The sequence below is a fragment of the Dyadobacter sp. BHUBP1 genome (assembly GCF_050587785.1).
GTDB lineage: Bacteria > Bacteroidota > Bacteroidia > Cytophagales > Spirosomataceae > Dyadobacter.
In genome coordinates, this window is record NZ_JBOBIH010000008.1 from 115,344 (window position 1) to 230,686 (window position 115,343).

102 protein-coding genes and 5 tRNA genes (2 of these 107 cut by a window edge) are annotated in these 115,343 nt (G+C 49.0%); 25 read left to right on the forward strand and 82 right to left on the reverse strand.

The window, feature by feature from the left end:
- Nucleotides 1-2,611 carry the 5' portion of a C25 family cysteine peptidase gene (locus ACQ4MZ_RS25640; protein ID WP_430849952.1) on the reverse strand. It extends 719 nt beyond the left edge of the window, so the window shows 2,611 of its 3,330 coding nt (coding positions 1-2,611); it begins with the start codon at nt 2,609-2,611; its stop codon lies off the left edge, out of view.
- Between the two features lie 248 nt (nt 2,612-2,859).
- Here ACQ4MZ_RS25640 and ACQ4MZ_RS25645 point away from each other — a divergent pair, with 248 nt between their 5' ends.
- Complete coding sequence (locus tag ACQ4MZ_RS25645; RefSeq protein WP_430849954.1) at nt 2,860-3,141, forward strand: hypothetical protein; 282 nt, start codon at nt 2,860-2,862, stop codon at nt 3,139-3,141.
- Between the two features lie 85 nt (nt 3,142-3,226).
- Here ACQ4MZ_RS25645 and ACQ4MZ_RS25650 read toward each other — a convergent pair whose 3' ends face one another.
- From ACQ4MZ_RS25650 to ACQ4MZ_RS25755, 22 genes are all read right to left on the reverse strand, one after another.
- The gene (locus tag ACQ4MZ_RS25650) at nt 3,227-3,592 is read right to left on the reverse strand and encodes a hypothetical protein (protein ID WP_430849956.1); all 366 of its coding nucleotides are present in this window, start codon (nt 3,590-3,592) and stop codon (nt 3,227-3,229) included.
- 233 nt (nt 3,593-3,825) lie between these two features.
- A complete protein-coding gene (locus ACQ4MZ_RS25655) occupies nt 3,826-5,766 on the reverse strand; it encodes a KUP/HAK/KT family potassium transporter (protein WP_430849958.1) in 1,941 nt (646 codons plus the stop codon).
- Nucleotides 5,767-5,819: 53 nt separating this feature from the next.
- On the reverse strand, nt 5,820-6,791 hold the full coding sequence (locus ACQ4MZ_RS25660; protein WP_430849960.1) for a hypothetical protein: 972 nt from the start codon (nt 6,789-6,791) through the stop codon (nt 5,820-5,822).
- A 124-nt stretch (nt 6,792-6,915) separates the two neighbouring features.
- Nucleotides 6,916-9,060 (reverse strand): molybdopterin cofactor-binding domain-containing protein, encoded by a 2,145-nt coding sequence (locus ACQ4MZ_RS25665; RefSeq protein ID WP_430849962.1) that lies wholly within the window; start codon nt 9,058-9,060, stop codon nt 6,916-6,918.
- A gap of 2 nt (nt 9,061-9,062) precedes the next feature.
- Nucleotides 9,063-9,524, reverse strand: coding sequence for a (2Fe-2S)-binding protein (locus ACQ4MZ_RS25670; RefSeq protein ID WP_430849964.1), 462 nt, complete (start codon nt 9,522-9,524; stop codon nt 9,063-9,065).
- Between the two features lie 94 nt (nt 9,525-9,618).
- Nucleotides 9,619-9,948, reverse strand: coding sequence for a DUF3467 domain-containing protein (locus tag ACQ4MZ_RS25675; RefSeq protein ID WP_041736494.1), 330 nt, complete (start codon nt 9,946-9,948; stop codon nt 9,619-9,621).
- A 132-nt stretch (nt 9,949-10,080) separates the two neighbouring features.
- The gene (gene rpoC / locus ACQ4MZ_RS25680; protein WP_430849967.1) at nt 10,081-14,403 is read right to left on the reverse strand and encodes a DNA-directed RNA polymerase subunit beta'; all 4,323 of its coding nucleotides are present in this window, start codon (nt 14,401-14,403) and stop codon (nt 10,081-10,083) included.
- Between the two features lie 81 nt (nt 14,404-14,484).
- A complete protein-coding gene (rpoB, locus tag ACQ4MZ_RS25685) occupies nt 14,485-18,351 on the reverse strand; it encodes a DNA-directed RNA polymerase subunit beta (RefSeq protein ID WP_430849969.1) in 3,867 nt (1,288 codons plus the stop codon).
- Nucleotides 18,352-18,630: 279 nt separating this feature from the next.
- Complete coding sequence (gene rplL / locus ACQ4MZ_RS25690; RefSeq protein ID WP_223400673.1) at nt 18,631-19,017, reverse strand: 50S ribosomal protein L7/L12; 387 nt, start codon at nt 19,015-19,017, stop codon at nt 18,631-18,633.
- A gap of 90 nt (nt 19,018-19,107) precedes the next feature.
- Nucleotides 19,108-19,638 (reverse strand): 50S ribosomal protein L10, encoded by a 531-nt coding sequence (gene rplJ / locus ACQ4MZ_RS25695; protein WP_430850251.1) that lies wholly within the window; start codon nt 19,636-19,638, stop codon nt 19,108-19,110.
- Nucleotide 19,639: 1 nt separating this feature from the next.
- Entirely contained in the window at nt 19,640-20,338 is a 699-nt protein-coding gene (gene rplA, locus ACQ4MZ_RS25700) for a 50S ribosomal protein L1 (RefSeq protein WP_430849972.1), read from the reverse strand.
- A 36-nt stretch (nt 20,339-20,374) separates the two neighbouring features.
- Entirely contained in the window at nt 20,375-20,824 is a 450-nt protein-coding gene (gene rplK / locus ACQ4MZ_RS25705; RefSeq protein ID WP_015812907.1) for a 50S ribosomal protein L11, read from the reverse strand.
- A gap of 75 nt (nt 20,825-20,899) precedes the next feature.
- Complete coding sequence (gene nusG / locus ACQ4MZ_RS25710; RefSeq protein WP_015812908.1) at nt 20,900-21,454, reverse strand: transcription termination/antitermination protein NusG; 555 nt, start codon at nt 21,452-21,454, stop codon at nt 20,900-20,902.
- A 33-nt stretch (nt 21,455-21,487) separates the two neighbouring features.
- On the reverse strand, nt 21,488-21,679 hold the full coding sequence (gene secE / locus ACQ4MZ_RS25715; protein ID WP_015812909.1) for a preprotein translocase subunit SecE: 192 nt from the start codon (nt 21,677-21,679) through the stop codon (nt 21,488-21,490).
- A gap of 19 nt (nt 21,680-21,698) precedes the next feature.
- Nucleotides 21,699-21,769: transfer RNA gene (locus tag ACQ4MZ_RS25720), tRNA-Trp, on the reverse strand.
- A gap of 102 nt (nt 21,770-21,871) precedes the next feature.
- Nucleotides 21,872-23,059: an elongation factor Tu gene (gene tuf, locus ACQ4MZ_RS25725; protein ID WP_291200727.1), complete on the reverse strand. Its 1,188-nt coding sequence runs from the start codon at nt 23,057-23,059 to the stop codon at nt 21,872-21,874.
- Between the two features lie 142 nt (nt 23,060-23,201).
- Nucleotides 23,202-23,273, reverse strand: a tRNA-Thr gene (locus ACQ4MZ_RS25730).
- A gap of 155 nt (nt 23,274-23,428) precedes the next feature.
- A tRNA-Gly gene (locus tag ACQ4MZ_RS25735) sits at nt 23,429-23,504 on the reverse strand.
- A gap of 63 nt (nt 23,505-23,567) precedes the next feature.
- Nucleotides 23,568-23,650, reverse strand: a tRNA-Tyr gene (locus ACQ4MZ_RS25740).
- A gap of 164 nt (nt 23,651-23,814) precedes the next feature.
- Nucleotides 23,815-24,921 (reverse strand): hypothetical protein, encoded by a 1,107-nt coding sequence (locus ACQ4MZ_RS25745; protein WP_430849976.1) that lies wholly within the window; start codon nt 24,919-24,921, stop codon nt 23,815-23,817.
- Nucleotides 24,922-24,932: 11 nt separating this feature from the next.
- Entirely contained in the window at nt 24,933-25,817 is an 885-nt protein-coding gene (locus tag ACQ4MZ_RS25750) for a hypothetical protein (protein ID WP_430849978.1), read from the reverse strand.
- Entirely contained in the window at nt 25,798-26,388 is a 591-nt protein-coding gene (locus ACQ4MZ_RS25755) for an RNA polymerase sigma factor (RefSeq protein ID WP_430849980.1), read from the reverse strand. The genes ACQ4MZ_RS25750 and ACQ4MZ_RS25755 overlap by 20 nt, the downstream gene beginning before the upstream one ends.
- A 132-nt stretch (nt 26,389-26,520) precedes the next feature.
- Here ACQ4MZ_RS25755 and murI point away from each other — a divergent pair, with 132 nt between their 5' ends.
- Nucleotides 26,521-27,330 carry a glutamate racemase gene (gene murI / locus ACQ4MZ_RS25760; protein ID WP_430849982.1) on the forward strand — a complete coding sequence of 270 codons (810 nt, stop codon included), beginning with the start codon at nt 26,521-26,523 and terminating at the stop codon, nt 27,328-27,330.
- Between the two features lie 4 nt (nt 27,331-27,334).
- Here the strand turns inward: murI and ACQ4MZ_RS25765 are convergent, their stop codons facing one another.
- From ACQ4MZ_RS25765 to smpB, 21 genes are all read right to left on the reverse strand, one after another.
- Entirely contained in the window at nt 27,335-29,857 is a 2,523-nt protein-coding gene (locus ACQ4MZ_RS25765) for a glycosyl hydrolase (RefSeq protein ID WP_430849984.1), read from the reverse strand.
- 132 nt (nt 29,858-29,989) lie between these two features.
- Nucleotides 29,990-30,271: a hypothetical protein gene (locus tag ACQ4MZ_RS25770; protein WP_430849986.1), complete on the reverse strand. Its 282-nt coding sequence runs from the start codon at nt 30,269-30,271 to the stop codon at nt 29,990-29,992.
- Nucleotides 30,268-30,807 (reverse strand): DUF420 domain-containing protein, encoded by a 540-nt coding sequence (locus tag ACQ4MZ_RS25775; protein ID WP_430849988.1) that lies wholly within the window; start codon nt 30,805-30,807, stop codon nt 30,268-30,270. The genes ACQ4MZ_RS25770 and ACQ4MZ_RS25775 overlap by 4 nt, the downstream gene beginning before the upstream one ends.
- A 6-nt stretch (nt 30,808-30,813) precedes the next feature.
- Nucleotides 30,814-31,410, reverse strand: a complete 597-nt coding sequence (locus ACQ4MZ_RS25780) for a hypothetical protein (protein ID WP_430849990.1) — start codon at nt 31,408-31,410, stop codon at nt 30,814-30,816.
- A gap of 9 nt (nt 31,411-31,419) precedes the next feature.
- Complete coding sequence (locus ACQ4MZ_RS25785; protein WP_430849992.1) at nt 31,420-31,755, reverse strand: cytochrome C oxidase subunit IV family protein; 336 nt, start codon at nt 31,753-31,755, stop codon at nt 31,420-31,422.
- A 31-nt stretch (nt 31,756-31,786) separates the two neighbouring features.
- Nucleotides 31,787-32,557 carry a cytochrome c oxidase subunit 3 gene (locus tag ACQ4MZ_RS25790; protein ID WP_430849994.1) on the reverse strand — a complete coding sequence of 257 codons (771 nt, stop codon included), beginning with the start codon at nt 32,555-32,557 and terminating at the stop codon, nt 31,787-31,789.
- A gap of 13 nt (nt 32,558-32,570) precedes the next feature.
- Nucleotides 32,571-33,158: a cytochrome c oxidase subunit 3 gene (locus ACQ4MZ_RS25795; RefSeq protein ID WP_430849996.1), complete on the reverse strand. Its 588-nt coding sequence runs from the start codon at nt 33,156-33,158 to the stop codon at nt 32,571-32,573.
- 17 nt (nt 33,159-33,175) lie between these two features.
- A complete protein-coding gene (gene cyoE, locus ACQ4MZ_RS25800) occupies nt 33,176-34,069 on the reverse strand; it encodes a heme o synthase (protein WP_430849998.1) in 894 nt (297 codons plus the stop codon).
- A 20-nt stretch (nt 34,070-34,089) separates the two neighbouring features.
- Nucleotides 34,090-35,118 (reverse strand): COX15/CtaA family protein, encoded by a 1,029-nt coding sequence (locus ACQ4MZ_RS25805; RefSeq protein ID WP_430850000.1) that lies wholly within the window; start codon nt 35,116-35,118, stop codon nt 34,090-34,092.
- Nucleotides 35,093-36,976, reverse strand: coding sequence for a cytochrome c oxidase subunit I (locus ACQ4MZ_RS25810; protein WP_430850002.1), 1,884 nt, complete (start codon nt 36,974-36,976; stop codon nt 35,093-35,095). The genes ACQ4MZ_RS25805 and ACQ4MZ_RS25810 overlap by 26 nt, the downstream gene beginning before the upstream one ends.
- 29 nt (nt 36,977-37,005) lie before the next feature.
- The gene (locus ACQ4MZ_RS25815) at nt 37,006-38,115 is read right to left on the reverse strand and encodes a cytochrome c oxidase subunit II (RefSeq protein ID WP_430850004.1); all 1,110 of its coding nucleotides are present in this window, start codon (nt 38,113-38,115) and stop codon (nt 37,006-37,008) included.
- Nucleotides 38,116-38,136: 21 nt separating this feature from the next.
- Nucleotides 38,137-39,513, reverse strand: coding sequence for a quinol:cytochrome C oxidoreductase (locus ACQ4MZ_RS25820; protein ID WP_430850006.1), 1,377 nt, complete (start codon nt 39,511-39,513; stop codon nt 38,137-38,139).
- A gap of 34 nt (nt 39,514-39,547) precedes the next feature.
- Nucleotides 39,548-40,171 (reverse strand): c-type cytochrome, encoded by a 624-nt coding sequence (locus tag ACQ4MZ_RS25825; protein ID WP_430850008.1) that lies wholly within the window; start codon nt 40,169-40,171, stop codon nt 39,548-39,550.
- Entirely contained in the window at nt 40,171-40,701 is a 531-nt protein-coding gene (locus ACQ4MZ_RS25830) for a DUF3341 domain-containing protein (protein WP_309988175.1), read from the reverse strand. Before ACQ4MZ_RS25830 ends, ACQ4MZ_RS25825 begins: the two co-directional genes overlap by 1 nt.
- Nucleotides 40,702-40,749: 48 nt before the next feature.
- Nucleotides 40,750-42,183 (reverse strand): NrfD/PsrC family molybdoenzyme membrane anchor subunit, encoded by a 1,434-nt coding sequence (nrfD, locus tag ACQ4MZ_RS25835; protein ID WP_430850011.1) that lies wholly within the window; start codon nt 42,181-42,183, stop codon nt 40,750-40,752.
- A gap of 51 nt (nt 42,184-42,234) precedes the next feature.
- Entirely contained in the window at nt 42,235-45,333 is a 3,099-nt protein-coding gene (locus tag ACQ4MZ_RS25840) for a TAT-variant-translocated molybdopterin oxidoreductase (protein ID WP_430850013.1), read from the reverse strand.
- A gap of 45 nt (nt 45,334-45,378) precedes the next feature.
- A complete protein-coding gene (locus ACQ4MZ_RS25845; protein ID WP_430850015.1) occupies nt 45,379-46,650 on the reverse strand; it encodes a c-type cytochrome in 1,272 nt (423 codons plus the stop codon).
- Nucleotides 46,651-46,944: 294 nt separating this feature from the next.
- A tRNA-Cys gene (locus tag ACQ4MZ_RS25850) sits at nt 46,945-47,015 on the reverse strand.
- A gap of 86 nt (nt 47,016-47,101) precedes the next feature.
- Complete coding sequence (gene rpsA, locus ACQ4MZ_RS25855; protein ID WP_430850017.1) at nt 47,102-48,898, reverse strand: 30S ribosomal protein S1; 1,797 nt, start codon at nt 48,896-48,898, stop codon at nt 47,102-47,104.
- Nucleotides 48,899-49,439: 541 nt separating this feature from the next.
- The gene (locus ACQ4MZ_RS25860; RefSeq protein WP_430850019.1) at nt 49,440-49,949 is read right to left on the reverse strand and encodes an HNH endonuclease; all 510 of its coding nucleotides are present in this window, start codon (nt 49,947-49,949) and stop codon (nt 49,440-49,442) included.
- A gap of 147 nt (nt 49,950-50,096) precedes the next feature.
- Nucleotides 50,097-50,555, reverse strand: coding sequence for an SsrA-binding protein SmpB (gene smpB / locus ACQ4MZ_RS25865; RefSeq protein ID WP_430850021.1), 459 nt, complete (start codon nt 50,553-50,555; stop codon nt 50,097-50,099).
- Nucleotides 50,556-50,616: 61 nt separating this feature from the next.
- Here smpB and ACQ4MZ_RS25870 point away from each other — a divergent pair, with 61 nt between their 5' ends.
- A complete protein-coding gene (locus ACQ4MZ_RS25870) occupies nt 50,617-51,090 on the forward strand; it encodes a nuclear transport factor 2 family protein (protein WP_430850023.1) in 474 nt (157 codons plus the stop codon).
- A 75-nt stretch (nt 51,091-51,165) separates the two neighbouring features.
- Here ACQ4MZ_RS25870 and accD read toward each other — a convergent pair whose 3' ends face one another.
- Entirely contained in the window at nt 51,166-52,008 is an 843-nt protein-coding gene (gene accD, locus ACQ4MZ_RS25875; protein ID WP_430850025.1) for an acetyl-CoA carboxylase, carboxyltransferase subunit beta, read from the reverse strand.
- A 219-nt stretch (nt 52,009-52,227) separates the two neighbouring features.
- Here accD and ACQ4MZ_RS25880 point away from each other — a divergent pair, with 219 nt between their 5' ends.
- A complete protein-coding gene (locus ACQ4MZ_RS25880; protein WP_430850027.1) occupies nt 52,228-52,770 on the forward strand; it encodes an NADPH-dependent FMN reductase in 543 nt (180 codons plus the stop codon).
- A gap of 47 nt (nt 52,771-52,817) precedes the next feature.
- Here ACQ4MZ_RS25880 and ftsZ read toward each other — a convergent pair whose 3' ends face one another.
- From ftsZ to ACQ4MZ_RS25955, 15 genes are all read right to left on the reverse strand, one after another.
- Entirely contained in the window at nt 52,818-54,254 is a 1,437-nt protein-coding gene (gene ftsZ / locus ACQ4MZ_RS25885) for a cell division protein FtsZ (protein WP_430850029.1), read from the reverse strand.
- A gap of 36 nt (nt 54,255-54,290) precedes the next feature.
- A complete protein-coding gene (gene ftsA / locus ACQ4MZ_RS25890; protein WP_430850031.1) occupies nt 54,291-55,637 on the reverse strand; it encodes a cell division protein FtsA in 1,347 nt (448 codons plus the stop codon).
- Between the two features lie 15 nt (nt 55,638-55,652).
- The gene (locus tag ACQ4MZ_RS25895; RefSeq protein WP_430850033.1) at nt 55,653-56,429 is read right to left on the reverse strand and encodes a cell division protein FtsQ/DivIB; all 777 of its coding nucleotides are present in this window, start codon (nt 56,427-56,429) and stop codon (nt 55,653-55,655) included.
- 25 nt (nt 56,430-56,454) lie between these two features.
- Entirely contained in the window at nt 56,455-57,858 is a 1,404-nt protein-coding gene (gene murC, locus ACQ4MZ_RS25900; RefSeq protein WP_430850253.1) for a UDP-N-acetylmuramate--L-alanine ligase, read from the reverse strand.
- A 17-nt stretch (nt 57,859-57,875) separates the two neighbouring features.
- Entirely contained in the window at nt 57,876-58,973 is a 1,098-nt protein-coding gene (gene murG / locus ACQ4MZ_RS25905; protein WP_430850035.1) for an undecaprenyldiphospho-muramoylpentapeptide beta-N-acetylglucosaminyltransferase, read from the reverse strand.
- A gap of 1 nt (nt 58,974) precedes the next feature.
- A complete protein-coding gene (locus ACQ4MZ_RS25910; RefSeq protein ID WP_430850037.1) occupies nt 58,975-60,129 on the reverse strand; it encodes an FtsW/RodA/SpoVE family cell cycle protein in 1,155 nt (384 codons plus the stop codon).
- Nucleotides 60,130-60,176: 47 nt separating this feature from the next.
- A complete protein-coding gene (murD, locus tag ACQ4MZ_RS25915) occupies nt 60,177-61,520 on the reverse strand; it encodes a UDP-N-acetylmuramoyl-L-alanine--D-glutamate ligase (RefSeq protein WP_430850039.1) in 1,344 nt (447 codons plus the stop codon).
- A gap of 153 nt (nt 61,521-61,673) precedes the next feature.
- Nucleotides 61,674-62,003: a large-conductance mechanosensitive channel protein MscL gene (gene mscL, locus ACQ4MZ_RS25920; RefSeq protein WP_223400702.1), complete on the reverse strand. Its 330-nt coding sequence runs from the start codon at nt 62,001-62,003 to the stop codon at nt 61,674-61,676.
- 24 nt (nt 62,004-62,027) lie between these two features.
- On the reverse strand, nt 62,028-62,960 hold the full coding sequence (locus tag ACQ4MZ_RS25925) for a DUF3078 domain-containing protein (protein ID WP_430850042.1): 933 nt from the start codon (nt 62,958-62,960) through the stop codon (nt 62,028-62,030).
- Nucleotides 62,961-63,026: 66 nt separating this feature from the next.
- Nucleotides 63,027-63,662 carry an RNA polymerase sigma factor gene (locus ACQ4MZ_RS25930; RefSeq protein ID WP_430850044.1) on the reverse strand — a complete coding sequence of 212 codons (636 nt, stop codon included), beginning with the start codon at nt 63,660-63,662 and terminating at the stop codon, nt 63,027-63,029.
- Between the two features lie 135 nt (nt 63,663-63,797).
- Nucleotides 63,798-64,634: a translation elongation factor Ts gene (gene tsf / locus ACQ4MZ_RS25935; protein WP_430850046.1), complete on the reverse strand. Its 837-nt coding sequence runs from the start codon at nt 64,632-64,634 to the stop codon at nt 63,798-63,800.
- A gap of 181 nt (nt 64,635-64,815) precedes the next feature.
- A complete protein-coding gene (gene rpsB, locus ACQ4MZ_RS25940; protein WP_090382083.1) occupies nt 64,816-65,634 on the reverse strand; it encodes a 30S ribosomal protein S2 in 819 nt (272 codons plus the stop codon).
- A 159-nt stretch (nt 65,635-65,793) separates the two neighbouring features.
- Nucleotides 65,794-66,180: a 30S ribosomal protein S9 gene (gene rpsI, locus ACQ4MZ_RS25945; protein ID WP_015812950.1), complete on the reverse strand. Its 387-nt coding sequence runs from the start codon at nt 66,178-66,180 to the stop codon at nt 65,794-65,796.
- Nucleotides 66,181-66,183: 3 nt separating this feature from the next.
- On the reverse strand, nt 66,184-66,627 hold the full coding sequence (gene rplM / locus ACQ4MZ_RS25950; RefSeq protein ID WP_026350982.1) for a 50S ribosomal protein L13: 444 nt from the start codon (nt 66,625-66,627) through the stop codon (nt 66,184-66,186).
- Between the two features lie 125 nt (nt 66,628-66,752).
- Entirely contained in the window at nt 66,753-67,454 is a 702-nt protein-coding gene (locus tag ACQ4MZ_RS25955) for a hypothetical protein (RefSeq protein WP_430850049.1), read from the reverse strand.
- Nucleotides 67,455-67,571: 117 nt separating this feature from the next.
- Here ACQ4MZ_RS25955 and ACQ4MZ_RS25960 point away from each other — a divergent pair, with 117 nt between their 5' ends.
- The 6 genes from ACQ4MZ_RS25960 (at nt 67,572) to ACQ4MZ_RS25985 (ending at nt 71,459) form a co-directional block, all read left to right on the forward strand.
- Nucleotides 67,572-68,225 carry a 3-keto-disaccharide hydrolase gene (locus tag ACQ4MZ_RS25960; protein WP_430850051.1) on the forward strand — a complete coding sequence of 218 codons (654 nt, stop codon included), beginning with the start codon at nt 67,572-67,574 and terminating at the stop codon, nt 68,223-68,225.
- A 65-nt stretch (nt 68,226-68,290) separates the two neighbouring features.
- Nucleotides 68,291-68,533 carry a hypothetical protein gene (locus tag ACQ4MZ_RS25965; RefSeq protein ID WP_430850053.1) on the forward strand — a complete coding sequence of 81 codons (243 nt, stop codon included), beginning with the start codon at nt 68,291-68,293 and terminating at the stop codon, nt 68,531-68,533.
- On the forward strand, nt 68,530-68,943 hold the full coding sequence (locus ACQ4MZ_RS25970) for a type II toxin-antitoxin system VapC family toxin (protein ID WP_430850055.1): 414 nt from the start codon (nt 68,530-68,532) through the stop codon (nt 68,941-68,943). Before ACQ4MZ_RS25965 ends, ACQ4MZ_RS25970 begins: the two co-directional genes overlap by 4 nt.
- Nucleotides 68,940-69,743: a Rossmann-like and DUF2520 domain-containing protein gene (locus ACQ4MZ_RS25975; protein WP_430850057.1), complete on the forward strand. Its 804-nt coding sequence runs from the start codon at nt 68,940-68,942 to the stop codon at nt 69,741-69,743. Before ACQ4MZ_RS25970 ends, ACQ4MZ_RS25975 begins: the two co-directional genes overlap by 4 nt.
- Nucleotides 69,744-69,807: 64 nt before the next feature.
- Nucleotides 69,808-70,329 carry a KdsC family phosphatase gene (locus ACQ4MZ_RS25980; RefSeq protein ID WP_430850059.1) on the forward strand — a complete coding sequence of 174 codons (522 nt, stop codon included), beginning with the start codon at nt 69,808-69,810 and terminating at the stop codon, nt 70,327-70,329.
- 11 nt (nt 70,330-70,340) lie between these two features.
- A complete protein-coding gene (locus tag ACQ4MZ_RS25985) occupies nt 70,341-71,459 on the forward strand; it encodes an acyltransferase family protein (protein ID WP_430850061.1) in 1,119 nt (372 codons plus the stop codon).
- On the opposite strand, the gene ACQ4MZ_RS25990 is transcribed toward ACQ4MZ_RS25985, so the two are convergent.
- The gene (locus ACQ4MZ_RS25990) at nt 71,460-72,287 is read right to left on the reverse strand and encodes a polysaccharide deacetylase family protein (protein WP_430850063.1); all 828 of its coding nucleotides are present in this window, start codon (nt 72,285-72,287) and stop codon (nt 71,460-71,462) included.
- Nucleotides 72,288-72,331: 44 nt separating this feature from the next.
- Here ACQ4MZ_RS25990 and ACQ4MZ_RS25995 point away from each other — a divergent pair, with 44 nt between their 5' ends.
- Entirely contained in the window at nt 72,332-73,552 is a 1,221-nt protein-coding gene (locus ACQ4MZ_RS25995) for a metallophosphoesterase family protein (protein WP_430850065.1), read from the forward strand.
- 109 nt (nt 73,553-73,661) lie between these two features.
- Here ACQ4MZ_RS25995 and ACQ4MZ_RS26000 read toward each other — a convergent pair whose 3' ends face one another.
- The 5 genes from ACQ4MZ_RS26000 to ACQ4MZ_RS26020 form a co-directional block, all read right to left on the reverse strand.
- Nucleotides 73,662-74,048, reverse strand: a complete 387-nt coding sequence (locus tag ACQ4MZ_RS26000; RefSeq protein WP_106595637.1) for a TraR/DksA family transcriptional regulator — start codon at nt 74,046-74,048, stop codon at nt 73,662-73,664.
- Nucleotides 74,049-74,238: 190 nt separating this feature from the next.
- Nucleotides 74,239-75,219 (reverse strand): pyruvate dehydrogenase complex E1 component subunit beta, encoded by a 981-nt coding sequence (locus tag ACQ4MZ_RS26005; RefSeq protein ID WP_430850067.1) that lies wholly within the window; start codon nt 75,217-75,219, stop codon nt 74,239-74,241.
- 208 nt (nt 75,220-75,427) lie between these two features.
- Nucleotides 75,428-76,303, reverse strand: a complete 876-nt coding sequence (locus ACQ4MZ_RS26010; protein WP_430850069.1) for a transglutaminase family protein — start codon at nt 76,301-76,303, stop codon at nt 75,428-75,430.
- Nucleotides 76,293-78,845, reverse strand: coding sequence for a circularly permuted type 2 ATP-grasp protein (locus ACQ4MZ_RS26015; RefSeq protein WP_430850071.1), 2,553 nt, complete (start codon nt 78,843-78,845; stop codon nt 76,293-76,295). Before ACQ4MZ_RS26015 ends, ACQ4MZ_RS26010 begins: the two co-directional genes overlap by 11 nt.
- Before the next feature lie 27 nt (nt 78,846-78,872).
- Nucleotides 78,873-82,295: a DUF2126 domain-containing protein gene (locus ACQ4MZ_RS26020; RefSeq protein ID WP_430850073.1), complete on the reverse strand. Its 3,423-nt coding sequence runs from the start codon at nt 82,293-82,295 to the stop codon at nt 78,873-78,875.
- A gap of 315 nt (nt 82,296-82,610) precedes the next feature.
- Here ACQ4MZ_RS26020 and proC point away from each other — a divergent pair, with 315 nt between their 5' ends.
- Together proC and ACQ4MZ_RS26030 are read left to right on the forward strand one after the other, a co-directional pair.
- Complete coding sequence (gene proC / locus ACQ4MZ_RS26025) at nt 82,611-83,414, forward strand: pyrroline-5-carboxylate reductase (protein WP_430850075.1); 804 nt, start codon at nt 82,611-82,613, stop codon at nt 83,412-83,414.
- An 86-nt stretch (nt 83,415-83,500) separates the two neighbouring features.
- Nucleotides 83,501-84,412 carry a DUF1338 domain-containing protein gene (locus ACQ4MZ_RS26030; RefSeq protein ID WP_430850077.1) on the forward strand — a complete coding sequence of 304 codons (912 nt, stop codon included), beginning with the start codon at nt 83,501-83,503 and terminating at the stop codon, nt 84,410-84,412.
- Here ACQ4MZ_RS26030 and ACQ4MZ_RS26035 read toward each other — a convergent pair.
- From ACQ4MZ_RS26035 to ACQ4MZ_RS26045, 3 genes are read right to left on the reverse strand one after another with little or no spacing between them, the layout of a single operon-like run.
- On the reverse strand, nt 84,409-84,705 hold the full coding sequence (locus tag ACQ4MZ_RS26035; protein WP_223400718.1) for a DUF2442 domain-containing protein: 297 nt from the start codon (nt 84,703-84,705) through the stop codon (nt 84,409-84,411). The two genes, ACQ4MZ_RS26030 and ACQ4MZ_RS26035, sit on opposite strands and share 4 nt — an antisense overlap.
- Nucleotides 84,705-84,968 carry a DUF4160 domain-containing protein gene (locus ACQ4MZ_RS26040; protein ID WP_291200876.1) on the reverse strand — a complete coding sequence of 88 codons (264 nt, stop codon included), beginning with the start codon at nt 84,966-84,968 and terminating at the stop codon, nt 84,705-84,707. Before ACQ4MZ_RS26040 ends, ACQ4MZ_RS26035 begins: the two co-directional genes overlap by 1 nt.
- Before the next feature lie 37 nt (nt 84,969-85,005).
- On the reverse strand, nt 85,006-86,943 hold the full coding sequence (locus tag ACQ4MZ_RS26045; RefSeq protein ID WP_430850080.1) for a GDSL-type esterase/lipase family protein: 1,938 nt from the start codon (nt 86,941-86,943) through the stop codon (nt 85,006-85,008).
- 101 nt (nt 86,944-87,044) lie between these two features.
- Between ACQ4MZ_RS26045 and ACQ4MZ_RS26050 the strand changes: the two genes are divergently transcribed.
- Nucleotides 87,045-87,329, forward strand: a complete 285-nt coding sequence (locus ACQ4MZ_RS26050) for a hypothetical protein (protein WP_291200882.1) — start codon at nt 87,045-87,047, stop codon at nt 87,327-87,329.
- A gap of 147 nt (nt 87,330-87,476) precedes the next feature.
- On the opposite strand, the gene mraY is transcribed toward ACQ4MZ_RS26050, so the two are convergent.
- From mraY to rsmH, 5 genes are all read right to left on the reverse strand, one after another.
- Nucleotides 87,477-88,691, reverse strand: coding sequence for a phospho-N-acetylmuramoyl-pentapeptide-transferase (gene mraY / locus ACQ4MZ_RS26055; RefSeq protein ID WP_223400721.1), 1,215 nt, complete (start codon nt 88,689-88,691; stop codon nt 87,477-87,479).
- Between the two features lie 71 nt (nt 88,692-88,762).
- Nucleotides 88,763-90,238, reverse strand: coding sequence for a UDP-N-acetylmuramoyl-L-alanyl-D-glutamate--2,6-diaminopimelate ligase (locus tag ACQ4MZ_RS26060; RefSeq protein ID WP_430850083.1), 1,476 nt, complete (start codon nt 90,236-90,238; stop codon nt 88,763-88,765).
- A 6-nt stretch (nt 90,239-90,244) separates the two neighbouring features.
- On the reverse strand, nt 90,245-92,389 hold the full coding sequence (locus ACQ4MZ_RS26065) for a penicillin-binding protein (RefSeq protein ID WP_430850085.1): 2,145 nt from the start codon (nt 92,387-92,389) through the stop codon (nt 90,245-90,247).
- 20 nt (nt 92,390-92,409) lie between these two features.
- The gene (locus ACQ4MZ_RS26070; RefSeq protein ID WP_106595648.1) at nt 92,410-92,823 is read right to left on the reverse strand and encodes an FtsL-like putative cell division protein; all 414 of its coding nucleotides are present in this window, start codon (nt 92,821-92,823) and stop codon (nt 92,410-92,412) included.
- 275 nt (nt 92,824-93,098) lie between these two features.
- Nucleotides 93,099-94,016, reverse strand: a complete 918-nt coding sequence (gene rsmH, locus ACQ4MZ_RS26075; protein ID WP_430850088.1) for a 16S rRNA (cytosine(1402)-N(4))-methyltransferase RsmH — start codon at nt 94,014-94,016, stop codon at nt 93,099-93,101.
- A gap of 140 nt (nt 94,017-94,156) precedes the next feature.
- Here rsmH and ACQ4MZ_RS26080 point away from each other — a divergent pair, with 140 nt between their 5' ends.
- From ACQ4MZ_RS26080 to ACQ4MZ_RS26095, 4 genes are all read left to right on the forward strand, one after another.
- Nucleotides 94,157-95,404, forward strand: coding sequence for a peroxiredoxin family protein (locus tag ACQ4MZ_RS26080; RefSeq protein ID WP_430850090.1), 1,248 nt, complete (start codon nt 94,157-94,159; stop codon nt 95,402-95,404).
- Nucleotides 95,405-95,548: 144 nt separating this feature from the next.
- A complete protein-coding gene (locus ACQ4MZ_RS26085) occupies nt 95,549-96,016 on the forward strand; it encodes a MarR family winged helix-turn-helix transcriptional regulator (RefSeq protein WP_430850092.1) in 468 nt (155 codons plus the stop codon).
- Nucleotides 96,017-96,052: 36 nt separating this feature from the next.
- Nucleotides 96,053-98,458 (forward strand): 3-hydroxyacyl-CoA dehydrogenase/enoyl-CoA hydratase family protein, encoded by a 2,406-nt coding sequence (locus ACQ4MZ_RS26090; protein WP_430850094.1) that lies wholly within the window; start codon nt 96,053-96,055, stop codon nt 98,456-98,458.
- A gap of 72 nt (nt 98,459-98,530) precedes the next feature.
- Nucleotides 98,531-98,974 (forward strand): RrF2 family transcriptional regulator, encoded by a 444-nt coding sequence (locus ACQ4MZ_RS26095; RefSeq protein ID WP_430850096.1) that lies wholly within the window; start codon nt 98,531-98,533, stop codon nt 98,972-98,974.
- On the opposite strand, the gene ACQ4MZ_RS26100 is transcribed toward ACQ4MZ_RS26095, so the two are convergent.
- The 7 genes from ACQ4MZ_RS26100 to dctA all read right to left on the reverse strand — a co-directional run bounded on the left by ACQ4MZ_RS26100 (nt 98,966) and on the right by dctA (nt 106,754).
- Nucleotides 98,966-100,615 carry a hypothetical protein gene (locus ACQ4MZ_RS26100; protein WP_430850098.1) on the reverse strand — a complete coding sequence of 550 codons (1,650 nt, stop codon included), beginning with the start codon at nt 100,613-100,615 and terminating at the stop codon, nt 98,966-98,968. The two genes, ACQ4MZ_RS26095 and ACQ4MZ_RS26100, sit on opposite strands and share 9 nt — an antisense overlap.
- A gap of 4 nt (nt 100,616-100,619) precedes the next feature.
- Nucleotides 100,620-101,567, reverse strand: a complete 948-nt coding sequence (locus ACQ4MZ_RS26105) for a glycosyltransferase (protein WP_430850100.1) — start codon at nt 101,565-101,567, stop codon at nt 100,620-100,622.
- A gap of 54 nt (nt 101,568-101,621) precedes the next feature.
- Nucleotides 101,622-102,698, reverse strand: a complete 1,077-nt coding sequence (locus ACQ4MZ_RS26110; RefSeq protein ID WP_430850102.1) for an NAD-dependent epimerase/dehydratase family protein — start codon at nt 102,696-102,698, stop codon at nt 101,622-101,624.
- A gap of 240 nt (nt 102,699-102,938) precedes the next feature.
- Nucleotides 102,939-103,193 carry a hypothetical protein gene (locus ACQ4MZ_RS26115; RefSeq protein WP_309988257.1) on the reverse strand — a complete coding sequence of 85 codons (255 nt, stop codon included), beginning with the start codon at nt 103,191-103,193 and terminating at the stop codon, nt 102,939-102,941.
- A 77-nt stretch (nt 103,194-103,270) separates the two neighbouring features.
- On the reverse strand, nt 103,271-105,004 hold the full coding sequence (locus ACQ4MZ_RS26120) for a M3 family oligoendopeptidase (protein ID WP_430850104.1): 1,734 nt from the start codon (nt 105,002-105,004) through the stop codon (nt 103,271-103,273).
- Nucleotides 105,005-105,205: 201 nt separating this feature from the next.
- Nucleotides 105,206-105,436: a DUF433 domain-containing protein gene (locus ACQ4MZ_RS26125; RefSeq protein WP_430850106.1), complete on the reverse strand. Its 231-nt coding sequence runs from the start codon at nt 105,434-105,436 to the stop codon at nt 105,206-105,208.
- Nucleotides 105,437-105,482: 46 nt separating this feature from the next.
- Nucleotides 105,483-106,754 (reverse strand): C4-dicarboxylate transporter DctA, encoded by a 1,272-nt coding sequence (dctA, locus tag ACQ4MZ_RS26130; protein ID WP_430850108.1) that lies wholly within the window; start codon nt 106,752-106,754, stop codon nt 105,483-105,485.
- A 214-nt stretch (nt 106,755-106,968) separates the two neighbouring features.
- Here dctA and ACQ4MZ_RS26135 point away from each other — a divergent pair, with 214 nt between their 5' ends.
- From ACQ4MZ_RS26135 to ACQ4MZ_RS26165, 7 genes are all read left to right on the forward strand, one after another.
- Nucleotides 106,969-107,316, forward strand: a complete 348-nt coding sequence (locus ACQ4MZ_RS26135) for a DUF6686 family protein (protein WP_430850110.1) — start codon at nt 106,969-106,971, stop codon at nt 107,314-107,316.
- Between the two features lie 42 nt (nt 107,317-107,358).
- Nucleotides 107,359-108,156, forward strand: a complete 798-nt coding sequence (locus ACQ4MZ_RS26140) for a heme/hemin ABC transporter substrate-binding protein (protein WP_430850112.1) — start codon at nt 107,359-107,361, stop codon at nt 108,154-108,156.
- Between the two features lie 6 nt (nt 108,157-108,162).
- A complete protein-coding gene (locus ACQ4MZ_RS26145) occupies nt 108,163-109,269 on the forward strand; it encodes a FecCD family ABC transporter permease (RefSeq protein WP_430850114.1) in 1,107 nt (368 codons plus the stop codon).
- The gene (locus tag ACQ4MZ_RS26150) at nt 109,266-110,063 is read left to right on the forward strand and encodes a heme ABC transporter ATP-binding protein (RefSeq protein ID WP_430850116.1); all 798 of its coding nucleotides are present in this window, start codon (nt 109,266-109,268) and stop codon (nt 110,061-110,063) included. The genes ACQ4MZ_RS26145 and ACQ4MZ_RS26150 overlap by 4 nt, the downstream gene beginning before the upstream one ends.
- Nucleotides 110,064-110,087: 24 nt before the next feature.
- Complete coding sequence (locus tag ACQ4MZ_RS26155; RefSeq protein WP_430850118.1) at nt 110,088-111,134, forward strand: hemin-degrading factor; 1,047 nt, start codon at nt 110,088-110,090, stop codon at nt 111,132-111,134.
- A gap of 289 nt (nt 111,135-111,423) precedes the next feature.
- On the forward strand, nt 111,424-113,976 hold the full coding sequence (locus ACQ4MZ_RS26160; protein ID WP_430850120.1) for an adenosylcobalamin-dependent ribonucleoside-diphosphate reductase: 2,553 nt from the start codon (nt 111,424-111,426) through the stop codon (nt 113,974-113,976).
- A gap of 146 nt (nt 113,977-114,122) precedes the next feature.
- Entirely contained in the window at nt 114,123-114,353 is a 231-nt protein-coding gene (locus ACQ4MZ_RS26165; RefSeq protein WP_430850122.1) for a helix-turn-helix domain-containing protein, read from the forward strand.
- A 5-nt stretch (nt 114,354-114,358) separates the two neighbouring features.
- Here ACQ4MZ_RS26165 and purB read toward each other — a convergent pair whose 3' ends face one another.
- Nucleotides 114,359-115,343, reverse strand: partial view of an adenylosuccinate lyase gene (purB, locus tag ACQ4MZ_RS26170; RefSeq protein WP_430850124.1) — the 3' portion only. The gene runs 371 nt beyond the window's last position; the window shows 985 of its 1,356 coding nt (coding positions 372-1,356); the start codon falls outside the window, past its right edge — the gene reads right to left on this strand; it ends in the stop codon at nt 114,359-114,361.

Genomic DNA, 115,343 nt, shown 5'->3' on the forward strand with positions numbered 1-115,343 from the left:
CATTATTATTCTCACGTGTAAGCTCATTTAAGATGTGTCCAGGATCGATCTGTACTTTTATGGAATTCAGGTCTTTTTCCCTGGGAAAGGATAACTTTAACAATTTCTTGTTGGGGAAAGATCTAATATTAAGCCTGGCCGAATGTGTCGCCTGCTTCCCTGACCAATTGATTTCCAACGGCACGGTTTGATCCTCCTTAAATCTGCCGAAATTCACTAAATCAATATGTACCCGCAGCGAATCCGACTCTCCAATAGTTTTGTCCGCCGAATCCGAAAGAAGTGTTATCCCGCCGTTGGTTTCAACCGCATAATCGGGCTTCTCTGCGGCAAGCAGACGTAAGGCTGGATCACCTTGCAGCAGCGACTGGTGCACGTAGGCAATGTTGTATTGGTCTTTATACTTGGATAAAATATCGTTAGCTACCGCCAGCTGTATATTGCCTATTGGCAAACTGACGGTCGCCGGGTTTTCGAACATGTGGTGATACAATGAGTTCAAATAGGTCATTCCCGGACTCACAAAACTTTCAAAAGAACTTGCAATGACGGCGATGGCTCCCCGGTGGGGCGCGACGAGCCAATCGAGTGAGAGCGTAATCCGGTCGGCGGCTTTGGGATTAGGCGGCGTGGGATTGAACCGGTTGCAAAACACATTACCCACTCCGCAGCCATTGAAATACAGTACAGGATATTTATTCAGATTATGGTAACCTCTCGCCTCATCTCTGACGTGACCGATGTCAGGATCAGTTGTGATAGTCGAACCATGCCCGAAAAATGTAATCATCCCTACCCCTTCATTAACATCTTTGCTGATATCTACGGATTCCACCTCTTGGGTAGGTTGCTGTTTTACATAGGACTTCACCGTTCCGCCGGCTATTCCTTGTTGTACCATCGGCTCCAATGCACGCAAATAATCCCGAAGCTGCACAATTTCACTCGTCGTTTTTCCTCCGCTCAGATGAAGTATCTTTTTTCGCCAGCCCGATTCTCCCGGTCCGCTTGACTCATACGCGATCACCTTTTGAAGATAGTCGGTAATATTCTGATTGGTCACTGCTGACAGTCTTCCGACCGGAATAACAGGCACATTAACGGCACCTCCTGCTATGCCTTCAACGAGTAATGCGTCCGACCCAGGAAAACCGATTGTGGGCACCTCGCCGGGAAGTTCCCGGATCATACGTTCGTTTTGCGTAATGGATTTGCCGATCAGGAACAGATATTTGTTCTCCGTCCCGTCGGAAAGCATGTAAGCCATGAATTTTTTGATCGCGACCGGGCTAGGTTCGCCATAGTTAAACTGATTATAAATGTCCTGAATTTCAAAAATGGCAGGTTTGAAATTACCTCCGGCCGGCGAAGCCCTGTACTTTGCGTAACTCGTTGCACCCTCCCGAAGGGCTTCCGTAGTAATGATGATATAATTGGTCGATTTAGGATCATGCGCCATTAACTGCACCCTGGCGATGTTCGATGAAGCCACTTCGAATATTTCAGATGTAGCCAGCAACACCTGCTTCTTACCCGGTTGGCGCGGAATCATCAGAGTTTCATCTCTTCTTGTGAGGACGACCGGATTTTCGACATCCGAAATATCAATAAATCTGAACTTGGACGGGACGCCCTTTACCAGTATTTTATTCCATTTATCCGCAACCGCATTTAAGCTAAATTCTTTAACCGGCACACTCCCGACTCGAAGGACTTGTGCAAATTCAATAGAATAGTAGGCGATTGAAAAACGCTCCAAAGGTTCATCGCTTACGGATCGGATCACCAGCACGCCGCCCTTCCCGGAGTCCGTGTCTTCGGGCCTGATATCAAATACACATTCCGTTGCAGCAAAGCCGAAATTGTCCGATACTTTAGCCAAACGTAAAGCATTCTTGCTTTTGCCTATGTAGCATTCCAATTTCCGGTCGTTCCTACTCCTGCCGTGCAATAGTAATTTGACCGTCGGATTATGGGTACTCTGAACAAAATCACTCAGCTTAAATTCAAATATCGCCTCCTCTTTGTTCTTATAAACTACGCTTGTCCTGCTTGCTCCCAACTCAAAATAGCTGTTGAAAAATCCCGGGTTAATCGAGGATTTGGTTCCCAGGGAATAATCTTGCTGAAAGATCTTTGTTAGCTGTTCATTGTGATCTTCAACAACCGGTACAGAGGGGTCATCTGGCTGATCTACCACGCCAGACCTCTTCCCCGGCTTATCTCCCACAGTCAGAAAATACGTCCCTTCATCCCCATACATACTGAAATACGGATTCACGCGCGAACTCATGGGCCGGTACAACAGCGAATCGCTTGCACCGTCGTTCGGAACAGCATAGAAGATGATTTCCTGATTTGCTGTACTGATGATGGATATCTCTTTACCCCGATGCCAAAGCTGCAATTTTTCGGGGGAGCCAACTGGAAAACCCTTCGGCAAGGAGGAGAATGCAACTTTGTGCAAGCCCTTTTTCAGGATTCCGATTTTCACGTAAGGTTTGTTGTAGTCGATCCAGCTGTTGGCGTAAGGTGCGCCCCATTGGGCTTGTAATTGATAACTGATCAGGAAAGCCACAATCAATAGCGCCTGCCTTGTGAAATACCACATATCTTCAAGAATGTCTGATGAATCCTCAATAAAACACTGCTTGACGATTCCATCCGCTTCCTTCCAGCGAGCGTGACATATGGGTTAGCAACTGGCTTTTGTAATCGCTGCACCGCTGTCGTTGTTCTGTTTAAATATTTCTACAAAATAATCTAGCAGAGATACTACAATGCAGGTCGCTCTCAAAAATGTATAATTCCTGGCATAGGATTTGACCTCTCGCTTTTGAATAAATCAACTCACGACCGATGGATACTTTTAAGTTTATGAAAGATGACTGGGTGAAGGAAAAAGGAGGCGACCAGCTCATGCAGGTCGACGAATACCAGATCGTCGAGATCGTGGCTAACCATCCTGGATCAGCCTCGCTTCCTGCCACCAGACGGGTATTCAGCGGGAAAGTTTGGTGTACCTGGGTCAACAAAAACAAAGCGGTAATCACACAGCCGTTCTGGGAAGATGACCTGGAACCTGCCACCGACCGGCAGAACGACCAGCACGCCTATCCGTCCCTTAACCACACACACTAATCCCCGAAAACCCACTCTCATCTCAAGACTAAACACCAAAGCCCGGAATCGCTCCCGGGCTTTTCAGTTTTCAATCTTTCTCGCATCAGGGCTTTCCTGCGGGATCAGTTTGCGGCTTCACCGACGTAGTATCATCCATTTCAGCAGTTCCCTTGCGGTTTTTCCGACGTTCCGAACGCTCTTTCCGCTTGTCATCAGTGGGCATCAGCGTATCGTGGATCACGGCTCCCGAGCTTTTTTGTCCTTTGATAAGCGTATCCTCAGACGGAATCTGAGCGGGTCGGGCAGGTGATTGCGGCGAATTGAATTCAGGCTTCGTTTCAGGCGCTGTTGTAGGAACAGGACTTTGCGGTACCGGTTGTGGCACAGACGGTTCCGGCGTCACAGGATTCTGTGCAAATGCTCCTGCGATCCCCAGGAGCATTGTAAGTACGCATGCAAGGTATTTCATGGTTCATGCTGGTTTAGTGAACAAAAATTACCTGTACTATGGCGGTTATTTGCACTAAAAGCATTCCAGAACCCTGCGTTACACCCGGGCCTCCAATGGCATCCTACATAGGAGGTTTCAGATGCACTGACCACAAAATGCGTAGCGATATACCCAAAATGTGCGGTGCTTCATTGGATAAATATGATTTTGAAAACCCTCTTTTCAACTCGAAATACTTCGCAACTGATTTATTAGCTATACACTCTCTTCATGCGGATTTTCTCACTCGGCGTTAATACCAACGGCACTTTTTCCACTTTCACCGAGCTGCTATCGAGGCCAAACCATTTATCTTCCGACGTAGTAATGCTTTTGATCGCGAAGTAGATCTTCATGATCAGTTCCTCCATAAACGGCAGATTGTTTTCAAGCGACAAATAACGTTCGAGGACAATGAAACGGAAGTCCCCTGTGATATTCTGCCGGCTCAGCGATTCGTAACGGCTGGTAATGTCCACCTCCTTATTAAGTACCATATCCTCTACCACCTTCCGGAAGAAAAGGTTAATGCGCTGCTCGATCCGGAAGCCAAGGCGGAACGTTACTTTAATTACATCGTCCTCCGCGAGGGTATTCACGTGATAATCCATAGTGTAGGGCTCATCGGTGGTTTCCACGTGCACAAACCAGTAGATATCGGCTCGCTTCGGCCGTTTGTAAAAGATCGAATAAATGATTTTGCTCTCGATTTCGTTTTCCCGCGGGGCATTCGACATGAATATCAAATGCGTCGAGTACTTGGGAATACTGATGTCGTTGCTCAGTTCCTTCAACGGACCAATGTACTTTTCCAGGCTTTCGAACTCCGTTAGTCGCATTTTGATGTAATATGCTTTCAACCAAACGGTAATCACCAGACCGATGACCGTAGCCAGTACCAGTGACACCCAACCGCCGTGGGTGAATTTCAACAGGTTCGCAGCCAGGAATGAGCCTTCAATAGCCAGATAAATGACCAGGAAAACGATCACAATCGATTTGCTTACCCGTTTTACATAGAGGTACACCGACATGAGAATGGTAGTCATGATCATCGTAAGGGTGATCGCGAGCCCGTACGCGGCCTCCATATGCGATGATTCTCTGAAATACAGCACAATACCAATACAACCCGCCCAAAGCAGCCAGTTCACGCTCGGTACATAAAGCTGCCCTTTCTGATCGCTCGGGTATACCAGCCGGACCTTCGGCCAGAAGTTAAGCCGAATTGCCTCCGAAATGAGGGTAAACGAGCCACTGATCAGCGCCTGGCTGGCAATAATGGCGGCAGTAGTAGCAATGCCAATTCCCGGCAGCAGCCACCAGTCTGGCATGATCTCGTAAAAAGGTTTGCGGCCATTCAGCAGATCGCCCGAATGCACTATCAGCCATGCGCCCTGGCCAAAATAGTTCAGAATGAGACAGGTCTTTACAAAAACCCAGCTGATACGGATATTTCCGCGCCCGCAATGCCCAAGATCGCTATACAATGCTTCTGCACCGGTAGTACACAGGAAAACAGCACCCAGCATCCAGAACCCGCCGTGATGGTTGGCCAGGAGCCGGTAGGCATAAACCGGGTTTAGCGATTTCATGATCTCGGGATGGTCGATCACCTGCGAAACGCCCAGCACAGCCAGCATCAGGAACCATATCATCATCACCGGACCAAATGCGCGACCGACGATCGTCGTTCCAAAGGCCTGAACAATGAATAGCAACGTGAGAATGCCGATCACAATTGGGATCGTCTGAATATCCGGATAAAGTATACGCAAACCTTCCACAGCGGACGACACCGAAATAGGTGGCGTAATGATCCCATCGGCTAACAGCGTACTCGCCCCGATAATGGCCGGGACCGTCAGCCAGGCCGCTCGCCTGCGCACGAGGGCAAACAGCGCGAGGATACCACCCTCGCCTTTGTTGTCGGCCCTGAGAATGAGGATCACATATTTAATGGTCGTTTGCAAGGTAAGCGTCCAGAAAATACAGGACACGGCTCCATAAACGACGTCATTCGTAATCTTGTTGGTACCGATCACCGCCTGCATTACGTAGAGCGGCGACGTTCCGATGTCTCCGTAAATAATCCCTAATGCTACCAGAAGTCCGGCGGCAGACGCTTTATCCAGGTGTTTATGCGAACCCATTCGTTAGTCTGTTGAAATGCAGTGCGAATTTAGAAAAATCCGGCTGCTCTTCGTTAAAAGGTATAAAACTCATAGGTTACCTTCCATTTAATCTCCTGACCCGGCTGAGCGGCGATCTTAATGTATGGTTCGGGGCAGGACGTGGTCGGACAAGCCCAGTAAACCAGCTTTTCCAACGGCTGATCACAGGTAATCCGCACGCCTGCCTTTGTTTTGGTATTTTCAATCTTGATATCATAATCCTTCGCGGTAGGTCCGAAGCCTTGTAAACCGGCGCTGAAAACCTGATCTCCTTTAACTACTTCCCGGGAATAGTTCAGCATTTTACCGTTTGCGTTGATAATACTCCCGAAACCTTTGCCTTCTCCCTTAACTTCAAAAGGGAACACAATCCGGATATTCTCATTCGACGGCTCATTGTCAATCATGAAGAAATTGTGGTTATAAGTGCTCGCCACGATCGGTTTCGAGCCGGTATTTTTCAATATGTGCTCCAATACAAGTTGCGGTTTGCCTTTTACCAGTTTCAATGTTTTATGGTAATTATAGCCATAGCCGGTTTCATCACTCAATTCATGAGTAAACACGACCTGATCTTTACCCTTCGCCACCGACCATTTACCCGGATTTTTGATTGCATAATTAGTTGCGAAAGAATACTTTTTATCGTCGGGTTTGGTCAAAACGCCTACACCGATCTTAACAAACTGCTCTCCGGGCTTTGCCTCGTCGAAATTCAACGGCGTGAATTCCTCTACGGGCCCCATAATCGCATCATGTAACTGGGGATCGTAAGGCGCCTGGTTCCAGGTTCCGAAATAAGTATGCCCTTTGTATTCCAGACTAGGTACCACACCCGCCCAGTCGAAGCGTACGCCCCGGTAATATCCTTCATTTGCATCAGGCAAATACAGTTTTGCTTTGATCATCCCGTTTGAAATGTCGGTTTGCGGAAACTCCGCGATGGTAAATGCAGTGATGGTAAGGCATATCAATGCGGAAAACAGGAATACGATCTTTTTCATTTGAATGGAATGGTTTAGGAAGAAAAGTCGGGTCGAATAAAACCTGCTATAAATAAAGGCAGTAAGATAAAAATGCGGTATCACATTTTCCCCTTACTGCCTTACAATTTGCACGATTTAATATCTACGAAATGCCTTTGAAAGCCTCCTCATTAATAAACGGCTGGTTCCTCAGACGCTGCTTGGTAGCTTTATAAAACGCATTGGCCACTGCTCCTCCCGCCGGCGGCAATGCAGGCTCACCCAGGCCGGTGGGAGAAATGCCATTGTCCACGAAATAGACATCTACCTCAGGAATCTCGTTCATACGAATCAAACGGAATCCATTGAAATTGCTCTGGTCCGGAGTACCTGCTTTGAAAGTCATATTCCCGAACATCGCATGGCCTACCCCGTCAACAACCCCGCCGCGTACCTGCTGTAACGAACCGCTTTTGTTGATCACAATACCGCAGTCGACAGCCGCAATAATGTTTTTCAACGCCGGCTTGCCTTTTTCAACAACCACTTCACCCACCTGCGCCACATATGACCGGTGTGAGAAGTAGACGCTGAAACCCTGGTACACGCCTTTTTTCTTACCCCAGTTGCTCTTTTCAGCCGCCAGTTTAATCACCGCGATCATCCGGTCAACATCATACTTTACTTCTCCAGCCGGTGATTTTTTTGCTTTTTCCAAAAGGGCGAGGCGGAACTGTACGGGATCCTTGCCTGCGGCCTCCGCCACTTCGTCGATGAACGACTGCTCGGCATAAGCGAGGAAATTGGTAATCGGCGCACGCCACGGGCCAGTGGTAATGGCCGATTTATGCTCCACCGAATCGATCAGCAGGTTATCCACTGAGCCGGAGGGGAAATTATCCTCGCGGGTAGGATTACCCGAGTTAATACCCACGCCGCGCAATTTATAGCCAATCATTTCTCCATTTTTATCGAGTGCGGCCTCGAACCGATAGCGCACCGCCGGGCGATAGGTACCACCGGTCATGTCGTCTTCGCGGGTCCATATTACCTTCACCGGCGCTTTCACCAGTTTGGAAACATGTACCGCTTCGATGGCAAAATCGGCCGAGAGCCTGCGCCCGAAACCACCTCCCTGCCGTGTGATTTCTACGGTGATTTTTTCAATCGGGAAGCCGGTAATTTTTGCCGCGGCCTCGCGTGCACGATCGGGTGTTTGCGTCGGGCCTACGAGTTCCACGCCATCCTCACGTACGTGCGCGAAAAAGTTCATGGGTTCCAACGGGCTGTGCGGCAGGAACGGGCATTGGTATTCGGCTTTAATCACTTTGGCTGCGCCCTTGAATGCAGCCTCGACGTCGCCATTCTTCCTGCGAACGGTGGCCTCGCCATTGTCCATTAGATTGGAGAAAATGCGGTTGTGGTCTTCCGAACTCTCGAGATCAGCTACTTTTTCGTATTCAATTTTGAGCGCTTCACGCGCCTTTTTGCATTGCCAGGTCGATTTACCAACTACGGCGACGCTGTTTTCGAAAGTAACTACGTCCACAATGCCAGGCATGGCTTTGGCGGCTGCGGAATCAACGGATTTCAGTTTAAAACCAAATGCCTTAGGACGTTGGATTATTGCGAAGAGCATTCCCTCGCGGTAGAAATCCAGCCCGAAAAGCGGTTTGCCTGTCGCGATATTCTTGTTATCGACATTTCTGACCGATTGACCAATCAGTTTGAACGACTTTTCATCTTTTAATTTAATGTCGGTCGGAGCCGTAAGCTTACCAGCCGCCTCTGCGAATTCTCCATAACTGCCCGATTTACCGGAAGCTTTATGGAACAATTTGCTATCCGCAGTGGTGATTTCGGAAGCAGGAACTCCCCATTTGGCCGCTGCCGCATGGACGAGCAAATGGCGGGCAGTAGCTCCGGCCTTGCGTAAGCGCTCCCATGAATGCGGAACGGCGCCGCTGCCGCCTGTTACCTGGCGTTCAAACGCAGCGTTATCCAGGCGCCCCTGCACTGTTTTAACCAATTTCCAATCGGCGTCCAGTTCTTCGGCGACCACCATTGGAAATGCGGTTTTAATGCCCTGCCCTATTTCGGGGTTAGGAGAAATGATGGTAACGGTGTTATCGGAACCAATGGACAAGTAACTATTGAACTTTACCGATCCGGCTGCGATTTGCCTGGCATCCACTACAACGGGTGCGGCGGTGGTGTCCGACCAGTTGAATCCCAGGAACAAGCCGCCACCGGCCGCTGCCGCGAGCTTCATGAAGTCGCGACGCGATGTCTGATTTAACGTGCTCATGGTTAGTTGGTTTTAGCAGCTGCAACTTTCACGGCCTCACGAATGCGGTGGTAGGTTCCGCAGCGGCAAAGATTGCCGCTCATCGCACCGACGATCTCCTCCTCAGTTGGTTTGGGTTTCTCTTTGAGGAATGCCGCGGCCGTCATGATCTGACCTGCCTGGCAGTATCCGCATTGCGCCACATCCACTTCGTCCCACGCTTTCTGAACCGGGTGATCTCCTTGTTCCGACAACCCTTCGATCGTGGTCACCTTTGCTTTGCCCACTGCCGACACCGGCAATACACAGGAGCGGACAGCTTTGCCATCCAGGTGAACGGTACAGGCGCCGCATTGCGCGATCCCACACCCGTACTTGGTGCCTACAAGGCCCAGATTATCGCGCAATACCCACAGCAGCGGGGTATCACCCTCCACGTCTGCGCTGTATGCACGGTTGTTGATTGAAAGTTTGAATAATGCCATGGTGATTAAGAGTTTGCCAAAAGTTACAAAAAATCACCAATGAAGCCAAACTCCTTATTCGCGAAGTAGCTGATTAATAGCGATATATCCGCACTTACGCTTCGCCACCCGGGCCACCGAAACTGATCGGGAAGTTGAATGTAGGCTCGCTATCCTGTGAATTCTGAATGGGGCCGTATTGGTCTTCGTACTTCTGAATATTGTCACGCAATGCGGCTACGAGGCGCTTTGCGTGTTCGGGCGTTACGATTATGCGGGCCTTTACCTTCGCGCGCGGGACGCCGGGCATAAGTCGGATGAAGTCAAGAATAAATTCGCTGTTGGAATGGGCGATCATCGCCAGGTTGGAATACACACCTTCGGCCATTTCCTCTGACAGCTCTACATTGATTTGTTGTTCGTTCTCCTTGTTTTCTTCTTTCATTGCTGGATTTAAATAGCTGTGCTATCGAATTTACTTTGGATGGGAAAATTACTAAAAATACCGAGCTTGGAAAAGTAAAGAGCCGGTCCTGCTAGTGCAGGCCGGCTCTTTGTTTACTCCTATTCAGTGGGATTACGCCAACTCTTTTTTCTTGCGTGATTGTCTCTCGCGAGAATCGGACAGCGCATCGAATTCTTCTTTCGATCCAACGATCAGGTTTTCGTACATACGCATACCTGTACCGGCCGGGATCAGGTGACCTACGATCACGTTCTCCTTCAAGCCTTTCAGTTCATCGCGTTTACCACGAACAGCCGCTTCGCTCAATACTTTGGTTGTTTCCTGGAATGAAGCCGCAGAAACAAAGCTTTCAGTACCCAAAGAAGCTTGGGTAATACCCATCAGCGTTGGTCTTGCGACCGCAGCCTGCGCATCACGAGCTGTAACCAGTTTCAGGTCACGACGTTTCAAGCTCGAATTTTCATCGCGCAAACGGCGTACTGAAATGATCATACCCGGTTTCAGTGTTTCGGAGCTACCGGCGTCTTCAACTACTTTCATATCCAGGATCTTGTCGTTTTCCTCGCGGAATACCACGCGGTCGACAGCCTGCATTTCGAGGAAGTTGGTGTCACCAGCGTCCAGGATATCCACTTTCTGCATCATCTGGCGTACGATACATTCGATGTGTTTATCGTTGATCTTCACACCTTGCAGACGGTATACCTCCTGAATCTCGTTCACGAGGTACTCTTGCACCGCGGTTGGTCCTTTGATAGAAAGGATATCCGCAGGGGTAATAGCACCATCAGAAAGCGGATCCCCGGCTCTTACGAAGTCACCATCCTGAACGAGGATGTGTTTCGAAAGAGGTACCATGTAACGGCGTTGCGTTCCGTCTTTCGATTCGATATGGATTTCACGGTTACCGCGTTTTACGCCGCCGTAAGATACCACACCGTCGATTTCGGATACCGTTGCAGGGTTGGACGGGTTACGTGCTTCGAACAATTCGGTCACACGTGGCAGACCTCCCGTGATATCGCGTGTTTTACCAACAACACGTGGGATTTTCGCCAGCGGCTGACCAGCCTTGATGCTCGCACCAGCTTTCACAACCAGACGCGCTCCAACAGGAAGGTTATAGCCTTTTTCAGTCTGATCTTTCAACAAGGTAGACTTACCTTTCACCACGATAGCCGGGTTTTTGGTTTTGTCACGCGTTTCAATGATCACCGACTCCTGGAAGCCTGTTTGTTCGTCAAATTCTTCACGGAATGTGATACCTTCTTCGATCGCGTCGAATGATACGGTTCCTGTGAATTCCGAAAGGATTACCGCGTGATAAGGGTCCCAGGTACAAAGTTCCTGTCCTTTGAATACGGTATCGCCTTCTTTTACTTGCAAATGCGCACCGTAAGGTACGTTGTTCGAGATCAGCAGTTGTTTCGTTTCAGGGTGAACGATTTTCACCTCACCTGAACGGCCCATTACTACCGTTACTTCGTCGCCTTCCGAGTTAACAGATTGTACCAAACGAAGGTCTTCGAACTGGATCAAACCATCGAATTTCGCTTTGATGTTGGCCTCAACAGAGATGTTGGAAGCCGTACCACCCACGTGGAATGTACGGAGTGTCAGCTGTGTACCCGGCTCACCGATTGACTGGGAAGCGATTACACCAACCGCCTCACCGATGTTTACCATCTGGGCAGACGCCAAGCTGCGTCCGTAGCACTTCGCACAAACGCCGTCACGGGTTTCGCAAGTCAGTACCGAACGGATTTCAATCGTTTCAATGCTGGTTTCGTCAATGTAAGCAGCAATTTCCTCGGTGATTTCCTGCCCTGATGTAAGGATCAATTCGTTGGTCAACGGATCGAACACATCGTGAACGCTCACACGGCCAAGAATACGTTCCGACAATGGCTCTACGATATCTTCATTGTCTTTCAATGCCGAGATTGCGATACCACGGAGCGAGCCGCAGTCTTCTTCTACTACCACCACGTCTTGTGCAACGTCGTGCAAACGACGGGTCAGGTAACCCGCATCCGCAGTTTTCAACGCTGTATCGGCAAGACCTTTACGCGCACCGTGGGTAGAGATAAAGTACTCCAAAACGTCGAGACCTTCTTTGAAGTTAGAAAGAATCGGGTTTTCGATGATTTCACCGGCACCACCAGCGATGTTTTTCTGAGGCTTGGCCATTAGACCCCTCATACCACCCAACTGACGGATCTGCTCGCGGGAACCGCGGGCTCCGGAGTGCATCATCATGTAGATAGAGTTGAATCCGCCTTTGTCTGTTTCCAGTTGCTTCATCAACGTCTCTGTAATGCGTGAGTTAACGCGCGTCCAGATATCGATCACCTGGTTGTAACGTTCGTTCTCCGTGATGAGACCCATCAGATAGTTGTTCCAGACGTTTTCAACATCGCCTTTCGCCTGCTCGATGAGTTTTTCTTTTTCACTTGGAACCATTACATCGTCCAATCCCATTGACAAACCACCTTTGAAGGCCATTTGGAAACCAAGTTCTTTGATTTCGTCAAGGAATTGAGCGGTACGGGCTACACCAGCCTGTTTGAATACCAAACCGATGATCTGTTGAAGCTTTTTCTTAGTCAACAACTCGTTGATATAGCCTACTTCCTCAGGAACTGCCTGGTTGAACAGGATACGACCTGCAACGGTGTCAATCAGTTTCACTTCAAATGAACCGTCCTCGTTACGAACGCGAACGCGGCATTTGATATTCGCATGTTTGGAAAGCTTGCCTTCGTTGATCGCGATGATAACCTCATCCGGACCGTAGAAGATTTTGCCTTCACCCTGGATAGGATACTGTTCGGTGCTTACGCGACCTTTTGTCACATAATACAGGCCCAAAACCATGTCCTGAGATGGTACCGTGATCGGCGCACCGTTGGCAGGGTTCAGGATGTTATGCGAAGAAAGCATCAGCATTGAAGCTTCCAATACGGCTTCCTGGCCCAGTGGTACGTGTACCGCCATCTGGTCACCGTCAAAGTCAGCGTTGAATGCCGTACACACCAATGGGTGAAGCTGGATCGCCTTACCTTCGATCAGTTTAGGCTGGAATGCCTGGATACCCAAACGGTGAAGTGTCGGAGCACGGTTAAGCAATACCGGGTGACCTTTCAGTACGTTTTCGAGAATATCCCAGATCACAGGATCCTTGCGGTCTACGATCTTCTTCGCTGATTTTACAGTTTTAACAATACCGCGCTCGATGAGCTTGCGGATAATGAACGGCTTGAAAAGCTCGGCAGCCATGTCTTTCGGCAGACCGCATTCGTGCAGTTTCAGTTCAGGACCTACCACGATAACCGAACGACCAGAGTAGTCGACACGTTTACCGAGCAAGTTCTGACGGAAGCGGCCTTGCTTACCTTTCAGCATGTCTGAAAGTGATTTCAAAGCACGGTTACCTTCCGAACGTACCGCGTTCACTTTACGGCTGTTGTCGAAAAGGGAGTCAACCGCTTCCTGCAACATACGCTTTTCGTTACGCAAGATCACCTCAGGTGCCTTGATCTCGATGAGGCGTTTCAGACGGTTGTTACGGATGATCACACGACGGTAAAGGTCGTTCAAATCCGAAGTCGCGAAACGGCCACCATCCAGAGGTACCAATGGGCGCAATTCTGGTGGAATAACCGGTACCATTTTGATCACCATCCATTCAGGGCGGTTTTCGATACGGGTATTCGCATCGCGGAATGCTTCTACCACTTTCAGACGTTTCAAAGCTTCCGCTTTACGTTGCTGAGAAGTATCGGTAGCTGCCTGGTGACGGAGCTCGTAAGAAAGTTCGTCGAGCTTAATGCGGCTCAACAGCATTTCCAACGCATCAGCACCCATTTTCGCGATGAATTTGTTGGGATCCGTGTCAGGAAGCAACTGGTTCTCGCGTGGGAGCTTGTCGATGATATCGAGGTATTCATCTTCGGTCAGGAAGTCGAGGTAGCCAACGCCGTCCTCTTCTTTGATACCTGGCTGAACAACCGCGTACCGTTCGTAGTAAATGATCTGGTCGAGTTTCTTGGTAGAAAGACCCAGCAGGTAACCGATTTTGTTCGGCAAGCTGCGGAAGTACCAGATATGTGCAACGGGAACCACCAATTCAATGTGACCCATGCGCTCGCGGCGAACCTTTTTCTCGGTTACCTCCACACCGCAACGGTCGCAGATGATTCCTTTATAGCGAATGCGCTTGTATTTCCCGCAGTGACATTCCCAGTCTTTTACAGGACCAAAAATGCGCTCGCAGAACAGACCGCCCATCTCCGGCTTGTAGGTCCGGTAGTTGATGGTTTCAGGCTGGGTTACTTCACCGAAGGAGCTTTCTAGGATAGACTCCGGTGACGCCAGACTGATCGTCATTCTGGAAAAGTCGCTGTTTAATTTTTTATTCTTTTTGAAAGACATAATAAAGAGTCGTTTGTCTGTTAGTCGAAACTAATTCAATTGCATTTCTATGGCGCGGTTGCCCGCGCCAACGACTAGAAATTAGTCCAGTGTAATCTCCAATGCTAGTCCACGAAGCTCGTGAACGAGTACGTTGAATGACTCTGGGATATTTGGTTTCGGAAGGTTTTCACCTTTCACGATCGCTTCGTACGCTTTGGCACGGCCCACCACATCATCGGATTTCACCGTAAGGATCTCCTGAAGAATGTGCGATGCACCGAACGCTTCAAGCGCCCACACTTCCATTTCACCGAAACGCTGTCCACCGAACTGCGCTTTACCACCCAATGGTTGCTGGGTAATGAGCGAGTATGGCCCGATAGAACGCGCGTGCATTTTATCGTCAACCAAGTGGCCCAGTTTCATCATGTACATCAGACCGACTGTTACCGGCTGGTCGAACTGCTCACCAGTGAGACCATTGTACAGGTAAGTACGTCCCCAAGCCGGCAGACCCGCCTCTTTCAATTCGGCAGCTACTTCCGCTTCTGTTGCACCGTCGAAGATCGGTGTCGCATAACGACGGCCGAGTTTCAGACCAGCCCATGCCAGAATCGTTTCATAGATCTGACCGATGTTCATACGTGAAGGTACCCCCAATGGGTTCAACACGATGTTTACCGGAGTTCCGTCTTCCAGGAATGGCATATCTTCGTCACGAACGATACGCGCCACAACCCCTTTGTTACCGTGGCGACCCGCCATTTTATCACCCACTTTCAGCTTGCGCTTTTTGGCGATGTAAACTTTCGCAAGCTTCACGATACCAGCAGGCAATTCATCACCCACTTCCAATGCGAAACGATCGCGTTTGAAGCGGCCCATTACTTCGCTGCGGGCATTGAGATAGTTTTTCAACACCAGAGAGATCTGACGGTTGGTATCAGCGTCTTCTGTCCACGAGTCGGTCAATACGTCTCCGATAAGGTTTACCTCCTCAGGAACTGCGTATTGGCTTTCGTCTCGGTACGGGTTGTTGGCAGGGAACAGGTTCTCCGAGATATTTCTCACGTTGAACTTCATTCCTTTGCTGATCAGCTCGTCGCCGAATTTATGTTTTACACCCGAGCTGGTTTTGCCGTCAGTCAGCGTCACCAGTTTGTCGATTACGCGTCCGCGCAATGCAGTCAGGTCGCGGCTGTATTTCTTCATCAACAGACGAAGCTCGTCTTTATGTTTTGCACGCTCTTCTTTGGTTGGGCGAGAGAAAAGTTTGGTATCGATTACCACACCTTTCATCGATGGTGGTGCCTTTTTAGAAGCATCCTTCACATCACCAGCTTTATCACCGAAGATCGCACGAAGAAGTTTTTCTTCAGGGGTAGGATCAGATTCTCCTTTTGGAGTGATCTTACCAATCAGGATATCACCTTCTTTTACTTCTGTACCTACTTGTACGATACCGTTTTCATCGAGGTTCTTCACTGTTTCCTCGCTTACGTTCGGAATCTCAGCGGTCAGCTCTTCTTCCCCGCGTTTGGTATCACGCACTTCGAGTTCGAATTCTTCGATGTGGATCGAAGTAAAGATATCGTCGCGTACTACTTTCTCGGAAATTACGATCGCATCCTCGAAGTTGTATCCCTGCCAAGGCATGAATGCAACCAGAAGGTTACGGCCCAATGCAAGTTCACCACCTTCGGTACCATAACCCTGGCAAAGCGGCTCGCCTTTTTTCACTTTCTGACCTTTCAACACCATTGGTTGGAGGTTCAAGCAAGTGTCCTGGTTGGTACGACGGAATTTAACTAGGTCGTAAGAAACGCTGTCGTCGATGAAGCTCACAAGGCGATCCTCGTCAGTACGGTCGTATTTCACGACGATCTTCTTCGCATCTACGAATTCAATCACACCGTCGCCTTCTGCTACTACCAATGCACGGGAGTCCATGGCCACGCGGCGCTCCAGACCTGTTCCTACAATAGGAGCCTGTGGACGCAACAGAGGCACACCCTGGCGCTGCATGTTAGATCCCATCAAAGCACGGTTCGCATCATCGTGTTCGAGGAACGGAATCAACGAAGCCGCTACTGATACGATCTGGTTCGCAGCAACGTCCATATAAGATGCCTGCGAAGGATCTACCATTGGGAAGTCGCCTTCGAAACGTGTTTTGATTTTATCAACGGTAAAGTTTCCTTCTGCATCCACAGAGGCATTAGCCTGTGCAATGTATTTGGAATCTTCTTCTTCCGCCGTCATATAGATCAGCTCGTTGGTCAGCTTACCTGTGCTATCGATCACCCGGTAAGGCGTTTCGATAAAGCCCATGCCATTCACTTTCGCGAATACGCAAAGTGAGGAAATCAGACCGATGTTCGGACCTTCCGGTGTTTCGATCGTACACAGACGCCCGTAGTGGGTGTAGTGAACGTCACGAACCTCGAAACCTGCTCTTTCACGGGAAAGACCACCTGGTCCGAGTGCCGACATACGACGTTTGTGCGTAATCTCAGCCAATGGATTGGTTTGGTCCATGAACTGAGACAGCTGGTTGGTACCGAAGAACGAGTTGATCACCGATGACAATGTTCTTGCATTGATCAAATCAACCGGTTTGAAATCCTCGTTGTCACGCACGTTCATACGTTCCTTGATGGTACGCGCCATACGTGCGAGACCTACGCCGAACTGTGCATACAGCTGTTCGCCCACGGTACGTACACGACGGTTTGACAAGTGGTCGATATCATCGACTACCGCTTTCGCATTGATCAGACCAATGAGGTATTTCACGATGGAAACGATATCCCCAGTCGTCAGTACGCGGACGTCAAGGCTTGTATCCGATCCCAATTTCTTGTTGATCCGGTAACGGCCCACATCACCCAGGTCGTAACGCTTATCCGAGAAGAACAAGCTCTGGATTACGTCACGTGCAGTTTGCTCATCGGGAGCTTCCGCATTACGCAGCTGACGGTAAATTTGCTCAACAGCCTCCTTGTCGGAGTTCGAGCTATCTTTTTGAAGCGTGTTATAAATGATGTTATAATCCGCTACGTTCATGTCCTCTTTGTGCATGATGATCGACTTCTGACCTGATTCCAGGATCACATCGATATCATCCGCAGAAATAGTAGAGTCACGTTCCAGCAACACTTCGTTACGCTGGATAGAAACTACCTCGCCGGTATCCTCATCCACAAAGTCCTCAGTCCACGTACGGAGAACCCTTGCCGCCAACCGGCGTCCTACTGCCTTTTTCAGGTTAGCAGGCGTTGCGCTGATTTCCTCCGAAAGGCCGAACAGGTCGAGGATATCTTTATCAGATCCAAAACCGATCGCTCTCAAAAGGGTTGTTACCGGGAATTTCTTCTTACGGTCGATGTACGCATACATCACGTTGTTCACGTCCGTAGAGAATTCGATCCAGGAACCTTTGAATGGAATAATCCGCGCAGAATATAGTTTGGAACCATTGGTGTGCTTGCTCATCGAGAAGAACACGCCTGGTGAACGGTGAAGCTGAGAAACGATGACGCGCTCAGCACCATTGATCACGAACGAACCGCGTTCGGTCATGTAAGGAATGTTTCCAAGGAAAACTTCCTGTTCAATGGTTTCAAATTCTTCATGATCGGCGTCGTTACAGATCAGACGCAGCTTCGCCTTTAAAGGCACTGCGTAAGTCAGACCGCGATCGATGGATTCGTCGACTGAATACTTCGGTGGCTCAAGGAGATAATCGATGAACTCGAGAACGAAGTTTTCGCGTGAGTCGGCGATGGGGAAGTTTTCAGCGAAAACTTTGTAAAGTCCTTCTCCGGAACGGTCTTCAACCGATGTATCCAGACTAAAGAAATCACGGAACGATTGTACCTGGATTCCCAAAAGATCGGGATAATCGATAATCTGATTAATCCGAGAGAAATTCTTTCTTGGTGTTTTTGGATTAATAGTAGCCAAGGCTATGTGTGATTTGGGTTAGCAGAAAAACTAATTAGTTTTAACCTAATCTATTGCCTCGTAGAGAAAGGTTAACCGTCCCTGTTCTTCCATTCTACGAGTAAGGAAGTGTTTCGGACAAAGTTAGCCGGAAGGAGATTTCGGCAGTAAACCCGTTACCGCCTCTAACCAGAACGCTAAAAAGAGCTTTTTCGTTTGGTTGGTATAGAAAACAGGAAAAGACCTGACGGTTGTCAGGCCTATTCCCTAAGAATTTATCTTCTAATGCTGTGGAGCAAATTACTTCACTTCAACTTCTGCACCAGCTTCTTCAAGTTGCTTTTTCAGAGCGTCAGCTTCGTCTTTAGCAACACCTTCTTTTACAGGTTTTGGAGCGCCGTCAACGAGTTCTTTCGCTTCTTTCAGGCCAAGACCAGTCAGGTCTTTAACCAATTTCACAACAGCAAGTTTACCAGCACCAGCCGATTTCAAGATTACATCGAAAGATGTTTTCTCTTCTACCGCAGGAGCATCAGCACCAGCGCCAGCGCCAGGGCCTGCTACCATTACTGCACCAGCAGCTGCTGGCTCAATACCGTACTCGTCTTTAAGAATTGCAGCCAATTCGTTCACTTCTTTAACCGTAAGGTTAACAAGCTGTTCTGCGAAAGCTTTCAAATCTGCCATTTTTATTTTGATTTTTTTGATTATACAATAAGATGATTTAAAAAAGGCTCCTTTAATTATAAACCCGGAGAGCTAAGCCTGGCTACTTAATTAGTCTTCTTTTTCAGATAAAGTTTTCAGAATACCAGCCAGGTTCTGTCCGCCGCTTGTAAGGGCGCCGATAACATTTTTGGCAGGTGATTGCAGCAATCCGATCACTTCGCCGATCAGTTCTTGTTTCGATTTCAGTGAAATCAGAACGTCCAGCTGGCTTTCTCCAACAAAAACAGATGAATCAACAGAAGCTCCTTTGAATTTAAGCTTGTCGCTACCTGATTTCTTTTTGAAATCCTTGATCAATTGCGCAGGTACTTTACCTGACTCCGGGTGAAACATTACTCCGGAAAATCCTTTCAACACTTCGTCGAAAGAAGAATAATCCGTATCTAGTGTTTCAAGCGCTTTTTTAATCAATGTATTCTTCACAACACGATATTCAACACCACGTTCGAAGCAAAGGCCTCTCAGGGTATTTACCTCGCTCACGGTCATGCCGCTTGCATTGGTAATGTAGAAGTATGGCGTGCTGGCGAATTTTTGACTTAACTCGTCAATAATTACTGCTTTTTCTTCCCGTGTCATATTACAATCCTGGAATCGTGTTTTTGTCAATAATAACACCCGGGCTCATCGTGCTTGACAAGTGAATGCTTTTTACGTAAGTTCCTTTGGCCGATGAAGGCTTAAGGCGAACCAAGGTATTGATAACTTCCGTTGCGTTTTGCGCAAGCTGGTCAGTTCCGAAAGAAACTTTACCAATGCTGGTGTGGATAATACCGGTCTTATCAACTTTGAAGTCGATTTTACCAGCTTTCACTTCCTTCACAGCTTTGCCTACTTCGGGAGTTACAGTTCCTGACTTAGGGTTTGGCATCAGACCGCGAGGACCCAATACTTTACCAAGTCTACCTACTTTTGCCATTACACTCGGCATTGTAATAATCACGTCGATGTCTGTCCAGCCTTGCTCGATTTTTGTAATGTATTCGTCAAGACCAACATAATCCGCTCCTGCCTCTTTCGCTTCTGCCTCCTTGTCGGGAGTACACAGCACCAATACGCGAACTTCTTTTCCGGTTCCGTGTGGCAATGTCACCACGCCACGCACCATTTGGTCAGCTTTACGAGGATCCACGCCCAAACGAACGTCGATATCTACGGAAGCATCAAATTTGGTATAGGAAATCGTTTTCAGAACATCCGCAGCTGCTTCCAGGGTATAAGCCTGGGTTGCGTCGTATTTTGAAAGAGCTTCTTTTTGCTTTTTGGTCAATTTTCCCATGTTCTTTGTTTCTTTGGCGTATCTATAAATCTACGCTCAGTTGTTTTCTTCCCATGGGGCCTTGCCAGCCACGGTGATACCCATACTACGAGCCGTTCCCGCGATCATTTTCATAGCAGACTCTACGGTGAAGCAGTTCAGGTCGGGCATTTTAGTTTCAGCGATCGTCTTAACTTGATCCCATGAAACTGATCCTACCTTTACACGGTTTGGCTGAGCCGAACCTGTCTTTACTTTTGAGGCTTCCAGAAGAAGAATAGCGGCCGGGGGGGTTTTGATGACGAAGTCGAAAGACTTGTCTTTGTAGTATGTAATAACTACCGGCAATACCACACCCATTTTATCCTGGGTACGGCCATTGAACTGCTTGCAAAACTCCATGATATTCAAACCCTTCGATCCTAGTGCAGGACCAATTGGAGGTGATGGGTTGGCTTGGCCACCTTTCACCTGCAGTTTGACGTATCCACCTATTTCTTTTGCCATTGTTTTGGAATTTGTCGGTTCATCGATTGATTAGCGGCTCACATGCAGTTGGAAGCCTACCTGCCCGCTATTCGCTCAACTATCCTTTTCTACTTGTGCGTAACTGAGTTCCACGGGTGTATTACGCCCGAATATTTTTACAACTACATTGAGTTTTTTCTTCTCATCGAATACTTCTTCCACCAGACCAATGAACCCGCTGAACGGACCATCTACGACTTTCACAGTCTCGCCTTTGATGAAAGACATGCTTGGCGCTTCTTCGTGCTGTTCTGCTTCGTCGACCTTACCGAGAATACGGTTAATTTCTGACTGACGCAGCGGAACGGGCACTTTGGAATTTCCTTCGGCATTGCCCAGGAAACCAATTACGCCGGGAATACTTGTAATAATGTGCAGAACCTCCCCTTTGGACAGATCGGCTGAAATGATAATATACCCGGGAAAGAAGTTCTTTTCCCGTACACGCTTTTTACCGTTACGCATTTCGTAAATCTTCTCCGAAGGGATCAGGATTTGCGGAACGAATTCATTCAGTTTCTGGCGTGTTATTTCATTTTCAATGTAGGACTTGATCTTTTTCTCTTGTCCCGACACTGCCCGCAATACAAACCAATTTAGACTACTCATACCTTTCAGGGGGTTATCTTTACTAAAATAGCCTTAGAAAGACTGGTAAAACAGTTTCAGTGCATTCTCGAATACGAGATCCATTACACCTACCACGAAGGCAAAAATGAGCGAACCTACAAGCACCAATGTGGTGTTGGCTTGCAGTTCGTTGAAAGGCGGCCACGTAACATGTTGGGTCATTTCTTCCCAGGACGCTTTCAAAAAAGAAGTAAATTTTTCCATTTCACCTTTTCGATTTATGCACGGGTGGAGAGATTCGAACTCCCATCAACGGTTTTGGAGACCGCTATTCTACCCTTGAACTACACCCGTTTATCGTGCAATTGCCCATTCGGGGCTGCAAAGATACGACTTTTTTATAAAAAACAAGTGCATTCCAAAAGAAATGCACTTGTTTTAATATTGCTATCTTGATTAGTCAAGAATTTCAGTTACCTGACCAGCACCTACGGTACGTCCACCTTCGCGGATCGCGAAACGAAGACCTTTTTCCATAGCGATTTTGTTGATCAGTTTCACTTCGATAGTGATGTTGTCACCTGGCATAACCATTTCAACACCAGCAGGAAGTGTAATTTCACCTGTCACGTCAGTGGTACGGAAGTAGAACTGAGGACGGTATTTGTTGAAGAATGGAGTGTGACGTCCACCTTCTTCTTTCGACAGTACGTAAACTTCACCTTTGAAGTGCTGGTGAGGCTTAACTGAACCTGGCTTACAGATTACCATACCGCGACGGATCTCTTCTTTGTCGATACCGCGAAGCAACAAACCTACGTTGTCACCAGCTTCACCGCGGTCAAGGATCTTACGGAACATCTCAACACCTGTTACAGTTGATTTGAGACCTTCTGCACCCATACCGAGGATATCAACAGGATCACCAGAGTTGATTACACCACGCTCGATACGACCAGTTGCAACAGTACCACGACCAGTGATCGAGAATACGTCTTCAACAGGCATCAAGAATGGAAGATCAGTCATACGTGGAGGAATTGGAATCCAGGTATCAACAGCCTCCATCAGATCTTCGATAGTTTTAACCCACTTAGGTTCGCCGTTAAGACCACCCAAAGCAGATCCCTGGATTACAGGAATGTTGTCGCCATCGAATTCGTAGAAGCTCAGAAGCTCGCGGATTTCCATCTCAACGAGTTCAAGAAGTTCCGGATCATCAACCATGTCCACTTTGTTCATGAACACAACTAGCTGAGGAACACCTACCTGACGAGCAAGAAGGATGTGCTCACGAGTTTGTGGCATTGGACCGTCAGTAGCAGCAACCACGATGATTGCGCCGTCCATCTGAGCAGCACCAGTTACCATGTTCTTCACGTAGTCAGCGTGACCTGGGCAGTCAACGTGCGCATAGTGACGGTTGGCTGTCTGGTATTCTACGTGAGAAGTGTTGATTGTGATACCGCGCTCTTTCTCTTCAGGAGCATTGTCGATTGATGAGAAGTCGCGTTTCTGTGCAAAACCTTTATCAGCCAACACAGTTGTAATCGCCGCTGTAAGGGTAGTTTTACCGTGGTCAACGTGCCCGATAGTACCAATATTTACGTGGGGTTTCGAGCGGTCAAACGTCTCTTTTGCCATGACTTAAGTACGCTTAAAATTAAAAGTTATTACGAATTTATTATACACTACTAATTGATCCTGCTGGCTTTACTGCAATCAAACACCGCAAACGTTACCAAACCAGGATCAAAACCAATGCAGGGACACTTCCTGCTTTCTGAGCTTTTGAGGGGATTTGAACCCCTGACCTCTTCCTTACCAAGGAAGTGCTCTACCCCTGAGCTACAAAAGCATTGTTACTTCTTTCTCTTTCATCTTCCCAAGGAAGTGCTCTACCGCATCGGCGGACCGCCCTGAGCTACAAAAGCATTGTTCTTAGAACCAAAAAGCGATTAGCGAAAGTTATCTATTGAATGTTTTCGCTAATCGCTTCGATGATGCTTCTAATGGAGCGGAAGACGAGGTTCGAACTCGCGACCTATAGCTTGGAAGGCTATCGCTCTACCAGCTGAGCTACTTCCGCATTTGTTTTCGTCTTTAACCTCAAAACTGGTATGATTTGAAGCACTTTCTCAGACTCAAACTGTGGGGGCGGATGGATTCGAACCACCGAAGACATAAGTCAGCAGATTTACAGTCTGCCCCATTTGGCCACTCTGGTACACCCCCAGACAACATTTCAACACAAGCGTGAAAACCGTTTGTTTCACAATTTGGAGTCGCAAAATTATACCCATTTTTTAGATTCTCAAATTCTTTTGAAAAAAAATTAAAAAAAAATACAGCCTGGGATCAAAAACGCAGATTCCAGGCCGTAGGGGCACTTTTACAACTTAGAACAATCTTACTCCGAAACTCAACATACGGACCGACGGCCCTCTGTTGGCCTGATACAGATTATTCAAATCATAGTTCACAAATAAGTCAGGAAAGTTACGGATACCGATTTCGGCGGCTAAGCCATAGCGCAAATCTTCGATGTAAAAATTACGTCTGTCGCGATCCACATCCTTCGATCCAACTTGCCGGACCTTGGTATAGCTGCCCAGGCGGTACCCGCCGTAGACACCCGCGCTGATGTAGGAAATGAACGACCTCGAAAAGCTCAATGTAGGCATAATCGACAGGTTCACATAGGGGACCACGAGTTTTGATTTTCCGAGATCCACCTCCTCGCCTGCGTCGTTCTTCACAAGCGGAAATTCAACACCGTCGTCCGTTTTGATGATCGTATTGTTGCCGTCGTACATCATGTTGTACCACGAAAAGTCGATCCCGAAATCCAGCGTTAACCCCGCATCCTTACCCCGGACCAGATTCGCACTTGCAACATATCCCAAGCTCACATAACGCGATCCGAACGGTTTCAGGTCATAATCGTCCTTGTTGAAACCGGGGGTCGTCTCATTCGTACCATAAGCATTGAGCCCCAGTGCAATATTAAAGCCCTTCCGTGGGCTCGATCCGCCCCACGAACTCCGGTGAAACCGCTTTCCGATGCGCCGGTAAGTAGAATCCGACCCGACTACCTCATCGCCGTCCTTCACATCCACTCCTGAGCCGTCGATAGAGACTTTCGTATCGCCGTCCCTGATATGAATGCCCCGGAGGCCAATCCTTACATAATCCTTGTCCGCCTCCTGCTCCGGGTTTTTCAAATACTTATTCCCGTTGAACTCCTCCCGCAAAAACGTCGTGTCGGCCTGCGTACTGTCCAACCTGACTTTGAGATCCTTCAAAAGCGCATTAAGGTCGTATTTCATAATCTTTTCTAGCTCCGTCCGGTTTTCGCCATAAATGATCAGCCGTGTTTTATCGCCAAATGTCACGATAATCGAATCCTTCTCGGAAAACTCATCATTAAATTTCAAAGAACCGGCGCGCGTGCCAATGGCTGCCAATACAAACAGCACCGCCATTGCATATATTTTACTTTTCATGGCACAATAGATTACAGTTTAGTCTTTTCTTTAGGGTGGTCTTTGTCTGAACTTTTGTCATCCTTGCCACGCAGGCGATCGTCCACGCGTGCTACAAGGCTTTTCGGATTAAAACCCACTTCCTCCCAGTCGACTTTCTCACCTGCCCTCGCATTTTTGAGCTGACGGAAAACCCTTGCAAACCGGGTATTACGTGGTTTCTCTTCCCCTTCATTAGTGCCGGTCTCCACCGCAACGACAATCGTTCTTGTCGGTTCGGGTTCCGGCTTGTTTACCCGGCTAACAGCTGGCTCATCGGGCAAAGTCTTTATATCCTGCGCAACAGGATTTTTTGTAGGTTCCGCTTGCATTGCATTCACCGGAACCGAAGGGTTTTCCGCAATAGCGACAACCGGTGCATTCTCAACAGGCTCGGGATGAGTATCGGAAGTTTGAATGCGCGGTACCTTCACATTTGGCATCTCATTGTCATGAGCTTTGACTACTTGCGCTATCTGTGTCTTTCCATTACCAGGTGCATTGTAAGCGGGTTTCAAAACCTTCCCGGTGTTATCCACTTCGGCATTAGTTTTTTTCTCCGCCCCAGTCAGTTGTTCAACCGGTACATTTAATTTTTCTACTGCGTAAATCGCTGAATCAACAGGCGCAGGCTTAGCCACTGCAACAGTCTGCTGCGGTTGAATGCCACCCGGGGAAACACCCTGCTGATTCTGCCAAACCAGGTATCCTCCCATCATTGCCGCCGCCACGCCGGCCGCAGCATACCAACCCCACACAACGGGACGGTTCTTCGCCGGCCGCGTTTCCTGAATTTTCAGCCACGCATTTTCCGAAGGTGTTTTTTCCAATCCTTCGAGTTTGCGTTTGAAAAGATCATCAACAGGATGCTTTTTCATAGTCTACTTTTTTTTTATAATCATTCTGCCATTCCGCCACCATCCTTTGCAACAAGCCCCGGGCGCGGTGCAACTGTGATTTCGATGTACTTTCGGTGATGCCCAGCATCTGGGCGATTTCAATGTGTGCGTAGCCTTCAATAGCGTACAGGTTAAAAACCGTCCGGTAACCTACCGGTAGTGCTTCGATCAACGCCATCAGCTCTTCGGTTTCCAGGTTCTGATCGGCGTGGATGTAATCGGGAATGTTATTGGCCTCATCCGACAGGTTATCTTCCAGTATCCGTTTTTGTTTCCGCAAATAACCCAGGGACTCGTTCACCATAATCCGTCTGATCCACCCTTCAAAACTCCCTTCGCTGTTAAACTGGTTTATTTTCTCAAAAACCCTTAAAAAACCCTCCACCATCACATCCTCGGCCGCCATTTCGTCGCATACATAGCGGAAGCACAAAGCCAGCATTCGATGGCTGTACTTGTCGTAAAGCTGTCGCTGGGCCTTCGGATCTTCCTTCCTGAGGGCTTTGACGAGCTGTGCTTCCTGGCTGAATAATGCTAAAATTCGACCCATTCTAATTGGTGGTTTCGACAGCAAGATGCGCATTCCTCCGCGTGAGGTTGCATGTGCCGGAAAAGTTTTTTGATATATTTTTTAGCTTTGATGTGAATATCACTCTTTGACCACCAAAAGGACTTTTCTCCAATGCTCGACTCCTCTGCGCCCATCGGAATTTTTGACAGTGGAATCGGCGGTATGACCGTCGCCAGTGCCGTAACCCGGTTGCTTCCCCAGGAAAACACCATCTATTTCGGCGATACGGCGCATTTGCCTTACGGCGATAAATCGACGGCTGCCATTCAGGCCTATTCGATCAAAATCTGCAATATGCTTTTACAGCAAAACTGCAAGCTGATTCTCATCGCCTGTAACTCCGCGTCCGCGGCCGCGTACGAGCTCGTGCGTGAGTACGTGGGAAGCAAAGCGAAGGTTTTGAATGTGATCGATCCGGTAGTGGACTATGTGAAGGAGCATTATGAAGGTAAAACCATCGGCCTGATCGGCACCAAGCAGACGGTTCTTTCCAATGTGTATAAAAAGAAAGTTGATGCGTTGGATCGCAACATCCACCTGAAATCCCTCGCTACGCCATTGCTCGCACCTATGATCGAGGAAGGTTTTTTCGACAACAATATCAGTGAAAGTGTCATTGCCAACTATCTCTCTGATCCGTCTCTGAGTGGCATTGAGGCGTTGATACTCGGTTGCACGCATTATCCGCTGATCAAAACGCAGATCCGCAAATTCTACGGCGATACGGTAGAGACGCTCGACACCTCGGAAATCGTCGCGCGATCGCTGAAAGCCTGGCTCGAACAGCACTATCTGATCAACGAGAAAGGCGAAGGCAAACGACAGTTCTATGTGTCGGATTACACACTGTCATTTGAGCAATCCACCAACATATTCTTTGGCCGGCAAATCCAGCTGGAACATTATCCGCTTTGGGAGTAATGCGTTAGTAAAGCAGCTTCACCGGCCCAAGCAAGCCAGAGGGCATCGGCTGCCATCGGGTAGCATCAAATTTTTTGTACGTGATATCGACTATATTAATATCATAGAATTTCTTCCAGTCGGGCTGCTGCTGGTCGCGGAGGCGCATGTAGTTGGCCGAAAGGTTGGTTACTTCAATTTCAAGGACGTTACCTTTCGACTTCAATGCATTTCCCACAGGGAGTATGAATGGTATGTGCCATGCGACGCCGAGATCCTTCCCGTTCAGCTTCACGCTTGCAACCTCGCGCACGTCTCCCAAATCCAGTGCCGCATTTGCATAAGTTGCCGCCGGGCCCGGCAAGTCGAAAGTAATGCGGTAGCGCGCTTTGCCTGAGAAGTAGGCCGCAGAATCCGGTAATGCCGTCCAGGAAGTCAGTTCTGTTAATTGCGCAGGAGCAGGCAACTTGGGTTTACCATTTAAAAAAGCGAGCTCCCATTCACCTTTAATGTCGAAATGCTTGCCTGAGCTGCTCACTACCGGCGCGTCGCGACCGTCTGCGGATGTCGTCAAAAAGCATGATTCTCCCGGCAAGAGGCGCAGGAAAATCTCCTCACTTCCTTTGGAGCCGCGCGTTTTAAACGTTGATACACCACTGAGCGGATCTGATTGGAAGAATTGTCCCCCTTTCCCGACCTTTACCCAGCCCTCGGAGAATGTATTGCCGAGGTTCGCCACGAAATAAAGTGGTATCCCTTCGCCTTGTTTCTTGCGGATAAAAGTCAGTCCCTTCCCGGCCAGCTGCTCCTGCACAACTCCATTCGCGGCAAGGTCCGCATGAAGGTCCATAGAAACTTTCACGTTTTTGAGTTTCGAAAGTCGTGTTAAAACCTCGCTAAATGCCTGTTGGCGCCCGCCATGGTTTGCATTACCCGTCACCGTAGCAGGCAACTTTTGATCAAAAACGATTTTAGCACCGGCACTAGCCAGGCGTTGCAACTCTTTCAAAGTCTCTTCGGGCAAATAGGTTGTCGACGGAATGAGCAAAGTCTTATAAGTCGCATTCCCCGAATTCAAAACACCGTTCGCCTCCACCGTAAATTTCTTCAATTGCAAGTCCGACACAAAATCGAATGCATAACCTTCCTTCCAAAGCCTTTCAGACAGCTTTCCAAAAGGCAGATCCAGCAACCAGCGATCTACGTGATGTACTTCGAGCAGATGCACGCCACCTCCCGATTTAGCCTTGGTAGCCCATAAATCGTGAATCGGAAAGTAGACCAGCACATCGTTATCCGGCTTACTGTTCTGCAAGAGACGTTGACATAGGTCTACATACCGGTTCAGCAGCGGGAGATGTTCGGCGAAATGGGATGTTTTGCCAAAATTGGTAGAGGCATAAAACAGCCAGCCGGGAAAGCCTTCTCTTTCTGGCGAATAGGTAGTGCCATGATAAAAAACGTGGTTAATACCCGCCGTAAAAAGCTCATCGATTTGCGGCTTGATTTGAGACAATGAAACCTTGAAGTGGTTCGCGAGCCAGGTACCGGTCTCAGAACTTACCAATTTCTTTCCAGACAAATTTGCGGCAGAAGAAGCGAATTTCATCGCCAGCGGATTCGGCGTTCCGAACTGATCAATCGAATAATCCGGATCCACGCGCAGGCCGGGAATATTAAAACGACTTGTGCCAAATGATTCCGTTTCCGGGATATCCGCAACCTCGTAAAGGTCAAGCAGGTTACCGGGCGATCCGTGCGCCTGGTAGCGCGTCACGAATCCGTGTGCGCGACTCCAGTCTGTCCAGGGCTTTGCATACCGTTCCAGCAGTAACTCGGCCAATGTCTGGTGATAATCTATTTTGACTAATGTAGCCTCTGCATTTCCGGTCGAGTCGTTCAATAATGGCAGCTTTCCTAGCAGGTCATATTTCCGGCGGGATTGAAATTCTTTTGCAAAATCCTTCGTCCAGTTGGCGCTATACGCTTCATAGGAGTCATTATACATAGCCCTTGGCTTCGCGGAAGCCTTACTGAATGCTGAATCAAACCGGGAGAGATATTGCGACATTCCATCGGCATTGAATGGATCCAAAACCAATCCTTCCCCACCGGGAGCAGCCCGCTTCACCTTCTGCCCTGTTGGTTTTACCACAGGTTTCCCATCCACGACAGTCATGTTTTGTGCAGCAGTTACGGCAGTCACATTCGGACCGCCAAACGGCCAGCCGGTACCTGTGGTCATGTCCACCCCTAATCCAAGGCGCTTGCCTTCGCTCACGGTATGCTGCATTACTTCCAGCCATTGATTTCCCAGAAATGGAAGTGCGGCTTTTTCATATCCCTTCACCCCATAAATCGGAATAATGTGCACGCCGCCAAGCCCCGATTTGCTGAAATATTCCAGCTGAGCCGTTATATCCGCCTTGGTAACTGCACTACCCATCCACCACCAGTACGTCCAGGGTTTGGAGGTCGACAATTTTTGGGCATTGCTCTGGGCAAACTGGGCGAATATCAGAAGGGCCGCGAGTAGAATCCGGAGCATAACAGGACGATGTTTTTCTTTAAAGACGCGCAATGCATTATCTACGCCACTACAAAGGAATATTTTGTAAAACACAACGCACAAAAAAAGGCAGAACCGCGCGGCCCTGCCTTTGAATATCTTCTTTGCAAATCAGTTCTCGTATGCAGAACGCACGCGTGCCGCTACGAACTGGCGCTCGGCTTGTGCCCGCTTGGAATTGCGGTACCAAAGGTAACCGATCACCGCGACGAGGATGTAGGGGATCACAAAGAGGAACATAATACCCGTGTTCAATCCGACACCTACATTGTTGCGCCCGTTACCCATCGAGCTTTCTACGGATCCGCGGCACATCGCGCATTGCGCAAAGGTGCCCGCGCTGTTCAGAACGAACATGATCACCAATCCGGATATTGCCAAAAACTTTTTCATACGTAATAAGGACTAATCATCAAGTAAACGATTACACCGGTAACACTCACATAAAGCCAGATCGGCATGGCCCATTTCACCGCCTTCCGGTGTTCGGCGATTTGATTGGTATATCCGAAATACACCGCTCGTAATACAAACCAAACGACTCCGATCGACAACACAATATGCGAGATCAGCAAAAAGTAATAAACAGGTCGGATAAATCCCGTCCCGCCGAACGGAGTCGCCTCATTGGAAATGTGATAAAGCACATAACATACCAGAAACACCGAACCAAGCGCGAATGCTGCCGTCATCGTCTGCCGGTGTGCCATTACATTCTTTTGCTTGATAAAGTAATAACCCATGATGAGCAACATAGCCGTCAGGGTGTTAATTACGCCAATCACGTGCGGGAGCACCTTCGTCCACGCGCCGAGGTCAATCTTCTGCCGGATTCCCAGCAGCAATGCAACCACCACCGGAATGACGACTGCCAGAATATTAATGATACGCTCGTACTTCGGTTTTCTTTCGATTGTTAATGTAGCCATACTCACTTATTTCTCATTCTTTTTTTCATAATCGAGGATCTTGATCTCGGCCATCAGCCGGTCGGTCTCCTCTCCATCTCCGGCTTTATAAAAGCCTCTCACCTGCCTGTTACGGTCAATCAGCACAAGCTGACCTGCCCGTCCATTCAGGGCGTCGCTTCCCTTGGCTGCATCTGTCAGTTCTTTTAAAAAACAGTTTGCAATCGTCACACTATCCGCCTTTACCGATTGCCACCCTCCGCGTCTCACAGTATCGGTCGCAATCACCAACACTTGCAATTCCGGGATCGCAGCTTTCAATGCGACAATGCGGGCTATTTCATCGACCGCCCTATCACAAGGCTCTCCGCATTCCGAGGGCATTCGGCTTACGATGGTCAATCTTCCGTCCAGGTTTACACCGCCGAACACACCGCAATCCGCCGAAACCTGATGAAACACCGTATCGCCATTTTGCACGACGATCGAGCCGCTACCATCCTTTTCCGCCACGAAGTATGGCAGGTCGTAATGGTTCGTCCCGAACAGTTTCAGTAAAGCAAAAATCAAAGCCGGTATTACTAACGTGACGATCAGTAATCCGGCTTTGGGGAATTTCTTCATTCTATTTTACTATCCAAAAATCGCTTCGAAAATCGCATTTCCTTCAAGCAGGAGTGCCAGGATCAACCAGGCGACGAATATAACCGGCACGAGTATCGACCAGATCAGCGTTTTTGTTTCATGTTTCAAGTGCATGAATTCCCCCACGATATAGAATGCTTTCACGATCGTCATGACGATAAAGATCGAAACTTTGAGCACGCCATGGGGAACTGTAAATGCGATCAAGAACTCGAGAGAGGTGATGATCAAGAGAATCCAAAACGTTTTCCAGATTGCTTTACGCTGCTCTGCTCCTGCTTCGGGATCCTGGTTATGTACGTGGTGATGATGTACTTCCGCCATTTTACTTCAATTTTAAATATTGTCCTATAAATTAAACCAGGTAGAAGAATGTAAATACAAACACCCAAACCAGATCCACAAAGTGCCAGTAAAGACCTACTTTCTCAACCATTTCGTAGCTACCTCTCTTATCGTAGAAACCTGTCGCGGCACGGAAGAAGATCAGGATATTCAGGATCACACCCGAGAATACGTGCGTTCCGTGGAAACCGGTGATGAAGAAGAAAAAGTCGGCAAATGCAGGAGGGCCGTATTGGTTCTCCGTCAGGTTAGCACCGAAAATGGTTTTCTCAACCCAGGTACCGTGTTCGATCACTTTCATTACGGTACCTGCATCGGTTCCGTGGATGAAGTGGCTCCATTCCCAAGCCTGGCAACCAAGGAAGGTAAAACCGCCGAGAATTGTCCAAAGCATATATTTCTCAACATTCGCACGGTCCATGCGGTGACCGGCCTCTACTGCAAGTACCATTGTAACGGAGCTCGCGATGAGGATGAATGTCATGATTCCAACGAATACCAGCGGCAGCGAAACACCGTGCAGGAATGGTACCGCTTCGTAAACCCTTTCAGGTACCGGCCAGTACATGTTGGAGAAGGTAAAATCTTCGTGTTTTCCGGTGAATGCAGGGAAACTAAACCGGGCTGTACCATATGCCACCAGCAAGGCAGAGAAAGTAAAGGTATCCGAGATGAGGAAGAACCACATCATCAGTTTACCGTAACTTGCTTTCATAGGCTCAATACCCCCCAACCACATTTTGGGTTCTACCGCGCCGGGTGTTGTTACATGTGCCGCCATTGATAAAAAATTATTAATTAAAGGTCAATAAAAAAACAAAAAGGTATAACCAGAGTATATCCAAAAAGTGCCAGTAAGTAGCACTGATCTGAATTCTTCTCAGATTTTTGGAATGCATGTTCAACTTAAATGCTGAAATCAATGCGAATACCAAAACAATCAAGCCGGTAATGATGTGGAAGCCGTGAAGCCCGGTGAACACGTAAAAGAACGAGCCGGACGGGTTTCCTACAAAATAGACATTCATCGCCACCAGCTCTTTCCAGCCCTGAAATTGCATATAAAGGAAGATCAGGCCGAGTACAAAAGTAATAGAAATTGCTATTTTCAATTGTTGGAACTGATCTTTTTTTGCCGAAAAATAGGCCCATTGCATCGCTACACTGCTCATTATGAGCACCACCGTGCTATACCAGAATATCTTCGGCATTTCAAATTCGAGCCAGTTACCTTCTGCGCGACGCACGAGGTAGGCGCTGCTCTGAGAGGCGAAAAGCATGATGATCGTTACGAGGAACAGCCATAGAATAAACTTCTTCGGGTCCATCGCCAACGTTTCCTGCGGCTCTCTTTCCAATTTATATTGCTGAACGTTTTCCATTTTCTCTCAATTCGATATCACAATTTATCCAACAAAAAAGCAATCTGTACGATAGGCAGGTAAATGAACGATCCGAACATCAGTTGCTTCGCCGTCTTGTCCGTACACGTGCGCATGAGGTGGAACGTCTGCGCGAGGAACAATACCCCGAAAACCGTCGCAATGAATGCGGAATTAATACCCGTCATTCCCAGTTCGTACGGTAACCAGCCGATAGGAAGCAGGAACAGAGTATAGATCATAATTTGCAAAGTCGTATCAGAGTCTTTCAAACCATTGGCGGGCAACAATTTGAAACCTGCTCTTTTGTAATCTTCGTCCAGCACCCATGCAATGGCCCAGAAATGCGGGAATTGCCAGAAGAACTGGATCGCAAACAGGATACCGGGTTCCAAACCAAAATGGTTGGTTGCCGCAACCCAACCGATCATCGGAGGAAATGCCCCCGGGAATGCCCCCACGAACACCGCAATCGGACCGACGCGCTTCAACGGCGTGTAAACGAAGCCGTAAAGCACCAGCGACAGCAGGGAAATAAGCCCCGTTGTCAGGTTAAATACCATCACAAATATCACCAGCGAAGCTACACCGAGGATCACCGCCCAGATAGCAGCTTGCTCCACGGTAATTCTTCCACTTGGCAACGGCCGTGAAGCCGTTCTTTTCATCATTTTATCCAGATCCTTTTCCAAAATCTGGTTGATAATATTCGCAGCACCGGTAATACCGATCGACGCTAACACAAAAAGTATGAGGTCACCGGTTTTAACATCCCGCGAACCCAGGCAATATCCCATAGCCCCGGAGAACGCAATCAACGACGCTAACCGGAATTTGAGTAATTCAAATAAAACCCCTAATCTCTCTCTGATCTTCCCAACCCCGCTTGCACTTTCCTCTACTGAAATCATTATTACAGAAATTGAAAATTCTAAAACTGGCTACCAGCCGTCGCGGCCACGCCTTCATATTTTAAATACTTCTTACCATTCACAACCAGCCATACGATAAACTGCAAGCCGATTAAAAGGATGGCGAACGTAAGGTGAACAGGCTGTGCAAATGCGGGAACCCCGAAATATGCCATGATTACACCCGTTGCGATCTCCGCTATCAATATCCAGAAGCAGGCTTTGGCGATTTTACCCGCTACCGTCCCCTGGTTTCCGGTTTTCAAAACTTTGTTGATCCAGATTGCATTCACAACAAAGACCAGGATTGAAAATGACCGGTGTATGTAAAAATTAGCGCCTAATTCATCGATCCATTGTGACCGGGCTCCGTAACCGAGTCGCATGATCACCACATCCATCGCTTCACGAACTTGCGTTCCGAGCAGAATCTGGAACAACGAAAGCGCCATTACTGCGATACCAATTCCGCTGAGCACTTTCTCGCTGCCTTCACGCAGCGTAAGCACCTTTTCGACATAGCCAGCCCACGTAAACACGTACAGCACGATGAAAATGATCACTATGGCAAGTAGCATGTGTACCGTGACGATCAGCGGGTGCAACTCGAAAGAAACTACTTTCGCACCGAGCCAGCCTTGAAAGCCCGTCAACAGGAAAGCTGCGAGGCTCCAAAAGAATATTTGCTTGTTTCCCGATTTAAGAAAAGGAATGGAGGCCAGCAGCATCAGAAAAATGATGACACCTGTGAGCGCTCCTACAAGCCTGTTTACGTACTCTGTCCAGGTTTTCGTCGCATTAAACTCGACTTCTCCTTTCAGCTTCGCACCGTAAATCTCCTTGTAATTGGGAGGAAGTTGTGATGCTTCGGTAGGAGGGACCCATCTGCCGAAGCATTTAGGCCAGTCGGGACAGCCCATTCCTGAGCCTGTGCTTCTCACGACGCCGCCTGCTATTACTACCAGATACAGCGAAATGAGTGTATTTAAAGCGAATCGCCGGAACCGGCGATTCGCTTTAAGATCAATGATGTGTTTTGAACTGGTCATTGAAGTTTTGTGACTCAATCACCTTTTCGGTCGCGATCAGCTCATTCTCATGAGGGAAGTTCGATTCAGGTGTTTGAGAATACGGGATGTTCTGAGGAATGAAGTCCTCTTTCGCACCCGGTTTGCTGTAATCATATGACCAACGATATACCGCAGGAATTTCGCCTTCCCAGTTTCCGTGACCCGGAATAATAGGAGCGGTCCATTCGAGCGTGTTTGAACGCCATGGGTTTTGTGGAGCTCTTCTTCCTTTGAAAATGCTGTAAAAAAAGTTCCAGAGGAATACAAACTGCGCAAGGAACGTGAATATCGCCGCAATAGAGATAAACATGTTCATATCCATGAACTTATGCGTAAAGTCGTAGCTGGTGAACTGGTAATAACGACGAGGGAAGCCCGCGATACCTACGTAGTGCATTGGAATAAACACCAGGTAAATTCCGATGAACGTCAACCAGAAGTGAACCTGGCCCAACGAGGTGTTCATCATACGGCCGAACATTTTAGGGAACCAGTGGTAAACCCCTGCGAAAAGACCGAATGCCGATGCAGCACCCATTACCAGGTGGAAGTGCGCTACTACGAAGTAAGTATCGTGCAACTGAATATCCAATGCACTGTTACCCAGAATGATACCAGTCAAACCACCTGATACGAACAAGGAAACCAGACCGATTGAGAACAACATACCCGGAGTAAAAACGATGTTACCTTTCCAGAGTGTTGTAATGTAGTTAAAACCTTTCACAGCAGAAGGTACCGCGATAATCAATGTCAGGAACATAAAGACCGATCCGAGGAATGGGTTCATACCTGTTACGAACATGTGGTGCGCCCATACGATAAATGCAAGGAATGCGATACCGAGCATGGATGCGATCATCGCACGGTAACCGAAGATCGGCTTGCGCGAGTTCGTCGCGATCACTTCGGATGTAATACCCAAAGCCGGAAGCAATACGATATATACTTCGGGGTGACCAAGGAACCAGAACAAGTGCTGGAACAAGATCGGGCTACCACCCACGTTTGGCAGCGCTTCACCATTGATGTAAATGTCGGAAAGATAGAAGCTGGTACCGAAATGACGGTCGAAGATCAGCAGCAATACGGATGAAAGCAATACAGGGAAGGAAATCAGACCCAGCACCGCAGTGATCAGGAATGACCAGATCGTCAGAGGCAGGCGATCGAAAGACATACCTCTTGTACGCAGGTTAATGACAGTAGTAATGTAGTTGATACCACCCAACAACTGGGAAACAATAAAGAGCGCCATACTAGCCAACCACAACGTCATACCCATGCCCGAGCCTGGGTGCGCCTGTGGCAATGCGCTCAATGGAGGGTAAATTACCCAGCCACCTGCCGCAGGTCCTTGTTGCAGGAACAACGAAGCGAACATGATAATGCTGGCCAGGAAGAAGAACCAGTAAGACAGCATGTTCATGAAACCCGACGCCATGTCACGCGCTCCGATTTGAAGCGGGATAAGGAAGTTACTGAAAGTACCGCTCAGACCGGCCGTCAATACAAAGAATACCATGATGGTACCGTGCATTGTAACCAAAGCCAGATAGAAGTTCGGATCCAGCTTACCTGCGTCGCTGATCCAGCCACCAAGGACAGGCTTCAACCATGACAGGTTAGAATCAGGTAAACCGAGCTGGATACGGAAGATCACCGACATGGTAATCCCGATAACAGCCCACAAAATACCCGTGATCAGATACTGTTTGGCAATTACCTTGTGATCTTCACAAAATATATATTTCTGCCAAAAGCTTTGTGCTTCGTGGTGGTGGTCATGCTCGTCTGCGTGGTGGTGAGCTGTTTCCAATCCTTCAATAGCTGACATATACTTTTATTGTATTTTAATTAATAGAATTATCGTAGACTAGTATTTGCTCCGGCACCGCCAGCTGATGTTGCTGAGCTGTCAGCAGCAGGAGCAGCTGCTTCGGCAGGCACATACTTCATCGCCTTTGCTTTCAGGTTCTCAGGAACTTTTGCAAGATACTCTGGGTAGGTCGACAGGAAAGTAGCCTGTTCTGAAACCCATTTTTTGTATGTAGCCTCGTCGTCTACGATCAATCTCATCTTCATTGAAAAGTGACCTTGTCCACATACCTCCGTACAAGCAATCTCGTAGTCAAATTTCGGGTTGCCGGTTTCAGCACGCATATCGGCTGTCGTTTTGTCCGGTACGAACCAGAATTTGGTCGGCATACCTGGAACCGCATCCATTTTCACTCGCATGTGAGGAATGAATACGCTGTGCAACACGTCACGAGCGCGGATTTTCAACAGTACCGGACGGCCTACGGGAATGTGCATTTCAGAAGGGTTCGTAAAGTCGTCGAAAGAGTTTTCGTCTGACAAGTCGATACCCACTTCGTTTTGTGCGTCAATCAGTTTGTAGTTATAATCACCGAGCTTGTTATTATCAACGCCGCCATAACGGGCAATCCAGTTAAACTGCTTGCCAGTAATCTCAATCACTTCTGCATCCCGTGGCGCTTCTGCAGTGATATCCGACCATGCTTTCCAGCCTGTGAATACCAGCAATGCCATCACAATAGCAGGGATGATAGTCCAGATCAATTCCAGCTTGTGGTTTTCGGGATAGAATGTAGCTCTGTGTCCCTTTTTATGCTGGTATTTCCAGGCAAAGAAGAATACAAGGAAGTTTACAATGATGAAAGGAATGGTAAGGATTCCCATCGAGAACCAGAACAGGTCGTCGGTTCTTCTTCCATGAATAGAAGACGCCTCAGGAAGGAAAAATTCACGTGCATGCAGGTATGACCATGTGATAGAAATAGCTCCACCAATCAGGATCACAATAAACATGGCACCATTGAATTTATTACCAGATGTTTCAACCTCTTCCGAATCGGTTTTGTTGATACTCTTCAGAACACCCTGCAGCCTGGATATTACAACCCCGGTGAGGACAATAAATACAAGAGCAACTAATGCGATAATAATATACATGATGATTTACTGGTTTTGCAATTAGGCGATATCGTGATGCAGAGACTCCTCCAACATCGGGTGATTTCTCGGGATCAGATTTGCCTTGGTCAACTGGTTTGCGATTGAATATGCAAAGGCACAAAGGAAGATCAGGAAAAAGCCCCACTCCAAAGGTCCAAGCGAAGCGCTAGCACCAACCGTTCCCGGCATAATGTTCGTGTAGAAATCGAACCAGTGTCCGACGATTACACTCCAGCAAGCCACTTTCAAAATCGAATGCGTACCCTTCGCGTCGCGGGTCATCAACACCAGGAACGGGAAGAAGAAGTTCATGAACAACGTGATGAAGAAAGGCGCCTTGAAGAATCCTCCGTGTCCGCGGAAACGCTCGATGAAATAGATCGTTTCTTCCGGAAGGTTAGCATAGTAGATCAAAAGGAATTGTGCGAACCACACATATGTCCAGAAAATACTGAACGCAAATACAAACTTGCCAAGATCGCGCAGGTGACTGGTGTTAACCGCTCTCAGATAACCTCTTTCGCGAAGCATTACGATTGTCAGGGTGATCACCGCCAGACCAGCTACGTGCCAGCTGGCCAAAGTATACCAACCGAACATGGTGCTGAACCAGTGTGTGTCGATCGACATCACAAAATCCCAGGCAGATGTAGAAGATGTAACACCGAACACCACGAGGAACGCAGTTCCGATACGGATTGATTTTTCGTAGAACTCAGTTCCGCCGATTTCGTCTTCCTGCAGTGATAGGCTGCGGATCTTGTTCCACAGTAAATACCAGATTGCAAAATAAGCAACGAGACGAATCAGGAAGAAAGGCGTATTCAGATAGCCACGCTTACCAGCGATTATTTTATCATATTCAGGACCGCCTACTTCATAAAGCCCCTCGTGCGTCCAGTGGAACAGGTCATGTCCGCCGAGAAGGAAAGTAGCGATCAACACTACACCTGTTACGGGAAGAAATGCAGGCAACGCCTCAGGTACTCTTTTGAATACCGCCGACCAGCCAGCTTGTGCCAGGTAGTTATATGAAAGGAAGAACATCCCGATCACGGACATTCCGGTAAAATATACACCATTTACCCAAAGGTTAGCCCAAATGCGTGCCACCCAGCTTTTCGCGTGGTGACCGCCTTCCGCCGCAGCGCCGTGAGCGTCCGCGCCATGTGCCGCAGCCGCCGCTCCGTGCTCAGCCGCAGCATGACCTGCCGCCGCAGCATGTTCCGCTCCGTGCGCAGCCACTTCGTGACCACCACCGCCATTGGCTGCGAGGTATGCTCCTAATAGTACAAGAGCCAGTCCTACACCGCCACCAATGAGCAAACTTCTCTTAGCTCCCGATGTAAATTCAAACCGTTCTTCAATAGAAGGAATCGAATGTCCTGATGCCATTATTTAAAATATTTCTCTGTTTTCAAAATTGTACTTAAGCCCCTTTCTGCAATTTCTGTACGTAGTGTACGATCTTCCAGCGTTCCTCAGGGTTGATCTGGGATCCGTGAGGCCACATGCGCGCTTTCCCGTGTGTGATTACGTGGAAAATATGTCCTTCATTCAGGTTTTTGTAAGCATCGCTCGCGTAGTTCGGAACACCTTTGTACATCGCTCCCACCTTTCCGTCGCCGGCACCGGAAGCACCGTGGCAATGCTGGCAGTATCTGTCATAAAGTACTTTTCCTTCCGCCAGCGTTTTCTCGTTCAGAGGAACTGGATTTTTAAGTACTTTTTCTGCAATCTCGATGCTATCAGCAGGAATGTTGTAAACCATGAGGTCAACAACCGCTGAATCCGATTCGCCGAATTTGGTATGATAGTTACGCCTCGCAACAGTACCAGCCACCGGCAAACGCATGGTCAATCCCTGTGGGTTGATCGGGTTCGCTTTTTCCTGCTTGTATGGTTCGTAACCTACCGGCAGGTACATATTTGGTGCGTATTCCTTTCCGGGATTGTTGGGATCTTTTTTACAACCAGCAGCGGCAGTAAGCAATACGGCAGCAACCAATAGAGATCTATATAAACTTTTCAATTTCATTGCTTTAAACGCCATTAGAATTGCTTAATGTTGACTTCTTCCGCTCCGCTGTCTTTCAATGCTCTTGCTATTTCTTCCTCGCTCATTGAGTTCCTGCTCATTTCGATCGCCATGATAAACTTGTTATCGGTGGCGCGTACGTCAAACCGCGGGTGGAAATGCGTACCAGGTCCGAGGCCATTCGAAATCAAGAAGGTGATCACCATACCGAAGGCGGTGAAAAGTACCGTTCCTTCAAATGTAATGGGGATATAGTTAGGAATCGAGATCGGATCTTTGCCACCGATGATCATCGGCCAGTCAAATCCCATTGTCCAGATCATCAGCGTCAGCACGCAGCAGCAACCTGTCACTCCAAACATAAAGGCAGCGATACCGATACGTGTTCTTGGGTGACCCAGTGCTTCGTCCAGCCCGTGGATAGGGAATGGAGAGTATACTTCTTTGATTTTCACACCGGCCTTTCTCAGCTTGGGAACCGCGTGGAGAACAGTATCGTCATCGTCGTAAACTCCGACCAAATATTTACCAGATAATTCTGCCATACTATTACTTAATTATAATCTCTATAATTCGCTTTTACGCAATGCTTTTTATTCCTGATCCTTATTGTAAACCGGCTCGGCAGTTCCGCGCTGTCTTACTTTCGCCACTCCGGCGATTTTAGCAGGCAACTGCGCAGATGTCGAACGCAATACCGCTTTTACTTCCGCCATGTTTACTACCGGCAGGTACTTCGAGAACAGGAGGAACAATGTGAAGAACAAACCGAAGGAGAAAATGTAGTCCCCGATGTCGTACCGTGTTGGCGAGAACATTGTCCAGCTCGAAGGAACGTAGTCTCGGTGAAGGGAGGTTACGATAATTACGAAACGCTCGAACCACATACCGATGTTTACGATCACCGAGATGAAGAATGTAAACGAAATGCTGCGGCGCAGTTTTCTCGACCAGAAAAGCTGTGGAGAGATTACGTTACAAGTCATCATTGCCCAGTATGCCCACCAGTAAGGACCGGTCATACGGTTGAAGAATGCGTAATATTCGTATTCAACACCTCCGTACCATGCAATAAAGAACTCAGTGATATAGGCCACACCTACGACAGAACCGGTAAGCGTGATTACCTTGTTCATGGTCTCGATGTGCTCCAACGTAATGTAGTCTTCCAATTTGTAAACCACACGGGTGATCAACATCAGGTTTTGAACCATCGCGAAGCCGGAGAAGATCGCACCCGCAACGAAGTACGGAGGGAAGATCGTCGTGTGCCATCCCGGGATGACCGAGGTAGCAAAGTCCATACTTACAATGGTGTGTACCGAAAGTACGAGTGGCGTAGAAAGACCCGCAAGGATCAAAGAAATGTATTCGTAACGTGCCCAGGTTTTAGCTGAACCGTCCCAGCCCATTGCAAATGTTCCGTACATGAATTTCGAAACTTTGCTTGTAGCGCGGTCGCGGATAGTAGCAAGGTCAGGAATAAGACCAATGTACCAGAATACTAACGATACGGAGAAATAAGTACTAATCGCGAATACGTCCCAAACGAGTGGTGAGTTGAAGTTAACCCAAAGTGAACCGAATGCGTTGGGTAATGGAAGCGCCCAGTAAGCCATCCACGGACGACCCATGTGCATCAAAATAAATGAAGCAGCACAAATAACGGCGAAGATAGTCATCGCTTCCGCTGCACGGTTGATGGAAGTTCTCCATTTCTGACGGAAGAGTAGGAGGATCGCGGAGATCAGCGTTCCCGCGTGACCGATACCTACCCACCATACGAAGTTGGTGATGTCCCAGGCCCAACCTACTGTTTTATTCAAACCCCAAACTCCGAGGCCTTCCCACCAGGTCCAGGCAAGACACACAGATCCATATGCCAGAACGATGAGCGAAAGTCCGAAAGCAATCTTCCATTCTTTCGTTGGAGTTGCCTCCACGTGACGACATATGTCTTCCGTTACGTCCGCGTACGTTTTCCCACCTTGGATCAGCGGTTCTCTTACAGGTGAAGTAACATGCATACTACTATTTATTTATAATGATTGGATCGTCAATAATTCTAAACTCTGATACTAAGCGTGCTCTTTCTCAACCTTCTCAGCTTTGGCAGCTGCTGCGTCCTTATTACGGATTTTGGTGAGGTAAGAGATTTGCGGGCGAACGTTGATTTCTTCCAGCATGTGGAATGCACGTCCTTCTCTTTCGACTTCGAGCAATTTCGAAATGCGGCTTTCAGGATCGTTCATATCTCCAAAAGTAATCGCGTCGGTTGGGCAAGAAGATGCACAAGCCACGTTTACTTCACCATCGACAATGCGTCTTCTTTCTTTCTTTGCAGTCAGCTTAGCTTCCTGGATTCTATGAACACACATCGAGCATTTCTCGATTACCCCTCTTGAACGCACCGTTACATCCGGGTTAATGACCATTTTACCAAGGTCATTGTTGAAGTTGTAATCGAAATTGTCGTTATCAAAATATTTGAACCAGTTGAAGCGACGTACTTTATATGGGCAGTTGTTTGCACAATATCTGGTACCTACGCAACGGTTGTAAGTCATTTGGTTCAAGCCCTCGGAGCTGTGGGTGGTAGCCAATACCGGACATACCGTCTCGCAAGGAGCATTGTTACAGTGCTGGCAAAGCATTGGCTGGAATGTAACTTCCGGATTTTCAGAAGCGATTTCCAATCCTCTCAGGTCTTCTACATCTGCGTCGCTGCTGTAATAGCGGTCGATACGCAGCCAGTGCATTTCACGGGCATTGATGATTTCCTGACGGCCAACAACCGGAATGTTGTTCTCGTTCTGGCAACTGATCACGCAAGATCCGCAACCGAAGCACGTGTTCAAGTCGATCACCATACCCCACGAGTGGTTTTTATATTTGTGACCGTTCCAAAGCGAGAGGTCGGTTGCATCAACCTCTCCTTCCGAAGTCTGGATTTTCGGGACGAAACGTCCGGCCATCGGATCTTTCTGAAAATGAGCCAGTACGGTTTCTTGCAGAACCGACTTCCGGTTCATTACCGTGTTGTGCGTCTGAGTCTGAGCAATTTCGCGGGTTTCGCCTGTTTTTGAAACAGTTACCTCGCCCGGAGCGAAGTTCAGGAAGCCGTCGGTAAATGTTGCAAACGGGAATACATTTTTACCTACACCATTAGCAGATTTACCAGCTTTCTCACGGCCAAAACCGACAGCAACTGCAACGGTTCCTTGCGCAAGACCCGGCTGAATGATGACTGGCAATTCCACCGATTTACCTTTCACATCTACTTTCACTACATCACCCTGCGCAAGGCCAAGCTCTTTTGCAGTTTTTTGTGAAAGACCTGCGTGGTTATCCCAGCAAGCCTTTGTGATCGGATCAGGGTTTTCCTGCAACCATGGGTTGTTTGCAGCGAAACCGGTACCCATACCCACGTTTTCGAAGATAGCGAGTTCGAGACCTGATGACGATGCCTTGTATCTTTTGGCAATGCCGGCAGCAGCAGCAGCGAGATTTCCGGAGAATGTCGCACCCGCTCCGGTAGCAGCCGAAGCTACATCGAATACACCGTCGTGCAGGGATTTAACCCAGAATTTCTCGAAGTCACCACCTCCCGCTTGCGGGAAAATGTTCTTTCTCCAGTATGCTTTTACATACTCGTGGTAGTCAGCGGATGCCCCTGCCCATTTCAAAAGGGACGATTGCGCCTGGCGAGTGCTGAAAATCAGGCTGATCGCTGGCTGCATCAAGCTGTATGATCCTGCAACAGGCTCTGCATCACCCCATGATTCGAGGTAGTGCGGTGCAGGAAGGATGTATTTCAAAAGAGAAGATGTTTCATCAGCACGGTCGTTGAAAGACACGCTCAACGAAACCTGTGGCAATGCGGATGCCAATTCAGCTCCACGCGGGTGATCGTAAACCGGGTTAGCGCCCCACAAAATCAATGCAGAAACTTTACCGCCTTTGATCTCGTCGATCAGTTGGTTGGTAGCGATATCGTTACCCTGGCGGTAGTTTACGGGTTTGTCAAGATTGATAGTAGAACCGTAGCTTCCCAGCAGGCTGTTCAGCGCATTCACTACCACTTGTACCGAAGGATCGTTCACACCTGAAACAACCAATGCCTGTCCTTTCGCCGCAACGAGATCCGCAGCAGCTTTGTCCAGGTTGTCGATGTTTAATGCAGCCGTTGCAACAGGAGCACCGCCCAGCTTCGCTGCTACCTTGTTATATAGCGCAGCCGCAACCAGACCAATCTGCGAAGGTTTCACCGAAGTACGGTAATCCGCGTTGGCTCCGGTCAGTGAAAGCGTCGATTCGAATTGGTACAAACGGGACATTTCCTTGTTACCTTCTTTTTCGCTGCTTACGCGACGGGTATCTGCGAATTGTTTAGAGAAAGTATCAGGAGCAAGCCATGTTCCGAGGAAATCGCCGTCGATGCCTACGATAACTTTCGCTTTGCTGAAATCGTAAGAAGGGATAACGGCTTTACCGAATGACAACTCATTACCTTTTACGATAGCGTAAGAAGAGTTGGCGTCGTAAACCACGTGGGTAGTGGTTGGGTATTTTGCGGTGAAGTCTGCGATTACCGCCTTGGTCGACGGGCTCAACACAGTAGAAGTAAGGATACGGATCGCTCCGCCTTTTGCTGCGATTTGTCCAAGCTGATCAGCAATCTCCTTGTCAACAGCTTCCCAGCTTACTTTGGTATCTTCTCCTTTTTTAGGACCTTTCAGTTTCTCATTGTCGTACAAGCCGAGCAACGAAGCGTGTGCGCGTGAGCTCACACCCCAGGAAACTTTTGAAAGGGAATTGCTTTCTATTTTAATAGGTCGTCCCTCACGGGTTTTGACCAGGATACTCGCGTAATCTCCACCTTCTGCGTAAGTGGATGCATACCAGTTAGAGATAGTAGGGAATTCGCCCTCGGGCTTGTTTACGTAAGGGATAGCCTTTTTAACCGGTGCTTCGCAAGCTGCGAGAGATACGGCTGCCATTCCAAAACCCAGTACTTTAAGGAAATCACGACGGTGGGTTCCTACGCCATCCACCAGGCTTTCATACTGACTTTCGGTCGGTGCGCTTGGGAACTCAGAACTTGCATCTTTGACAAACTTTTCGTCATTCCTCAACTCTTCAAGTCCCCGCCAGTATCTTTTATTAGTATTTTCCATAAAACTATTCAATACAATGAGTTGTATCCGGTATTAATTTCTTGATTAGTAGTGGCACTTAGAACATTCCAAACCACCAATATCCGCTACCTTCAAAGCCTCTTTGCTTTCGGAAGCGTGCAACTGTACCAGCTTATCGTAGTACTGATTGTCTTTGGTATTTACCTCAGTTTTACGGTGACAATCAATACACCATCCCATCGTCAGTGACGAACGTTGCTGTATTACTTCCATTTTCTCAACTTCGCCGTGGCAGTTCTGACATTCCAGCCCACCCACGTTTACGTGCTGTGCGTGGTTGAAGTAAGCCAGGTCGGGCAGGTTGTGAACGCGCACCCATTCGATAGGCTGGTTGTTCTCGATAGAAGTATAAATCTTTTGAATTTCAGGAGATTCCTTTTTGATAACACCGTGGCAGTTCATACAGATGTTAGCAGAAGGTATGTGCGCCGACTTACCGCGGTTAACGCCGGTGTGGCAGTAGTTACAGTCGATTTTGTACTCGCCTGCGTGCAATTTGTGAGAGAATGAAATAGGTTGCTTAGGCGCGTATCCCTGCTGAACGCCTACATTAAACGCGCCGTCCAAAGTAGATTTCAAAACGAGCAGGACGAAAATCCAGAGTGTTGCAGAGCGGATAGCAGGATCAACAGCGATTCTTTTCAGCAATCCACCGAAACCTTCACCGGCAGGAGCCTCAGTTTCAGCGCCTCCGCCTTTAACCGCCTTGGAAAGGAGCGATACGATTACAAGGAGAACGCCGAGCACCAGTACCATTACTACTACCAACGCAACCAGCACAATCACGAACAGATCCGAAGGAGCACCACCTTTGGCATCACCCGCAGCTGCTGCGCCGCCAGCAGGAGCAGCACCGGCCGCCGCAGCAGCAGGAGCAGCAGACGCCTGGTCTACATATGCAAAGATCGCTTTGATGTCATCATCCGAAAGGTTCGGAAAGCTCGTCATTTGAGCTTTCGAATACTCGTTGTAAATCTTGACAGCGTAAGCATCGCCGGAAGCGATCATCGCCGAAGAGTTACGTACCCATTTGGTGAGCCATGCAAAATCGTGGCGGGAGCTTGCCCCTTTCAAACCTGGACCCACTACACGTTCATCTGTCGGAGCGTGGCACTGGGCACAGTTGTTTTTGAAGATTGACTCACCTTTCGCAGCGTCGCCACCACCGGCAGGTGCAGCAGCGGTAGCCGTGCTGTCCTGAGCTGATACTAAAGTGGGTACGCTTAATAAGATAGCTAAGAGGATAGCTAAAAAGGTTTTTGAGTAATTAAAGAAGGAACAAAACTTAGCGTCCATTCGGAATGGTATATTCATAATCAACTATTCATTATTCTTCAACAGACAAAACTAGCTTACGATTTTTTATCCACAAAAGTATTTCAGGGATATTTTACCCCACCTTCTTATTTATAATTTGTCTAATTTGCTGGACTAAATTAACAGCAGTTACAAAATTGATAGAGGCTGATTTTCAGCACAGTAGCAAAAAAAATACCATTTGGAGCTCTTCTAAAAAGCTGTGTCCAAATGGTATTTTTCAGGCATTTAATTGTGTTCAGAATCTGGGGAAAATGACCACAATTCAAGGTGAGGTTCCGAGCGGATTCGAACCGCTGTACGAGGTTTTGCAGACCTCTGCCTAGCCACTCGGCCACGGAACCATTTTTGAAGATTAGCTGCCTGCGCGGGGCTGGCAGCTAATCCGGGTGCAAAAGTATTAAAAAATTCTTCTACACCATATTTTATTTTACTTTTTTCCTTTCTTCTCGCTCTCTTCCAGCTGCTCTTTCAAAGCAGACAGAACGCTAAGGTCTCCGAAAGTAGATTTTTCTACTTCTTTGTTCACTGATTCAGCGGCAGGAGCTTTGGCAGCTTTTGCTTCTTTTTTCTCCTCAGCAGGAACACCTTTAACTTTAGAGTGAGTCAGAACGATCTTCTTCTCGTCTTTCAGGAATTCAAGAACAGTGAAGTCAAGGCTCTCACCTACCTCAGCAAATGTTCCGTCTTCTTTCGCAAGGTTCTTGATCGCAGCAACACCTTCGATTCCGTAAGGAAGCTCGAGTGTAGCAAATTTGTCACCCTTCGCAACGATAGTCGATTTGTGTACTGAACCTACTTCGAAAATGCTCTCGAAAGTATCCCATGGGTTTTCTTCAAGCTGCTTGTGGCCCAGAGCCAGACGACGGTTTTCCGCGTCAAGTTCCAACACAACTACTTCCAGCTCGTCGTTTACTTTCACGAAGTCAGAAGGATGCTTGATTTTCTTCGTCCATGAAAGATCAGAAACGTGTACCAGACCATCGATACCTTCTTCAAGCTCGATGAAGAGACCGAAGTTGGTCAGGTTACGAACAACACCTTTGTGACGGGTACCGATCGCATATTTCTCTTTCAATGAACCTTGAGTCCAAGGATCTTCGGTAAGTTGTTTAATACCGAGAGACATTTTGCGCTCCTGACGGTCAAGCGTCAATACAACCGCGCTGATCTCGTCGTTCACGTTCATGAACTCCTGTGGATTGCGCAGGTGCTGAGACCATGACATTTCAGAAACGTGGATCAGACCTTCAACACCTGGTTTGATTTCAAGGAAAGCGCCGTAGTCAGCAACGTTCACGATGCGACCTGTAACTTTCGATCCAACCTGGATTGACTCGTCCAGAGAATCCCATGGGTGAGACTGAAGTTGTTTCAGACCCAAAGAAATGCGTTTTTTCTCTTCGTCGAAGTCGAGAACAACCACGTTCAGTTTCTGATCCAGTGAAAGGAGGTCAGATGGGTGGTTGATACGGCCCCAAGAGATATCAGTAATGTGCAACAGACCGTCCACACCACCCAGGTCGATGAACACACCGAAGTTGGTCATGTTTTTGATCACACCTTCCAATACCTGACCTTTTTCAAGGTTGTTCAGGATTTGCTGACGTTGTGCTTCGAGGTCTTTCTCGATCAGGATTTTGTGAGATACTACTACGTTATCGTTAGCGTAGTTGATTTTCACAACTTTTACTTCCATACGCTTTCCTACGAAAACGTCGAAGTCGCGGATTGGTTTCACATCGATTTGTGAACCTGGCAAGAATGCTTCAATGCCGAAAATATCAACGATCAAACCACCTTTGGTTCTTCTCTTCACATTTGCATCGATCACTACATCCTCATCGAATGATTTCTGGATGTTATCCCATGCAGTGATCACTTTCGCTTTTTTGCGTGAAAGTACCAGCTGACCTTGTGCGTCTTCCTGGTTCTCTACGTAAACTTCCACTTCGTCGCCGATTTTCAAACCTGGCAGGTCGCGGAATTCATTGGATGAAACGATGCCATCAGATTTGAAACCGATGTTCAGGATCACCTCGCGGTCTGTAATACCTACTACAACACCTTTAACTACTTCTTTTTCCGAAACAGGAGAAAGGGTAGTCTCATACATTTGTTCCAGACGGCTACGGTCAGCAGATGAATAAGCGGTTCCGAAACCTTTGTCTGATGCTTTATCCCAATCGAATTCGGGAAGCGGTTGATTTTGTTTTTCCTTAGACATAAATAGGAATAATGGCCCTTCGATACATCAGCCGCCGGGCTAATCGGCTGAAAATTAGTTCAACAAGTATTTTTTGAAAAATCAGGACGCAAAATTACGCGATTCAAAAGCAATATCCGAACGGTTGGGCGATTTAATTTTACGCAAGGGGAGTAAGGTGCCGTTTGGGCGTAAAATGGTCAGAGTAGCCAGGAAGTAGCCAAGTGTTGTCAGGGGTAGTCATGAAGTAGTCAAGTGTTGTCGGAAGATCGTCAAACGTTGTCAGGTATGTCAGGAAGTAGTCACGTGTTGTCAGGAGTAGCCAGGAAGTAGTCAAGTGTTGTCGGGAGATGGTCAGGTGTAGTCAGGAGATGTTCAAGTATGGTCAGATGTGGTCAGAGATAGTCGGGAAATAAAATTGGAGAAGAACTTGATCCAGGTATCGAAAGAACACCTGTGACAATCAATGACTATTCATGACAACACGTGACATCCCCTTCAACCTCCTGACAATACCTGACCACAAATGACACCCACAAACCGGTGCCATACCGAACGGACGTTAGCAGTGCCGCTCTTTTGACCCGAGGTAAGGCAGCCACTCATCATCGGCCATACCTGAAAAATCACGAATGAACATTAAAAAAGAAGGCCGGAACGGTCGCTGCTTTAACGGCATGTCAACCTCTTCCGGCGTATGGTCTCCTTTGCGGGAGTTGCATCTTTTACAGGCGGTGGCCAAATTGTCCCAGGTGGTTTTCCCGCCCCTACTTTTCGGCAACACATGGTCCAGCGTCAGATTATCGTGGGTTCCGCAGTACTGACACCTGTTGCCGTCCCGCTTGAAGAGGTTTTGCCTGGTCATGACTACGCCCCTGTACGGTATGTGTATGTAACGATGGAGACGTATGACGACCGGCATGGGATACCTGTCGTTGACAGTCCTGAGATGCTCCAGTTGAGACTCAGCCAACATCTCTGCTTTCTTCATATAAACCAGCAGAAACGCCTTCGGAACTGTGCAAACACTTAGTGCGCTATAATCTTGATTCAGAACCAGTACTTTACCCATGAGCCCTGTGGTAGTTAATTCCCACAATATAAGAATATTTCACCAGAAAAAACGCTTCCGTATTTTCAAATATTGTTGGAACAATTTAACAGAAAGTCCCGAGGATCACCGTATTAGCCCATTTTGTAATCTAAACCTGCCGATGGCTCAGTAACCTGCCCGATCGTTCTCCCGCTTCACGTCGCGCTCTTTAATGCTGTCGCGCTTGTCGTAAAGCTTTTTACCTTTTGCCAATGCAATGTGCAGCTTGGCCAGGCCGCGTTCGCTCGTAAACAACCGCACAGGTATGATGGTAAGGCCTACATCTTTCAATCCTTCGATCAATTTTTTTCGCTCGCGCTTGGTAATGAGCAGCTTGCGGTCACGCATAGGCTCATGGTTGTAATGCGTCCCTTCGGTGTAGGGCGAAATGTGCAGGCTGCGGACATACAGCTCGCCATCCATAAAAAGGCAGTAAGCATCCTGGAAATTAACCTTTCCCTGCCTGATCGACTTGATTTCCGTGCCCGTAAGCACCATACCGGTTGTAAACTCTTCCAGAAAGAAGTACTCGAATGAAGCCCGCCTGTTCCTTATATCTACTTTTTTAACTATTTTTTCCGACATATCGATTCCCAAAATTTTACAAAGGGGCTCAAAATTAAGTTTTTGTTAAAATTATACCAACATGAAAAAGACTGTACACACTAGCAGAGCAAGTCTGTTTTTGGGCCTGCTGCTGTTTTGCTCTGCGAACGCATTTTGCCAAAAATACGATCCGGGAATTATGGGTGCCGTAAACATGCTTTTCGACGGAATGCGTGCCGGAGACTCGACGATGTTAAGAAAAGCCTTCCTTCCCACTTGCACCCTAACCTCTATTTCCAAGAATGCTGCCGATTCTTTGGTCACGCGCAAGAGCGACATCGCTGGATTTATCAAGGCAGTCGGCACGCCGCATAACGACAAGTGGGATGAACAGATTTATAATGTAAAAATCTCCGTAGACCGACCAATGGCAATTGTATGGGCACCTTACAAATTCTATCTCGGCGAAAAATTCTCGCACTGCGGCGTAAATGTATTTACCCTAATAGAAACAAAAACTGGTTGGAAAATTAGCGACATTACCGATACCCGACGGAAAGATACTTGCCCATAATCAATGCATCCGACATCATAAATGCGAAGCGGCCCGCCAGATAACCTGACGGGCCGCTTTGCTAAATGCTATTGCCTATTTGAGCATATTCAGCAGGCTGGTCAATTTATCTTTCAAATCCTTACGATCGACGATGAAGTCGAGGAAACCGTGTTCCAAAACGAATTCTGCGCTTTGAAAACCTTTTGGCAGGTCTTTACCGATCGTCTCGCGGATGACGCGCGGGCCGGCGAAACCGATCAAAGCTTCGGGCTCCGAAATGTTGAAGTCACCCAGCATTGCATAAGATGCTGTTACACCGCCGGTTGTAGGGTCGGTTAGCAGCGAAATATAGGGTATCCTGGCCTCCGACAATTGCGCCAGGCGTGCAGAGGTCTTGGCCATCTGCATCAGCGAAAACCCTGCCTCCATCATCCGTGCACCTCCCGACTTCGAAATCATCAGGAACGGCACCTTCTTTTCGAGCGAATAGGAAATCGCACGAGCGATTTTTTCCCCTACCACCGAACCCATCGAACCACCGATGAAGCTAAAATCCATACAAGCGATCACGAGGTCGAGGCCATTCATTTTACCATGCGCTGTGCGAACTGCATCCTTCAACCCGGTTTTCTTCATGGTCGACTTGATCCGGTCCGGATAAGCCTTGGTATCCACAAAGCCCAGCGGGTCCCCGGAGATCAGGTTAGCGTCGAGCTCGATGAACTCGTTGTCGTCGAAAAGCAAATTGAAATATACATCCGAACCCACCTTCTCGTGGTAGTTGCAATGCGGGCAGGTAAAAGCATTCTGCTTATGTTCCCTGGTAGGGGTGATTTTTTTGCAATTAGGACATTGATACCACAAACCGTCCGGCGCTTCGCGCTTCATTTCAGTTGGTGTATTGATACCTTTTTCTTTGCGAATAAACCAGGACATATTTTATGCGGGTTGATTTATGTATAATTATCTGAAAATCAGATGATTATTTAAATTTCATGATGAATAACGGGCTCAAATATAACAATAATTGTTGTGTATCCTGAAAACCGGCCTGGTAACGTGTCCGTTTGGCGGTTAGATTTGCTACCAGTAACCGCGTCGTTAGAACAATTTCAAACATAATTTGTTACTAGTGACAAGAACATTAACCGGCACATGACTGCATCCACATCGCCTATTGTGATCATCGTTGGCACCAACCGGCCCAACTCGATGTCCAGGAAAATAGCGGAATATTATCAGGGAATTCTACAACAACTGCACGCACCGAGCATTATCCTTGATCTGGTGAACCTACCCGACGACTTTACGGTATCCGCATTATATGCCAATACCGGCAAGAACGAGTCATTCAACAATCTGAAATCGTTGCTGGAACAGACAGACAAGTTCGTGTTCATCGTGCCGGAGTACAACGGCTCGTATCCCGGCGTTCTGAAAGCCTTTATAGATGGCCTGCCTTACCCCAACAGCTTTTCAAACAAGAAGGCCGCATTAGTAGGCCTATCGTCCAACATGCAGGGCGCCGCCATTGCATTGAGCCACTTGAACGACGTTTTCAGCTACCTGGGCATGAATACGCTCGCGTTACGCGTGAAGCTCGCGCAAATCCGCTCACATTATGCGGATAATGTAATTTCAAATGCATTATATAAAGAACTGCTCGAAATTCAGGCCGGGCAGATCATCCATTTCTAGGACATTTAAATAATGCATTAAAAAAGGGAGCTCATCGCTCCCTTTTGCTATTTCAGCCAGTGCTGTTCCATTTCATGTGCCGGAATGGCGGGTCGCTTCCAAAGCTCTACCCTGCTGCGGCGGTAAGCCGGGCCTTCCAGATCGGAATATTTTACAAGCCCGTCACGGAATGATTTGATCATCATTTCCATTTTCAGGGCATCTTCGTCCGTCCAATCGCTCGCTGGCTCAACTTCTGTCAACGAAATGTTGATAGGATCGAAACCGTGCGTTACTCTTTCATCTTCCAGAACAAGGTCGATCGAGCTCGTTGGGGTATTTTCTTCGAGTTCGCCCGTCAATACCAGTTCTTCTTCAACGACCACAGGAGGGAGCTCGTCTTTTGGCTCTTCCACAACTATCGGAGCCGGTTCAGGCTGTCCTTTCACGCCTTTGAGCTGAATGCCTGGAATCGGCGATTCGATGCTATCGAAACCAGCGGCTACGACAGTCACGCGGAGCTTGTCGCCCAGTGAATCGTCGGTGATCGTACCCAGTTTGAACATACGTGCCTCTCCACCTACTTGTGAAAGCACATATTGCCAGATCTCGCGCTGCTCGCGCATCGTAGCCTCCTTCTTCTTGCTGGTAGCAAGCGTTACGAGGATTCTCTTCGCGCCACGGATATCGCGGTCGTTCAGAAGTGGCGAGTCGAGCGCTTCTTTGATTGCATTCTGCGCGCGGTCGGCTCCGGTGGATTCCGAAGTTCCCATTACCGACTGACCGGCGCTTTTCAACACTTTCTCCACGTCTTTGAAGTCGGTGTTGATATTACCGTTGGTGGTAATGATCTCGGAAATACTTTTCACGGCATTGAGCAAAATGCCGTCCGCTTCCGCAAACGCCTGCGTCAATGTCATGTCCTCGTACAGTTCTTCAAGCTTGTCGTTAAGCACCACGAGAACCGTATCGCTATATTCTTTCAGCTGCTCGATACCCTCGAGCGCTTGTTCTTTTTTGTCAAGTCCCTCCCAGGTGTAAGGCGCGGTTACCACGGCCACCGTCAGTTTGCCCATTTCCTTGGCCAACTGCGCAATCACCGGTGCGGCGCCTGTTCCTGTTCCACCACCCATACCTGCGGTGATAAATACCATTTGTGTAGAACCTCCCAGAAGACCTTTAATCTCCTCGATCGTCTCCAAAGCCGCTTCCTTGCCTTTCGTGGCATCGGTACCGGCTCCCAGGCCTTGTGTCAAAGTTGCACCCAGCTGGATTTTCACGGGCACCGGGCTGTTGGCAAGCGCTTGTCTGTCGGTATTACAAACCGCAAATTCCACATCTTTGATTTTTTTCTCAAACATGTAGTTCACAGCATTGCTACCACCTCCGCCGACACCAATTACCTTGATGATGGCCGGCTCCCCGTTGCCCTCTCCGCTTGGGTCTTTAACGATTTCATTCACTATATAATCCTGGTCTAATGCGTGCAACAAGCTTTTGTTCATATTCTTTCCGGGGTTGAGTATGCGTAATAATAGCTGTTAATAGTCTCCCAGACTTTCGTCTTTCTTTCCGATAATACCTGTAATGTTGTCCCAAAACGTTCCATTGCGCTTAGGCTGCTCTTTCACTTCCTTCACAGGTTCTTTCTGCACCACATTACCCGTATTGAATGCCGATGCAGGCTTGCAAACCGACTTCACCCGCGGGTCTACCGATTTTAACCCCGCCCAGGCCAGTCCGATGGCGGTATTGAATGATGCGTTGCTTACCGCGTCGGCTTTCGCCGTGCGATCCAGGTTTTCGGGATAGCCCACGCGTACTGACATATCGGTAACCCTTTCGAACAAGGCTTCGATCTCCGGAATGTTCGCCGAGCCGCCGGTAAGGACGAGTCCACCGATCAGTCTGTCGGCATAACCCGACTTGATAATCTCCGCATAAACCATCGCCGCGATTTCTTTCAAACGCTCTTCGATGATCAGTGCTACATTCTTTTTTAAAACCGGTTTGGGTTGGCGGCCTGCGAGGTAGTTGATCAGGATCTCGACATTCAAAGGAACGTCGGCAGAAACTGCCACGCCGTATTCTTTCTTCAAATGCTCTGCATTCTCGAACTGAATACCGCAGCCAACTTCGAGATCGGATGTAATGTGCCGCCCGCCGATTGGGAACGACGCAATATGACGCACAATGCGGTCATGGTAAATGATCACGTCCGTGGTATGGTCGCCTATATCTACCATCGCAATGCCGGCTTTCATCTCATTGTCCGTAAGCACGGCCAAGCTGGTCGCCAATGGCGCCAGTACCAGCTTGTCGCATTTCAATGCCTGGTCGGCCTCCGCAAGGCTTTTCTTCGTGCGCAATACCGACTGGCTGTTGGCAGAAACTACCAGGAAGTTCCCCCCCAGTTTAATGCCCGTGCGGCCTACCGGCTCGCGTACGCCCGTCGAGTTATCGACCGTGAAGTCCATTGGCAACACATGCAGCACATCGAAGTTCGGTTCGATTTTCGCGCGGTACATATCATCGACCAGCTGGTCCACATCCCGCTGTGTCACTTCCTCGCCCGACGACGCCGACGGACGGATCACGCCATCGCTTTGCGCGCTCACTTTTACATGTGTACCGCCGAAGCTCACATTCACTATTCCAATATCGAGATCCGATCTTGAACCGGCTTCCGCCAGTGCTTCCCTGATCGCGCTGCCAACCTGTTTAATGTTTTCAACAGAGCCGTTTACTACTGCTCCTGACGGCACAGGGACTTCGCTGAAGCCCAGAATCTCGATATTGTTCCGGCGTGTCGCTGAGCCTTGCGCAGCCACCACCGTTATTTTGGTACTTCCAATATCTACCCCAACTACAATCTTATCGTGTGCCATGCTGATGGTGAATTATTATTCACAAACTATTTGATCTTGAAACTTAACACTAATTCTTTTATACCGGCCCCAATCCTTGCTTAACACCTTATCATAAAAGATGCGCAGCTTTTTGAACTTGGACTCGAAATCCTCCGCCATTCCCAGCTCGATCCGCTGATCGCCCAGCAATGTCATAAGGCCTATCTCACCATCCTTATCTACATTCATTTGTGTGACTTGCGCCTTCCAGAACGGATCAGTGTTCAGAAAACGCAATAACTCCAAAACCTGAGCGCCCTTTTCGGACCTCAGCTTTTGAGGGTTCTGGAAATACGCTCCTGAAACCAGTAACGTTCTTGCTGAATAACTTTCTGATAGAGGAAAAAAAACGCCCTCGTGGTTGATATAGTATCCCGATGTGTTCCGTATTTCCCCATTATCCGAAGTGTTAATCCAGCGCGCAAGCGGCTTTTCCTGCTCTACTTCGACTACTATATTACCCCTGAGGTCACGAAAAACCTGACATTTCTTGATCAATTTATTGCGGCTGACACGGTTTTCCAGATCGTGCAGGGCCACATCACTAAGCCTGGCACCGATCAGCGGATCACCACCGTTCTCAGTCAACAGCATTTGTACATCCATTTGGTTCAGGAATCTTGTACCCGAATCGCCCTGGATTGATATTACGAGATTTGTACAACGCTGTTGACCCAGCTTGCTTTCCGCCATACCGATGCCGGCAATAGGCAGAATAAGCCACAAACTACGCTTCAACAAAGTCCATGAATAGTCAAATTTACGTAACATCTTAGTAATATTAAAAATGCTTTGACTAATTATTCGCAACTGGATTTTGCAGTAAATCGCGTATCGGGCCCACCAAAGTATCGATGTCCCCGGCGCCTATTGTGACTACAATATCCGTATTTAATTCTTTTAAAAGTTGTAAAACTTCTTCTTTTGCAACCAGTTGTTTATCATTCGAGGTAACTTTGTCCAGGATCATTTCAGAATTGACGCCGTCGATGGGCAACTCGCGTGCAGGATAAATATCGAGCAATAAAAGCCGGTCGGCCAATGACAAACTTTCTGCGAAACCATCGGCAAAGTCGCGCGTGCGGGTGAACAGGTGCGGCTGGAAGATCGCCGTCACGTGTCGACCCGGGTACAACCCTTTTACGGATGATAGAAATGCCTCGATTTCCGTCGGGTGATGTGCATAGTCGTCGATATATACATTCCCTTCTTCCTCCACCTGGTATTCGAAACGGCGCTTTACACCCCCGTAACTTTCCAGCGCTTCCTTAATCTTCGCCGGCTCCACGCCTATATATAGTGCCACCGCACTCGCTGCGATAGAATTTTCGATGTTATGGTAGCCCGGGATTTTCATCGCAATGCCTTCGATTACGCCGCCGGGATAGACCAGGTCGAACACGAACCGCGCATTTTCGATGCGGATATTCTCCGAATGGTATGGCCCGCTATTTAAGGAATAGGTAAATACCTGCGCCTTGCAGCTATCCGCAATTTCCAAACCCTCCCGCATGAACAATGCGCCATTCTCGTCAATCTGGCTCACATAATCGCGGAAAGATTCGAGGACGGCTTCGTGCTTGCCGTAAATGTCGAGGTGGTCGGCGTCGGTAGAGGTTACGATCGCGATCTCGGGAAACAACGTGAGGAAAGAGCGGTCGAACTCGTCGGCTTCTACTACACAGAAAACTTCTTCCAGCCTATCGGTAGGCTCGTTCAGGAGCAAGTTAGTGCCATAGTTTTGTGTAATACCTCCCAAAAACGCCGTGCTGTTCACATGTGCGTGGCGCAGGATATGCGCTACGAGCGAGGACGTGGTCGTTTTCCCGTGCGTACCCGCGACGCCGATCGTTCTCAGGTTTTTGGTTAAAATGCCTAAAACCTGTGAGCGTTTCAGGATCAGGAAATTCTCGTCCCTGAAATAAAGCATTTGCTTGTGCTGCACAGGTACGGCCGGTGTGTAAACGACGAGCGTCTGCTGTGGATCGGCGACGAATGCTGCCGGAATGGTCGCGATATCATCTTCAAGCGTTACCGAAATGCCTTCTTCGATGAGCTTGCCGACCAGGGTGGTCATGGTTTTGTCATATCCGGCTACTTCAAAGCCATTGGCCTTGAACCAGCGGGCCAGCGCACTCATGCCAATCCCGCCTATTCCTACAAAATAGATATATTTCCAATTTGTCACAGAGGATGACATCATATTCAAATCTAGGGTTACTGAATCAAATTAAATACTTCCGCGGCAATGTCGTCGGCCGCGCTCGGGCGGGCCAGTTTGTTGATATTGGTTTGCAATTCACGCTGGCGGGCCACATCGTCGAGCAGTGCCAATGCCTGATCCACCAGCTTCTCGCGTGCTTCCGAGTCTTTGACAAGAATGGCCGCATTGCTATCGACGAGGTTCATCGCATTCTTGGTCTGATGGTCTTCCGAAGCATACGGGAACGGCACGAGAATGGCAGGCTTCGCGGCGAGGCACAATTCCGACACTGACAATGCACCGGCGCGTGACACTACCACGTCGGCCACAGCATATGCCAGGTCCATCGTGTATATAAAGTCAAATGCCTTCACCTGGTCGGTTCCCAACTTTTCGACAGCGGCTCTGGCCTTGTCGATATCATTCTTCCCGGTTTGCCACAATACCTGATACCCGGCCTCCACTAACCTTCCCAAACCTTCGGCAATACTCTCATTGATTGAACGCGCGCCGAGGCTACCACCCATTACAAATAGTGTTTTAGCGCCCTCATTCAATTCAAAATGCTCCAAAGCAGCGGAGCGTTTTAAATGCACATAAGTAATATCGCTCCTGACGGGATTACCTAACATCATAATTTTCTCTTTTGGAAAAAATACCTCCATGCCCGGATAGGCCACACATATTTTCGATGCTCGCTTCGCCAGCAGTTTGTTGGTAATGCCCGCGTAAGAATTTTGTTCCTGGATTAAAGTCGGGATGCCGGCCATGGATGCCATCATCAGCAATGGCCCACTGGCAAAACCGCCTACACCAACTGCGACATCGGGCTTGAAATCTTTGATCACTTCCCGGGCCTTCATCAGGCTTCGAAGCATTTTAAATGGAAGTGTAAGGTTTTCCAGCGAAAGACTTCTTTTAATCCCCGCAATGGGGAGCCCCACGATTTTATAACCAGCGCGGGGCACCTTTTCCATTTCCATTTTACCCAATGCACCTACAAACAGGATTTCCGTATCCGGTTCCCGGTGCTGCAATGCATGGGCAATGGCAATGGCCGGGTAAATATGCCCGCCTGTACCGCCTCCGCTGATAATGATTCTTTTTGCCATGTTAAATGCGTTTTTCCTCCACGATTTCGCCCCGGCTCACGCTGAGGATCATACCCATTGCAATGCCCGTGAAAAGCAGCGACGTTCCTCCCTGACTAAAAAACGGCAGCGTCTGTCCCGTCACCGGCACCAGCCCGACCGTTACGGCCATCGCCGAAAACGCCTGGCTCACTACAATGAATGTAAGCCCCGCCGACAATAACCCGCCAAATGGCCGCTTAGTCGCTTCGATCGCTTTGAGACCCCGGTACAAGAGGATCAGGTAAAGAATAATCAACGCCGTGCCGCCCAACGTGCCATATTCTTCCACCGCGACCGCGAAGATAAAGTCCTTCTGAGGCTCGGGAAGGAAACGGCGCTGGCGACTTTTTGAAACCCCTTCCCCGTACAACCCGCCGCGGGCCATGGCCATATAGGATTGCTGGGATTGATAGACTACGACATCTTTATCAAAAAAAGTAGAAATCCGGCTCTGCGCCGTTCCTGACCTTTGTGTGGAGTTCAACAGAATGGCGATGGTCGCGAAGAATACCAAACCTAGCGCCGTAAATGCGAGGTAATGCAGCGGAACTTTGCCGACGAACATCAGCAAAAAGCAAATACCGGCCAGCATCACGGCGGTCGATACATTACTCACGAAAATCAGTCCGCACACAACGCCCACGAGCGCGAGTGGTTCCATAAAAAGTTCACGGGTATTCCAGCCGCCTTTGATATGCCTCGCCAATATCAGCGACAAATGCGCTACCAATGCCACCTTGGCCCATTCCGAAGGCTGGAAGCGCTGGCCAATCACCGGGATCTCGATCCAGCGGGCAGCGTCGTTCACCGATCTCCCGAAAAACATCGTGAATATCAAAAGCAGGATGGAGCTCCAAACGGCGAGGCGCGTCACATATACAAATTTGATGTAGGGCACACGATGCACGAAGTACATCACTGCAAGCGAAAGCACGCACAGCAATGCATGTTTGTAGAGGTAATATTCAGTGTTACCGTCCATCTGGCTGTAAGCGTCCTTTACCGAAGCACTGTACACCACCACAATGCTCCACATCAGCATGATAATGCATATACCCCAGATCCAGGGATCGCCTTTGAGGTTTTTGCTAAACCACGCCTGGGTATCTTCCCTTGTCTTGTTCAGGAAATCCATATCGTTTGGCAGCTAGTGAGTTTATTGTCAAGTATAGTCAGGAATGGTCACTGAATAAGATTTCTGACGGCAGCTTTAAATTGATCGCCCCGGTCCTCGTAATTTTTGAACAGGTCAAAACTCGCGCAGGCGGGCGAAAGCAGAACGATATCCCCCGGCACGCCCCACTCCCGTCCTTTGTTGACAGCGTCTTGGACGTCCTCGGTTGCATATATTTGCGGGACTTTACCTGAAAAATAGTTTTCAAGTTTCGCCGGGTCCTTCCCCAGCACGATCAGTCCCTTTACTTTATTCTTTACCAGTTCTTCAATTTGTGAATAATCATTCCCTTTATCCACGCCACCGGCAATCAGGATTACAGGTTTATCGAAACTACCCAATGCATAGAAAACCGAATCCACGTTGGTAGCCTTTGAATCGTTAATATACGTCACTCCGCCAATCACTTCTACCTGTTCCAAACGGTGAGGCGCGTTGGTGAACGATTTCAGGCCTTCGCGGATCTTTTCCGCCTCGATGCCCAGCAACTGCGCCACCGAAATCGCCGCCAGCGCATTAATCGCATTATGCGGGCCTTTGATCGGCAGCTCACTGAATGCCTGCTCAAATGCACGGCCATTGATATGCGAAATCAACTGTCCGTTTTCAAAGTACGAGCCCGATTCCAATGCATTTTCCAGCGAAATCTGCACCTTCCCTACCGCCGGGTTCCTCTTTTCCAGCTCCTTTTTAATCACTTCACTTTCTTTATAATAAATGAAATGATCCGAGGCCGTCTGGTTACGGATAATGTTAAACTTGGAATTGACATAGTTCTGGAAATCATACCCATAACGATCAAGGTGATCGGGAGTGATATTCAGGAGGAGAGAAATATAAGGATGGAAATTGACGATATTATCAAGTTGGAAGCTACTGATTTCCAATACATAATAATCAAAATGCTTTTCGGCAACGGCCCACGCGAAACTGTCGCCGATATTGCCGGCGAGACCTACGTTCAGGCCTGCGGTTTTTAGCAAATGATATGTCAATAATGTGGTGGTCGTCTTGCCGTTACTACCTGTGATCGCGATGAGTTTCGCGTCCGTATAACGCGAGGCGAACTCTATTTCGGAGATAACAGGAACGCCCCTTTCCTTCAATGCGACGATCAAAGGCACTTTATCGGGAATCCCCGGGCTTTTCACCACGAAGTCGCTTTCGAGGATACGCTCCTCCGAATGCTGTCCTTGTTCAAATGGAATATTCTCACTGTTCAGAATGTCCGCGTACCTCTGATGCAACTGGCCCTTATCCGATAAAAAAACTTCAAAACCTTTGGATTTCGCAAGAATCGCGGCGCCGGCGCCGCTTTCTCCGCCACCCAGAATCGTCACTTTTTTTTGCACAAGAATCGAATTAAAACGTTGAACAATCTGCAATAACCACGAAGGTAAATCTTTTGCCGAAAACTTCTTTTACTGCCCTCCCAATAACGCAGATAAAAAAAGAGGCACAGGAAATATGCCTCTCGATTACTATTTATGATCTCTAAACTACTTCTACTCTTTCTTCAATGATTGCGATAATTTCAACCGGTTGGCCGCTTTTACGATCAGGAATATCACCCAGGCGATGAGCAGGAATTGAATGAGAGTCTGGATAAAGTTTCCATACCGGATCGCTACTTCCGGGGTTTCGCCGACAGCTTCTTTCAGCACAACTTTGAGTTGTGTAAAATCCACACCGCCGAGGATGAGACCCAGGATCGGGTTGAGAATGTCTTCCACCAGCGAAGTCGTGATTTTTCCGAATGCCGCACCAATGACGACACCGACAGCGAGATCCAGCACATTGCCTTGGGCAATGAAAGTTTTAAACTCCTTTAGCATAACAAGATGAGGTTAGTTGATAGATTAAAAAGCAAACAAAAAGCCTATGCTGAGGGCCTGAGCGAACTGGATCTTGTTGCTCTGGTCTTCGTCGTAAACCATAATAGCACCTAGATTGACATTGACATACTTGTTGATCTTCGCTGTCAGCTGGGCGTCCAAACGGTTGTCTATATTCAAAGGGTGCTTGAAGCTCGAGAACATCAGGTACCGGAATTTCAGGTTGACGTCCTTCGCGATATCCTTATCAAAATTGGCTACGAGCTGGATCAACGCGGCTTCCGTACGCACCTTCTTGCCAATGGGCACGCCATAATTTTTCTGATCAGGCGTGTTTACATACAAATCCTCATCAATCACGATGGTCTGCCGCAGTGCGCCCGGCGCGAGATCAACAAAGAAATAGGGCACCGGGCGGTATTCGATACCGATCGCCTCGGTCAGATAGGCGGGAGCAAGTATTCCGGATACCTTTTTCTTGAACTTAACCGTATCCGACTCGGAAGAATACTCATAACCGTTACCAAACTGCGAAAGGAAGTTGACATTGGCGAAAAGGCTCCATTTCGCTGTCAATTCGCGGTTGTACTTGGTATCGAAGAATATCCGGTCGACGTTTTTGCGGCTTTGCTGGCCTTTGTTACGGACGATACCATACTGTCCCTGGAAGTCGTTCCGCCAGGAGTTCTTACCTACTTTTTTCTCGTTCAATGCATTCAGGAAAAGACCCAGCGCAATTGAGTTTACGCCGCCGCCTGTCCAGTTGGAACTGAAAGAACCCTGGTTCAGGTTAGCACCAAATTCGATTTTGTGCCAGGCAGTGTCATTAGCAGTTTTCAAACGGCCGGAATTGATCGAATTGGAGAGATCAACTTTGTTTTGGGAAAAGGCCGGGAATGTCAGAAGTGCGAGTAAAGTTAAAGCAATAAAGGATGTTCGTTGGAGTTTTTGGCTCATAGTCAATGTGTTTAGTGGGACAATACTCATTAAATTTCCACGGTTTACAACTAACAAATGAGGAGGTTACGGCCAAAGTAAAGCAATTTCTGACGCTTTCAAAAAAAATTTGCCCCCTTCGGAAAATCTATGGTACCATTTGCGAAGCTTCCTGCGTGACCGCATCAGGCGCATTTTAACCGCACTTTCAGTGATTTTGAAGAGGCTTGCAATGTCACGTATGCTCCGATCATCGAGATAACGCAGATAGATCATCGCCTTATCTTCGAGCCCCAGCAAATCAAGCGCTTCTTTCAACATTAGCAGATTGACTTCTTCCTCAAACAGCCCTTGCAAACAAAGTTCTTCCTTCCCGAGGCATTCAGGCGTATCAGCCTCGTGCACCAGTATAACCCTGCGCTTACTCCCGCGTGCGAGATCCATACAATGGTTATGAGTGATGGTAAAAAGCCAGGTGGAGAATTTGGCGCCGCTCTTAAACGAACTCATTTTGTGGATCAGTTTAAGAAAGACATCGTGCATAATGTCTTCGGCCCGGGTAGCGTCTTTGGTGAGTGTGACGCATTTTTGATAAACCTTCACGGCGTAACGCTCGTAAAGTTTCTGGAAATGACGATTGTCCCTTGATTCGAGGAAGAGTCTAACTAATTCTTCATCTGTCGAATTATGCTCCGAACAGGAAATGCTCCGTGTTTCAACCATTCTGCCTGATGAAATGCCGCCGATAGCGTGTGTCGAAAAATAAATTGCATTTAACTTTCTGTAAATATGAAAAAACAACGCCTGGTATACAAATTAGATACCAGGCGTTGTCAATATATTTATTGCTGAAAAGGCTTATCCGCCGATCGCTACACGTTTGAAAGTAGTTACCGTCAAACCCTTTGAAGTTTTCTCAAGCAGCTGGCGGATAGTCAGTGAAGAATCTTTCACGAACTCCTGGTTCAACAGGGTGCTGTCTTTGTAGAACTTCTGCAATTTACCCTGAGCGATTTTCTCAAGCATTGCCTCAGGCTTGCCTTCCGCACGAGCCTGCTCTTTACCTACTTCGATTTCGCGCTCGATAGTAGCAGCGTCGATGCCATCCTTGTCAAGTGCAACCGGCTTCATGGCAGCAATCTGCATAGCCACGTCTTTACCAAGCTCGGAAACGTCCGTTCCGTTTACACCTGCAAATGCTACCAACACGCCCAGTTTACCGTTTGAGTGGATATAAGGCACCACTTTGTCCGCAGAAACGTTTTCATAGGCAGTGATTTCCAGTTTTTCACCCAGTTTACCTGTAAGCTCCACCATGTGCTCAGACACAGGACGGCCGTCAGCCAAAGTCGCAGCCAGAAGGGCATCTTTGTCAGCGATGTTATCCGCTACGGCTTTGTCAAGGATAGATTGCGCAAGGTTTTTGAAATCTTCCACGTTCGATACGGGCTCAGTTTCGCAAGCCAAAGCAACGAGTTTACCGTTGGTACCGTCAGCGCTGATGTTGATCAGAACAGTTCCTTCTGATACAGCGTTGTCAGCACGTTTTGCAGCAACTTTCTGTCCTTGTTTACGGAGAATATCAACGGCTTTGTCGAAATCGCCATCTGCTTCCTGCAGGGCTTTTTTACAATCCATCATGCCCGCGCCGGTCATTTGGCGGAGTTTGTTTACATCTTGTGCGGTAATTGCCATGATCTGATAAGAATTTTGTATTAATGTTTGAATTGAAATGGCCTTTAACCGGAGATTATCAATTGGTTAAGGAATCGCATTTCGGAGAATTTTAAAAAAACGTAGCCCATAGCAAGAGGCTATGGGCTACCGTATATGTCAAGTATGGCGGGTCATTTAACACTACGCCATATTGCCCTTTTTACTCTTCGTCGGATTCAGCAACTTCTGCTTCTGCCGCAACTTCGGCGCGAGGGGCTGCCTCTTCACCTTTGTCAGCTGCGCGTTTAGCTTCTTCTTCCTCAACCAGGCGCTGATCGTCTTTGTCTTGTTTGCGTTCCATCAAACCTTCTTCGATAGCCTTTCCGATCGCCAGGGTAATCAACGAGATTGCTTTGTAAGCATCGTCGTTGGATGGGATTGGGAAGTCAACCAATTCAGGGTTTGAGTTGGTATCGCAGATCGCAAAAATAGGGATGTTCAATCTTTTTGCTTCTGCTACCGCAATGTGCTCGCGTTTTACATCAACGATGAAAAGTGCCGCTGGAAGGCGAGTAAGGTCCGCTACACCACCTAGTACTCTTTCCAGTTTCTCCTTTTCACGTGTAAGCATCAGGCGTTCTCTCTTCGCAATATTGCTAACCGTGGCTTCGTCTTTCAGCATCTTCTCGAGAGTCTGCATTTTTTTCAAAGACTTGCGAATCGTGCCAAAGTTTGTCAGCATACCACCCAACCAACGATCGGTTACGTAAGGCATTTTAAGGCGTTTTGCCTCTTCCGTTACGATTTCCTGCGCTTGTTTTTTAGTAGCAACAAACATGATCTTACGTCCTGAACGAACGATCTGTTTCAACGCAGCTTCCGCTTCGTTCAAGCAGCTCAAAGTTTTGTTCAGGTCAATGATGTGGATCCCGTTCTTCTCCATGAAGATATACGGAGCCATCCGTGGATCCCACTTGCGGGTAAGGTGACCAAAGTGGACACCTGCATCCAATAGTTCTTTATATTCTATTTGTGCCATTGCCAAATTTGATTTAAAATATTTTTAGACTTGTTACGCAGCACGAAGCATCGGGCACGATAAGCGACGTCTGGACAATTTGCGTTGAAAGTTTATGAGTAAATGAGTTTAAAGTGACAAAATAAACTTTGAACTCCTGGACTCTGGACTTTCCACTTATTAACGTTTCGAGAACTGGAATCTTCTGCGAGCCTTAGCGCGTCCGTATTTCTTACGCTCAACCATACGTGGGTCACGGGTAAGGAATCCTTCTTTTTTCAATGCGCCACGGAATTCGCCGTTGTATTGAACCAGTGCACGTGAAACCGCCATACGGATAGCTTCCGCCTGGCCTGAGATTCCACCACCTCTTACGTTTACTTTGATATCGTAACCATTTCCACCTGAGATTGTCGCGAACGGTTGTTGCAACACGATCTGGTGTACTTCAAATGGGAAATATTCTTTGTAATCACGACCGTTTACTTTAATATCGCCTTTACCGGGTGTAAGGTAAATACGAGCAACGGCTGTTTTTCTTCTACCTATTGTGTTGATCACTTCCATGAATTACAATTGGATTTGCTTTGGTTGCTGTGCGCTGTGCGGGTGTTCTGCGGCAGCGTAAACAAACAGGTTTGTAAATAAACGACGTCCCAAACGGTTCTTTGGAAGCATGCCTTTCACGGCTTTCTCGATCACACGCTCAGGGTGTTTTTCGAGCAACTCGCGAGGAGTTTGAAAACGTTGACCTCCTGGGTAACCTGTGTGGCGAACATAAACCTTGTCCGTCATTTTCTTACCTGTCAACTTGATCTTATCGGCGTTGATAACGATAACGTTATCACCACAATCCACGTGAGGAGTGTAGCTTGCTTTGTGTTTGCCTCTGATAATTTTAGCAACTTCGCTGGCCAGACGACCAAGAACTGCATTTTCAGCATCCACAACAATCCACTCCTTGTTTACTGTGTTTTTGTTCGCCGAGATGGTTTTGTAGCTTAACGTATCCACGATTAACAAAAAATTAAATTGATTTTCAATAATTTACACTGTAACAAGACAGTCCATCGCAAAATGGGAGTGCAAATATAGAGTTTAACAAATTGAATTACAAGTATGTTTGTGAAATTCATTTGTCAATTCCCTACTGCAAAGGCCAATGCGACGTATGGAAGGCCGTAAAGTTTGGACACATGTCGCTGGTTGTTATCGAGGTAAACGTTGAAACCGTCGCTTTTTTTCGTAGTATACGTAAGTCGGGTATAAGTGTAACCGAGCTTCACACCCACCCTCCGGGTTGCCATCAAACGCACAAATGCTTCCGACTGCCCGGTGTTCCTGCGCAGCGCTAACGGCAATGCATTGAAGAGCGTGGGCTTGCTGGCTAGCCACTGATTATAATGGGGCGCGCCGGTACCGGTTGTGGGAACATTCTTCTCATAATACGCGTGCCTTTTCGAGCCGTAAGTCAGCCCGATCAGATCGGTATTCACACCAATATCGAGTTTCCAGAAACTTACGTTCACACCTGCGATAAAGCTGAGCCCGTTGACAGAAACATCCCGGTACTCCAGATAGTCCTTGATACCCGCAATACGCTCGGTGTAAAGGTTTGCCCTACCGCCGTAGAGCCCCCATGCCCTGAAACCGACACCAATCCGCAACCAGGGTAGCCGCTGCGAACCTATTTCCTCGTGATACATCATAGAGGGTGCCCAGGAGTTGCTCCCTAAGCTGGCACCGACATCCACACCGCCAGCAATCGGGGAAGTATATTGTGCGTGTGTGGAAGTGGCATTCAGTAACAAAATGATCAGTAGTCCTTTTAAAATTTTCATTGCTGAACCCATAGTTAGATGATGAATGCTACAATAATAACTCATACCCGAAAGAAATTGCGGGTTATCCGTTTGCAAGCGGTTATATTGCTACTTTGCGGATTATCCGGGGGCAATTTGCTCGCGCAAAGCTCCGATCAGCTGGGATTTGTGCCGCTTTTCAACGGTAAAAACCTGAACGGATGGGTTGACGTGAACACCTCCAAAGAAACCTGGAAAGTCAAAAACGGAACATTAATATGCTCTGGCAAACCGATTGGCGTCATGCGCTCTGATCGGCAATACGAAAACTTCATCCTTGAAGTAGAGTGGAAACATATGGAAGCCGGTGGCAACTCGGGTATATTCATATGGAGCGAAGGTACCCCTCAGGAACACGACCCGCTCACTAAGGCCATTGAAGTACAAATGCTCGAACTCGAATATGCCCCGCAGCACAATGCAACCGAAGACTACGTCCACGGCGAGCTCTTCCCCACCATGGGCATGACCGCCATTCCCGACAACCCGCGCGGCATCCGCAGCAAATCCCTGGAAAAGCGCTGCAAAGGCAAGGGCGAGTGGAACAAATATGTGGTGGTGGCCGTCGACGGCACTGTCAAACTGTCCGTCAACGGCAAGTTCGTCAACGGCCTCCGCGCCTCCGAGCGCAAGAAAGGCTACATCTGCCTCGAAGCCGAAGGCGCCGAAATCCATTTCCGCAATATGCGCATCATGGAGCTGCCCGGCGGCATTACCACGCCGGAGCAGGTGGCGCCGGTGGTGGATTGAAGGCACTGGAATGGGTTATGTATAGACAAAATATTATATTAGCATAATAACTAACTGAAAATGCCATGCAACAAACATTTCAGGTAAATGCGTCGGATCTTGATGACGGTTTTATAAAATCGGTTCAGGACATTTTTGGTGACAGAAAATTGAAGATCGTAGTCGAAGATATTGCGGAGAGCAATGAATACAAAGACGCTCTCTTGGACAGCTTATTCGGCAGTTGGGAAAGTGAGGAAACTGGGGAAGAACTTGTAAAAATGATATATTCGAGTCGTAGTGATTCACCCAGGGACATTGAACTATGAGTCAATACCTATTAGATACCAATATTTGCATACACTATTTGAAAGGAGACTTTGACTTAAGAAAGAAGGTTCGTCAAATCGGTCGTATTAACTGCTACATCTCCGAGATCACCATTGCAGAACTTTTATTTGGTGTTGAAAATAGCTCGCCGGCCAGATATCAAGAGAACCTGAAAAAGGCTCGCAAATTTGAACTGGCCTTTTCCGCCCAAACTTTACCAACTGTTACTGGTTTTTCTATTTATGCCAAAGAAAAGGCAAGATTAAGAAGAAGCGGCCGGATTATCGGTGAATTCGATCTGCTGATTGGCTCAACCGCGTTACGATACGGCCTTACCTTAGTCACTCGCAACACAAAAGATTTTGCAAACCTGGCTGGCATCCAGCTTGAAAATTGGATAGATAATTGAAAATCTCCTTCATAGGCGCTGGTAATGTAGCCTGGCATCTGGCGCAGGCGTTTGAGGATGCGGGGCATTGGATTTGCGAGGTGTATAGCCGCGACACGCAGAAAGCGCGTCAGCTGGCTTCTTCCTTATATGATACCAATATCCAGCCCGATCTCAATTTCTCGGAAAGTGAAGCCGAAGTGATCGTAATCGCCGTCACGGATGACGCTATCGAGAGCGTAATCCAGCGCATTGTGCTGCCCGAAGGCGTAATCCTTGTGCATACGTCGGGCACACGCTCTCTGGCTGAATTTCAGAAACTTGTGGAGATTTACAGCGACGTATATGTCCACACGGGCGTGTTCTATCCTTTACAGACATTTACAAAGGACGTCGAAATGGATTACAGCGAGCTCCCGTTCTGCATCGAGTCGCGAAATGAGCTCATTGAAGGGAAATTGATGCAGCTGGCATCGAGCGTGAGCGATAATGTCACCCGCATGGATTCCGACGAACGCTTCATTCTGCATGTGGCAGCCGTCTTTGCAAGCAATTTCACCAACTACATGCTCACGATCTCCCACGATCTCCTCGAACGCGAACAGCTCAATTTTGACCTGCTGAAACCGCTCATTCAAACCACTATTTACAAGGCCCTGGCTTCCGACGATCCTTCAATCGGCCAGACCGGTCCGGCGCGGCGAGGCGACTGGAAAACCACCGCGCGCCATCTCGAATATTTACAGGAAACCAACGAGGACTACACCGAAATATACCGCCTGCTCACCGACAAGATCCGCAACCTCTACATTTCAAAATAATCAGTAGCCGCATCGTCACGAAAAAAGTTAGGCTATATTTGCAGGATTCACAATTCGCCTATTCATGGATTCGACTTTAACGGAACGTTTCAAGCGCATTACTACCTTTATTTTTGATATTGACGGCGTCATGACCGACGGTAGCGTCATTGCCCTCGAAACCGGTGAGCAGCCCCGCGTTTTCAACGTGCGCGACGGTTACGGCATCAACCGGGCGATCAGAATGGGTTACCGCGTGGCGATCATCTCCGCGCAGAGCCAGGTAGGCGTCCGGAAAAGACTCGAATACCTGGGTGTTACCGATATCTTCATTGGCACCTCACCGGACGGCAAACTGCCCGTTTTCAAGAAATACCTGGCGGAAACCGGCCTCGCCGAAGACGAAATCGTATTCATGGGCGACGACCTGCCCGATTACGAAGTGATGCGCACAAGTGTAATGGGCGCCTGCCCGGCCGACTCAGCTGACGAGATCCTCGCTATCGCCGATTATATTTCCCCTAAAAACGGCGGCCGCGGCGCCGTTCGCGACCTGATCGAGCAGGTCATGAAGGTGCAGGGAAAATGGATGGCCTGGTTTGAATAAAAAGCTTGGTGGTGGACAAGAAAAAGCGCTATTTCCCGAATCTGAACGGTATCCGTGCCATTGCCGCATCGCTGGTGGTATTTCACCACCTCGAACAGGCCAAGCATGCATTGGGCATTGCCAATGTGTACGATATGCCCATTATCCAGCATGCCGGAAGGCTTGGTGTGGGGCTGTTCTTCGTATTGAGCGGCTTTTTGATCACCTATTTGCTCCTCGAAGAGCGCGGCAGGTTCGGTAATGTCGACGCGAAGAAGTTTTACCTCCGCCGCGTATTCCGCATCTGGCCTATCTACTTCCTGATCATCGGCCTGTCGTTTTTTGTTTTCCCGCACATCCCGATTTTCTATTATCCCGGCATTGAAGAAAAGCTCACGGTAGACCTGTCCGAGCGCCTCACGTTGCTGCTTTTGGTACTGCCCAACTTTGCATTCGTCCTCTACGATCTGCCCTATTGGTGCGCCCAAACCTGGTCCATCGGCGTGGAAGAGCAGTTTTATTACCTCTGGCCATGGTTGATCAAGTACCCCAAAAAGCGCATTCCAATACTCATTTTCTTCCTCGCACTGACGGCTGGTTTGCTTTATATCGGATTGGAAATGGCCGATCCATCGGAAGAAACGCGCAAATCCATGATTACCACCTTCCTGGGCCAATTCCGCATTCAAACAATGGCTTTGGGCGGGTTGTGCGCGTGGCTGGTTTATAATGATAAATTGAAATTCCTCAACTTCATTTTCAGGAAAGACGTCCAAATCTTCGCGTACACGATCCTGCTCGCATTGTTCTTCTCAGGTGTGCATTTCTTTGGTTTTCTGGAAGTATATGCACTGTTCTTCGCATTCTTCGTGCTCAATGTTTCCTGCAATCCGAATACGATCGTGCATTTGGGGAACCCCGTGATGGACCATCTTGGTAAAATTTCCTATGGACTGTACATTTACCACGTTGCGGTGATTGTAGTGATCATCAATCTGTTCGAAATGTATGCACCTGGTTGGCGCGATGCGAGTTACCAGGCAGTACTTTATGTAGTAAGCTTCATCGGCTCGGTGGCGGTCGCTACTTTCTCTTTTAATTATATTGAAAAACCACTCCTCGCATACAAGGACCGCAAGTTCGGCCGCTAGTTATTTCACTTTCGGCAGTTCCGACATCGTGTAGAATTTCAGTTTCTGCTGATCCGCCTCACGCAAAACCGCCGCCAGAAAACTGACATTGAAACCATATTTACCATTCTCCGGCGCACTATACAGCGGTTCATGCCCGAAAACCATCAATGCAGTGCCATTTTCCTTCGCTTCCTGAATCGCCTCTCCAACCTCCTCTTCGGTCACCTCGTCGTAATCGATCATCAATGCATCCACTTTCTGCTCTCCATCGAATGCATAGTAAATCGCATTCATCCAACGCGGCGGCCATGCGTAGAGCTGAAAGCCTTTAAATTTTCTCCTCGAAATAGCCACATCGCGTAAAATTGTAAACCCTTTCGCCAAAAGCACCGAATCGACGCGATCATTATGGTTTCCGCCGGGATGCGCGTAGGAAGTGGGTTTGAAACCTGCCGCATGCATGTGGCGCAAGCCTGGTTCCAGTTCGGTTTCAATATATCCTTTCGGTCCGCCCGCGGCCATGAGCTCCGTAGATTTCGCATGCACTGTTCCATGGAAACCGATTTCATGGCCTTCTATTTCAAGTTGTTTCAGCATCGCTATTTCTTCCGCATTCAGGCTGTCCGGACAGGTAATGAAGAAGGTCGCTTTGGCATTATATTTCTGAAATAATGGCCTGAGCTGATACCATTCTTTGATAAAATGATCGTCGAATGAAATGGCAATACCGCCCGCATCGGGCTTCCCGGATGGGCTTCCACAGCCCCAAAATGCGCTCACCAGCGCGAAGAGCAATAGCCCACGTAACCCGTTTAATGCACTGGAAGCGATTTTAATGTATTTCAAAACTTCGGAAATGATCTGTTATTTTCGCTAAATTAATGACACGGATGAAAATACTGCACACCGCCGACTGGCATATCGGCAAAAAGCTCGACAACTTTTCCCGCCTCGACGAACAGCGCCTCGTCCTCGAAGAAATTTGCGAAATAGCGGAACGCGAGGCCGTCGACGCGATCGTCATCGCCGGCGACTTGTTCGATAACTTCAACCCGTCGTCGGAAGCGACCGAGCTTTTGTACAGCACATTGCACCGCTTGTCTGCTAACGGCACCCGCGCCGTGATCGCCATTGCCGGCAACCACGATTCCCCCGAGCGCATACAGGTACCCGACGCGCTTGCGAAGGTTTGCGGCATCCTGTTTGTCGGCTTTCCCAATACGGAAGTCAAGCCGTTTTGCACGCAGGGGCAAGTCGACATTATTAGAACCGCGCCGGGATTCATTGAAATCAAACTGCCTAATGCCCCCTTCCCCCTGCGCGTGCTGCACACGCCTTACGCGAACGAACAGCGTTTGAAAACCTTCCTCGGTGTGGAAGAGTCGGAAGAAGCATTACGCATTCATTTACAGGAGCATTGGCAAAATCTGGCCGACCAATATCTCGATGACAAGGGCTTTAACCTGCTTGCCACGCATTTATTCGTGATGCAAAAAGGCGGCCCCATGCCTGAAGAGCCCGACGACGAGCGCCCGATCCTGCATATCGGCGGCGCCCAGGCCATTTATACTGAAAACTTTCCCAAGCAGGTGCATTACATTGCATTAGGGCATCTGCACCGGTTTCATCAGGTCGATAAGATGCCGGCACCATCCGTATATTCCAGCAGCCCGTTGGCTTACAGTTTTTCCGAGGCGAATCAAAATAAGTATGTGATCCTGATCGAAGCAGAGGCCGGAAAGTTGGTCGGTTACAAGCCCATTGAGTTACTGAAAGGCAAAAAACTGCGCCGCAAAAGCTTCCATAGCATCGATGAGGCCATCGAATGGCTCAGCGACCATTCGGAGGATTTAATTGAACTGACTATCGTTTCCGATAACTATCTCGAAGCTTCCGACAAAAAGCGGATTATGGAAGCGCATTCTGGCATTATCCAGATCATTCCACAGATTAAGAAGAGCGAGGTAGCGGATACGTCGTCCGAAGTCGATCTCTCGCTGAGTATGGAGAAATTATTTCAGGAGTATTTCAAATCCAAAAACAAAGGCCAGGAGCCCTCCGAGGGCTTAATGGAAGTTTTTCGCGAGGTGCTGGGAAGCGAAGCGGAGTAGCAAGAGCAAGCAATGGCGCGAAGGTCTCCATGCTTTGCACCATCGCAAAAAAAGCGGGCTATCCCATTTGGAATAACCCGCTTTCTGTCCTATTTGGTCTTGATGAATGTCAGCTAGCTCTTTTCAGCTTCGCCTCAATAGTCTGCTGTGTATGCGGTACAATGCGCAGACGCTCTTTCGGGATCAGTTTGCCGGTGTCGATGCAAATGCCGTAAGTACCGTTTTTAATGCGGATCAGCGCGTTTTCGAGCTGTACCGAATATTTTTGGAGACGAGCGGCCAACTGGCTCAGATTTTCGCGCTCACTGGCATCTGCCCCATCCTCCACAAGCTTGGCCGCGCCGGCTGTTACGTCCGTGCCGCTATCGTTCTTTTTGCTTAAACCTGTTTTAATGTATTCGAGCTCACTTCTTGTCGCTTCCAGCTTCCCACGGATCAGCTCTTCAAACTCCTTTAATTCTTCCTCTGAATATCTTGTTCGTTCTTCTTGCATAATCTGAATTGATTTGTTAGTCTACATCAAGGAGCGTTCAAAGCACAAAAGTACTAGTATTCTGCCTATTTCGGAATAGTATTTAATTAATAACCACTTTCAAATGAGAAACTTACTAACGCTGACATCAGGGGCTATAATCAACAAAGCCAAAACCTGGATCGGTAATGGCTTTGCTGAGAATCTCTGAAGATTATTTATAAAGCACCGATTTCACGGCCTCCACTGTGCGCTTCACGCTAGGCAGGATCTCCTCGATCAATGTTGGCGCATATGGAAGCGGTACATCACGGCTGTTCACACGGATCACCGGCGCGTCCATATAATCAAATGCATGGCGCTGGATGTGGTAAGCGAGTTCCGAAGAAATAGCAGCCAGTGGCCAGGCTTCCTCGACCACCACACAGCGGTTGGTTTTCTTAACAGATTCAACTACCGTTGCGTAGTCAATCGGGCGAACGGTGCGCAAATCAACCACTTCCACATCGATACCTTCTTTTTCCAGTTGAAGCACCGCCGGCATTACCACGCGGGGGATCATTTTACCGAAAGAAACGATCGTAACATCTTTACCCTGGCGTTTGATATCAGCCTTACCCAGTGGAATAAGGTATTCTTCCTCAGGAACAGCCATTTTATCACCATACATCACCTCCGATTCCATGAAGATCACCGGGTTGTTGTCGCGGATAGACGATTTCAAAAGACCTTTCGCGTCGTAAGGGTTCGAAGGAACGACCACTTTCAGACCCGGCGTGTTGGCAAACCAGTTTTCGAAGTTCTGCGAGTGCTGTGCGCCGAGCTGACCTGCATTACCGGTCGGTCCGCGGAACACGATCGGGCAACCGTACTGGCCGCCTGACATCGAAAGAATCTTAGCCGCGCTGTTGATGATCTGATCGATCGCCACCAGCGAGAAGTTGAATGTCATAAACTCGACGATCGGGCGCAGGCCGTTACCGGCAGCTCCTACCGCAATCCCCGCAAAGCCAAGCTCCGCGATGGGTGTATCGATCACGCGCTCAGGGCCGAACTCATCGAGCATTCCCTGACTCGCCTTATAAGCACCGTTGTATTCCGCAACCTCTTCCCCCATCAAAAAAATACTCTTGTCAAGGCGCATCTCTTCCGACATAGCGTCGCGAATGGCATCTCTAAATGCTATTTCTTTCATTCGTAATTCTGATAATTATTAATTCTTAGAAGAAACCACCGCAGCATCATTGCATCTGACACAGACCGACCTGCGTGGTTACATTAAAAGAGGTTTTGTAAACTTATTTCAAAACGATCTGGTAAAATTAGGCAACACCGGCCAATTCTCAAATTCTTTCCCGGAACCATTCTGTTAAAAAATGGGGTAAATGCGGCCCGTTTTGGTATTAAATCGGGATCACGTCCACTTCTACTGAAAGTGTGTGTTTCCCGTAGCTGAAAATAATGCCTTTCAGCGGCGGCACATCGCTATAATCACGGCCCCAGGCAGTGATAATATGCCTTTCTCCCGGTACCACATTATTAGTCGGATCGAAATCGCACCATCCGTAATCGGGGATAAACACTGAGATCCAGGCATGCGAAGCGTCGGAACCCTGCAACTTGGGTTTTCCGGGCGGCGGTAATGTTTCGAGATAGCCGCTCACATATCGCGCCGCAAAACCGAAACTGCGGATACAGGCAATGGCCAAATGTGAAAAATCCTGACAAACGCCCTTTTTAGCAGCTAACACCTCTTTAATAGGTGTATTCACCGTCGTAAAATCGGGCACGAACTTGAATTCGGTGTAGATCTTTTTGCAGAGTTTCGCTATGCATTCGTACAAAGGCGCATTGTCATTGAAGCAATCGCTGGCGAATTCCCTGACCTCGGCGTCCCATTTCACCAGGGGGCTGGGCAATGTGTATTCCAAAACCGAAATTTTCGTCGCACGGTCGCTTGTGAGCCGCTGCCTGGCCTCTCCGCTGGTAACCGACGACGGAATGAACAGCGAGCCTGTACGCTCTTTCAAACGTTCCACAATGGCTGTCGTGAGCACCGTCAGCGTTTTATGGGGTGAGTGCAAGGAAAAATAATGCGTGGTATTACCGTAAAAATCGACGCGCTCACTGATTTGCGCCGGTTCCGGGGTGATTTTAATGCTGAAATCCTGGCAAAGCTGGTCGGGTAGCGTGCGTGGCGTGAGGCACACCAGGCTGTGGTAGTTGTTCACAGCCTCGGCGTATTTGTATTCGGTTTTATGGATCAGCTTATACTTCATCCGTATCGTAGTCCATCGGTTCAAAAGAGTGGTGTATCAAGGTGTGACTGAAATACTGGTTGGTAAGATAAATGGATACCGAACTCACCAGCCTTGCAACCTCTCCAAGCAGGGTAAAGAGCTCGTCCCGCTCGTCATCAGCATTACATTTCGTCAGATCCGGAATATTCGAAAGTTTGATCAGCGTCGAAGCTTTCAATGCGAGCTTTTCGGCCTCGTTCAGCCTTTCCCCATGTGCGGTAGCAGGCAGTTCCGCCAGGTTTTTGCCCAGCTCATCAAGCATATAGGTCAGCGAATAAGGCAAGCGCGGTTCCAGCAAAATCATATCCAGCATGGCCTCCACGCTCAAATGCGACTTATAAATTTGCCGGTAATTCACCAGCATATGGTGGTTGATCAACGTCGCCTCGATCAGCTCATTCTCCACCGCAGCCGAGCGCCCCACACCAAAATTCGACTGGATCACGCTGATTCTCGATAGTATCCTTTCGATTAGCTTCCCCGTTTCCAGCAGCAGATAGCTGTTGTCCCGCGGCATGCTTTCGGCGATTACCCCCAGGAACGTGAACATATTATTGAATAGGCCGTCGAGTGTGCGCTGGATGTTGGTACTATTCATGTATGACGCATTCCGGATCTCGTGGTAACCGTTGTCGATCAAATCCACAATGCGCCAGATTTCCAGCTCCCACTGGTTCCTCACCGCACCGACGGCATTCAGAAACGAGCCAATATTCGAAGCGACAGTCCCTGCGCGGCAGTTGTCGGAAATCAATGCGATGATTTCCCTGTAAGGGTCATTCAGTTTTTCATCTCCATCCAAAAACCCGGGATAGGTCGCCGAGACGTGCGTCAGCGATTGCAAAAGCACTTTAATGTGCTCCTGCTTTGCCGATCCGCCAAAGTTGCGATCGAGGTTGAGCACATTGATGGTAATGTTCATAAACTTGATCACCGCCATTGTCCGCTCGCAGTACCGCCCTACCCAAAAAAGGTTTTCGGCGCTTCGGCTCGGAAGTGAAACGTGCTTGTTCACCGCGGCAGGAGTATTCAGGACAATCCGCTCCTGCGGCTCGTCGGATTTGTCGGAAACGATCCAGGTGTCTTTTGAAAAGCCTCCCTGCTGGTTGGAAATCACAAACCGGTCCTTCACCGCCGAGCTCCGCGTGAGTCCACCCTGCATCACGTGGTAACCGTTTTCATCCGCCACCAGAAATGCCCGCAATGCGGCATAACGCGGCTCTATCGCGCCGTTGATCAAAGAAGGCGTCGTGGAAAGGCTCACCTCCTGCTGAGCGATAAAATCGTGCGGCCTCTGGGCGATCATCGCTTTCAGCTTGGCTTTTCCTTCACCGGTCAATGTCCGGCCATAAATCGAAGCAAATTTGGATTTCCGATTGGCCTTTTTGATGATCAGCTCACCGATATTGTCGAGCACGTAGGTAAGTTCTTTCTGATGCCCGCACCACCAGGTGGCGACGTTGGGCATAATCAGCTTTTCTCCCAGAAAATACTGGCATATATTCTCCATGAATGCGAGAAAAGCATGGTTTTCCAGCACACCCGAGCCCGGCGGGTTCATGACCTGCACATTACCGAGGCGGATCGCCTGCAAAAGCCCTGGTACACCAAGACGGGAGTCCTCCCGCAGTTCCAGCGGATCGCACCAGTCGTCGTCCACCCGTCGGACGATCACATCCACTTTTTGCAGACCATCAATGGATTTCAGCCACACGCTCCCGTTGCGCACCAGCAGGTCGTCGCCCTGCGCGAGCGTGTAACCCAGGTACGAGGCCAGGTAAGCGTGCTCAAAATAGGCTTCATTGCCGGGCCCCGGGGTAAGATAAACGATATTGGGGGCCTCGCGGGTTTTGTCCGACAGCCTGAGTACCGTGTTTTGAATGCTGTTAAAAAAAGGCGAGAGCTTGCTCACATACATACCGTCGGCCAGTTCGGGCAACAGCTTGCTCATCACAATGCGGTTTTCAAGCGTGTAGCCCGAGCCGGAAGGCGCCTGCGTGCGGCTATCGAGCACCCACATTTGTCCGTCCGGTCCCCGCGCCATGTCGGCCGCGAACAATGTCAGCTGCCGCGGGCCAGGTACTCTGATATCAATGCAAGGCCGTAAAAATCCTGTGTTTTCAAAAACGAGTTCCGCTGGGATAACTGCGTCCTTCACCAGGTTTCTGGGCCCGTATATATCCTTCAAAATGAGGTCGAGCAATATGGCCCGCTGCTGTAAACCTTTCGAAATCTTATCCCATTCACGATGTTCTATCAGGAAAGGGATCGGGTCGAGCTGCCAGGGGCGGTTCATGCCGTCGGGACTGCCGTAGACATTGTACGTCACACCATTTTCCCGCAGTTTACTGATAATCTCCTGATTACGGTTTTGAAGCTCCCCGATGCCCAGCTTTTCCAGTGTGGCGAAAAGCGCCTGCCAGTGCGGCTTCAATTTTCCGTTGGGATCCAGCACCTCGTCGTAAGAAGTCAGGCCGGCTTGATAGGATTGTAACAGATTCACGGAAGCCTCGGTAAGCATATTCAATGTCAGGGTTATACTGCAAATCTATCGCGATTTCCAGAATTTGCGTAAATCCAGCGTATTGGGATACTCCGGATTGATCAGTTCGATCGGGGTGTCGCTGCGCATTTCCTTTTTCGTTTCGGCTACAAACCGGGAAACGCCCGAAGCCGTCTTCTCCACCACCGGCACCTCGCGGGTAGCCGATGGCGTATGTCCGAATCCCTGGAAAAGGCTGATTTTGCGCGACTCGGCCTCGAATGCATTGACCGGATAAGTATCAAAACTGCGCCCGCCGGGGTGCGAAACGAAATAGGTACAGCCACCCAATATACGGTTATTCCAGGTATCCACAATATCGAAAACCAGAGGCGCATCGGCCCCGATAGTAGGGTGCAATGCCGACGGCGGGTTCCAGGCTTTGTAGCGGATGCCCGCCACATATTCGCCTTTAATCCCCGCGCTCCGCAGCGGCACGCGGCAGCCGTTGCAGACCAGGATATGCCTTCCCTCCACAAAACCGCTCACTTTTACCTGTAACCTTTCGAGCGACGAATCCACAAACCGCGCTGTGCCCGCATTCGACAGTTCTTCCCCCAAAACATGCCACGGCTCGATGCCCAGGCGCAATTCCAGCTGAATATTGTCGACCGTAATACCGCCGTAATGCGGGAAGCGGAATTCGAAGAACGGGTCGAACCACGAAATATCGAAGTTGTAGCCTGCCGCTTTCAGGTCGTTCACGACATCCACCATATCGAGGTAGGCAAAGTGCGGCAGCAGGAAGCGGTCGTGGAGCTCGGTGCCCCACCGGATGAGTTTATGTTTGTAAGGTTCTTTCCAAAACTTCGCGATGAGCGCGCGTATGAGCAGCGTCTGCACGAGGTTCATATGCTTGTGCGGCGGCATATCAAATGCCCGGAATTCGAGAATACCCAACCGCCCGCTCGACGAATCGGGCGAATACAGTTTATCCATGCAAAACTCGGATCGGTGGGTATTGCCTGTGATGTCCACCAATAAATTCCTGAAAATGCGATCGACCATCCAGAAAGGCACTTCGCCGTGTTCGGGGATCTGGTCAAATGCAATTTCAACCTCGTAAAGGCGCTCGTCGCGGCCTTCGTCGATGCGCGGCGCCTGGCTGGTAGGGCCTATGAACGGACCGGCAAAAAGGTAACTCAATGCCGGATGGTGCTGCCAGTAGGTCAAAAGACTGCGTAGCAAGTCGGGGCGGCGCAATATCGGGCTATCGGCCGGTTTGGCACCTCCAATGGTGACGTGGTTACCGCCACCCGTACCGGTGTGCCGGCCATCGACCATGAATTTGTCAGTTCCCAGTCGGGAGAAGAATGCTTCTTCATATAAAGCGCTGATATTATCTACCAGTTCCTGCCAGTTTTTCGCAGGGTGGATATTCACTTCGATTACTCCCGGGTCGGGCGTAACGATCAGCTTCTGCACCCGGTAATCCGATGGTGCCGGATATCCTTCGATCCGCACCGGCATTTTCAGCTTCGCGGCAGTGGCTTCGATGGACGCCATCAGATCGAGGTAATGTTCCAGGTAATCGGTCGGTGGCAGGAATACGTAGATAATGCCGTCGCGCTCCTCGACGCAAAGTGCGGTTTTAATCACCGGGACGTCGAAAAGCAGGTTATTTCGGGCTTCTTCCTTCTTTTTCTTTGAATCCTCTTCCTCGTCAACCGGCTGTACATTTAAAGGCAGTTCATAGGCCGGCGCCACGGAACCATAGCGGGCCTGCACAATAGGCTGATAATCGGCCAACGCAGGCAAATCCTCGAACGGGCTGCGCTCTATCGGTTGCTCACGCCGCTCTTTGGCGATTTCAGGCAAGGAATTCAACGGCAAACGGTAGCCCATCGCCGAATTACCGGGAATCAGGAAGCAGTTACCCCGGCGAAACTGCCAGGCAGTACTCGCCCAATGCTTCCCGCTTTCCTCCCATTTGACCGGAATCACGAATCCGGCAGGGTTATTCAAGCCTTTTTCGAGCAATTTCGCCAGTGTCCTGCGTTCGACGGAATCTTTGAGATTAACTTTCAATGGGTCGACATTCACCGGTAGCTTACCTTCTTCCATGGCCCAGTAAACAGGGTCTTCATAGGCCGGTGTAATGTTATTGGTATCGATCCCCAAGTACTTGGTCAGTTCATTTGTAAAAATCTCTGCATCGCGGAATGTATATTTCGTCTCCCCCTCTTTGGCTACCAAGTCATCGTTTTTCCACATGGGAACACCGTCATTCCGCCAGTACAAGGCATATTGCCAGCGCGGGAACAACTCGCCCGGGTACCATTTTCCCTGACCGAAATGCAGCAGTCCGCCATGTGCAAAGCGGTTTTTAAGCCGCAACGAAAGATCATAGGCCAACTGCCGCTTCAATGGCCCGTCGGCAGCGGTGTTCCATTCGGCCGATTCGTAATCATCTATGGAAATGAAGGTAGGCTCGCCACCCATCGTGAGGCGGACATCGTTTTCCTGCAAATCCTTTTCCACATCATAACCTACCTGCATCACCTGCGCCCATTGTTCTTCGGAATAGGGCTTGGTGACGCGCGGGTCTTCGTGAATGCGGAAAACCTTGTTATCAAATTCAAAAGTCACTTCTGCAACGTCGGTAGCACCTGAAACCGGAGCTGCGCTGGCATAATCCGGCGTGCAGCAGAGCGGAATATGCCCCTCGCTGGCAAAAAGTCCGGAAGTCGGGTCCAGACCGATCCATCCCGCACCAGGCACGTACGCCTCCGTCCACGCGTGAAGGTCGGTGAAATCGGCTTCAGGCCCGGATGGCCCGTCGAGCGACTTGATATCGGAAGTAAGCTGCACCAGGTAGCCCGACACAAACCGCGCCGCGATGCCCAGATGCCGCAGGATCTGCACGAGCAGCCACGCCGAATCACGGCACGATCCGCTTTGGATCGTAAGCGTCTGTTCGCAGGTCTGCACGCCCGCTTCCATGCGAATGTTGTAATTAATGGCCTTGTACAGTTCTTGATTGAGGTACACCAGGAAATCGACTGTTTTGATATCCTGTTGAATATTCAGTTTTTGAATAAAATCCATCAAAAGCGGTCCTGCTTCCCGCGGTTCGAGGTAAGGCCCCAGCTCCTTTTCCAGGGTCGCCTCATATTTGAAAGGATATTTATCCGCATAATCCTCCACAAAAAAGTCGAACGGGTTGATCACCTGCATTTTCGCGATCACCTCCACGTCGATGCTCAATTCTGTTGCCTTTTCGGGAAAAACAACCCGCGCCTGGTAATTTCCGAACGGGTCTTGTTGCCAGTTGATGAAGTGATTTTCGGGCGTAATTTTCAGTGAATAGCCCTCGATCGGTGTGCGCGAATGCGGCGCAGGACGCAACCTGAAAATATGCGGTGAAAGTGAAACACTCCGGTCGAACTTATATCTTGTTTTGTGCGAAATAGCAACTTTTATAGCCATAATAGGAGTATTACAATAAAATTAGATAATTTGGCAAGCAGGGACATATCAAATTCTAAACAAATGCTTTGCGCTTATTTTTCAAAATATATAGCAGGAGTAAATCACCAAAGCAGAATATTATTTTTTTAAATATTTCTTCATCCTGCTCAGTCCCCTTCTATTATCCGCAAAGCTAAGGAGTGTGACAAAGAACATGCCGCTTCCCGGTCGGATTCATCATTAATTAATCTGCAAGCTCGCGCAGGACAGATAATTCCTTAAAAGTTACGACATTCGCCAAAATCCTTACAATACCATTAGTTTAGTCCAAAAATGAAAATTGCTATCATCGGCTGCGGCAACATGGGTATGGCCTTCGCCCGCGCCTTCCTGAAATTTGACCTCGTCAAAAACCAGGACTTTTTACTGGTTGAGAAAAGCACCGACCGTATGGACAGCCTCACGAGCTTCCAGCCGGGCGTGATCACGGGCGTGATCGGACCGCAGATCGGCGAATACGACCTGATCATCCTTTCAGTGAAGCCGCAGGATTTCCTTTCGGTAGCCGGCGCCCTCAAAGAAGTCATCAAGCCCAGCCAGGTAGTATTGTCGATTATGGCTGGTGTCACGATAGAAGGCATTCAGAATGCGCTGGACCACAAAGCGGTGATCCGCGCGATGCCTAACACGCCTGCAATGCTGGGAATGGGCATTACTGCTTATTCTGCATCACCGGAAGTGGATATTCATCAATTACGCAAAATAGAAAACCTCATCAATGCGACCGGCCGGTCGGTATTCCTTGAAGACGAGGAACAACTGAATGCGGTGACGGCATTGAGCGGCAGCGGTCCGGCTTACTTTTTTTATGTCGTAAAAGCGATGATCGAAGCCGGCAAGCAAATGGGCTTCGAGGAAAACGTGGCTGCATTGTTGGTGAAACAAACCATGTTAGGCTCCTATCACCTGATCAACACCGCCGATAAATCGCTCGACGACCTGATCAAGGCGGTAGCGTCCAAAGGCGGTACCACCGAGGCTGCATTGCGCCAGTTTGAAGCCGGTGAACTCGATAAAACGCTTGAAAAAGGCATTTTTGCCGCGCAGGTGCGATCGGCAGAGTTGTCGAAAGGATAGATTATCAGCTTGATCGCGAGGCTGTCCGACGGTTTCTCCGGTCAGGCTGACACTCAAACTACACTAATCATCAGACTTCAAAAAATATGGAAACATCAGCCAGCAAACTCGCCACTCTTGATATTGTTCTGAACGGATTAATGCGCCGCTACAAAGAGCGCGTGCCCGACGTGGGCATTATCCTCGACGCGATGGTAGCGGATGGCGTCGTTAAAAGGGCTGACGATATTGAAAACGACCATATCGCATTCCGTACAATGGGCGTACCTCAGCTGGGTGTACAATCCTTCGAGAAAATATTCCTGCATTACGGCTACGAAAAACGCGACCATTATTTTTTTGAAGGTAAAAAACTCGACGCCTGGTGGTACGCCCCGCCGCGGGAGACCGATCCGCGCATCTTCGTGAGCGAGCTCCGCGTAGGCGACCTTTCACCTGAGAGCCAACGTATCATCCGCTCCTACACCGACGAAGTTACCAGGGATCCCGTCGATTCCCTCGACCTTGACAATGGCGAAGCCGTGGACGAATTCCTGCACCAGCCGCTGTGGCGCACACCGACAGTTTCGGACTACCAGTCGCTGCTTAAAGAAAGCGAATATGCGGCATGGGTGATTTACAACCGCTATTACCTCAACCATTTTACGATCAGCGTTCATAACCTGCCGGAAGGCTACAACACCGTCGCGCAGTTTAATGATTTCCTGGAAAAGCACGGCATTAAGCTGAACACTTCGGGCGGTAAAATCAAAGTAAGCCCTGATGGTGGGTTACTGCAAAGCGCTACCGTTGCGGAAATGCTGGATGCGGAGTTTGCTAATGGCGAAAAGCTGCGCATTTCCGGCTCTTATGTGGAATTTGCGGAGCGGAAGGTACTGGCGGATTTTGCCGATCTCCCGGCCGGCCAAGTCAAAAGAAAACATCGCCGCGATGGTTTCGAAGCCGGGAATGCGGATAAGATTTTTGAGAGTACTTATACTACGCAGACGGGGCGCTAGGCCGGAGTTGAGTTTTGGAAAAGGACGTCCGGGCAGAAATCGAGCGGCGCAGGAATGATCTTACCATCATAATCGACCATTTCTGCTAATCCATCCCAGTAGATCGTACGCCCGTCGGTTTGAGCCTGCTTGAAAGTATTCCTATCGAGAATTTTCTTGAAAATGCTTCCTTCTTTTTCAGCATATTCTTGAAGAAAACTGCCGAAATCGACCGATCTGACGATTCCATCAGTCCAGAGTGCCTTGATTACAAACGGCTCGATTGACAATATTTCTTTAATTCTCGGATTCATTATTGCAGTGGCCTGATCTTTCGCAGCCTTCCATTATCCTTCTGGGACTCTTCGTAATTCAAAAACAATTCATCCCTATAAAGTTCCACCCACGCCTGAATCAACCTAACCTGTTTACGAGGCAAATCTCCGACAATTACATTGCCCGTCTCGATCGAAAATTGTGCTTCCTGGCCCCCATATTCTGCGTGGAAATGCGGCGGCAGATGATCTTTGAAATACATGTAAATAATGATTCCGAAAAAGCGCGAGATTTCAGGCATATCATATCCATTTTAGTGTGTGAAAACTGCATGCTATTTACTCATTTACAAGCAAATGCACAACCCGGAGCGCATTCCCCTCACTCTTCTCATTTTTCTCCGTTGAAATCGTCAAATGCAGCTTGTGCTTACCTGCTGATAATTCATCGGCCAGCATGAGATACCAGGGTAAATGCAGCTGGTTACTCCAAGGCGTGTAGGTATCGAGCGTTTGCGGTTTTTTGCCGTCGATGGTGTAGGTGATTTTGCCAGCGTCCGGACCTGAAATGATGGCGATTCCGACGCCGCGCCCTTTGAATTCGAAATCCAGCGAAGACCCGGCGGTTTCGCTGACCAGCATCGGTACATTCACAAATCCGGGCCTGGTAGAGAACTTCACCTTCGGTTTCCAGTCGGGATTGAGCGTGAATCCTTTGAGATTTTTAGCTTCTTCCAGCTTATGGTAGCTCCCTTTCTCGTAGCTAAAACGGTCCATCGCAGCGGGAAGCTTTATAGCACCAGTGGCAGGAGATTCCATTTTCAGCATTTCCTTGATGGTTTGGGCATAGATTTCTTGCCCGTAGGGAGACGGATGCAAATCTTTAAAATCATACTTCCAGGTGAATTCGCCGGCCTTAATACGGTCGTATACTTCTCTTGCCAGGTTAATGTAAACAGCGCCATAATATTTCGCGACGCGCTCGTGCACGCCTACCTCCACAGGCTGCCTGCCCGCATCGTAGTCGTCATTCTTTTTCGGCTCGGCGAAGGCCATCATCACCACATTCGCATTGGGATTAGCGGCATACATTTGCCTTAAAATACCATCCAATGCCCTGACTTGTGCCTTTTCACTGAAACCATTTCCCCGGTCATTCACGGCCGCCTCCACAAAAAGCAAATCGGGTATTCCTTTGGCGAGTACGTCGCGACTGAAACGCATCGAATGCGGTGTGCTGCCCAGCGATGGAATGCCTGCAGCGATGAATGTAAATTCAGTCTCCGGAAAATGCTCCTGCAAATATTGGGAAGTTTTGTCGCGCCAGCCGGGGTTGTGAGTAATAGAACCGCCGAGGAATGCAACCGTGCCCTTCTTCATGGTCCTGAACTTCTCAAATGCATTACCCAGGCCTTTGTTCAGCGTAATGTACGGCGTGTGAAGCAGCGGCTTTTGAACCGGTACGCTGTTTTCTTCCATAAAATTGGCAAATAATTCGGGATGCTCGATCGGGAAATGGTGGCCTTCGAGCGTCTGCTCGCCGCGCGTCATCGGATACACGCTCACAGGCCCGCCTAATGCGAGGTAATTTTTTACTAACAGATCTGTGTTCTCAGCTACGGGTACTAGCTCGTCCTTCAAGCCTACCACATGCACGATTGGCACTTTGTAGGAAGCTAAACCGGCCAGGTCGTTCAATGGAATGTCAGTGAAACTGCTGGTTTGCTCTTCCGTCAGGTTAAAAATTTGCCTCCACGCTTCCCAATCCTTGGGCGAGCCTTTGCTCTTTCCTTTGCCGCCCGGCCAGCTTTTCGGATCGGCGACGGGTGCTTCGGCGTAAATGCAACTTACTTTATCGGGATTACGTTTCGCCCAGCCGTACACATACAACCCGCCACGGCTCACACCTTCCAACGCCACCTTCGGGGCGAAATGCTTTTCTTTTACGAGGTAATCGTAAAAAGCGTCCCACACCTGCATCGCTTTCGGATGGGCGAACATGTCGTTGGTGTTGACGTACGCCACATGAAATCCTCGAGTGAGCAAAATACTGTCCATATCGGTGTGCCACGCGGGGAAATGTGCCCGCCACACCCACGGGTTGCCGTCAATCGCCTTTTTAGGTTTCACATACCACGCATTGCGGCCCTGAAACGTGAATTCTACCTTTTCAAAACCTTTCCAGTGGGTCGTTTTTTCGGGGGCTTGAGCTGAAATATTGAGGGCTGAGAGCGTGAATACCGCCATCAGAAGCAATGCAAATCTTTTCTTTTTCATAGTTTTCAAAAGCACATTTTTCCGCCGTTTTACCGCCGGGCACATTTGCTTTGGTATGATATTTTAAAACATTTACCCGAAAACAATCTTGAAAAAGACTTATGGATAAGATCGAAAAGTTTAAGACCATGGAGAAAATCCTGCGTGAGATCGAGGATTTGAAAAACAGCGAGACTGCCGTGATCAAGAAGATTGGTCAGATTGAAACAGAAAACATGAATGTCAACGTCCAGAACCTCGACAAGTCATTGAACGAGATTTACGACGGTGTCTATAAAAATCTCCAGAATGTGGAAAACCTTCAAAACTCTTTCACCGAAACCGTCGCAGATTTCAAAGAAAAGAACAAGATCACCGATGAGATGTTACTTGAACTAAGAGAATAAATTACCCCGATATCATCAGACTAAAAACCGCAAAAAGCTCCGATTCGCATGAATTGGAGCTTTTTGGTTGATGGGAAGATGGAGGAAAGGGAGGAAGGAGGAAAGGGACAAGACAAGGGTCGACTAAAAGAATCCCTTTTCTCCCCTCTATCGTAACTTTAACGTAGCCAATGTCAAAATTGCCAAAATGATACCGACGATCCAGAAGCGTGTTACAATTTTCGCTTCGTGAATGCCTTTTTTCTGGTAGTGATGGTGCAGCGGTGACATCAGGAATATCCTTCGTCCTTCCCCGTATTTCTTTTTGGTGTATTTAAAATAACTGACCTGCAATATCACCGACGCATTCTCGACAATGAAGATCCCGCACATGACCGGGATCAACCATTCCTTGCGGATCGCCAGCGCTACCACGGCGATCACCCCTCCGAGCATCAAACTGCCCGTATCACCCATAAATACCTGCGCAGGGTACGCATTGTACCATAAAAACCCGACACAGGCCCCTATAAACGCCGCACAGAATATTACCAGCTCTCCCGAATTGGGGATGTACATGATGTTCAGGTATTGCGAGAATTTTGTGTTACCCGACAAATAGGCCAGCACGCCGAGCGTCAATGCGATAATACCCGACACACCCGCTGCGAGGCCATCGATACCGTCGGTAATATTGGCGCCATTGGAAATCGCGGTGATGATGAAAATCGCAATAATGGTGTAGATAACCCAGGTATATTCTTCGGGCAGCCAGCCGAAAAGCAGCGCCTTGTAGTCGAATTCGTTGTTCTTGATGAACGGAATGGTCGTTACCGTCGGATGGATAATGTCGCGGTAACGCTGCACTTCGCCCAGGCTGGAACTCAGCACAGGCTGGTCATAGACCCGTATTTTGACATTATCGTTAAAAGAAAGCGTAATACCGACGATCAGTCCCAAGCCTACCTGGCCGACGATCTTGAAACGCCCCGCCAGTCCATCCTTGTTATTCCTGAATTTTTTCAGATAATCATCCAAAAACCCGATTCCTCCTGTCCAGACAGCCGTAATGAGCAGCAGAACGATGTAGACATTACTCAATTTCGCAAACAGCAAAACGGGGATCAGCAGCGACGCAAGGATAATAAAACCACCCATGGTAGGCGTTCCCGCTTTTTCCATCTGGCCTGCCAGCCCAAGGTCACGGATCGACTCGCCCATTTGTTTTCTCCGCAGCAGATTTATGATCGACTTTCCGTAGGCAGCAGCAATAAACAGCGACAAAACCGTCGCCCCTAATGCCCTGAACGAGATATACTGGAATACCCCGGCCCCGGGAATGTTGAATTGTTTGTCTAAATAATCGAAGAGATAATAGAGCATGAAAAAGCGTGTTGGGATGACGGCTGCAAAATTGGTTTTTTTAATAGACTACGCCAAAAGCATAGTGATTTTTAATTGCCCGCCCGTTTCGCGAACACTTCCATCAGCACTTCCTTATCATCGAAATGGTGTTTAACACCTTTCACATCCTGGTAATTTTCATGTCCTTTACCGGCGATCAGGATAATGTCGCCAGGTGCCGCTTCCAGTCCGGCTTTCAAAATGGCCTCATGGCGGTCTTCAATCACGGTTGTTTTTTTATAATCCAATGGCGGCACGCCTTTCCGCATCTGGTCGAGGATGTCCATCGGGTCTTCAAAACGCGGGTTATCCGACGTCAGAATCACGCGGTTACTATAACGGCAAGCTATTTCCGCCATTTTGGGCCGCTTTTCGGCATCGCGGTTACCGCCGCAACCTACTACCGTCACCACCTGCTCATTCCCCTGCCGCAAATGCGTGATCGTTTCGAGCACGTTTTCGAGGGCATCGGGCGTGTGTGCGTAATCCACAATGCCAACGATATGGTCCGCAGAATGGAACTGTTCGAAACGGCCCGGAGGGCTTTTCAGGTTGGAAAGTTCTGTCAAAACGGCCTCTTCCTTCTCGCCCAAAAGCACCGCTGCACCATATACTGCAAGCAGATTATAGGCATTAAATCGACCGATCACGCGGAACCACACTTCCTGGTTATTGATCTCCATGTGCATGCCCGCGAGCGTATCCGAAATGATCTTGCCCTTGAAAGTCGCGAGCGTTTGCAGTGAATAGGTTTCAACGCGCGCTTTGGTGTTTTGTACCATCACATTGCCCCGGCGGTCGTCGATGTTAATTAATGCAAATGCAGATTTGGGCAGCGCGTCGAAAAAGCCCTTTTTAGCTTTGATATAGTTATCGAACGTCTTGTGGAAATCGAGGTGATCGTGGGTAATATTGGTAAAAATGCCCCCGGCAAAATGCAACCCGGTAATACGGTGCTGCGCCACAGAATGCGAGCTTACTTCCATAAACACGTGGCTGCAATGCCGGGCGACCATTTGAGCCAGCAATGCATTCAATGCAACGGCGTCGGGCGTGGTATGTGTGGAAGGGATAACCTCGTCTTCGATCTGGTTCTGGACCGTCGACAACAATCCGCAGCGATAGCCCAATGCCCGGAAAAGCTGGAAGAGGAATGTCGCCACCGAGGTTTTCCCATTGGTACCGGTTACTCCCACGAGTTTTAACTTTTTGGAAGGATGCCCGTAGAATGCGGCGGCGATCAATCCCATGGCCGAGGCGGAGTCCTCAACTTGAATGTAGGTAATGTCTTCCCTTACACTTTCGGGCAATTCCTCGCACAATATGGCGGTCGCACCGAGCCCGGTGGCTGTGTGGATAAACTGGTGACCATCCACCTGTGTGCCGCGCAACGCCACAAAAAGGCTTCCAGGCATTACTTTTCTGGAATCCAGGATGATATTTTTGACCTTAACGTCGGCATAGCCATGGATAATGGCCCCTTTAACTTCGCCAAGCAGGCCGCTCAGCACTTGTTCGTTTTCCATGAAGGATTATTGTAATGTAAGCAGGATTGTCTTGCTTCCTGATTTATTGCTGCCCGGCGGCAGCGATTGCTCCACCACCTTGCCAGAGCCTTTGAATGTTACCCTGAAGCCCTTGTTCTCCATTAAATACAAAGCATCGCGCATCGACATGCCTTGCAGGTTCGGCACATCGCGCGAATCGACTTCGCGCGGGTTCCATTTGGTTTTACCTTTCTTATAGAGCGATGCCGCGGCATATTCGCTTTCCTCAGGTGCCGGCGTCATGTTCAATGTTTTGCTGATGACATTCAAGTCGCTGGTAGAGCCCGCCCATTTCACATCTTCTGATTTTTCAGGAATGGAATCCTTCACCGGTTTCTGGATGGCTACGTCATAGGCGTAAATGCGGTCGGCCACTTCCTTGAAAACAGGAGCTGCCACGCTTCCGGCGTAACGGGTGTAATCGGCACCGGTGCTTTTTGGATTGTCGATGATCACAATGCAGCTGTATTTCGGCTTATCCGCGGGGAAATACCCTGCAAATGAGGTGTAGTTTTTGCCTTCGGTATAAACCCCGTTGATCAACTTTCGCGCCGTACCGGTTTTCCCGGCAATCTGGTACAAATCACTTTTAATGTGTTTGGCCAAACCTGCATTCACCACGCCTTCGAGCATTTTCTTCACTTTCCGGATCGTTTCAGGTGACGCAATCGGCTTTTCCTCCACATATGGCGGGATTTTATCTTCGATTTCCTCCGCATTCCTGATCTCCCGCACGATCATCGGCCGCACCCAGTAACCATTATTTGCCACGGCATTGTAGAATGCCAGCGTTTGCAAAGGTGTCATCTGCATTTCATAGCCGTGCGCCATGAAGTACATCGAGTAACTGCTCCATTGTTTCGATTTGCGATCGCGGATCAACGGCGGCTTTTCACCTTTCATATGAATGCCTGTCGGCTGGGTGAGGTGGAATTGCTTGAGATAACTCAGGTATTTATCGGGCTTGTTAGCAAAATACCGCTGCATCAGCTGCACAATACCAATGTTCGAAGATTTTTCTAAAACCTGCGAAGCGGTAATGGTACCAAAGCCCCCCCGGTGGGCGTCGCGGATAACGTGGTTGCGGAACTTCATAGCGCCGTTACCGGTGTTTACCGTCACCTGGTCGGGGTCCATATGCGTTTCTTCCAGCAAGGCCATCATCGTCGCCAGCTTGAACGTGGAGCCGGGATCGTTGCTGCCTGCCAATGCATAATTGAAAACTTCTTCATATTTACCAGGACCGCGCTTGGTAAGGTTGGCCATGGCCTTGATTTCGCCCGTAGCCACTTCCATGATAATCACCGAACCGAAATCCGCGTCCATCTCGAGCAGCTTCCGGCGCAATGCGATCTCGGTACGCTCCTGGTAGTTCATATCGAGCGTGGTGTAAATATCCCTACCTGCGGCAGGTTGCACGTTCAATGCGTCGCCCACGGGAATTTTCAGGCCTCCTTCCACTTTTTCTACCCAGCCGATACCCGGCCTTCCTTCGAGTTGTTTGTCAAAACTGGCTTCCAGGCCGATGTACCCGCGCCCGCTTTTCGGATCGATGCCGCCGATCGTTCGGTCGGCCATTGGACTGAATGGCTTGTAGCGTTTGTAGATCGTCTCGAACTTGCCGCCACCGCCTTTACGGTCTTTGGCAAAAAACGGCCATTTTTTGAGTCGCTCGCGTTCCAGATGCGTGATTTCCTTGCTTTTCAGACGCAGATACCGCTTGCTTTTACTCACGCGATAGCGCATGATCTTGCTCTTGTAGCCTTCGGCCGTGTTTTCCTTGAAATTTTTGGCGAGTAGCGACGCCAGTTCGTCGATGTGGTTGTAGAAATAGGCCGAATCGGCGACTTTGGTATCAAAACCTACATAATAATACGGCAATGAGGTGGCAAGCAAACTGTTGTCGCTCGCATAGATATTCCCGCGCATGGCCGGGATCGTGTCCAGTTTCAGGTCGTTCTTTTCAGAATATTCGGCCCACGTTTTACCTTTGAATGTATCGTAATACTGCACCCGTATCAGCTTCACAAAAACCATGATCGCCAATACGAACAGCATCCAACCGACCAGGCGGGCCCGGTTGATCAGTGCTTTTTTATTGTTCTGACCGCTTTCGACTTCGTTTTTCATGAGGCGTTGAGAAAAAACGGCTATTCTTCGTCTTCTTTTAAAATAATTTTCTTGGGCGGGGTCAAATTCTCGACCAACCCTTCGGCCTGAACTTTCTCCACTACCACGGACTGTTTCCCGGCCCGCTCATATTCGGCATGAATGGAGGTATATTCCGCTTTCAGGTCGTCGACTTCCTTTTTCAGCTTAATGCTTTTCCGCACATAGTCCTCCGACTGGAATCCGATCCGCTCATAAGCGACGAGCAAAATGATCACCCATCCGAAATAGTAAAAATATTTCACCGGCAAACGCTCTTCCTGGCCCGGCAGTTTCTCGCCGAAAACCTTATCGAGCGGCAAAAATTTGTTCAGCCAGTTGAACAACGAATATTCCCGCTTCCGTTTGGGCGGCTTGGGCGGCACCGGCTTTGGGCGTTTTCTATTTTCAGCCATGCGTAACGTTACGTTAAGTATTTTGTGCGCTTAGGTTTAGTCAGGAGATTTTCATTTGTGGTCAAGTGTTGTCTGGTGTAGTCATGTATTGTCAGGAGTTGTTAAGTGTTGTCATTTGTTGCGGCCCGCCGCGCGGTAAAAAATTCTCTCTCAAATATCATTAACTATTCTCTGGCAACACCTGACTATCAATGACAACCCTTGACCACACCTGACTACAAACGACAATACCTGACTACTCTTGACCACACTGACAACATCATACCCCGGCACCATCAAGCCTTCGCGGCAACGCGCAACTTCGCACTTCTGGCGCGCGGGTTTACGGCTACCTCTCCCGCAGTGGCTTCGATGGGCTTGCGAGTGACGCTTTTCAGCGGTTTGATCTCGTTGCCATAAAAGTCCTTCTCGACTTCTCCGTAAAACTTCCCTTTCTGAATGTAATTTTTCACCAGCCTGTCTTCCAGCGAATGGTACGACATCACTACCAGCCTGCCGTCGGGAGCGAGCACCTCGGGTACCTGCGTGAGAAACTCTTCGAGCACCGCCAGCTCATCATTCACCTCGATCCGCAGCGCCTGGAACACCTGCGCGAAATACTTGTTCTCGCGATGTTTGGGCGCGTAGCGCATGAGAATGCTTTTCAGGTCATTAACGGTTTCGATGGGCGTATTGTATCTGGCGGCAATGATCGCCTCGGCGGCGGTGCGGGCATTGGTCACCTCTCCATACATACCCAGGATGCGTTGCAATTCCCCTGCCGAGCGCGTTTTGAGCACTTCACGGGCGGTTTTCTCTGTATTGGGGTTCATGCGCATGTCCAGGTCGGCGTCAAAACGGGTAGAAAACCCCCGCTCGGGCGTATTGATCTGGTGCGACGAAACGCCCAGATCGGCCAGGATGCCGTTCACCTGGGGTGCTTTATTCAGTTTCAGGTAACGTTTCAAGTGCCTGAAATTGGCGGGGATGAATGTAAATCGTGGATCATCCTTAAATTCCAGCGCATTGGCCACAGCGTCGGGATCCTGATCGAAAACCAGCAGGCGCCCGGTCGTCAATTTTTCGAGAATAGCCCTGGAATGCCCTCCGCCACCGAAAGTAACGTCGACATAAATGCCATCGGGCTGTATTTGAAGGCCTTCCAGACACTCGGACAACATGACGGGAACGTGGTAGGTACTAGGCGAATCCATTTGTTAAAAGCAATGTACTGAGGAACTATTTCCGGCAATCCGGCAGTTACAAACTTAGCAATTTTCAAGCGTAGGAATCATGCCCGCGCGGGGAATTAATTTTGGCACCACTAATGTCTTTAAACACCATATAATTGAATATGAGACTCCTGTTATCGTTTGGAATACTTTCATTTTTTGTCTTCATCAACAGTTTCCAGGCATTCTCCAACACTCCCGTAAAATCGGGCATCTGGCGCGCTACGCTCACCCGCGACCAGCAGAAGCTGCCCCTGATACTCGATATTTCGCAAAACCCCGACGGCAAAACGCTCACCGTGCACATCATTAACGGAACGGAAAAGCTTAAAATGGACAGCAGCTATTTCCAGAACGACTCACTCGTGATCCCGATGATGATGTTCGATGCGAAGATCATCGCCAAATCGTCCGGTGACGAGTTAAAAGGCACTTACTATCGCTATGCCAACGGCGCTGTGGCGGGCTCGTTGCCTTTTGAAGCCGAGCAGGGTGAAAATTATAAGTTTTTCAAAAAAGGCGAAGCCAAAAGTTCCCGTAACGTGAGCGGCAAATGGGCCACTACCTTTAAAAACCCGGCCACCGGTGACGAAACTATTGCGGTAGGCAACTTCATGCAGCAAGGCACCGACGTAACGGGCTCGTTCCTCACCCCAACGGGCGATTACCGTTTCCTGACCGGCTCCGTCAACGGCGACAGCCTCTATTTATCCACATTCGACGGCTCATTTGCCATGCTTTTCAAAGCAGGCTTTCAGCCGGACGGGACGTTGAAAGGCAACCAATGGTCGGGCGTGAAAGCATTCAAAACCTGGACCGCCAAGCCGGACCCGAATGCCAAGTTGCCGGACGCTACCAAAATGACCTTCCTCAAACCAGGCTTCAAAAGCGTCGACTTTGAATTAAAGGACACCAAAGGTAAAACCTGGACATTGAAAGATCCTCGTTTCACGGGCAAACCCGTCATTATCCAGATTATGGGTTCATGGTGCCCCAACTGTATGGACGAAACCAACTACCTCGCTCCGTGGTACAAAAAGAACAAGAGCCGGGGCGTCGAGATTATAGGCTTGTCCTTCGAGCGCAACGACAATCCCGAGATCGCCAATCCTAAAATCGACAAGATGGTAAACCGCTTCGGTATCGACTATCCGGTAGTACTTGCAGGTACCAGTTCAGATGCTTCCACAGCGAAGGCATTGCCGATGCTGAACAAAGTAATGTCCTACCCGACCACTATTTTCATCGACAAGTACGGTAAAGTGCGCGAGATACATACCGGCTTCAACGGTCCAGGCACCGGCCATTATTACGACGAGTTCGTGGCCGATTTTAATACCCTGATGGATAAGCTGATCAGCGAAAAGTAATCGGCCAAAGTATAGCAACACACCGTCGCATTACGAGGCGGTGTGTTTTTTATTGACCACAAATTAGTATGCTTGCATAATAGTAAGCACATTGCTTACATTTGTGACAAGGGCATTATCTGATACCAATAGCTTTTTGAAACGATGCGCAAGGAAAAAACAATCGATTTCCAGATCAAATGGGCCTGGCATTCCATATCGCGGATGTACAACGCCTATGCTGCCCGTTTTGACACGACAATGGCCGTTGGGTATGTGCTCCTGAATATCGACATCGAACACGGTACTCCGGCCACAAAAATTGCGCCTTTGCTCGGTATGGAGCCGCGCAGCCTGGTACGCATGTTGAAAAACCTCGAAGAAAAGGGCCTCATTCGCCGGGAAGTGAGTAAAGATGACAAGCGTTTCGTCCGCATTGTGCTTACCGAACTGGGCAAAGAGAAACGTGAGCTGGCGCGCGAGGGCGTGATTTCCTTCAACACGATGATCCGCGATAAAATACCTCTGGACAAGCTGGTCGTGTTTTTTGACGTCATTAAAGATATAAACCGATTGGTGGAAGAAGAGAACCAGAAGCTCAAAGCCGGTGAGGTCACCGAAGATCTGGAATAACCATCAATCCCATCCTGAAAACCAACCTGAGTAAAAATGAATCGTTCCATTCGTAAAGTAGCTGTTCTTGGTTCGGGCATTATGGGCTCGCGCATTGCGTGCCATTTTGCCAATATAGGCGTTGAAGTGCTTTTGCTGGACATCGTTCCGAAAGACCTTACCGACGCCGAAAAAGCGAAAGGCATCACGGCCGACCATCCCGCGTTCCGGAACCGGATCGTGAATGATTCGTTCCAGGCGACGCTCAAAGCGACGCCGGCGTCGTTGTACAGCCCGGCATTCGCCTCGCGGATCAAGCTCGGTAACTTCGACGATAACCTGGCCGATATTAAAAATTACGACTGGGTGATCGAAGTAGTAGTCGAGCGATTGGACATTAAAAGAAGCCTTTACGAAAAAGTGGACGCGCTCCGCAAGCCAGGCACGCTCGTTACTTCCAATACTTCGGGGATTCCCATTCATTTGATGGCAGAAGGCCGGAGCGAGGATTTCCGTAAGCATTTCGCCGGAACGCATTTCTTCAATCCGCCGCGCTATCTGCGCCTGCTCGAAATCATTCCGACGGCCGATACCGACCAGGGTGTTGTGGATTTCCTGATGCATTACGGCGAGCTGTTTTTGGGAAAAACTACGGTGCTCTGTAAAGACACGCCGGGATTCATTGCTAACCGTTTGGGAATTTATGCATTGATACAAACCATCCGAGTGGCCGAGGAAATGGGCCTGAGCGTGGATGAAGTGGATAAACTGACTGGCCCTGTCGCCGGACGTCCGAAATCGGGTACTTACCGACTCTCGGACGTGGTAGGACTCGATACGACGGTGCATGTGGCCAATAACCTCTATGCTTCCGGCGAAGGCAAGGACGAATCTCGCGAGGCATTTGTGCTGCCGGAAATCATGCAAAAGTTGTTTGAGAACAAATGGCTGGGCGATAAAACGGGCCAGGGTTTTTATAAAAAAATCAAAGACGAAAAAGGTAAGTCGGTAATCCTGGCACTGGATTTCAAAACGCTGGAATATGTGCCGTCGGGTAAAGTGAAATTCGAAACGCTGGAAGGCACGAAGAATATCAGCGACGTGTACAAACGCTTCGGCGCGCTGGTAGCGGGCAAGGATAAGGCCGGCGAGTTTTACAGAAAGACATTTGCCGATGTTTTCAAATACGCCACATTCCGCATTCCTGAAATCTCCGACGAAATATTCCGCATCGACCAGGCCATTACTGCCGGTTTCGGCTGGCAATATGGCCTTTTCGAAACATGGGACGCCATCGGTGTGAAAAATATGCTGGCGATCATGGAATCGCTGGATATGAAACCGGCTGCGTGGATTTACGAAATGCTCGCAACAGGCAACGAATCGTTCTATAAGGTCGAGAATGGCAAGCGATTGTATTATGACATTCCTTCCAAATCCTACAAACGCATTCCGGGACAGGACAGCTTCATTCTGCTCAGCAACCTTTCTAACAATATTGTGTGGAAAAATGCAGGTGCTAATCTGTACGACATCGGTGACGGTATCCTGAACCTTGAATTCAAATCCAAAATGAATACCATGGGTTCGGAAGTGATCGAAGGCATTCAGAAGGGTATCAGCCTTGCCGAAAAGGATTTTCGCGGACTAGTGATCGGAAATGAGGCTGTCGAGGCATTTTCTGCCGGAGCCAACCTGGCGATGCTGTTTATGTATGCGGTCGAGCAGGAGTTTGACGAAATCAACCTTGTGATTTCGCAATTCCAGCAAACGATGATGCGCGCCCGGTACTCGTCGGTGCCAGTGGTGGTGGCGCCTCACACGCTTGCGCTCGGGGGCGGTTGCGAGCTCACATTACACGCGGACAAGGTGGTCGCGCATGCGGAAACATACATTGGTCTGGTCGAATTTGGTGTGGGATTGATCCCTGCCGGTGGCGGTACCAAAGAAATGGCGCTGCGCTGCTCGGACATGTACCAGGCGGGCGACCCGGAATTGAACATTCTACAAAATGCATTCATGAACATCGCGCAGGCGAAAGTGTCCACTTCTGCACACGAGGCGAAAGCGATGAATTACTTGCAGGACAAGGACCAGATCGTGCTCAACCGATCCCGGTTGATCGCCGAAGCGAAACAAGCGGCGATTGATCTGGCTGAAAATGGTTATACACAGCCCAAACCGCGCAACGATATTAAAGTGCAGGGCAAAACGGGCATTGCATTGTTCCTGGCAGGCATTACCCAAATGCGCCTGGCCAATTACATTACCGACCACGACGCTAAAATCGCGGGCAAACTGGCCTATGTGATCAATGGCGGCGATTTGAGCTACCCGCAACTGGTTTCAGAACAATACCTGATCGATCTTGAACGGGAAGCCTTCCTTTCCTTGTGCGGCGAGAAAAAGACGCTCGAAAGAATGCAGGGGCTCCTCAACGGCGGAAAACCGCCCAGAAACTGACCGGGAATTATTGTTTCACCAAATTATGTTTCATCTTTACGGTTGCTGACCCAAAAGTACATTTGATCAACAATGATTTCGAAAAAAGCAAAATACGCGCTCAAGGCCCTCAAAGTTCTGGCGGAACAATATGGAAAAGGACCGGTGTTGATCTCTTACATTGCTGAAAAAGAGAAGATTCCGAAAAAATTTCTGGAAGCGATCCTGCTGGACTTACGGAACAATGGCGTACTGCAAAGCCAGAAAGGAAAAGGCGGCGGCTATCTGCTTCGCGTACCTCCCGGGGAAGTCAATTTCTCGAAGGTGCTGCGGATCATCGACGGCCCCATCGCTCCTGCGCTCTGCGTTTCCATGTTCTTCTATGGCAAATGCGACGACTGCAAAGATGAAGAAACATGCAGCCTGCGCACCGTCCTCGAAAGATGGAGGGATGCCAACCTGGCTGTTTTGGACAAGACAACGCTGAATGACCTGTTGCAGGCGGAAAACGCCGCACCAACCGACATTCTATCGTAAGGCGGGAGACAGAGTCGCCGCGCGGCGCGGGGTCGCCCGCCGATCATTGCGGATGTAAAGCCGCACATCGTCATATTCGCCCAGCAAAGTGTAGTGATTACGGATATATTGATTTAACTCAGGGTAGCTTTCGATGCCCTGAGTTTTTTTATCCTGTACCCAGTGGCTATTCTTGCCCACTGCGTCGAGGACAAATGCCGGCTTCGTCCTTTCCAGATCCGACATGTAGCGCTTGCGATAGTTATCGCGCATAGGATGTTCAAAAATTGACCGCTCTGAGTGGTTCTCGGCCGTTCCCTGCGCTAGTTGGGCTTCTACGTAATACGAGCAATTCCAGCCCCACACAACCATATAGTCGCCTTCTTTTTTCCATTTCAGGATTTCCGTTACTACCGGGCTTTGCTGTAAAGTCGTCTTGCCTACCGAATCGAACACATTCAACCGGCGCTCCTTCACAAAATGTACCGCGTCATAGCCGCCAAACCACAGCACAATGATCCCCGGAAATGCAAGCGACCAGCCTTCGACAGCCGAGAAGCCGTAGGCAGCCAGTAATGTCCAGGGAATAATGCAGAAATTGAGGTAATGGATAAAATCGTTACCCGACTTCGTCACGGCGTAAATACTGGCCAGAATGAGGAACAGAATGGTAAACGGCACATGAAAATCCATTTTGCCGGGAACGTAAAGTCTTACAATCCGCACCAGCCCGATCACAATCGGGACGATCAATGCGAGGCTGAAAAACTGAAAGTCCGTCGATAACGAAACGATTTTGTAGAACTGAGCGGGGATTTCCGCGAAAGTGCTTCCTCCTGCGTAAATCGCATTTCCCAGCACATAAAAATCAATTAGGTCATCAAAAACGCCGAACGCCAATGTGAATACCAGGAAAAAAAGCGGCACGGTAAGCCCGCCCAAAATCAGTGCCCCCGCGGATTTGAACTCACCATATCTTCGATAACGGCTGAACAATACCCAGAATGCCGACAGGACGATCACAGCCACAATTGGTACGGCCTGCAATTTCCCGAAAGGGACCGCGCCCGCCGCCAAACCCAGCAGATAAAGCCCCCCCGGCGAAGGCGCCGTTTTCGGATCGAGGTGCGAAAGTTGGTACACACAGAATGCGAGCAAGAGCACCGGAAGCTGCTCACTCGAATAATGCACGAAATCGATTTCCTGCGTAAAAGCGACGAAAAGCAACGGTACAATCGAAACGCCGCGTGCAATGGTCGCGCCAAACCAGTTTTTCAAAGCTGAAAACAGCAACAGCCAAGCTCCCGCGACACAAAGCAAGCCCATAAAACGCGCAGCCGTATAATCGATCTGGAAACCTAGTAGTTTGGGAAGTACGAGCAGATAGTTATCCAGCGGACCAATAGTCGTGCCGTCGACCGACCGCCAATACACCGGGTCTTGCAATAGGGTAATCGCGTGGCTGAGCATCTGGCTCTCGTCCTGGTTGAGCTCGCGGTTAAAGACGATCACCGGCAACCGCATGATCACAAGCAATAAAACGCCCAATGACAGGTACGCCCGGGTAGAGAGTGACTTATTTTGTGAGGCAAAAATGACAACACCTGCCAATAAATAGCCCAGAAACCAATAAACAGGCGGAGAATTGTCGAAGCTCAACATACGATTAGCTAAAAGACTCTACTTTCTCGACAAAATCGCGGTAGTGAACGGCGGGGATGAAATGCTGCTGCGACCGGTACTGCAACACCATAAACACCAGAAACAGCGAAATAAGGAAGGATTGCAGCATGAGGATCATGAGCGTACTACCCAATGTCGATGCCCAACCGGGCGTAGCATTTCCGATCAGTTTCAGGAAAAGAATGAAGAATATAAATCCAATGGCGACGGCCGACATGAAGATCGAGAAGATCAGAATGCGCACCGCAGTAGTGTCGACCATGACTGAGATGGCACTCAGACCGTGCAGCACGAGCGACACGAAGTTCATTTTACTCTCACCGGCCAACCTCTTGGCCCGATTGGTGAGCACCGAATCGTAAGGAATGCGCGATTTGATTACACCGCCCGGATAGTTGTTCCAGATTTCGGAAACACGAACGAGATTCTGCAAACGGCTTTGCGGCACCAGGCTGAAATTGCCGAAAGTGATCACCTTGCCTGTCAGCAGTTTAAAAACATATTTATAGATCACATAGAAGAAGCGGAACAGAAAGCCCTCGGTACGCTTGTTACGTTCCGCAAAAATGATCTTGTCAGGTTCCTCTACCGACCTCTCTGCCAACCTGTTGATATCACCCGGCGCATCTTCTCCATCCGCGTCCATCACGATCACCTTATCTGCCTTCATATTTTCGGCGGCATACGACAACCCGATTGCAATCGCTTTCTGGTGGCCGAGGTTGCGGTATAGCCGCAGCACTTTCAGCTCCTTTCCACCAAAAGCCGCAAATGGCGCTGTTCTCGCGCGCGAAGAGCAATCGTCGACGATGAGCAGTGTAGTATTTTGGAGAATCGGGGTATTTAAATCTGCATTAATCTTTTGAATCAGCAGATTAAGTGCCTCCCAGTCATTGAATTGGGGGATAATAATGACGTAATTTTCTGGCATGGGAGAGAGTTACGAAAGCCCCCGGAAAGAAGTTCCGGAGGCTCTAAAAGTGATTTAAACCGTTTTTACGCCCAATCGCGACGAGATCCCGTCGTGGATCTGAGTCAGTGTTTCCACCAGGCCGTATTCCCAGTTCCAGCCGGGGTAATGCGACTTGAACTTCGAAAGGTCACTCACATACCAGATGTGGTCTCCGATACGGTTGGTCTCTGAGTAAGAGTAAGAGAGTTTGTTTCCGGTGATCTGCTCACACAACGCGATCGCTTCGAGCATCGAGCAGTTGGCAAAACGGCCGCCGCCGGCGTTGTAAACTTCGCCCGGACGCGGGTTTTGGTAATAATGCCAGAACATGTTCACCAGGTCGTGGCTATGGATATTATCACGTACCTGCTTGCCTTTGTATCCGAAAATCGTGTAATGCGTTCCGGTAATGGCGCATTTCATCAGGTAAGCCAGAAAGCCGTGCAGCTGCGCACCGGAGTGGTTAGGGCCTGTGAGGCATCCTCCGCGGAAAACAGCCGTTTTCATGCCGAAATAGCGGCCGTATTCCTGCACCATGATGTCGGCAGCCACTTTGGAAGCCCCGAAAATGGAGTGCTTCGTGTGGTCGATGCTGTGGTTTTCGTCGATGCCGTTCTCGAAATACGGGTGGTTCTCATCAATTTCCCAGCGCGTTTCGAGCTCTACCAATGGCAGATAGTTAGGGTTATCCCCATAAACCTTGTTGGTAGACGTGAAAATAAACACGGCCTCAGGTGCGTGCAGGCGGGTCATTTCAAGCATGTTCAATGTACCTACCGCGTTCACACCGAAATCGGTGAATGGCTCGCGGGCTGCCCAGTCGTGGCTTGGCTGCGCTGCTGCGTGAACGATCATCTTAATGTCCGTTCCATACTCCTTGAAAATAGGTTCGAGTTGGCTTACCTCGCGAATGTCCGCAGAATAGTGTTTGTAATTGCCGAAAGCCTCCTCGATACGGTTACGGTTCCACTCGGTGTTTCCATCCGCGCCGAAGAAGTACTGACGCAGGTTGTTATCAACTCCGATGACCAGATCAAACTTGCCAGCCAAAAAAGCAACTGATTCACTTCCAATTAGTCCGGCGGAGCCGGTGACCAAAGCTATGTTCATGTTTTGAATACTTTTTAATCGCTTATTTCTTTCTAAAATTTTGGCTTCGCCCTGCCTCGAATACGTAAAGTAAATTAAAAATGTTCAATCGTCACAACTTCACTTAGTCAATGGGCAGATTCCAGAAGGATAATACGCGCAATGCAATATTAAAATTGTTCAATAACTAAAAAAATAGGGCAAAAAAAAGATATCCCCATTTCGTGGGGATATCTCATATATTTTCTCAATGAATGGTTGCTATTCTTTCACCAGTGAGCTAGGAATTTTACCACCGTAAAGTTTCGCGCGGATGTCGTTTACGCGGGCGTCGAGCTCAGGCTTCGCATCATACTTGAATGACATCTGACGCGGCAGGGAATCAGGGCTTACGCCGTACACCCACTCATTACCGGCGTTCACATCCTTCTGGTCCTTGTGGTTATACTTTTGGTATTCACAAGAAGAAAGAAGCACCACACACGCAACAAAAGCAACTATTTTATTGAATTTCATTTCTTTGATCGTTCATAGTATTGTGCGCAAAAATAACCGCCAATTTCATAACCACCAAATTGCGGGCTGCTGAAATATTATTTTTTTAACTCAGCCAATTCATCGCGCACAAACTGCATCAGCTCAGCGATATGCCGCTCCGAGAAATCGAACGGAATATTGGCTGCCTGGTAAATTTCACCGATCGTGGCCGTATAACCCAGCTTCAACGCATCGAGATAACCCTTCAAACCTCTCGCGGGGTCTTGCCGGTAATTTTTCCAAACGCCGATCGCTCCGAGCTGTGCGATGCCGTATTCAATATAATAGAACGGTACTTCATAAATGTGCAACTGGCGCTGCCAGAGGTACTTTTTAAAGTTTTCCAATCCCGACCAGTCCATTATCGTATCCGTGAACTCTTCGTAAATGCGCACCCACGCCTCGGTACGCTGCTCCGGCGTGTGCTGCGGGTTCTCGTACATCCAGTGCTGGAATTTGTCCACCGTCGCAACCCAGGGTAATGTTTCGATAATAGACTCCAGATGCGTGATTTTCGCACGTTTCAGATCTCCCTCATTATCAAAGAACTCATCCCAGAAATCCATCGTAATCAGCTCCATCGACATCGAAGCGAGTTCCGCCACTTCCGACGGCGTGTGTTTGAAGGAGTTCAAGGCCAGATCGCGCGTCACGAGCGAATGCACCGCGTGCCCGCCCTCATGCAGGAGCGTAACCATATCGCGCAGGTTCGAAGTCGCATTCATGAAGATAAACGGTACGCCAATTTCATCGAGCGGGTAGTTATAACCACCTGGAGCCTTGCCTTTCCGCGATTCGAGGTCGAGGTGTTTCATCGTCTTCATAATGCGCAGGCAGTCGCCCAGGAACGGATCGAGGCGCGAGAAGGCACGGATCGTTTTATCCAGCAGCTCTTCCCCGGTTTCGAATGGCTTCAACGGCGGCAACCCCTTCGGATCGACCTTCGTATCCCATGGACGAAGCGCGTCCAATTGCAATGCGGCCTTCCGTTCTGCCGCCATTTCATTCAAAATGGGCACCACAGCCTTTTTCACCGAGCCGTGAAAGTTGAAACAATCCTGCGGCGTGTAGTCAAAACGGCCCATTGCCGCGAACATATAGTCCCGGTAGTTGCTGAAACCGGCATTGCGCCCGACGGTATCGCGCAGGGCTACGAGCTTGTTCAGCAAATCGTCCAGCTTGTCGTGATCTTCATAACGGCGTCCGGCAATGGCACGCCATGCTTCCTCGCGCACATTGCGGTCGGTCGATTGCAGGCGGTCCGCAGCACGTTGCAGGGTCATTTCCTCGCCGTCGAGCGTCACCGTCATCGCGCCGGCGATAGCGCCGTATTTGCGCTCCTCGGTCTGCATTTCGGTGATGACCGGGATATTCTCTTCCCGGAAAATCTCGATCGCCTTCTTCATCCCGCGCAATGTGATCGCGAAGCCGGGCTCGGTCAGCTCACTCAGGAATGGGTTATCGACGATCTTTTTGTCGAGTGCATTGCCGTATTCCGCCAGTTTCGGCTGAATTTCGGTAATAAAGAACTGCAATGCATTAATGAGGCCGGTATTGGCCGTATCGCAAGTCTGGCGGATGTAGCGCCATGCGAAATTTTCGGAGAGGTATGATTCAATTTCGCTCCGGTCCGAAAACCATTGTTTCAAATCTTCCAGAGAGTTGATTTCCCTGTTTTTCAAATTCTCGAAGAACGGCTGAACATCATCCCATTTCTTCAAATCAAATTCTTCCCCAATAAAAGGCCGTTTCGCCCGGGTAGGTATATGAAGTGTTTCCTGATTGGACATATAAAAGGTACTTTGTTAAAAAATCAAATGTAAAAATTGATATCCCATGGCAGCAAGAAGACTACAAAAATGGTTTTGAACGGATTTTTTGGGTTGTAATTGTCGTAAAATGGCCAAACAATCCCTTTGAACGCTCGTTCAGCAATCTGATCAAAATTTCTGAAATGGCTTCCGTTTCAGGGAAAGCATACCTAACAAGGATCATCGCGCCGCTTCCAGACTTTCCTCATTAGCTATCACCTCCGCCGCATATTGCAAAGCCGCTTGGATCGATTCGGAACTCAAATCGGGATACATACGAATCAAATCAGCATGCGTCGCACCCTCTCCCAATTTTCGCAAAATGAGCTCGACGGTCAGTCGCGTCCCCTTAATGACCGGCTTACCGAGCATTATCGTATGATCAGATATTATAAAATCTCTGTAAGTCATAAGAATCAATTTTCAAGCATAGAACACTAAAATACGACTTTTGGCACTACAACTTCGTCTGTTCCGGCTGCGTTACATCGCTCAAATTATCGGTAACAACATTCTCTGTTTCCTGAATATTGTTGAACGCGTATTCCATTTTACTGCGGTCGAATTCCTTTTCGTTGTTCGCAAGCCAGATCGTAGCGACGCCGTTGCCGATGAAGTTGGTAATGGCGCGGGCCTCCGACATGAAACGATCGACGCCGAGCAGAAGTGCCAACCCTTCGACCGGGATTACTTTAATGGCCGTCAAAGTTGAGGCGAGAACCACAAAACCGCTCCCTGTTACGCCTGCGGCCCCCTTCGAGGTGACCATCAGAATGCCGATCAGCGATAATATTTGCCCGATATTCAAATGTACATTGAAGACCTGCGCAAGAAAGATGGTGGCCATCGAGAGGTAAATAGTCGTTCCGTCGAGATTGAAGGAATATCCTGCGGGTACGACGAGCCCTACTACCGGTTTCGAACAACCCATTCGTTCGAGTTTGGCCATTAGGGAAGGTAAGCCGGCCTCTGACGAGGAAGTCCCGAGCACTATGAGTAATTCTTCCCGGATGTATTTCAAAAAGCGCCACAGGCTGATTTTATAGGTCCTTAAAATCAATCCCAAAACCCCGAAAATAAAGACCGCCATCGTCGCATAGACGGTTCCCATGAGCTTGGCGAGGGGCAGCAGCGTGTGAATGCCGTATTTCCCGATCGTGAACGCCATCCCACCGAATGCACCGATCGGCGCAAAGATCATCACGAGGTGCAATGCCTTGAAAACGTATTTGGATACAAAGTTCAGGCCATCTACAATACGCCGCTTGGCTTCAATGCGGCTCAGTACCGAGCCGAAAACCAATGCAAAAAGCAAAACCTGCAAAGTCACATTGTCCAGGAAAAATTGCAGCCAGCTGAAATCATGCGCCTTACCGGCATATTTGGAAATATCCCCCTTTTCCAGTGAAGCGGTGACCACGCCGTGACCGGGGCGGATGATGTTGGCGACGATAATGCCCACCACGAGCGCGAGGGTCGTCACCACTTCGAAATAGAGCAATGCTTTGGCACCCACTTTCCCCACCTTTTTGAGGTCACCCATGCCCACAATACCCAAAGTGATGGTCAGGAAGATGATAGGATTGATAAAAAGCTTCACCACCGAAATGAAACCTTCGCCGAGAATCTTCATCTCAACCGCCTTTTCAGGGAGATAGTGCCCGAGCAAGGCACCGGCAGTAATGGCGGTAAGGACCCAGAAGGTCAGGTTGGTAACAAGCTTTTTCAACGGCGTTCAGGTAATAGGAATAAAACAGATCGTGTCGGGTGCCGCCCACTGTTGGTCGGGCAACTTATCAATTTACAATAATAAGAAGTCTCCCAGACGATTCCGGGAAGGTGGATGTAAATTTTTATCAACTATTTATACTTGGTCTAAATTAATATCATATATTTGCCACAGACAAATGGCGGGCATTCACATCCATGATCATTAACAGGCTATGCAGGAGGATTCGCATTCATACAATTCGCTTCGGATTTTGAGCCACACCCCCAAAGGCTACATAGGGCAGTGCCATTGCTGCACGCATTTCAATTTCGCCTACGGTAATGTGCTGTTTGTCTTCACAGAGGACGGTCTGCGGGGCTTTCAATCCATTTTGTACGATCAATCCCACCTGCAAAGCATCGGCGAACCGCTTCCGCACGGCAAAGCCCATTTGCTGCCATCGCCCATCCCGAATTTCATCCTCTCTTTCGACGACACCGAGCTGGAAGAGATCCGCACGATGTTTCAGGAGGCACTGCTGGTTTTGGAAGTGGATAAAATATTTTCCTACAAAAAGTAAGACCCTGAAATGCAGACTCTTCCGAGATTCTATATTTGTTTAATGCTAATCCTCTCGGCAACGGGTGGGGGTTATGCAAAAGCGCTCCGCATCGTTTCGGCGAACGGGACATTAAGTGAAATCCTTGTGGGACTTGGTTTGGAAAAACAGATCGTCGGCGTGGACGTGACGAGCACCTTCCCCGCCTCTCTTGAAAAACTTCCGAAGATCGGCCATAACCGCACCATTGCCGCCGAGGGTATCCTTGCATTGAACCCCGACGTAATCATTTACACCAATCAGAGCATGCTATCGCCGGCGGTGGTGAGACAGCTGAACAGCAGCGGCAAAAAACTCGTCGAGTTCAAGCATGAGTATTCCAAAGAAGGCGCGATCAGACTGATCCGCGAAGTAGGCGCCTATTTCAATGCAAATGCCCAGGCTGAGAAAATGGTGAAAGCGTTGCAGGCCGACCTAGAGAAGATTCCTGCACCGGCTAACCCCAGGAAATTACTCTTCATCTACGCCCGCGGCACGGGCACATTAATGGTTTCCGGCACCGGCACTTCGCTGGACAAAATGTTCGCATTGGCCGGGCATAGGAACGCGGTCAGCGGTTTCACCGACTTCAAACCGCTGACCGCTGAATCACTCATTGCAGCTAACCCCGATGTGCTCGTACTGTTTTCCAGCGGATTAGAGAGCCTCGAAGGCATGGACGGACTCCTGAAAGTACCGGGCGTGGCGAATACCAATGCGGGCAAAAACCGCAGAATCGTAACTATGGACGGTCAATTCCTCACTGGCTTCGGGCCGCGGGTCGGCAAGGCAGCCATTGAACTCGCTCAAAAAGTAAAATAAGAGGCCATGCTGACAGAAACGATAAACGAGCGGGAAACAACAAAAGCGGAAACGCTTCATAAGCACATTTTACCCTCTTCGACGGCCAAGATGGTGTGGATACTGAGCTTCATCCTGCTGGCGTGCGTGATTTTTGCAGCGTGCACCGGCGCTTTGTCGATTTCCATAAGCGAGTTATGGCGGATCGTCGCATTCAAGCTCGGCTGGATTTCCGAAATGCGGGTCGAGGAGCAAAAATCGATCGTTTTCTGGATCATTCGCCTGCCGAGAGTATGCCTGGCTGTGCTGATCGGCGCTGGATTGGGCATTGCAGGCGCATCGCTGCAGGGGCTTTTCCGTAATCCGATCGCCGACGCCACACTCATTGGCGTCACTTCCGGCGCTTCGCTTTTCGCTGTGTTCGTCATTATGCTCAACGTTAAATATTTTGGAATACTGAACGAGCTCGCCGGCGCATACAGCATTTCGTTTGTCGCCTTCGTCGGTGCGGCCTGCACGACCTTACTCGTGTATCAGCTATCAAAGCTCACCGGCGACGGCGGCGTCACCACATTGCTGCTCTGCGGGATCGCGATCAACGCATTCGTAGGAGCGATGACAGGCCTGATGACCTACCTCGCCGACGACGCACAGCTCCGAAGCATTACCTTCTGGAATCTCGGCAGCCTCGGCGGCGCCAGTTGGACGTCCGTCATGGCCGTAGGGCCGTTTATAGCTGTTTCGATTTTCTTTATGCCTTATCTTTCAAAAGCATTGAACCTGCTCGTGCTGGGCGAAAGCCAGGCCGCAAGCCTCGGCGTGAATATGAAATCACTGAAACAAAAAGTGATCATTCTCGCGACGATGGGCGTAGGCGCGTCTGTGGCTGTTGCGGGAACAATCGGCTTTGTTGGATTGGTAGTACCACACATTATACGCACGTTGTTCGGACCAAACCACCGGACACTCATCATCGGGTCGGCATTGTCGGGCGCTATCGTGCTCACCCTGGCCGATACCCTCTCCCGCACCATTGTAGCGCCGTCGGAGCTCCCGATCGGTATTCTGACGGCCATGCTCGGTACACCTTTTTTCATTTACATTTTGTGGGAACAAAAGCGCAAACGGCTATGATCGAGGTCAGGAATGCGGGATTTGAGGTTAGAGGTCGGAAACTGCTTGAAAATGTCAGTTTTTCAGTCAGATCAGGTGAATTCTGGGCGATCGTGGGCGCTAATGGTGCGGGAAAGTCGACGTTGATCAAATTGATCTCCGCGGAGTACAGCACTACGGCGGGAGCGGTGCATTTCCACGACCGCGATCTTCGGAAATACAAACTGAAAGAGCTGGCCAGAAAACGGGCTGTATTGTCTCAACAAAACAATATCACGCTCTCATTCACCACACAGGAAATCGTGCTGATGGGCCGCTATCCGTTTTATGACGCCGATCCTGCGCAGCGCGACCTGGCGATTGTCGATATGTGCTTGAAAAAAGTGGGGATTGGCCATCTAAAGGGCCGCCTTTACCCGACATTGTCGGGCGGCGAGCAACAGCGCGTGCAGCTCGCCCGCGCGCTGGCGCAAGTGTGGGAGATCGAAAACGGCCTGCTCTTGCTCGACGAGCCTACTGCCGGAATGGACCTTTTGCATCAATACGAGACATTCCAGCTGGCAAAGGAGCTTACCCGTAAAAATTTCGCGGTGATTGCCGTGATCCATGACCTGAACCAGGCATTGCAATACGCCGACCGGGTACTGATGCTCAAAAACGGCCATATGCATGCTATCGGTTCACCCGAAAACGTACTAACCGGGCAGGCTATCCAGGAGGCTTTCGGATTGCCGGTGCAGATTATCCAGCCGGAAATGACGCCGTACCCGGTGATTGTGCCGCAAGTGGCGCCCGTTTCGTATCATTTACCCTGATTAGTAACTATTAAATACACAAAGATGAAATCAACCCTTTCACCGGACAGAACTGAATTGAAAGAACGCTGGGCAGAATACAAGCTCGACAACCCCAAATCCCGCATCCGCGACGACGCCAAAGCGCTAGGCACCTCGGAAGCCGAACTCCTTGCCACCGGCTTGGGCGCCAATGTGCAGCTCCTCGACGGCGATTTCAGGGAGTTGATCAAGGAAATGGGCTCGCTCGGGCACGTGATGGCGCTCACGCGTAACGACCACGTGGTGCATGAGCGCAAGGGGGTGTATGAGAAAATATCGTTCAACAACCACGTCGGATTGGTGCTGGGCGAGGATATCGACCTCCGCCTGTTCCTCGGCGATTGGAAATTCGGCTTCGCGGTTTCGGAAAACGAGCGTTACAGCCTGCAATTCTTCAACAGTTTCGGAGAGGCGGCGCATAAAATTTACCTTACGGAGAAAAGCAACAAGGAGGCCTACGACGCATTGGTTACCAAATACCTGGCGGCCGATCAGGATGTAAACCTGTTTGTGAGCGAGAAAAAAGAGAAAGTAGCCGAGCCCGACGAGGCCACGGACCTCGACGAAGCGGCATTCCAGCAAGAATGGCTGGCGTTGAAAGATACTCACGACTTTTTCACACTGCTGCGCAAACACAACCTTTCGAGAAAGCAGGCACTGCGTAATGCTCCCGAAGGTTATGCCCACCGTATCAAGCCGGAAAGCATGAAACCGCTGTTCGACGCGATTTCGGAGACCGGACTGCCCATTATGGTGTTTGTTTCGAATCCCAACTGTATTCAGATCCATACCGGGCCGATCAAAAAGATCTTCGTGATGGGCCCATGGTTGAATGTCATGGACCCGGAGTTTAACCTGCATTTACGGGAGGACGCGATCGACGAGGCCTGGGTAGTGCGGAAGCCTACCGAAGACGGCATCGTGACGGGCATCGAGCTCATCGACAAGGACGGGGTGATGTTCAACCAGTTCTTCGGCAAGCGCAAGCCGGGTATTCCCGAACTAGCCGAATGGCCCGCTCTAATCGAACAGCATTCGATCAGACTCTGACCCGAAAAGTAAGCGCGCCAACGCTTTAAGATAAAATTTCGCCATAGTAATTAGAAATTGCCGGCTTCATTAATGAGCCGGTATTTTTTTGCAAAAAATTACAGGCCACTTTTTCAATCAAAACAAAATTTTGTAAACTTTTCGAAAAAAGTAAAATATTAATAACCTGAAATACAGTATATTAACAACAAAATTTTGAAAACTTTTTCTCAAAACAACTTTCTTTTCAATCCCAAAATATGTAGATTTGAAGCTCTCAACTTCTTCAAAAAACGTCTTATACCACCTAATGGAATCCATAAAATCTTCACAATCAGAAAGAACCTACACCAGTGATGAAGCCTTTCAGGCCTCGCTGGAATATTTCAAGGGCGACGACCTTGCCGCCCGCGTTTGGGTGAATAAATATGCTTTGAAAGATTCGTTCGGAGCCATTTACGAAGCGACGCCGAACGACATGCACCACCGCATTGCGTCGGAGATCGCGCGCATCGAGCAACGTTATCCGAACCCGCTGAGCGAAGCCGAGATTTTCGATCTGATCAAAGATTTCAAATACATTATTCCACAAGGCAGCCCTATGACGGGCATCGGCAATCCATACCAGATCGCCTCGCTTTCCAATTGCTTTGTGATCGGCAACAATGGCGCGTCGGATTCCTACGGCGGCATTATGAAGATCGACCAGGAGCAGGTGCAGCTCATGAAGCGGCGTGGTGGCGTGGGGCATGACCTTTCGCATATCCGTCCGAAAGGCTCGCCTGTCAAGAACTCGGCATTGACATCCACGGGTATCGTACCATTCATGGAGCGCTTCTCCAACTCTACCCGCGAAGTGGCCCAGGACGGCCGCAGGGGCGCACTGATGCTCTCGGTTTCTATCAAACACCCCGATTCCGAAAGTTTTATCGATGCCAAAATGGAGCAGGGCAAGGTTACCGGCGCCAATGTCTCGGTCCGGATAGACGATGAATTTATGAAAGCGGTGGACACGGGGACCACTTACCGCCAGCAATACCCCATCAAAAGCGCCAACCCTTCACACATCAAGGACATCGAGGCGACGGCGCTCTGGAAAAAGATCGTGCATAATGCATGGCAATCGGCCGAGCCGGGTATTTTGTTCTGGGACACCATTATTCGTGAATCCGTCCCCGATTGTTACGCCGACCTCGGCTACGAGACCATTTCGACGAACCCCTGCGGCGAAATCCCGCTCTGTGCCTACGATTCCTGCCGTTTGCTGGCCATTAACCTGTTCTCATACGTAGAAGATGCGTTTACCAGCAAGGCCCGGTTCAACTGGGAGCTGTTCAAAAAGCATATTGCGGCGGCGCAGCGCATGATGGACGATATTATCGATCTCGAACTCGAAAAGATCGATGCTATCCTGCAAAAAATTGATGAAGATCCCGAGGATGCCGAAGTGAAACGCGTTGAGCGCAACCTTTGGCTGAATATCCAGACCAAAGCCAAAGAAGGTCGTCGGACCGGTATCGGTATCACCGCGGAAGGCGACATGCTGGCGGCATTGGGCCTGCGCTATGGAAGCGACGAAGGCAATGCATTCGCGGTGGAAATCCATAAAACCGTGGCGCTGGAAGCGTACCGCGGGTCGGTCCACACGGCCAAGGAACGCGGCCCGTTCACGATTTTCGACTCAGAAAGGGAAAAAAATAACCCGTTTATCAATCGCCTGAAAGAGGCCGACGCGCAACTGTACTACGAAATGCTCGAATACGGCCGCCGGAACATCGCATTGCTGACGATCGCGCCGACAGGCACCACAAGTTTGATGTCGCAAACGACTTCGGGTATCGAGCCGGTTTTCCTCCCGGTTTATAAAAGAAGAAGAAAAGTCAATCCGAACGACAAAGACGTCCGCGTGGATTTTGTCGACGAGGTAGGCGATTCGTGGGAGGAATATGTGGTTTTCCATCACCGTTTCAAGCAATGGATGGAGGTTAATGGCTTTGATACCACTAAAAATTACGCACAGAAAGACCTCGATGAGCTGGTAAAAAAATCGCCTTACTATAAAGCCACTTCCAACGATGTGGATTACCTCAAGAAGGTAAAAATGCAGGGCGCGATCCAGCAGTGGGTCGACCACTCGATCAGCGTGACCATTAACATGCCGAACGACGTCACCGAAGAACTTGTAGGCGAATGCTACATGGAAGCATGGAAAGCAGGTTGCAAGGGTGTTACGGTATATCGCGACGGTTCACGTTCAGGCGTTTTGATCTCCAACACGGAGAAAAAGGAAGAGCCGAAAGACGGCAGCCCGACGCCATTCCCGACGGAACGCCCACAAACACTGCAAGCTGACGTAGTACGTTTTCAGAACAAAAAGGATAAATGGATCGCATTCATCGGCCTGATCGACGGTCGTCCGTACGAGATTTTCACCGGCTTTGCGGACGACGAAGATGGTATCCTGATCCCCCGATGGGTAAATGAAGGTTTGATTATCAAAAACCGGGAAGCCGACGGCAGCTCTCGTTATGACTTTCAATACAAAAACACGCGCGGCTATAAAACGACGATTGAAGGGTTGTCCTACAAATTCAACCCTGAATACTGGAACTATGCGAAGCTCATTTCCAGCACATTGCGCCACGGAATGCCGATCGAAAAGGTGGTAGACCTGATCAGCAGTCTCCAACTCGACGAGGCGATCAACACCTGGAAAGCCGGCGTGGCGCGCGCATTGAAACGCTACATCCCGGATGGAACCGAAGCCGTGAAGCAGAAATGCCAGAATTGCGGCTCGACCAATTTGCTGTACCAGGAAGGGTGTTTAACGTGCAAGGATTGCGGCTCATCGAAATGCGGATAAAAATCATAATTTTGAATGACTGAATGATTGAATAGACAACTATTCGGTCATTCAATCATTCAGTCATTCAAAACTTACTATACTCAAGCTCCTCATTTACCCACTCGCCTGCCCGGTTCAAAGCATTCACGCTTTAAACCGACACTATGGTTATTTCGCAAATCCTGATCAGGTACCGCAGAGATAATGCGCTTTCTCAAAGACAGATGTCCGACATGCTCGGCGTTTCGCAGGTTGGTTACCACAAATGGGAAACCGGCACCACCAAAATTGAAATGGAGCATTACTGTCGCATCGCGACGTTATGTGATGTGAGTTTGCTGGACCTTCTCCCGCGCGACTGGCAGGAGAAGATCAGGGATGAATTGGGGGTCTGACTTCCTTAAAAAGTCTCTTCTACAACGCCCAGGTAGTTGAACGGGCTCAATGCGCGAAGTTCTTCCCGTATTTTTTCGGATACGTCCAGTGTTTCGATGAAACGCGAGATCGAGTCGTGGGTGATTTTTTCATTGGTGCGCGTCAATTCTTTCAGCGCCTCGTAAGGCTTCGGATAGCTTTCGCGGCGCAGAATGGTCTGGATTGCCTCGGCTACCACGGCCCAATTTTCTTCCAGTTCGGCTTTCAATACCTCGCCATTCAACTCGACTTTACCCAGACCTTTCAGCAGGGAGTTCAAAGCGATGGCCAAATGCGCGATAGGAACACCGATGTTACGCAATACCGTGGAGTCGGTGAGGTCACGTTGCAAGCGGGAAACGGGCAATTTGGACGCAAAATGTTCAAACAATGCGGATGCGAGGCCGAGGTTCCCTTCCGAGTTTTCGAAATCAATCGGGTTTACCTTATGCGGCATCGCGGATGAGCCGACTTCGCCTGCTTTGATCTTCTGTTTGAAATAGCCCATTGAAATGTACGTCCACATATCCCGGTTAAGGTCTGTGAGGATCGTATTCAGGCGTTTCAGACAGTCAAAAGTAGCCGCCAGGTTGTCGTAATGCTCAATCTGAGTTGTGTGGCGGCTTCTTTTTAGTCCTAATCCTTCCACAAAATGGTGGCCGAATGCCATCCAATCCTGCTTCGGATAAGCAACGTGGTGCGCATTGAAGTTACCCGTTGCGCCACCGAATTTCGCCGAATGCGGTATTTTGTCGAGCATTTCGAGCTGGCGTTCCAGGCGTTCCACAAAAACCAGGAACTCCTTACCCACCCGTGTAGGCGACGCCGGCTGCCCGTGCGTGAATGCGAGCATCGGCACGTTTTTCCACTCGATCGACATTCTTTTCAATACGAAAAGCACCTGGCGGAACAACGGTTTAATCTGCCGCTCCATCGCGTCTTTCAGCGAAAGCGGGATCGCTGTGTTGTTG

Coding starts and splice junctions, on each gene's coding strand:
- ACQ4MZ_RS25965 (WP_430850053.1), top strand. CDS start 68,291: ATGCAACAAACATTTCAGGTAAATGCGTCGGATCTTGATGACGGTTTT.
- ACQ4MZ_RS26015 (WP_430850071.1), bottom strand. CDS start 78,845: ATGCTTACCGAGGCTTCCGTGAATCTGTTACAATCCTATCAAGCCGGC.
- ACQ4MZ_RS26165 (WP_430850122.1), top strand. CDS start 114,123: ATGGTTATTTCGCAAATCCTGATCAGGTACCGCAGAGATAATGCGCTT.
- ACQ4MZ_RS25775 (WP_430849988.1), bottom strand. CDS start 30,807: ATGGCTACATTAACAATCGAAAGAAAACCGAAGTACGAGCGTATCATT.
- ACQ4MZ_RS25895 (WP_430850033.1), bottom strand. CDS start 56,429: ATGTTACGTAAATTTGACTATTCATGGACTTTGTTGAAGCGTAGTTTG.
- ACQ4MZ_RS26115 (WP_309988257.1), bottom strand. CDS start 103,193: ATGAAATTCAATAAAATAGTTGCTTTTGTTGCGTGTGTGGTGCTTCTT.
- ACQ4MZ_RS26045 (WP_430850080.1), bottom strand. CDS start 86,943: ATGAAAAAGAAAAGATTTGCATTGCTTCTGATGGCGGTATTCACGCTC.
- rpsB (WP_090382083.1), bottom strand. CDS start 65,634: ATGGCACAAATAGAATATAAAGAACTATTGGATGCAGGTGTCCACTTT.
- rsmH (WP_430850088.1), bottom strand. CDS start 94,016: ATGGATTCGCCTAGTACCTACCACGTTCCCGTCATGTTGTCCGAGTGT.
- ACQ4MZ_RS26105 (WP_430850100.1), bottom strand. CDS start 101,567: ATGCCAGAAAATTACGTCATTATTATCCCCCAATTCAATGACTGGGAG.
- ACQ4MZ_RS25805 (WP_430850000.1), bottom strand. CDS start 35,118: ATGACCAGTTCAAAACACATCATTGATCTTAAAGCGAATCGCCGGTTC.
- mraY (WP_223400721.1), bottom strand. CDS start 88,691: ATGCTCTATTATCTCTTCGATTATTTAGACAAACAATTCAACATTCCC.
- ACQ4MZ_RS25820 (WP_430850006.1), bottom strand. CDS start 39,513: ATGGCATCAGGACATTCGATTCCTTCTATTGAAGAACGGTTTGAATTT.
- ACQ4MZ_RS25660 (WP_430849960.1), bottom strand. CDS start 6,791: ATGAAAAAGATCGTATTCCTGTTTTCCGCATTGATATGCCTTACCATC.
- ACQ4MZ_RS25665 (WP_430849962.1), bottom strand. CDS start 9,060: ATGAGCACGTTAAATCAGACATCGCGTCGCGACTTCATGAAGCTCGCG.
- murC (WP_430850253.1), bottom strand. CDS start 57,858: ATGTCATCCTCTGTGACAAATTGGAAATATATCTATTTTGTAGGAATA.
- murI (WP_430849982.1), top strand. CDS start 26,521: ATGCTCGACTCCTCTGCGCCCATCGGAATTTTTGACAGTGGAATCGGC.
- ACQ4MZ_RS26095 (WP_430850096.1), top strand. CDS start 98,531: ATGATTTCGAAAAAAGCAAAATACGCGCTCAAGGCCCTCAAAGTTCTG.
- secE (WP_015812909.1), bottom strand. CDS start 21,679: ATGGAAAAATTTACTTCTTTTTTGAAAGCGTCCTGGGAAGAAATGACC.
- ACQ4MZ_RS26005 (WP_430850067.1), bottom strand. CDS start 75,219: ATGAAAGAAATAGCATTTAGAGATGCCATTCGCGACGCTATGTCGGAA.
- nrfD (WP_430850011.1), bottom strand. CDS start 42,183: ATGCATGTTACTTCACCTGTAAGAGAACCGCTGATCCAAGGTGGGAAA.
- ACQ4MZ_RS26070 (WP_106595648.1), bottom strand. CDS start 92,823: ATGGCTGAAAATAGAAAACGCCCAAAGCCGGTGCCGCCCAAGCCGCCC.
- ACQ4MZ_RS26035 (WP_223400718.1), bottom strand. CDS start 84,705: ATGAATCCGAGAATTAAAGAAATATTGTCAATCGAGCCGTTTGTAATC.
- rplJ (WP_430850251.1), bottom strand. CDS start 19,638: ATGACACGGGAAGAAAAAGCAGTAATTATTGACGAGTTAAGTCAAAAA.
- ftsA (WP_430850031.1), bottom strand. CDS start 55,637: ATGGCACACGATAAGATTGTAGTTGGGGTAGATATTGGAAGTACCAAA.
- tuf (WP_291200727.1), bottom strand. CDS start 23,059: ATGGCAAAAGAGACGTTTGACCGCTCGAAACCCCACGTAAATATTGGT.
- ACQ4MZ_RS26030 (WP_430850077.1), top strand. CDS start 83,501: ATGGAAACATCAGCCAGCAAACTCGCCACTCTTGATATTGTTCTGAAC.
- ACQ4MZ_RS25830 (WP_309988175.1), bottom strand. CDS start 40,701: ATGGCAGAATTATCTGGTAAATATTTGGTCGGAGTTTACGACGATGAC.
- ACQ4MZ_RS25790 (WP_430849994.1), bottom strand. CDS start 32,557: ATGGCGGCACATGTAACAACACCCGGCGCGGTAGAACCCAAAATGTGG.
- ACQ4MZ_RS26020 (WP_430850073.1), bottom strand. CDS start 82,295: ATGGCTATAAAAGTTGCTATTTCGCACAAAACAAGATATAAGTTCGAC.
- proC (WP_430850075.1), top strand. CDS start 82,611: ATGAAAATTGCTATCATCGGCTGCGGCAACATGGGTATGGCCTTCGCC.
- ACQ4MZ_RS25840 (WP_430850013.1), bottom strand. CDS start 45,333: ATGGAAAATACTAATAAAAGATACTGGCGGGGACTTGAAGAGTTGAGG.
- ACQ4MZ_RS26090 (WP_430850094.1), top strand. CDS start 96,053: ATGAATCGTTCCATTCGTAAAGTAGCTGTTCTTGGTTCGGGCATTATG.
- ACQ4MZ_RS26100 (WP_430850098.1), bottom strand. CDS start 100,615: ATGTTGAGCTTCGACAATTCTCCGCCTGTTTATTGGTTTCTGGGCTAT.
- smpB (WP_430850021.1), bottom strand. CDS start 50,555: ATGTCGGAAAAAATAGTTAAAAAAGTAGATATAAGGAACAGGCGGGCT.
- tsf (WP_430850046.1), bottom strand. CDS start 64,634: ATGGCAATTACCGCACAAGATGTAAACAAACTCCGCCAAATGACCGGC.
- rpoC (WP_430849967.1), bottom strand. CDS start 14,403: ATGTCTTTCAAAAAGAATAAAAAATTAAACAGCGACTTTTCCAGAATG.
- ACQ4MZ_RS25755 (WP_430849980.1), bottom strand. CDS start 26,388: ATGGGTCGAATTTTAGCATTATTCAGCCAGGAAGCACAGCTCGTCAAA.
- accD (WP_430850025.1), bottom strand. CDS start 52,008: ATGTCCTGGTTTATTCGCAAAGAAAAAGGTATCAATACACCAACTGAA.
- ACQ4MZ_RS26160 (WP_430850120.1), top strand. CDS start 111,424: ATGGAATCCATAAAATCTTCACAATCAGAAAGAACCTACACCAGTGAT.
- ACQ4MZ_RS25670 (WP_430849964.1), bottom strand. CDS start 9,524: ATGGCATTATTCAAACTTTCAATCAACAACCGTGCATACAGCGCAGAC.
- ACQ4MZ_RS25870 (WP_430850023.1), top strand. CDS start 50,617: ATGAAAAAGACTGTACACACTAGCAGAGCAAGTCTGTTTTTGGGCCTG.
- ACQ4MZ_RS25995 (WP_430850065.1), top strand. CDS start 72,332: ATGAAAATACTGCACACCGCCGACTGGCATATCGGCAAAAAGCTCGAC.
- ACQ4MZ_RS25810 (WP_430850002.1), bottom strand. CDS start 36,976: ATGTCAGCTATTGAAGGATTGGAAACAGCTCACCACCACGCAGACGAG.
- ACQ4MZ_RS25675 (WP_041736494.1), bottom strand. CDS start 9,948: ATGAAAGAAGAAAACAAGGAGAACGAACAACAAATCAATGTAGAGCTG.
- ACQ4MZ_RS25845 (WP_430850015.1), bottom strand. CDS start 46,650: ATGGACGCTAAGTTTTGTTCCTTCTTTAATTACTCAAAAACCTTTTTA.
- ACQ4MZ_RS25780 (WP_430849990.1), bottom strand. CDS start 31,410: ATGAAGAAATTCCCCAAAGCCGGATTACTGATCGTCACGTTAGTAATA.
- ACQ4MZ_RS25880 (WP_430850027.1), top strand. CDS start 52,228: ATGACTGCATCCACATCGCCTATTGTGATCATCGTTGGCACCAACCGG.
- ACQ4MZ_RS26110 (WP_430850102.1), bottom strand. CDS start 102,698: ATGAACATAGCTTTGGTCACCGGCTCCGCCGGACTAATTGGAAGTGAA.
- ACQ4MZ_RS26135 (WP_430850110.1), top strand. CDS start 106,969: ATGCAGGAGGATTCGCATTCATACAATTCGCTTCGGATTTTGAGCCAC.
- ACQ4MZ_RS25785 (WP_430849992.1), bottom strand. CDS start 31,755: ATGGCGGAAGTACATCATCACCACGTACATAACCAGGATCCCGAAGCA.
- ACQ4MZ_RS25655 (WP_430849958.1), bottom strand. CDS start 5,766: ATGGGTTCGCATAAACACCTGGATAAAGCGTCTGCCGCCGGACTTCTG.
- ACQ4MZ_RS25910 (WP_430850037.1), bottom strand. CDS start 60,129: ATGGATTTCCTGAACAAGACAAGGGAAGATACCCAGGCGTGGTTTAGC.
- ACQ4MZ_RS25970 (WP_430850055.1), top strand. CDS start 68,530: ATGAGTCAATACCTATTAGATACCAATATTTGCATACACTATTTGAAA.
- ACQ4MZ_RS26125 (WP_430850106.1), bottom strand. CDS start 105,436: ATGACTTACAGAGATTTTATAATATCTGATCATACGATAATGCTCGGT.
- ACQ4MZ_RS26050 (WP_291200882.1), top strand. CDS start 87,045: ATGGATAAGATCGAAAAGTTTAAGACCATGGAGAAAATCCTGCGTGAG.
- ACQ4MZ_RS26080 (WP_430850090.1), top strand. CDS start 94,157: ATGAGACTCCTGTTATCGTTTGGAATACTTTCATTTTTTGTCTTCATC.
- ACQ4MZ_RS26065 (WP_430850085.1), bottom strand. CDS start 92,389: ATGAAAAACGAAGTCGAAAGCGGTCAGAACAATAAAAAAGCACTGATC.
- ACQ4MZ_RS25825 (WP_430850008.1), bottom strand. CDS start 40,171: ATGGCGTTTAAAGCAATGAAATTGAAAAGTTTATATAGATCTCTATTG.
- nusG (WP_015812908.1), bottom strand. CDS start 21,454: ATGAGTAGTCTAAATTGGTTTGTATTGCGGGCAGTGTCGGGACAAGAG.
- ACQ4MZ_RS25860 (WP_430850019.1), bottom strand. CDS start 49,949: ATGGGTAAAGTACTGGTTCTGAATCAAGATTATAGCGCACTAAGTGTT.
- ACQ4MZ_RS25770 (WP_430849986.1), bottom strand. CDS start 30,271: ATGAAAAAGTTTTTGGCAATATCCGGATTGGTGATCATGTTCGTTCTG.
- ACQ4MZ_RS25750 (WP_430849978.1), bottom strand. CDS start 25,817: ATGAAAAAGCATCCTGTTGATGATCTTTTCAAACGCAAACTCGAAGGA.
- ACQ4MZ_RS25980 (WP_430850059.1), top strand. CDS start 69,808: ATGGATTCGACTTTAACGGAACGTTTCAAGCGCATTACTACCTTTATT.
- ACQ4MZ_RS25645 (WP_430849954.1), top strand. CDS start 2,860: ATGGATACTTTTAAGTTTATGAAAGATGACTGGGTGAAGGAAAAAGGA.
- ACQ4MZ_RS25650 (WP_430849956.1), bottom strand. CDS start 3,592: ATGAAATACCTTGCATGCGTACTTACAATGCTCCTGGGGATCGCAGGA.
- ACQ4MZ_RS26060 (WP_430850083.1), bottom strand. CDS start 90,238: ATGGAAAACGAACAAGTGCTGAGCGGCCTGCTTGGCGAAGTTAAAGGG.
- ACQ4MZ_RS25925 (WP_430850042.1), bottom strand. CDS start 62,960: ATGAGCCAAAAACTCCAACGAACATCCTTTATTGCTTTAACTTTACTC.
- ACQ4MZ_RS26155 (WP_430850118.1), top strand. CDS start 110,088: ATGAAATCAACCCTTTCACCGGACAGAACTGAATTGAAAGAACGCTGG.
- cyoE (WP_430849998.1), bottom strand. CDS start 34,069: ATGATTTCAGTAGAGGAAAGTGCAAGCGGGGTTGGGAAGATCAGAGAG.
- murG (WP_430850035.1), bottom strand. CDS start 58,973: ATGGCAAAAAGAATCATTATCAGCGGAGGCGGTACAGGCGGGCATATT.
- ACQ4MZ_RS26040 (WP_291200876.1), bottom strand. CDS start 84,968: ATGCCTGAAATCTCGCGCTTTTTCGGAATCATTATTTACATGTATTTC.
- ACQ4MZ_RS26140 (WP_430850112.1), top strand. CDS start 107,359: ATGCTAATCCTCTCGGCAACGGGTGGGGGTTATGCAAAAGCGCTCCGC.
- rplA (WP_430849972.1), bottom strand. CDS start 20,338: ATGGGAAAATTGACCAAAAAGCAAAAAGAAGCTCTTTCAAAATACGAC.
- ACQ4MZ_RS25955 (WP_430850049.1), bottom strand. CDS start 67,454: ATGAAAATTTTAAAAGGACTACTGATCATTTTGTTACTGAATGCCACT.
- rpsA (WP_430850017.1), bottom strand. CDS start 48,898: ATGTCTAAGGAAAAACAAAATCAACCGCTTCCCGAATTCGATTGGGAT.
- ACQ4MZ_RS26150 (WP_430850116.1), top strand. CDS start 109,266: ATGATCGAGGTCAGGAATGCGGGATTTGAGGTTAGAGGTCGGAAACTG.
- ACQ4MZ_RS25815 (WP_430850004.1), bottom strand. CDS start 38,115: ATGTATATTATTATCGCATTAGTTGCTCTTGTATTTATTGTCCTCACC.
- ACQ4MZ_RS25745 (WP_430849976.1), bottom strand. CDS start 24,921: ATGAAAAGTAAAATATATGCAATGGCGGTGCTGTTTGTATTGGCAGCC.
- ACQ4MZ_RS26010 (WP_430850069.1), bottom strand. CDS start 76,303: ATGAAGTATAAGCTGATCCATAAAACCGAATACAAATACGCCGAGGCT.
- ACQ4MZ_RS25930 (WP_430850044.1), bottom strand. CDS start 63,662: ATGGTTGAAACACGGAGCATTTCCTGTTCGGAGCATAATTCGACAGAT.
- rplK (WP_015812907.1), bottom strand. CDS start 20,824: ATGGCAAAAGAAATAGGTGGATACGTCAAACTGCAGGTGAAAGGTGGC.
- ACQ4MZ_RS26085 (WP_430850092.1), top strand. CDS start 95,549: ATGCGCAAGGAAAAAACAATCGATTTCCAGATCAAATGGGCCTGGCAT.
- rpsI (WP_015812950.1), bottom strand. CDS start 66,180: ATGGAAGTGATCAACACAATAGGTAGAAGAAAAACAGCCGTTGCTCGT.
- ACQ4MZ_RS26145 (WP_430850114.1), top strand. CDS start 108,163: ATGCTGACAGAAACGATAAACGAGCGGGAAACAACAAAAGCGGAAACG.
- rplL (WP_223400673.1), bottom strand. CDS start 19,017: ATGGCAGATTTGAAAGCTTTCGCAGAACAGCTTGTTAACCTTACGGTT.
- ACQ4MZ_RS25765 (WP_430849984.1), bottom strand. CDS start 29,857: ATGCTCCGGATTCTACTCGCGGCCCTTCTGATATTCGCCCAGTTTGCC.
- ftsZ (WP_430850029.1), bottom strand. CDS start 54,254: ATGAACAAAAGCTTGTTGCACGCATTAGACCAGGATTATATAGTGAAT.
- mscL (WP_223400702.1), bottom strand. CDS start 62,003: ATGCTAAAGGAGTTTAAAACTTTCATTGCCCAAGGCAATGTGCTGGAT.
- ACQ4MZ_RS25795 (WP_430849996.1), bottom strand. CDS start 33,158: ATGGAAAACGTTCAGCAATATAAATTGGAAAGAGAGCCGCAGGAAACG.
- ACQ4MZ_RS26120 (WP_430850104.1), bottom strand. CDS start 105,004: ATGTCCAATCAGGAAACACTTCATATACCTACCCGGGCGAAACGGCCT.